Genomic DNA, 115343 nt, shown 5'->3' with positions numbered 1-115343 from the left:
ACAACCCAGTCTGGACGCGCACCAGGGCGGTCAACTTTATTGATAACAACAATTGGTTTTAAGTTGTTAGCAAACGCTTTTTGTGTCACAAAACGAGTTTGTGGCATTGGGCCATCCATCGCGTCAACCAGCAATAGAACGCTGTCTACCATAGACATAACGCGTTCTACCTCACCACCGAAGTCGGCGTGTCCTGGGGTATCTACGATATTGATACGATAGTCATTCCATTTAATCGCTGTATTTTTCGCAAGAATAGTAATTCCGCGCTCTCTTTCGAGATCATTTGAGTCCATCACGCGCTCAGCAACGGTTTCACGTTCGCCGAACGTACCAGATTGCTGTAGTAATTTATCGACGATAGTTGTTTTACCATGGTCAACGTGGGCGATGATGGCGATATTACGCAAGTTTTCGATCACAAAATTTGCCTCAGGCATTGTAGAAATAAGCGCAGTATTGTACACGCTTTAGACGAGAGACTAAACAAGATCACAATAATGATTGCTTAACAATATGCAATTAATTGAATTGTGATCCTTTTCACGCCTCAGAATTTAGTAGTATCCGTTCGCTCGCACCAAAACAGTGCAATTAATTAGGCTTAATTTGCACCAACTTTGTGCAATAATTAAAAAATCACAGGAGATATTCTACACTAAACTTCATCAATACAGTATATATCCCTTTTTAGATAAGTTGGCATGCTTTTCGCAATAGAATTTAGGTGAGCAAAAAATTCACCGAAAAAATGTGTAAGGCCACTGCACTCAATAAAACCATTCGCCAGGAGAGTTCCTATGTCCCTTGAACATGTATTATCCATGATTGAAGAACATAAAGTTAGATATATTGACTTACGTTTCACTGATACCCGCGGTAAAGAACAACATCTTACTATTCCGGCTCATCAGGTTAACGATGATTTCTTTGAAGAAGGAAAAATGTTCGATGGCTCTTCTATTGGTGGCTGGAAAGGCATTAACGAATCAGACATGGTGCTTATGCCAGATGCAACAACCGCAATGCTTGATCCATTTTTCCAAGATCCAACCCTGATTATTCGTTGTGACGTTTTAGAACCAGGCACAATGCAAGGTTATGATCGCGACCCACGCTCTATCTCAAAACGTGCTGAAGACTATTTAAAATCAAGTGGTATCGCAGACACAGTACTGTTTGGACCTGAGCCAGAGTTCTTCCTATTTGATGATATTCGTTTCAAAAACGATATTTCTGGCGCATCTTACGCTATCAACGATATTGAAGCGGCATGGAACACCAATACCAAATATGAAGACGGCAACAAAGGTCACCGCCCGATGGTTAAAGGTGGTTACTTCCCACTGCCACCCGTCGATTCATCACAAGATATTCGTTCTACTATGTGTAACATCATGGAAGAAATGGGCTTAGTCGTTGAAGCTCATCACCATGAAGTCGCAACTGCGGGTCAAAATGAAGTGGCTACTCGCTTTAATACCATGACCAAAAAAGCAGATGAAACCCAAATTTATAAATACGTGGTACAAAACGTAGCTCACGTATTTGGCAAAACAGCGACCTTTATGCCAAAACCATTAGTGGGTGATAACGGCTCAGGTATGCACTGCCATATGTCACTGTCTAAAAACGGTGTAAACCTATTTGCAGGTGACAAATACGGCGGATTATCTGAAATGGCGCTGTATTACATCGGCGGTATTATCAAACACGCTCGTGCATTAAATGCGTTTACTAACCCAACCACTAACTCTTACAAACGTTTAGTCCCAGGTTTTGAAGCCCCTGTTATGTTGGCTTACTCTGCACGTAACCGCTCTGCGTCAATTCGTATTCCTGTGGTTGCTAGCATGAAAGCACGCCGTATTGAAGTCCGTTTCCCAGATCCTTTAGCAAACCCTTATTTAGCGTTTGCGGCTCAGTTAATGGCTGGTCTTGATGGCATTATCAATAAAATTCACCCAGGTGATGCTATGGATAAAAACCTCTATGACTTACCGCCAGAAGAAGCAAAAGAGATCCCAACTGTCGCAGGTTCATTAGAAGAAGCATTAAATACATTAAATGCAGATCGTGAATTCTTAACCCGCGGTGGTGTATTTACTGATGATGCTATTGATGCTTATTTAGAATTATTACGTGCTGATGTTCAACGTGTACGTATGGCTCCGCATCCTCTTGAATTTGAAATGTATTACAGCGCTTAAGACCTTTTATTGATAAAAACTTAAGCCTAGATGTAAAACTGTTTTTTTGCCGTGAAGCTATTTTGCCCATCTTCGGATGGGCACTTTTCTCCCCTTTAAGGAGTCAGTCTTTTCACTTACGCATTGGTTCATTAATGTAATAAAGGTAAGATGCACTAAAATGGTGCAACGGGGTATTGAATATGGAAACGGCAGACTTACCTGACAACACATTAATTTTAGACTCATTGATACACTCTGTATTGGTTATCAACAAAGAGTTTATTATTTGCTACGCAAATCATTCTGCGTTACAGGTTTTAGCACAAAGCCGTCGAAAATTATTTGAAACGCCTTTCACTGCCCTTTTCAGCTATTACTCTTTTGATGCTGATTTAATGCGTGAAACATTAGCGAATGGACAAAGCTTTACCGACAATGAAGTGATATTGGTTGTAAATAACCAATCACACACAATGTCGCTCAGTGCCCAACCTATTTCCGAGCAACACATTTTGCTGGAGCTGGCGCCTATGGATAGTCAACGCCGGTTAAGCCAAGAGCAGATACAACAAGCACAGCAAATGGCAGCGAGGGAATTGGTTAGGGGGCTGGCACATGAAATTAAAAATCCGTTGGGAGGATTACGGGGCGCGGCTCAATTGCTAGCAAAATCCTTACCTGATCCAGCTTTAACGGAATATACACAAGTCATTATTGAACAAGCTGATCGCCTACGTGTGCTGGTAGACAGATTACTCGGTCCCCAACATCCAGGGACAAAAATACATCAGAGTATTCACCATGTTGTTGAGCGTGTTGCTCAGCTTATTTCGCTCGAATGCCCTGAAAATGTCACCTTACTAAAAGACTACGATCCCAGCTTACCTGAGTTATCACATTACCCAGATCAAATAGAACAAGTACTCCTAAATATTACACGCAACGCCTTACAAGCCGTCGAAAAAACAGGGGGAACGATTATTTTGCGTACCCGTACGGCTTTTCAAATCACACTTCATGGCGAACGTCACCGCCTTGCTGCGCGTATAGATGTGATTGATACTGGTGATGGTATTCCTCCTCATCTACAAGATACGCTTTTTTACCCCATGGTGAGTGGTAGAGAAGGTGGTAATGGATTAGGGCTCTCTATTGCGCGTAATTTAGTGGATCAACATGCAGGTAAAATTGAATTTACCAGTTGGCCCGGAAATACTGAATTTTCTATTTATTTACCAATTAAGTAGGAGATAACCAATGCAAAAAGGAAATGTATGGGTTGTTGATGATGACAGCTCCATTCGCTGGGTACTTGAACGTGCCATTTCTCGTGAAGGTATGTCTTGTAAAGCCTTTGAACATGCGAATGATGTGCTTAATGCACTCAATACAGAACAACCTGATGTATTGTTATCAGACATTCGTATGCCTGATATCGACGGTTTATCTCTTTTAAAAATAATTAAAGAACAATATCCAACTCTGCCCGTTATTATTATGACGGCACATTCTGATCTCGACGCTGCCGTTAATGCCTATCAACAAGGGGCATTTGATTACTTACCAAAACCGTTCGATATCGACGAAACATTGGCATTAATTGACCGCGCCATTACTCATTATCGCGAACAAAAACAACCGAATACCGATGAAACCTTGCTACAATCAGTTACAGATATGATTGGTGAAGCACCTGCAATGCAAGAGGTTTACCGTATTATTGGTCGGCTTTCTCGCTCCTCAATTAGTGTACTTATTAATGGGGAATCGGGTACAGGCAAAGAGTTAGTGGCACATGCATTACATCGCCACAGTCCAAGAGCGTCCTCTCCTTTTATCGCGCTAAATATGGCGGCAATTCCTAAAGACTTGATTGAATCAGAGCTTTTTGGTCACGAAAAAGGGGCATTTACAGGCGCCTCTCAAGTACGCCAAGGTCGATTTGAACAAGCAAATGGCGGTTCACTGTTTCTTGATGAAATTGGTGATATGCCTCTTGATATTCAAACACGTTTACTGCGAGTCCTTGCTGAAGGGCAATTTTATCGAGTAGGCGGTTATGCCCCAGTAAAAGTCGATGTACGTATTATTGCCGCAACTCATCAAGACTTAGAAAGGCGAGTTCAAGCCGGTGATTTTCGTGAAGATCTCTATCATCGCCTCAATGTCATACGCATTCAGTTACCACCATTACGCGATAGAACCGAAGATATTCCTAGCTTAGCACGCTATTTTCTGCAAAAAACAGCAAAAGAATTGGGTGTCGAAGCCAAAGTTCTTCATCAGCAAAGTTTACAAATAATGATGGAATACAACTGGTCAGGTAACGTCAGACAATTAGAAAATGTGTGTCGCTGGTTAACGGTAATGACGGCAAGCCAAGAGATTATGCCTCAAGATTTACCACAAGAAATTCGCCAGCCTGATGAGAAAGCAAAAAATATCAGTCGAATTGCTGCTTCTCAACATTGGTCACAGCATCTTTCATTATGGGCAGATGAAGCATTAGGAGAAGGGAAAGAAAACATCTTAACAGATGCATTACCTCAATTTGAACGTACTCTTTTACTAAGCGCCTTAGCATATACGCAAGGGCATAAACAAGATGCAGCACGATTATTAGGTTGGGGCAGAAATACATTAACCCGTAAATTAAAAGAGTTGGGGATAGAGGAATATTGATCCCCTAACCCTTCATCAATTAAATTACACGCGAGAATTGACGTTGGCGCATTTGATTTCGTAAATACGTATCGAAACACATACAAATATTACGAATAAGCAGGCGCCCTCTTGGTGTTACTTGAATACCATCTTTTGTTATTTCAACTAAACCGTCATTCTTCATTGGCACAAGTAATTCTAAATCTTCTTTAAAATAGTCATGGAAGACAATATTGTGCATTTTTTCAATATCAGAAAAACGCAGACTAAAATTACAAATTAAGGTTTTAATCACATCACGGCGAATACAATCATCATTAGTCAGAGATAAACCTCGCCATAGTGCATTTCCTTCACTATTAACGCGCGCATAATACTCTTTCAATACTTTTTCATTTTGCGCATAGTTATCACCTAACATACTTATTGCAGAAACTCCCATGCCTAATAAATCACACTCTTCATGAGTGGTATAGCCTTGGAAATTACGGTGTAAAATACCTTTACGCTGAGCAACCGCTAATTCATCATCCGGTTTAGCAAAGTGATCCATACCAATAAACTGATAGCCGTTTGTTGTCAGCGTAGAAATTGTCTCTTGTAATATTTCTAACTTCTCTTCTGCTAAAGGGAGATCTTCATCTTTAATTTTACGCTGAGCCGCGAATAAATTAGGTAAGTGCGCATAATTGAAAACACTCAATCTATCTGGTGATAGTTCAATAACGCGTTTTAATGTAAAGGCAAAACTCTCTTTGGTTTGCTTAGGTAAGCCGTAAATTAAGTCAATGCTGGTGGAGTGAAAACCCACTTCACGCGCACGCTCTACCAATGCAAAAATAAATGCTTCATCTTGCTCACGATTTACTTTTTGTTGCACTTCTTTATTGAAATCTTGCACCCCCATACTTAGGCGATTAAATCCTTCATGACGTAGATGGTCGATAACATCTAGCTCAATTTCACGAGGATCAATCTCAATAGAGAGTTCTGCATTATCAACAAAATGAAAATGGTGACGTAATAGCGAAACCAATCGACTAATTTGTTGCTTATCCAGAAAAGTAGGTGTACCCCCGCCCCAATGCATTTGAGTCACTTTTCTGTCTTTAAAATAGCGTGCTCTGTTAATAATTTCTTTTTCTAAAACATCAAGATATTCATCTGCTTTATGTTTATAGCGCGTAATAATTTTATTACAGCCGCAGAAATAGCACAGCTTATGGCAGAAAGGAATATGAACATAAAGCGATAAAGGGCGCTCATGATAGCGTTGAGTCGCTTTGATAAAATCATCATCGCCATATTGCTGATTAAACTCTAATGCTGTTGGGTATGATGTATAGCGAGGACCTGAATAGTTATACTTATGGATCAGGTCAAGATCCCAAATAATTGTTTGTTCTGACATGCCTCTACCTTCCAAAAGTGAACCGCTGATATCTCATACCAGCAAACAGACATTATGAATATCTGAAAGAATAGTGTAACCAATAAATCGGGAACTGAATATGATCGAAAGAGGTATCGAATAAATCCCTATCTTCTTATTGATAGGCAATAACACTCAAATATATGACGTGATGCAAATCACATTATGTAAAAATAGTCTTATCCATTAAAGATATTCATAAATAAATTAAGTTTATTCAATATGTTAGTGGTTTTAATTCATCGTGAAATATCAGAGGAGAACTTTTACGCCGAGTTTAAAACGATATATTACTCAAAATACGATTTAAATTAATTAAATATCTCGTTATATTAGTTTTATTATTCTTTTATTCCCTCTTAATTCGATGATTATAATAATAGTAACAATTATATCTTTACCTAAATTATAATATTACATATCCTAGAGACAAACATTGATTAATATCCAACTAGGTCGTGTTTTGATTTAAATTTGAGGACTATTTAAAGAATAAAGGTCGCTATATTACAAGGAAAGATAGCATCCCCCATACCTTATCTTATTCTCTTTGACGTTTCTCTTATTTAATCAGTCTCTTTTATATACCCGAATTATGGATTATTAACCACGGAAGGAAACGGACTGGCAACCAAGGATGGTTTATCCTTTCAATGACAACTCCTCTTTTTTATTTACTCTCTATTTCATACTTATTCTGTGATAAATATAGGTAGTATTACCCAACATCAAATAAGAATAATTATTATTTCGCAAATAAAATAAGGCTCTGCTTATTTTAAATTAATTAAACAGAGCCTTTTCATTCTTATGCTTATTTTATTGCATTTGCTTATTCTGCTTCTTTACCATAACTAGGAGAGCGAGGACCATATAGAATACCGTTCGCATTTCCTGCTGAAAGTAAACGTACACTTGTTATACCTGCAATTTGGTAGCTTTTGTCTGATACTGTATTCACAATTTGATTCACAACAGCTGAGACCAACATCCCTACTAAACTACCTGATGAACCGTCTGTTTCCGTACTTGATGCCGTTGCAGAACTACTCCACAACACACCACCATTACGAAGGTCAACAAGCTTAGCAGTAACGGTAACTCGCGTATCACTAGAAATAATTTGATATGTCGTTCCGAACTCTGTGATATCTAAGTATAAAACAGCATCAGCACCAAAGATTTCACGTAGTTTATTAGGACTTACTGCATGAATATCCCCAGCCATGGATAAACCATTTTGCTTAAATGTCTCTTCAACGACAGCAACAGGGAAAACATAATATCCCGCTTCTGCCAAAGGATATGTTACTTGAGATAAGAAACTGTGCCCCGCTCCAACTTCCGTTGTATGGTTTTGAGGTACTAATACAAGAATACTTTTTGGCTTACTCTGTTTAAAGGCAGTGTAATCTGTTTTGATAGGTTGGGCGCAACCCGTTAATACCAACGCAAAAGCCAAGCATATTAAAGCGAATAAGCGACTCATTTTTGCATTCCTTTGTTTTTCATCAGACGATCCATAAATTCCGCTGATTCAGGGTAAAGTACTTTTTCTTCATTAAATTCGGCCATTGCTAAATCTAATGCACCCGTCGCACCATATAACATCCCTAAATGTGCATGTAATCCTGGCGGAATACCCAATGATTTAGCACGAGAAAGCTCAATACTTTTCTTCAATGCATCAATTTGCGCTTGAGGATCACTTTCACTTTGTTGGTAGTGCTGATATACCACTTGTTGATAACTGTCCCAGTTATAAAGTGGTTTAGGGCCACTTGCACAGCCCGTCAGTAATAAAGCCCCAAAAATAAGGCCTATTAATGATTTAGACATCGTTATATCCTTATAAAAGCGTATTATTTTGAAGGCTGCCAAGCATTGCTCTCAATACCTGCAACTAAGTTATTAACTGCTTCACGAATAGCTAAATCAAGCACTTTACCGTTCAGTGTTGAGTCATAGCTTGCTGTTCCACCAAACCCAATGATTTCACGGTTAGAAAGCTCGTATTCACCCGCACCTTGAGATGAGAACACGACTTCTGATGTATTCACATTCACAACGTTTAAATTCACTTTTGCGTAAGCAACCTGTGTTTTACCGCGACCTAAAATACCGAATAATTGACGATCACCGACTTCTTTACGACCAAATTCTGTCACATCGCCAGTGATCACATAAGTAGCGCCTTTCAATTGTTGGCTTTGCCCTTTAATGCCGGCTTCTTCTTTTAATTCAGATAAATTGGCTCTGTCTAATACATTAAAACGCCCTGTTTGTTGTAAGTGCGTCATTAAAATAGTTTTGGATTGATTTCCTAATCTATCAACTCCATCAGAGAAGATCCCATTCATATAACTAGAACGGTTATCAAACTTACCGATAGAAATCGCGCTTTTTGCACCTGTGTAAGTCGTGTTATAGGTTGCTACTTTAGCCACTTCTAAAGAGCGTGAAGATTCTGATGCACACCCTGCTAGTAATGAAGCAGAAATCATGATCAAACCAAACGATAATTTATTTAAATTCATATTAATAACCCAATAAAGGTGAAATAAACCCATAGATATTCATTCTATTAATTGAAGTAGAGTTGATATAAACAGAAATAATACTTTTCAGTTTTAGCTCAAGGAGTCACCCTTAAAAACCTCAGTAATAATAAGGTTAAAAGGCTATCAACCCTTATTTGATAATATAAAGGCAATCGGCGATGGGGAGAATAGATGATGGATGATAAAAATAATAACAAATAAATATAGAGATAAAACAGAGAATGCTTTATCTATTATTTTTTCAATATCCCTTAAGTCAGTTTAAAATTAAACCTATAAAAAAAATGGAAGATAATTTATATTACTTTGCTATTTAATTAGTTCTTATAAATATTTTCATCTAAAGAAAACATCTAAATCATATGTAATAAAAAACGCGATATAACCAATATTGATTATATCACGCTCATTATTTTCGTTCTTTTTACTCACTAATGCGATAGCAATAAATGCACTATTAGCGATTAGCGTTTTTTCCCAAAAGCTGCTGCTAAAGCATCACCCATTGCGCTATTTCCTGCATTATTACCATTATTCATTGGCTGACGGTTATTACGAGCTGGTTTTTGCCCTTTGTTATTTCTAACAGAATTCGTGGTATTTGATGATGATGGTTTTTTATCACTATCACCCGCGACTTCATCTAAACGCATAGTCAGTGCGATGCGCTTACGAGCTAAATCAACCTCTAGAACTTTAACTTTAACAATATCTCCAGTTTTCACCACAGTATGTGGATCTTCAATAAATCGATCTGCTAAAGAAGAGATATGAACCAAGCCATCTTGGTGTACACCGATATCAACGAATGCACCGAAATTAGTCACGTTGGTCACAGTTCCTTCAAGGATCATGCCACTAACTAAGTCATTCATCGTTTCGACACCTTCAGCGAAAGTCGCCGTTTTAAACTCTGGACGTGGGTCGCGCCCTGGTTTTGCTAACTCTTTTAAAATGTCATTAATCGTTGGCAGACCAAACTGCTCTGTAATAAATGCTCTTGCATCTATTTGTGAAATTAAAGCGCTATTACCCATTAAATCATCAATTTTCTGATGGGTAGATTGCAGAATATTTTCAACAATAGGATACGCTTCAGGGTGAACCGTTGAAGCATCAAGCGGGTTTTTACCATCTCGAATACGTAGGAAACCGGCACATTGTTCAAAGGCTTTCGGCCCTAAACGTGCCACTTTGAGTAACTGTTTTCTATCAACAAAACGACCGTTTTCATCGCGCCAGCTAATAATATTTTGAGCAATAGATTGGCTAAGCCCTGCAACACGCGTTAGTAACGGTACTGATGCTGTATTTAAGTCAACACCAACACCATTCACACAGTCTTCAACGACAGTATCAAGTTTTCTCGCTAATAATGTTTGGCTAACATCATGCTGATATTGACCCACACCAATTGATTTAGGATCAATTTTTACAAGTTCAGCCAGAGGATCTTGTAAGCGACGCGCGATAGAAACCGCACCACGGATAGAAACATCTAAATCAGGGAATTCATTAGCAGCAAGCTCTGACGCTGAATATACCGATGCGCCCGCTTCACTAACAATCACTTTTTGCGCTTTCACTTCTGGATAGCGTTTTACTGTTTCAGCAAAAAATCGCTCTGTTTCACGAGACGCCGTACCATTACCAATCGCTACTAATTCAACATTATGCTTAATACATAACGCAGCTACACTTGCCGCCGCTTTATCCGCTTGTCCTGTATGTGGATAAATTGTATCTGTAGCAATTAATTTGCCGGTGCTATCAACAACTGCAACTTTAACACCTGTACGTAAACCTGGATCAAGCCCCATTGTGGCACGCATGCCAGCAGGCGCTGCCATCAACAAATCATTAAGATTACGTGCAAAAACATTAATTGCTTCTTCTTCCGCTTTTTCGCGTAGTTGGCTCATTAATTCGGTTTCAATATGCATTAAAACTTTTATACGCCAAGTCCAGCTTACGACAGCTTTACGCCAACTATCCGCAGGTTGATTATTTAAACGTAACCCTAAATGCTCTGTAACCAGTTGTTCGCCGTAGCTCTCTTTGGGTGCTTCTTCAAATTGCGGATCTGGATTAAGTGATAATTGAAGAATACCTTCGTTACGACCACGAAACATAGCTAATGCGCGGTGAGAGGGAACATTAGCGATAGGCTCATGGTGATCAAAATAATCACTAAACTTCGCCCCTTCAGCTTCTTTACCCTCAATCACTTTGGCAACAAGATGCGCATTTTTCCATAAATATTGGCGAACTTTTGCTAATAATCCCGCATCTTCTGAAAAACGTTCCATCAAAATATAACGTGCGCCATCTAAAGCGGCTTTGGTGTCATCAACACCTTTTTCTGCGTTGATATAAGCGGTTGCCGCTTCTTCTGGATTATTTTGTGGTTCATTCCACAGTAAATCCGCTAAGGGTTCTAATCCATTTTCAATCGCTATCTGACCACGAGTACGGCGCTTAGGCTTATAAGGAAGATAGAGATCTTCCAGTTCTGTTTTACTTTGAGTTTCATTAATTGAAGAGCGCAGTTCTGGTGTCAGTTTTCCTTGTTCTTCAATTGATTTTAAAATTGTTTGGCGGCGATCGTTGAGTTCCCGTAAGTAACTGAGGCGAGTTTCTAATTGACGTAATTGCGTATCATCTAATCCGCCTGTGACCTCTTTACGATAACGGGCAACAAATGGCACCGTATTCCCTTCATCCAGTAACGTTATAGCCGAAAGGACTTGCTGGGGCTTAACAGAGAGCTCATCTGCAATAATTCGGCTTAATGATTCATTCATAAAATATTTACCTACCGAGAGGAATAGTTAAAAAAGATGGCTATTATACACGCAGAGCATTAAAAAAATTTGGCAAATTTCCTATCTAGCTCGACAATTATGAGGAAATTAACAGATTATTTTAACATTCACGCTATAGTACCTTTATGAAATTCAATGTTGATGATAGTTTTTATTCGTAATGGCAAAAAGTAACTATATTACTCGTGATGGCTGGTATGCCTTAGACAAAGAGCTAAAATATCTTTGGAAAGAAGAGCGCCCGCGTGTCACACAATCGGTTTCAGAAGCAGCGGCACAAGGTGACCGTTCAGAAAATGCTGAATATATTTATGGAAAGAAGCGATTACGTGAAATTGATAGGCGTGTTCGTTTTTTATCAAAGCGTCTTGATGAACTAAAAATTGTTGACCCAGATCCTCGCCAAGAAGGAAAAGTCTATTTCGGTGCTTGGGTCACGCTTGAAGATAATGACGAAAATGTCAAAACCTTTAGGCTTGTGGGCCCCGATGAATTTGATCCAGCAAAACAGTGGATTTCTATTGATTCCCCTGTTGCCAGAGCGCTTATTGGTAAGCAAGTTGATGATGAAATTAGCGTGCAGACACCAGGCGGTGAAGTTAATTACTGCGTATTATCTATCAAATATCATTCAGAATAAGATAAATAAATAGTTTTATCCCCTTTACTAGAGCTAATGAACAAGTTTTATCTATAAATTATTAACATTTATTCTTTGGTTTTGGTTTAATATTCTTATCAATGATAGAATTCGCTAATAAAAGCATTTGCACTTCGGGAGCTTAAAAAATGCAAGAAAGTTATAAAGTGCTAATCGTGGATGATGATTTACGTCTGCGTTCACTCTTAGAGCGCTATTTGACAGAGCAGGGTTTTCAAATCCGTACTGCTGCAAACGCCGATCAGATGGATCGTCTGCTCACTCGCGAATCTATCCATCTTATTGTGCTCGATTTAATGCTTCCTGGTGAAGATGGCCTATCTATTTGCCGCCGCTTAAGAAGCCAAAACAACCCTATTCCTATTATTATGGTTACTGCGAAAGGGGAAGAGGTTGATAGAATTGTTGGACTTGAAATCGGTGCTGATGATTACATCTCAAAACCCTTTAATCCAAGAGAACTACTAGCACGTATTCGCGCAGTTCTTCGTCGTCAAGCAAATGAATTGCCTGGCGCACCTTCACAAGATAACACCATTATCTCTTTTGGTAAGTTCAAGCTAAACCTTGGTACGCGTGAAATGTTCCACGAAGAAGAGCATATGCCTCTGACAAGTGGTGAATTCGCCGTATTGAAAGTACTGGTATCTCACCCTCGTGAACCACTTTCTCGTGATAAATTAATGAGCCTTGCTCGTGGTCGTGAATACAGTGCGATGGAGCGTTCAATCGATGTCCAAATTTCACGTTTACGTCGCATGATTGAAGAGGACCCAACACATCCTCGCTATATTCAAACAGTTTGGGGACTCGGCTACGTCTTCGTTCCTGATGGAACCAGCGTTCAATGAGAAGGCTGAGGCTTTCACCCCACAATAAACTGACACGCTCGTTATTTCTGGTTATCTCGCTACTTTTTTTTAGCTTGATAGCCAGTTATATCGTTGTGCAACACCTTATTGTTGGGCCAAGCCTTCAGCAATTTAATAAAGTTTTAGCGTATGAAATACGCACTTTAATGCCTGAAGAACTGATCCTAGTAGACGGCACCCCGCTAAAAATCTCCCCTGCTTTACGCAATAAAATCTATACCGAACTCGGTATCTCTTTTTTTGATAAAGAAGCCGCGCTTGAGGAAGGGCTCTATTGGGCCAAAATCAATGATGAATTAAGTGAACAGATGTCTGAATATCTGGGAGGAAAAACAGAGATCTGGGTTGAAAACACGCTAGAATACCCTGTGCTATGGGTTAATACGCATATGTCCCCCTCACTTTGGATCCGTGTTCCACTCACTGAATTAGGGCAAAACTTCTTACTGCCTGTTTACCGACAAACGATTATTTTCATTATTATCGTTGTCGCTTTTTTCTGGCTTTATAATCGTTTTCAAAATCGCCCACTTAATGAAGTGGAGTACGCTGCGCGCCGTATCGGAAAAGGCGTTATTCCTCCTCCTATTCCTGAATCTGGCTCTTCTGAAATGCGCTCAATTATTCGTGCTTTTAACCAGATGTCATCAGGTATTCGCTCACTGGATAATGATAGAACGCTTGTTATGGCAGGTGTTAGCCATGACTTACGTACACCACTGACTCGAATTCGTCTAGCAACTGAAATGATGAGTCCCGAAGATAGTTACCTCGCAGACTCTATCAATAAAGATATCGAAGATTGTGATGCCATTATTGGGCAATTCTTAGACTATATGCGCACAGGTAAAGAGATGTCTTTAGAACTGTGTGATATGAATAATCTATTACAAGAAGTCATTTCAGCTGAATCTAATTTAGGAAAAATCAGTGAAGAACATCTTCATCCTGAACCCATTAATATCACCGCCAACCCTATTGCAGTAAAACGCGCCCTTGCCAATATGATTGTCAATGCCAATCGCTATGGTAATGGTTGGGTCAGTGTTTCGAGTGGGAAAAATGAAGAATATGCATGGTTTCAAGTAGAAGATGATGGCCCTGGTATTCCACAAGAAGATAGACAACGTCTTTTCCAACCTTTTGTTCAGGGCGAACAAGCTCGAAGCTCAACGGGTGCGGGTTTAGGATTATCCATTATTCGCCGTATCATGGATGCCCACGGCGGCTATGTTGAACTTGATGATAGCGTTAAAGGCGGATTATTAATTCGAGCTAACTTCCCATTAAAAGAACGTGAAGACGAGAATGATTAGCCCACTCTATTTCAAATATTGAAGTGCATTTTATTACACCATTTCTATTCTCATTTCTCTCCTCCTATAAATATTTCATCATTTTTTCGCTTTGTCATAAAACTGTCACAATTAAGACATTTAATTGTCATCAAACTGACCTATTGTCTGTGCGTACCGTAACCGAAGTTGATAGATGTCGAAAATTATTCTACCTATCCCACAGGAGGGATTATGAAACTGATGCGTACCACCCTGACTAGTGTCATTGCCGCTGCGTTTTCAATGACCGCTCTTTCTGCACAGGCAACGACCTCACTGACTGGTGCTGGCGCAACGTTCCCTGCCCCAGTTTATGCTAAATGGGCAGATTCCTATCAGAAAGAAACGGGTAACAAAATTAACTACCAAGGCATTGGCTCCTCTGGTGGTGTTAAACAAATCATTGCAAATACCGTTGATTTTGGTGCTTCTGATGCGCCATTAGCAGACGACAAATTACAAGCTGACGGTTTATTCCAATTCCCTACCGTGATTGGTGGCGTTGTTATGGCAGTCAATATTCCTGGTATCAAATCAGGTGAACTGACCTTAGATGGCGACACTATCGGTAATATCTATCTAGGCAAGATCCAGAAATGGAATGACCCTGCCATTACAAAACTCAATCCAGGCGTAAAATTACCAGACCAAAATATCGCGGTTATTCGCCGTGCTGATGGTTCAGGTACATCATTCGTTTTCACTAGCTACTTATCAAAAGTAAATAGTGCATGGAAAGATGAAGTAGGCGCAGGCTCTACCGTAAAATGGCCGACAGGCTTAGGTGGAAAAGGGAATGATGGTATCGCGGCATTCGTTCAACGTGTACCAGGTTCAATTGGTTATGTTGAATATGCTTACGCGAAACAAAACAATCTTGCTTATACTAAATTAGTCACAGCTGATGGCGAGGCAATCGCACCAACAGCTGACAGTTTTAGTGCCGCAGCAAGAAAAATTGATTGGAGCAAAAGCTTTGCACAAGACCTGACTAACCAGAAAGGTGAAAACGCATGGCCGATTACTTCAACCACCTTTATCTTAGTGCATCAAACACAAAAAGATGCCGTAAAAGGTAAAGAAGTACTGAATTTCTTCAACTGGGCTTACGACAAAGGTAATCAGGAAGCGAAAAACCTAGATTACGCAGTATTGCCAACCGAAGTTGTAGAGCAAATTCGTGCAGCATGGAAAACAAGTATCAAAGACAGTAATGGTAAACCGATTTACTAATAAAACGGCAACCATTAAGAGATAAGTTAACGTTCACCCCCTGACAAACAGGGGGTAATAAATTAAAAGAGGCTTTATGGCCGAGCACACAACGGTAATAAAGGCCCCTAGTAAACGAGGGGACGTTATTTTCAGCGCACTAGTTCGCCTAGCTGCGTTGATTACGCTTTTGCTTTTAACAGGTATCATTGTTTCACTGATTTTCGCCTCATGGCCAAGTATTCAACAATTCGGCCTTTCATTCTTATGGTCGAAAGAGTGGGATCCTCCTGCACAGGAATTTGGTGCATTAGTGCCTATTTACGGCACCATTGTGACCTCGATAATCGCATTGGTTATTGCGGTGCCTGTCAGTTTTGGTATCGCCCTTTTCTTAACCGAATTAGCGCCTAACTGGTTAAAACGCCCATTAGGTATTGCTATCGAGTTACTCGCCGCTATTCCTAGTATTGTTTATGGTATGTGGGGGCTGTTTGTCTTCGCACCACTCTTTGCAACCTATTTCCAAGAGCCTGTAGGTAATGTGATGTCCTCCATTCCTATCGTTGGCGAGCTTTTCTCTGGCCCTGCTTTTGGTATTGGTATCTTAGCTGCGGGTGTTATCCTCGCTATCATGATCATTCCTTATATTGCTTCTGTGATGCGTGATGTGTTTGAACAGACTCCCGTTATGATGAAAGAATCTGCCTACGGCATTGGCTGTACAACATGGGAAGTGATTTGGAATATCGTTCTGCCTTATACCCGTAATGGGGTGATTGGTGGTGTTATGTTGGGATTAGGTCGCGCCTTAGGTGAAACCATGGCGGTAACCTTTATCATCGGTAATACCTACCAATTAGATTCAGCCTCACTGTTTATGCCAGGTAACAGTATTACCTCTGCATTAGCCAACGAATTTGCGGAAGCCGAAACGGGGTTACATACTGCGGCATTGATGGAATTAGGGCTTATCTTGTTTGTCATTACCTTTATCGTCCTTGCGATTTCTAAGTTTATGACATTACGTTTATCTAAGAATGAAGGAGCGCGTTAATATGTCCAAAACATCCTCTTCTTCATTACAAGTTCAAACAGAAAGTGAATTGCGTGTACGCCATAAACGCCAACTTTGGCGCCGTCAAAAAAACCGTATCGCGCTGTTTTTATCAGTCTCTACCATGGCATTTGGTCTTTTTTGGTTAACGTGGATTTTATTCTCTACGTTCACAAAAGGCTTTGATGGCATGTCGTTAGCCCTTTTTACTGAAATGACGCCTCCGCCAAATACTGATGGTGGTGGATTGGCGAACGCCATTGTCGGTAGTGGATTACTAATTTTATGGGCGACAGTTATTGGAACACCGTTAGGTATTCTTGCAGGGATTTATCTTGCTGAATATGGTCGTCGTTCATGGCTTGCTGAAACTACCCGTTTTATTAACGATATTTTGCTGTCAGCACCATCAATCGTTGTCGGACTCTTTGTCTACACCATTGTTGTTGCACAGATGCAGCACTTTTCAGGATGGGCTGGAATTATCGCATTAGCGTTACTGCAAATTCCTATTGTTATTCGTACCACTGAAAATATGTTGAAGTTAGTGCCAGATAGCTTGCGTGAAGCCGCTTACGCATTAGGCACACCAAAGTGGAAGATGATCTCTAAAATCACCTTAAAAGCCTCGGTATCAGGCATTATCACAGGTGTATTATTAGCGATTGCACGTATTGCAGGTGAAACTGCCCCACTGTTATTTACTTCACTATCAAATCAATTCTGGAGCACAGACTTAAACGAACCGATAGCTAACTTACCTGTGACTATCTTTAAGTTCGCCATGAGTCCTTTTGCACAATGGCAAGAGCTTGCTTGGGCTGGCGTATTACTTATCACCCTCTGTGTTCTATTTATCAATATTATTGCGCGCGTGCTGTTTGCTAAACGCAAGCACGGTTAACGCAGAAAGTTAAGCAAGAGAGACGTTGAATGATTATGGCTAATGATAACGCAGGAAATAAAATTCAAGTTCGTGATTTGAACTTCTACTACGGTAAATTCCATGCGCTGAAAAATATCTCTTTAGATATTGCCAAAAATAAGGTGACGGCATTTATCGGCCCTTCTGGCTGTGGTAAATCGACCTTACTGCGTACTTTTAATAAAATGTATGAGCTTTATGGTGAACAACGTGCTGAAGGTGAAATTCTGTTAGATGGCAACAATATCCTGACAGATAAGCAAGATATCGCACTATTACGCGCCAAAGTTGGGATGGTATTCCAAAAGCCAACACCATTCCCAATGTCGATTTATGACAATATTGCCTTTGGTGTCCGCTTATTTGAAAAGCTCTCTCGTGCTGATATGGATGAGCGCGTTCAATGGGCGTTGACCAAAGCCGCATTATGGAACGAAACCAAAGATAAATTACATCAGAGTGGATATAGTCTCTCTGGTGGTCAGCAACAGCGTTTATGCATCGCTCGTGGTATCGCAATCCGTCCTGAAGTTTTATTACTGGATGAACCTTGTTCTGCTCTCGACCCTATCTCTACTGGTCGTATAGAGGAGCTGATTAGTGAACTCAAATCAGAATATACCGTGGTTATCGTGACACATAACATGCAACAAGCCGCACGTTGTTCTGATTACACTGCATTTATGTATTTAGGCGAATTAATCGAGTTTAGCGATACGGATACGTTATTTACGCGTCCTGCGAAAAAACAAACTGAAGATTACATCACTGGGCGTTATGGCTGATAACGAGGCAATTAATGGATAATTTAAATCACAATAAGCATATTTCTGGTCAATTTAATGCTGAGTTAGAGCATATCCGCACTGAGCTTATGGTTATGGGGGGGCTTGTTGAAGAGCAACTGAAAAAAGCCATTATGGCAATGCATAACCAAGACCAAGCCTTGGCAAATGAAGTGATCCAAGGTGACCATAACGTTAATATGATGGAAGTCGCCATTGATGATGCGTGTATGCGAATTATTGCTAAGCGTCAACCAACAGCGAGTGACTTACGTTTAATTATGGCAATATCAAAAACGATCGCTGAATTAGAACGTATTGGTGATGTTGCTGAAAAAATCTGTAAAACTGCGCTTGAAAAGTTTTCACACCAGCATCAACCTCTGCTTGTGAGCTTAGAATCGTTAGGTCAACACGCCATACAAATGCTGCACGATGTTCTTGATGCTTTTGCCCGTATGGATGTCGATGAAGCAGTGCGTATCTATCGTGAAGATGAAAAAATTGATAATGAGTATGAAGGTATCGTCCGCCAGTTAATGACTTATATGATGGAAGATCCTCGCACCATTCCAAGTGTGCTAACCGCTTTATTTTGTGCTCGTTCTATTGAACGTATTGGCGATCGTTGCCAGAACATTTGTGAATTTATTTTCTATTACGTGAAAGGTCATGATTTCCGCCATCTTGGTGGTGATCAAGTAGAAAGAATGCTGACAAAAAACGACGACAACAACACCTCTAAATAAATTTCTCCCTCTTTTTCTTCTCTTCAAAACAGCGACGTTTATGTCGCTGTTTTTTTATTCTCTCATAAATTAATACCGTTCTAGCTCAACGCTTTTTCTCACCTTATTCCTTAAAAGCATATCGATATCAATTTTTATTATTTTATGAACTTAGATCAACTTGATAGCGTGATATCCAACATAACGATGATAATTCTTTTTCTTTGGGGTGAATATGAAATTACGTGTTTTGGTAACCGCATTAATTGCAGGCTCTGTGCTTTTCTCTGGTATTGCAAAAGCAGATAAACTCGATGATATAAAAAAAGCAGGTGTAGTACGTATCGCGATTTTTGATAGCAATCCTCCTTTTGGCTTTATTGATCCTCAAACCAAAAAACTCGCAGGTTATGATGCGGATATCGCCAACGAGATCGCCAAAGATTTAGGTGTAAAACTGGAACTACGTCCAACTAATCCAGCAAACCGTATTCCACTGTTAAGCTCAAAAAAAGTCGATTTGATCGCGGCTAACTTCACCATCACGGATGAACGCGCTAAACAAGTCGATTTCTCTGTACCTTACTTTGCAACAGGGCAAAAATTCATTGCACGCAAAGGTGTTTTAACCAAACCTGAACAAATCCACTCACTGCGTATTGGTGCTGATAAAGGTACCGTACAAGAAATCACTTTACGTGAACGCTATCCTGACACCAAAGTTATCTCTTATGACGATACACCACTCGCTTTCGCTGCATTACGCAATGGTAACGTACAAGCTATCACGCAAGATGATGCAAAACTCGTGGGTTTATTAGCAAATTTACCTGATGCTGTAAAAACTGACTTTGAAATCTCACCGTTTAGCATTACGCGTGAATACCAAGCGGTAGCCGCCGCTAAAGGCGAAGATCGCTTAATCAACGAAATCAACAACACGCTATTAAGATTAGAAAAAGAAGGCAAAGCAGGCGAAATCTACAATCGTTGGTTTGGCCCTGAAACAAAATCAGCGCAACCTCGTGGCGATTTCAAATTTGCTCCATTATCAGAGCAAACACCACAATCTTGATCCTTAAAGCGTAATAACTTTCTTCTCTCATTAAAAACAAAGTTATTCCTTTATTAAAACACCTACCCCGCTTCTGCGGGGTTTGGTGTCTGCAATAGGTTTATTATATGTTTGAGCAATTTCTTTCACATTACCTTCTTGAGCCACACTATTTAAGCTGGCTTTGGAACGGTTTTCTAATCACCTTGCTTATCTCTTTTTGGACTATTGTCATTGCAACATTAATGAGCTTTGCCCTCAGTGCTGCAAGAGATAGCGCTTTTGTACCATTACGCTGGTTGGCCACTGCTTATACTTCACTGTTCCGTAATACACCACTGTTAGTGCAGTTGTTCTTCTGGTATTTCGCATCAGGAGAAATTCTGCCGCAAAGTGCCATGATGTGGCTAAATACGCCTCATGAAATTTCCTTTCTAGGATTAACGCTTGCTTGGCCTTCTTTTGAGTTTTTAGCTGGCATTGTAGGTCTGACATTTTACTCAACCCCATTTATTGCCGAAGAGCTAAGAGCCGGTATTCAAGGTGTTAAACAAGGGCAAAAATATGCCTCTTTAGCACTAGGGTTAACACAGTGGCAATCTATGCGTTATGTGATTTTACCTCAAGCCTTTCGTATTGCTCTGCCTCCTTTGCTGGGTCAATACATGAATGTGATAAAAAACTCATCACTGACTATGGCTATTGGTGTTGCGGAGCTTTCTTACGCATCAAGACAAGTTGAAACCGAATCATTACGTACCTTTGAAGCCTTTGGTGTCGCAACCATTCTTTATATTGCAGCAATAGCCTTGATGGAAGCGTGGGGACAATGGCATCAGCAACGTAAATTAGCACAAGGGTATTAAATATGGACTTTACTGTTATTGCTGATAACTGGCAGTACCTACTCTTCGGCGCTTATCCTGACGGGCCTTTAGAAGGCGCAGCGCTGACCGTCTTTATCAGTATCATTGCGGGTATTGCATCTATTATTTTGGGTACATTGGGTGGTATTGCACTGGCTATGCTCAGAGGTGTATGGGTTAACCTTTTTGCGGCTTTTTTAGGCTTTTTCCGTGCTATTCCTGTGATTATGTTGATATTTTGGGTCTATTTTCTATTGCCCGTTGTATTGGGAATGGAAATTCCTGAAATCACGACCGTGATTTGTGCTCTCGCGTTGATTACATCGTCTTATATTGCGCACGGTGTCAAAGCGGGTATTTTGGCAATAGGGAAAGGGCAATGGCAGGCAGGATTATCTTTAGGATTTAATCGTTGGCAAGTCCTATGGCATATCGTATTACCGCAAGCATTGCGAATGATGGTGCCTTCATTTATAAATCAGTGGATAGCCTTAATTAAAGATACTTCATTAGCCTATGTGGTGGGTGTAGGTGAACTTTCTTTCTTAGCAACACAAGTTAATAATCGCAGCATGGTTTATCCAATGGAAGTCTTTCTATTTGTGGCCTTCATCTATTTTGTTCTCTGTTTCTCATTAGAAATTATTGCCAACAAAATAGCCAAATTATTTTCAACACAAAAAGAGAAACGTCCTTTTTGGCAAATAATCTTTCCTGTTAAAAAACAGAAATTCATTGAGAAACGTTTAGGTTAATCACTCAAAAGCACTCATTTTCTAGATTTCATCCCTTACAGACGCAATCGATTACTTTTTTAGGTGCGGTTCTGGTTTTATTTGTGTAGGATAAAGCGAAAAACATTTTTTTTGGGATCTTTTGTCTATGAGCATGTCATCACCAAATTCTGGTTCACAGGGTTTGCTCCAACGTGTGTTTAAGCTACAAGAACACGGTACAAACGCTCGCACTGAACTAATTGCGGGTATCACGACTTTCTTAACGATGGTTTATATTATCTTCGTTAACCCTCAAATCCTCGCTGCTGCGAATATGGATATCAAAGCCGTCTTCGTGACGACCTGCTTAATTGCAGCTTTCGGCAGTATTTTAATGGGACTCGTTGCAAATTTACCTATTGCGGTTGCCCCTGCAATGGGTCTAAACGCCTTCTTTGCCTTTGTCGTCGTTGGCGCAATGGGCTATTCATGGGAAGTCGCGATGGGTGCGATTTTCTGGGGTGCAGTAGGACTATTTTTACTGACCCTCTTTCGTATTCGTTATTGGATAATTGCCCATATCCCATTGAGTTTACGTGTTGGTATTACGAGCGGTATCGGGCTGTTTATCGCCATGATGGGGCTAAAAAACTCGGGTATTATTATTCCGAATAATGACACCATCGTCACTATTGGTAACTTTGCCTCTCATAACGTGTTATTAGGTGCCTTAGGCTTTTTTATTATCGCCATTCTTGCCGCACGTAATATTCACGCCGCAATTCTTATCTCAATTGTTATCACCACTGTTATTGGTCTTCTCTTAGGGGATGTTCAATATCAAGGCATCTTTGCTATGCCGCCTTCTATCACCACTGTTGTTGGCAAAGTGGATATTGTCGGTGCTTTAGATATTGGTCTTTCTGGTGTTATTTTTGCCTTTATGTTGGTTAACTTATTTGACTCATCAGGCACATTAATTGGTGTAACAGATAAAGCGGGTCTAACCGATGACAAAGGCAAGTTTCCACGCATGAAACAAGCGTTATACGTCGATAGCTTAAGTTCTGTTGCAGGCTCTGCAATGGGTACATCTTCTGTCACTGCCTTTATCGAAAGCACTTCAGGGGTTTCTGTTGGTGGCCGTACAGGCTTAACCGCGGTTGTTGTTGGTATTCTTTTCCTACTCGCTATCTTCCTATCACCACTTGCAGGCATGGTGCCAAGCTACGCAACGGCTGGTGCATTGATTTATGTGGGTGTGTTAATGACATCAAGTTTAACGCGCGTGAAATGGGATGACTTAACAGAATCAGTTCCTGCCTTTATCACTGCGGTAATGATGCCATTTAGCTTCTCAATCACCGAAGGTATTGCGCTTGGTTTTATTGCCTATTGTGTGATGAAAATAGGGACTTTCCGCTGGAAAGAAATTAACCTGTGTGTTGTGATTGTTTCACTACTGTTTATTTTAAAAATATTACTGATTGATACTCATGTTATTGATTTGAATAATTTATTCTAATACTCAATAAATTAAGATCATTATGATACAGACAAAACGGCACCAATAACGTGCCGTTTTTTATAAGAAAAGAGGTGATTATGCACGTGCTTCTACAAGTAGATTTCCCGTATCATGGCCCTTTCGGTGATGAAATGACACAAGCCATGGATACATTATCTGCATCAATCAACCAAGAGCCTGGCTTTATTTGGAAAATTTGGACTGAAAATAAAGAAACACAAAAAGCGGGAGGTATTTATCTTTTTGATTCAAAAGAAAACGCTCAAGCTTATTTAGATAAACACAGTGCTCGATTAAAATCTTTTGGTATTCCAGAAGTACGTGGTGATATTTTTTCAGTAAATCAGGCGTTAAGCTTAAAAAATCAAGCCTCTTTTTTGGCTAAGTAGCGACAAGCACAAGTGTTATATCTCACTTGTGCCTTTCTATTTTCTGCAATTACTCTACTTTGATGGGCAATAACAACCCAAAAATAGCAGAATCAGACACTTCATCACCCACAATCCAACGCTGTTTAAGATACCCTTCTTGTTCAAAACCTAATTTCGCTAACAACGCAGCTGATGCTTTATTATCTGGGTGGATATCCGCTTCTAAACGGCGAACAGATAGATGTGTATGGAGATACTCAATAAACGCCACCATAGCTTCTTTCATCATGCCTTTTCCTTGATAAATTGTATCAAGGCAATACCCTATTTCACCACGTCGTGAATTAGGATAATGGTTAAAGAAAACACACATTCCCATTAATGTATGTGTTGCCTTATCAATTACCGCTAAGCGCAGATACTCTTTTCTTTCCATATGAGTGATATCTTGAATAATATCTTCCTGCGCTTCTTGCAGTGATTGCCAAGGGAGATGGCTCCTGTAGCGCGTCACTTCAGGTGAACTCATGATCTTAAACCAATCTTCAGCATCCCCCATTTCAAAGGGACGCAATATCAATCTTTCTGTTTCGACCCGAATATCAGCGTAACGCATCTCTACTTTTCCTTATGTGTTTTGGGAGCCACAAAAGCAATACAAACTGGCTCAGTAATGGCATCTGGTTCAGCACGGAACATTATCTCTTGAGTATCGGTTATTTTTAAACTCGGCCAGTACTTTAATCCTTCATCAAAATGTGCTTTTTCACAGTAATAACCAACTTCACTCACCAATACGACACCTTTTTCTTCTAATTGTTGAAGTGTAATATGTCGATTATAAATATTAGGAGGTTGCACATTCTCTTCTAACACCCAAGGCTGTGAAGATAATGGTCTATCTTTACCATAAAAAGTCACCCATTCATGCATATACTCACCGCCCACATACGCAAGTGGCGTGTGATAATGTTGATGCCAAGCTTGTTCAACATCTTGCACAAAGTTTTTTACGCCAATAAATTTTTGTCCTGCATTACGCACATTAGCGGCTTGAACGACTGTATAACCAGAAACAACCAACATACCAAAAACACCTAAACCATACAGTGCGCCACGTAATGAACGTTTAGGCATTACACTAATTGAGCCCACAAAAAGTGCAGTCGCAATCGACATAAAGGGTTGTAACCACTCGCTGATACGCCCCCCTTCATGAAAACTAAACCAGATAAAAATAATCGTTAATGGAAACAGAAAAATAAAATTGAGTAATTGGCTATCTTTAGAAGCAGACCAACTTACACGTCCACCATAAAAACGTAAAATTCCCCACATTAAAACCACAGGGTAAAAAACGGTCAGCGCAGCACGCGTTGTACGTAAATTAAAACGATTTTCAATTTGTGAGTCGACCCACTTAAACGCTGCAAAGTCGGTTTGCCATAACCAAATAAAATTGGGAATAACAAAAGCAAACCAAATAGCTAATGCTAAATAGAAATAAGGAGAACAATAGCTTGTTCGAACTTTAGGCACAAAAAGGCTTGATAAAAACACAGAACCGATAAAAGCTAATGATGAATACTTCCCCATTGTGGCAATGCCCATAGCGATAGCGAAGCCAATCCAATACTTTTGATTATCATTAATCGCACAAAGGAAAAAATAGAACGCCCATGCCCAACAACCAACTAGAATATAGTTATCGTTATAAGGGATAATATCAAAGTTGATAACACCAGATAAATTAAGCGCCAACATAGCAAACCAAGCTAAGTTCGTATTTTGTGTCAACTTGTAGGCTAAGTTCCAAACGCCTAGTAGCCCAACAGCAATGACAATAAAGTGGATAAAATACCAATAAAAGCTAAAATCGATACCGCCGTAAATAGCGGGTGTCATTATAAAACCCACAAACCAAGGATTTTTGGGGGAGCCCCACCCTCCGTTAGTGCCCCAATTGACAGCCTCAACGGCATCATAAGGCACGGTAGGGTCAAAGAGATAACTCACTAAGATCCAAAGAGTCGCATAACCAATAACCCACCAATATACTGGTTTACGTAATTGTGCAGATGATAATGTCATAATAAATAGAAATTTAAGTTAATTAATTTAATTTAGTCGTTAATTGACGTCACAACACAGTAAAGTATAGTGAAATGAACCGCACATTGTACGTGAGCAAAAATTAAATTGTCTTAAATTTGCGCTTTTATTGAAATTTTGTTTCTGATAGATTGCGCAACCAAGAAGATCACTATCGAGTTACCATTATGAATATGATTAAAAGAAAGCCCGCAGCTAAAGCACGTAAGAAATCGCGTGAAGAGCTGAACGCGGAAGGACGTGAACGTAAACGTCAAAAGAAACACCGTGGCAATCCTGCCGGTAACCGTCAGCAGGAAGCGGAAAATAAACAGCAAGCGAACAATACAGCGCCGAAAGATCCACGTATTGGTAGCAAAAAACCGATCCCTCTGATTGTGGGCGATGCACCAAAAGTTGCGAAGAAAAAACCTGCGCCAGTTAAAGCAGAGCCCGTTCGTTTAACGCCTGAGCAAGAGTTAGACCTATTAGAAAACGATGCACGCTTAGATGAATTACTGTCTCGTCTTGAAAACGGTGAAAAACTCAACGCAGAAGAGCAGGCTTATACTGAGAAAACCCTTGATCGCATTGATGAATTAATGGTTGAGCTAGGTATTGAGTTTGAAGATGATGACGATGAAGAAAAAACTGAAGACATCATGCAATTATTGAAAGGTAAATAATCAAAAGGCTAATCATTTGCCTTGATTAGCTTACATCTAACGGATATCAATAACTTATTGATATCCGTTATTTTTTATAGCTCGCTCTCTCTTTTACTTTTCATTAATACTCATTATTAACAATAGATTAAATAACCCTCTCAAGCTCAGATAACTCCATCTATTCCTCTCTTGTTATCCCTGATATCCTATTTTTCTATCTTTAATATACGAGTGATAAAAAATATGGATAACAGACAGCAGTACTTAGATATCGCAGCTGGGCAAGGAGAAAAAGTGCCCTCTCGTATAGTGGCCTTTCCTGCACAGCCACTAAACTATGCGCTTATTGAACAACGCTTAGAAGAACAGACCGATTACACTGATGGTGAGATAAATTATCTAAGTGAAAATATTGACGATGGTTTTTTCTATCGCTGCCAACATGGTGATGACGAGTTACATTTTTTTGTCTGTCTTTACCCTCGTGATAAAGATTACGAAATACGTCCAATGTATTCGACTGATGAACTTACACCACAACTACTCGCGCATGCGAATTCAACAACTCAAGATTTATTATTAGAAACACTTTTTACTGAAACTTTGCATCCTTTAGCAAGCTATCGCCATCAACTGAATTTTCTTAATATCATCGCACCTGAAATGGTCTTAGCATTAGATGAATCAGCGGCAGGTAAGGCATTAACACCTGAGTGGATACGCTTCCAATTAGAAACGCCCGATCTCTATCCTGAAGTAGAAAGCTTATATGTTATTCATGCTGTCTATGACACAGAAAATGATCCACCAACGATGTTCTGGTTTCATACGCATGGATTAGCGCGCTGCGGTTTAACCGAAGTCGATTTAGTTATTCCAAGTATGCTTGAATCTTACTATGGTATTCCTGAGCTCTTCCGCTGCTTTGTTAACAACAGTATTAATCATCGTCAAATTGAATTTGGTGAACCAATGCTTTGTGGTCAAACATCATCAGGTTTGGAGTATCTTGTTGCATTACCTTTTGAAGAAGGTATTCGCCATATTAATCAATCAACACCTCTCGAAAATCTTAGACCTTTAGAAGAGATGCGTTATGACACAGAAGGCGCACCAAATGGTGTTTTCTTGGGTGATTTAGCCGATCGTGATGAATATCATCAACATCCTTCCTCTATGCTATTTAGAACCAATGAAGAAAATCCGGTTTTAGAAACCTTCTTTAAAGGTTATGAAGAGCAGCAAGCGATGATGCTACTGCGTAGCAATGAAGAAACCTATGAGATGTCTGAAAAAGCCAAGCGACGCTGGGAATACTTCGTTTCTATGTTTGATAACTACAATCAACCACCTGTTGAGAAAAAAAGTGGTTTTCTCTCCAAATTATTAGGAAAAGACAAACCCGAAGAGACTGAAAACCCGTGGCAGTTTATGATCAAATTCGGTATTCCTTATGGTGAAGAGGAAGAGCTAGAGCATATGTGGTTTGTGCCACAGTCTCGTGATGGAGACACCGTTTATGCAAAATTACTCAACGTGCCATTTTATGTTGAGGATATGCAAGAAGGTGAAATCTATCCTATCAACACCGCATTAATAACTGATTGGGTCGTTTCATACGAAGACAATAGTTATACCCCGAACAATATTTACCAACTTTTTAGCCACCAGCAAACTCACTAATTAGCGGGTATTCACAATAACAACGCGAGCTTTTCATTTAAAAAACGATGAAGAGCTCGCCATGCTAATCGCCTTAAAATCTGCTGTCATATTGTGACCCGTTAATATTATCAATTGATTGTTATATTGTTGCTACATTGACATTTCAAATCTTCACATTCTGTTTTTGTCTAGTAACAGATAAGGTAAACAGTCTATTTTCATCTCAATATCTTTTCTCTGGTTGATTTAAATCAAGTGCAGATATGCATAGACTAGGCTAAATTATACCCAATAAGGATAATTATAATTCTCATTAGCATTAAAAATATTTATTATAATTAACCTTAATATTATTATGTGAATTCTCATACACGTTAATAATTATCAGTATCATTATTCTTTGTATCAATATTCGTGGAAGGACAATCATGTCTCTGATCCCAAATCACAGTTATAAAATCTTGAGCTACTCACCTCAGATTAGCCCAGCATACAGACAGAAATTATTATCTTTAGGTATGTTACCTGGCGCTGTGTTTAACGTTATTCGTATCGCACCACTGGGTGATCCTATTCAAATAGAAACGCACCGAGTATCCCTAATTTTGAGAAAAAAAGATCTCGCACTCATTAATCTTAGCGAAGTGGTTCATAACGAAAAATAATCGTTATTTCTCATTCAACCAGGCAAGACAACTATTGGCATCACTATTATGACTCCTCTCACTATAGGCCTTATCGGTAATCCCAATGCTGGTAAAACAACACTCTTTAATCAGTTAACAGGCTCTCGCCAGCGTGTAGGTAACTGGGCGGGTGTAACGGTCGAACGCAAAGTTGGTCGTTTCACAACTGCAAATCATAAAATTGAGCTCGTCGATTTACCCGGAACTTACTCTTTAACGACAATCTCAGAACAGACATCGCTTGATGAGCAAATTGCCTGCCATTTCATTTTAAGTAATGAAGCAGACATGCTGATTAACGTGGTTGATGCATCAAATCTTGAGCGTAACCTCTATTTGACATTGCAACTACTTGAGCTTGGTATTCCGTGTATCGTGGCATTAAATATGCTCGACATTGCAGAACACCAAGATATGCAAATTGATATCAAGGCACTTTCAGAGCAACTGGGTTGCCCTGTTATTCCAATGGTTTCAACCAAAGCATCAGGTATTGATAAACTCAAAGAAGCCATTGATACCTTCCCTGCTGAAAAGAAAAAACCACAAGAATTACTGACGTCTTATCCGATATGGTTACTTAATGAAGTCGAGGCACTTGCTGAAAAAATTAATCACGATGAGTTTAATTTACAGCAACGTCGTTGGATGGCATTACAGTGTTTAGAGGGTGATATCTATACTCACCAACGTGCTCAAGTCACTAGTGAAGATATCAAAACCATTCGCCAACGAATTCAAGACGAACATAACAATGAACCCGAATTAGTCATTGCAGATGCCCGTTATCAAAATATTGAGCGTATCTGCCATACCGTGATTAATATGGAAGCCATTAAGCCGAATATTCTGACGCAAAATATCGATAAAGTGATATTAAACCGTTGGTTAGGTGTTCCTATCTTCCTGTTTGTTATGTACTTAATGTTTGTGCTCGCAATTAACATTGGTGGTGCTTTACAGCCTGCTTTTGAAGGTGGCTCTGAAGCTATCTTTATCCATGGTATTCAATGGATTGGTGCAACCTTTAACTTCCCTGAATGGCTAACGATTTTCCTTGCTCAAGGTGTCGGTGGTGGTATCAATACCGTTCTGCCATTAGTGCCACAAATCGGGATGATGTACCTGTTCTTATCTATTCTTGAAGATTCAGGTTATATGGCGCGAGCTGCCTTTGTGATGGATAGATTGATGCAGGCTCTGGGTTTACCAGGTAAATCATTTGTACCACTTATTGTCGGTTTTGGCTGTAACGTACCTTCCATTATGGGTGCGCGTACACTGGATGCACCAAGAGAACGTCTGATCACTGTATTAATGGCACCGTTTATGTCCTGTGGTGCTCGCTTAGCAATCTTTGCAGTTTTTGCCGCTGCATTCTTTGGCAAAAATGGCGCGAGTGTTGTTTTCTCGCTCTACCTTCTCGGTATTGTCGTCGCCATTCTCACTGGTTTACTGTTAAAACACACCATTATGCGTGGTGAAGCCTCACCTTTCGTAATGGAACTGCCGGTTTATCACGTTCCTCACCTAAAAACGTTACTGATGCAAACATGGCAACGTCTAAAAGGCTTCGTGGTACGTGCAGGTAAAGTCATTATTATCGCCAGTATGTTTATTGGTGCGTTAAACAGCTTTACCTTCTCAGGTAAACCTGCGGATAACATCAATGATTCTGCATTAGCGTCTGTCAGTAAAGTGATCACACCATTACTTCAACCTATTGGTGTTCACAGTGATAACTGGCAAGCAACGGTTGGTTTAGTCACTGGTGCAATGGCGAAAGAAGTGGTAGTAGGAACATTAAATACCCTCTATACCGCAGAAAGTATTGTTAATGAGCCTTTTGATCCTGAAGAATTCGACCTATGGGGCGAAATTGGTGACGCCTTTGGTGAAACATGGGATAGCTTAAAAGAAACCTTCACGCTAGCTGCGCTTTCTAACCCAATTGAAGCCAGTAAAGGTGATGGCGAAATGGATACCGGTACAATGGGCACCATGGGCGCTAAATTTGGTTCAGGCATTGCGGCATACAGCTACTTAATCTTTGTTTTACTGTATGTACCTTGCGTTTCAGTCATGGGTGCTATTGCCCGTGAAACAAGCCGTGGATGGATGACTTTCTCTATTCTTTGGGGATTAAATATTGCTTACTCATTGGCAGCCCTGTTCTATCAAGTGGCAACCTTCAGTGAACATCCACAAAGCAGTGGCATAACGATTGCTGCTGTGGTTATCTTCAACTTAATTTTATTTATCTTGTTGCGTAATGCGCGTAGTCGCCTAACAATTAACTTAAGCAATAAACCTTCATTATCTAAACAATGTTGTTCAAAAGGTAGTTGTCACTAAGTGACAAAGGAAAAGTAAGATGGCAAGTCTGATAGAAGTACGTGATTGTATCGCCCTTAATGGTCGAGCCGATGCCCGTCTTATCAGCCATCAACTCAATATGCCTGAACCTTTGGTGCAAGCAATGTTAGAGCGGCTCACATTGATGGGTAAGCTTGAAGAGGTGGATGTAGAAGATTGTCTCACAGGCAGTTGTAAAAGTTGCCCTGAAGCCACCGCATGCCAAACAAAGCTTTATCAATTACGCTGATACGTTATAAAAAAACTAAACCCCTATTTATTGTAGGGGTTTAGTTTTTCTCCAAGAAAAACAATATTCGGGTTCTATCTTGACGGATCTGAAATCATTTTTTACATGCGTTAATAAGTACATCACTAAATTCATCAGGGTGCGAAATAAACGGAGCATGTGCAGCATTACGGAAAATAACAGAAGGCGATTGAGGATAAATAGCATCTAATAATCCAGCCACTTTTCGAGGCACTAACCCATCTAAATAACCATAGAAACGAATAAAAGGGCAACGCAAAGCTTTCAACTCTTCTCGTAAATCTTCAGTACGCAAAATTTCTAGCCCCCCATTAAGAACCTCAACAGAAGGCAGTGGTTGATCTAATACCACGGATTTTAACGCTTTCATATCCTCACGCGCACTCTGGGTGCCTAACGTTTGTAGCGCTAAAAAGCGCTCAACGGTGCGATGAAAATTCTCATTTAATTGCTGCTCAAAGCCTTTTAAAACCTCAGGTTTGATACCTGGCCAATCATCATGGGCGCCAAAGCAAGGCGAAGATGCCACCGTAACCAAGGCTTGTACATGATTGGGATTATCTAAAACCACACGGCTCGCCACTAATCCACCTAAAGACCAACCTAACCAAATTGCATTTTCAGGGGCGTTGGCAAAAACAATCTCTGCCATCTCTTTTAATGTAAGAGCAGGAAAACCTTGGCTACGACCATATCCAGGGAGATCAACGAGATGCAGTGTAAAATGCGAGCTTAATCGCGGTATTAATGATTGCCAAACCTGTGCATTCAATCCCCATCCGTGTAATAGCACAAGATGCGTTTTTCCTTCACCTATTGTCTGCCAATACAATTTATTCATTGTTATGCTCTCTTTTCTTTTACAAGGATGTTCATTATGTGGATAACAATAGCAGGATATTGTTGGTTATGTCGTCAACCCTTACATTATGATACTAAAGGTATTTGCTCGAGTTGTATTCGTTATTTACCTAAACAGCATAATCGTTGCCCATGCTGTTTATATCCCTCATCCCACTCTATGATGCTATGTGGACGCTGCTTACAATCGCCTCCACCATGGAAACAGATGTTGACAGTCACTGACTATCAACCGCCATTAAATAAATTATTACACCTTTATAAATACCAACCTCGCCCTCAAATAGCGTTATGTCTTGCACGACTTTTTCTATTGCGATGGCTTTCACATCGGCGAGAAAATTTGGTGCAGAAACCCGATAGAATTATTAGCGTTCCTTCACATCGTCATCGCCGTTGGTCTAGGGGCTTTGAGCAAGTAGAAGCTATCGCTAAGCCTTTGGCAAGGTGGCTAAATTGTGCTTATCAACCGGATACCCTGATAAGAACTCGTGCTACACTGGTGCAAACGCATCTTAATGCCAAGCAAAGGCAACAAAATTTAAAGAATGCATTTGTATTAAATAACACAGTGTCGGTATCAGGGAAAAATCTGGCACTAATTGATGATGTTATCACTACAGGTGCGACATTAAAGAGCATTATACCTTTGTTATTTCGTGCGGGAGCACGCTCTGTTGAGGTATGGGCGATTTGTCGAACCTTGTAGTTAACCGCCAATTGGGCGTATGATAACCAACCAGAACAGTCAACTATTGAGCAAGACGATATGATTATTATTACTGATGCCGCACAGGCGCATTTTGCCAAACTACTGGCTAACCAAGAACCCAACACCCAAATTCGTGTATTCGTTATCAATCCAGGCACACCTAATGCTGAATGTGGCGTTTCATATTGCCCACCTGATGCCGTAGAGCCAAACGACACTGAAATTAAATTCGAAAAACTTTCTGCGTATGTTGATAACATCAGCGCACCTTTCTTAGAAGATGCGGAAATTGACTTTGTCACTGACCAACTGGGCTCACAATTAACCCTAAAAGCACCTAACGCAAAAATGCGTAAAGTCGATGCTGATGCACCGTTAATTGAACGCGTAGAATACGTACTACAATCACAAATTAACCCGCAATTAGCGGGTCATGGTGGTCGTGTTAGTCTGATGGAAATCACTGAAGACGGTTATGCTATCTTACAATTCGGTGGTGGTTGTAACGGTTGTTCCATGATTGATGTCACCTTAAAAGATGGTATCGAAAAAGAACTGTTAAACCTGTTCCCAGAAGAGTTAAAAGGTGTGAAAGATTTAACTGAACACCAACGCGGTGAACACTCCTACTACTGATATCCCTCAGTATCACATCCCCTATGGTACTCACCTGCACTGATATCATGGGGGATTTGTTTATTAAAATAATCATTTACAAAGTGTAACGTCATCTTTACCGATTTGACGTTATGATAAATGTATCGTTCTCTCGCTCAGAACAAATAAATCAATTAACAATATAATAAATAAGACAATTATGGATAAGTTTCAATTTCTCAGCATTGAACAAGCCTATCAATTCTGGACATCTCAATCGGCGATATTAGTTGATGTAAGAGATCCCCAGAGTTATCGCATAGGTCATGCTACCGGCGCATTTCATCTCACTAATGATACGCTAAACCAATTTTTACAAGATGCTGATTTTGATGTGCCTGTTATGGTGATGTGTTATCACGGTCATAGCAGCCAAGGTGCAGCTCAATATCTGGTCAATATGGGCTTTGAAACCGTTTATAGTATTAATGGTGGTTTTGAAGCATGGCTAAGAGAGTTTCCACAAGCGATAACTTCTCTGCAATAACTACAGATGAGTTTTATTAATGATCCACATTATTACGCTTTCTAACCCTCAAGCGGCTGATTTATTTGTCAATTATATGGCAACGAAAGGTGTGCGAATTCACGCAAAAAATGAAAATCAGCAAATCTCACTTTGGTTAGAAGACCAACATCAGTTGGATATGGTTGAAAAAGAACTAAACACTTTTCTACGTGAGCCTTTTCACCCACGCTATCAAGCTGCAAGTTGGCAAACTGGTGATCCGCAAAAAACAGGCATAAAATATCGTCCTGCATTTTCGATAAAAAATATGGTGCAACGATCAGGCCCTTTAACGGTACTGGTGATTATTTTATGTATCCTCGTTTTTATCTGGCAACAAGTGGTGGGTGACTATAATGTTATGCTCCACCTCGCATGGCCTTATGAAGAGAGTCTAGACTTTGAAGTCTGGCGCTATATCACGCCAGCTTTTGTTCATTTTTCATTGATGCATATCGCCTTTAATCTCGCCATGTGGTGGTATCTCGCCAGCCAAACAGAACAGCAACTCGGCACCAGTAAATTATTTGTGATTATGCTCGTTTCTGCGCTATTTAGTAATTGGGCACAATCACTGTTTACAGACTCCAACTTCGGTGGACTTTCTGGTGTTGTGTACGCATTAATCGGCTATGTAGGCTTAACGGGCATACGTAATCCAGAAAAAGGTATTGGTGCGCCAACAGGCTTAATCGTCTTTTCGATTTTGTGGATTGTAGCGGGTTATATGGGCGTTTTAGGTGACTCTATCGGAAATGCCGCACATTTTGCAGGCTTCCTTATCGGCTTATTGATGGCTTTGTGGGATAATCGACATCAATTATCTCGTGGATCATAATAAAATTAACATGATATTTTTAACATTAGGGGACACCTGTGAAGCAAACGCAACGACATGATGCCATCATTGAACTGGTACGCCTACAGGGCTATGTCAGCACTGAAGAATTGGTGGAGCATTTTGAAGTCAGCCCACAGACAATCCGACGTGATTTAAATGAATTAGCGGAAAAGAACAAAATCCAACGTCATCACGGTGGTGCAGCATTACCATCAAGCTCCGTGAATACGGCTTATCATGATCGTAAAATTATGTGGTCTGATGAAAAATCACGTATCGCACAACGAGTAGCAAGCTTAATTCCAGATGGTGCAACACTGTTTATTGATATCGGCACAACACCTGAAGCTGTCGCACATGCATTAATTAACCACAAAAACCTACGTATCGTGACCAACAACCTCAATGTGGCAACGTTACTGATGGGCAAAGAAGACTTTCGCTTAATTCTTGCGGGTGGTGAAGTGCGTACACGAGATGGTGGTATTGTCGGTGAAGCTACGCTTGATTTTATCTCTCAATTCCGTCTTGATTACGGTATTTTGGGGATAAGCGGTATTGATATGGATGGTTCTCTACTTGAGTTTGATTACCATGAAGTTCGCACTAAACGCGCAATTATCGAAAACTCACGCTGTGTAATGTTGGTGACTGACCATTCTAAGTTTGGTCGTAATGCAATGGTTAATTTAGGTAATATGAATCTGATCGATTACTTATTTACCGATCAAGAACCACCAGCGGGGATCCAAAAAATTGTTGAGCAGCACAACGTTCAACTCGAATTATGTTAATTTAGCAATTCTCCTAAAAAGTACCTCTCGAGGTACTTTTTTTTCGTCTATTCTCAATAAAAACCTGATTAACTTATTCTATTTTCTCTCTTTTTTGTTAACACATTAACAATGTTGTTTATTTCTAATAAACACACAGTTTATGTGGATATGATAATAAATTGTTATCCATATCACGCGGTTATGTTTTTTATCAGTTATATAGTTGGCATTTTCATCAAACTTCATTACAATTATGAGCGAAAACGAACATTAAAGAATTGTTTCGCGCATTCGTAGGAGGATGTTATGAAAACTCAAGACTTGATTGTCATCGGCGGCGGAATAAACGGCGCTGGAATTGCGGCGGATGCAGCTGGCCGAGGCCTTTCAGTACTTATGCTGGAAGCTCAAGACTTAGCAAGTGCGACATCTTCCGCAAGCTCTAAACTTATTCATGGTGGTTTACGTTATCTCGAACACTACGAGTTTCGCTTAGTGAGCGAAGCACTGGCAGAGCGTGAAGTATTATTACGCTTAGCGCCACATATCGCATTTCCAATGCGCTTTCGTCTGCCACACCAACCCCATTTACGTCCAGCTTGGATGATCCGCATTGGTTTATTCCTTTATGATCATTTAGGAAAACGCGTGAGCTTACCAAGCAGTAAAGGCATTAAATTCGGCGCAAACTCTGTTTTAAAACCTGAATTAACACGCGGTTTTGAATATTCAGACTGTTGGGTTGATGATGCACGTTTAGTGGTACTCAATGCACAAGAAATCGTTCGTCGTGGCGGTGAAGTACGCACACGAACTAAAGTCACTCGTGCTTGGCGTGAAAATAATTTATGGATGGTAGAAGCACAGGATTTACGTACTGGCGAAACCTCGCTCTATCAAGCAAAAGCACTTGTCAACGCAGCTGGCCCTTGGGTTAAAACACTGTTTGATGAAGGCTTAAAACTGAAATCACCTTATGGTATCCGTTTAATTAAAGGTAGCCATATTGTTATTCCTCGTGCTCATAACGAACCACAAGCGTACATCTTACAAAATGAAGATAATCGTATTGTCTTTGTTATTCCTTGGATGGATGAGTTCTCTATCATCGGTACTACGGATGTTGAATATAAAGGCGATCCTAAAGACGTAGCGATTGATGACAATGAAGTTCAGTACTTACTGAAAGTCTACAATGATCACTTCAAGAAACAACTGACCAAAGAAGATGTGGTTTGGGATTACTCTGGTGTGCGTCCATTATGTGATGATGAATCTGATTCACCACAAGCGATCACGCGTGACTATACCTTAGATGTTCACGATGATAATGGCCAAACTCCTCTGCTATCGGTATTTGGCGGTAAATTAACCACTTATCGTAAATTGGGTGAACACGCCGTTGATAAACTCATTGCTTATTTCCCTAACATGGGTAAAGCATGGACTAAAAATGGTCAATTACCGGGTGGTAATTTAGAAGGCTGTGATCGTGATGGTTATTCACGTTTAATTCGCCAACGTCACCCTTGGTTACCAGAAGCACTGGCACTGCGTTTTGCACGTACTTATGGTAGCAATACCGAATTACTGCTCGAAGGCATTACTGATTTAGCGGGTATGGGCGAAAACTTCGGTCATAACCTGTATGAAGCAGAATTACGTTATTTAGTGAAACATGAGTGGGTTATCGAAGTTGATGATGCAATTTGGCGTCGTACTAAACTCGGCATGTGGCTAAATGACGAACAAAAACAACGCATTACCCAATGGTTAGCAGCAAATACTCAAAATTCATAAGAGTAGTCATACTATTCTCTGACTCTGTTCGATGTTTTTATTAGCAATTTTTGTGGCGCCTAATACCGCGCCACTTTTTTTTGCTTTTTTCATATCAAAATCATCGAAATACCCTAAATTAACCACTATTTAAGCTGTTTTTCTAGAAAGGCTTTTAACACGGTAGCATTGTTTTGTTGCTCATCTTTTCCTGAATAAAGTAATACCAAAGGCTTCTCTTTTGCTATCGCAACAAGCGATTGCCAATGTTCTGGTGCCGCCATTAATTCTTGGAGATAACGTTGTGTGAATTCAGCAAAATCACCGCCGCCTCCATGAAACCATTTTCGTAATTCGGTCGAAGGCGCAACGCCTTTATTCCACTCGTCATAATGAAAATCGGTCTTTTTCACACCTCTCGGCCACAGCCTATCGACTAATACGCGATAACCTTCATGCATCCCGTCTTTATCACCATAAACACGTTTACAAGTGATCATTTCACCTCCCATCAATCAGTTAGTTCGCTTTATTGTAGAAGAAAAATCACCCAACTTATCAGGTGATACACTCACTTTTCTCACAAATACGTCTTACAACATGAATTTTTCTCTTATTGTGACTGAATTATCCTCATCAAAAATAGGGTGAATAGTTGTTGACTAAATAACCTAATTAAGAGAATCTACATCTAGACGTCTAAATGGTTAGATGGGCAAATAAGTAGTGATACTTAATAAAAATAACAACACAGTGACACGATTGATGAGGTACAGGTATGAGCTTTTATCACGCAAGCCAACATGAAGCGCTAAACCAAAATCTTGCTGAACTTGATGGCCAGATCCAAGTTTCCTTTGAATTTTTTCCACCTCAAACTGAGGAGATGGAAAACACCCTTTGGCAATCTCTTGCGCGCTTAAATACCTTAAAACCGAGCTTTGTCTCTGTCACTTATGGCGCAAATTCAGGTGAACGTGATAGAACACACTCCATTATTAAAGGCATTAAAGAACGTACAGGACTAGAAGCGGCTCCTCATTTGACCTGTATTGATGCCAGCCGTGAAGAGTTACAGCATATCGCACAAGATTATTGGCAAAGTGGTATTCGCCACATTGTGGCATTACGGGGCGATTTACCTGATAACACTCAAAAACCTGATATGTACGCCACCGATTTAGTGCATTTACTTAAAGGGGTGGGCGATTTTGATATTTCTGTGGCGGCTTATCCTGAAGTGCATCCTGAAGCCAAAAGTGCGCAAGCAGATTTAATCAATTTAAAAAGAAAAGTCGATGCCGGAGCCAACCGTGCGATCACCCAATTTTTCTTTGATGTCGAAAGCTATTTACGTTTTCGTGACCGCTGCGTTTCAACAGGTATTGATGTTGAAATTGTGCCAGGAATTTTACCTGTCACTAATTTTAAACAGCTAAAACGCTTTGCTGGTTTAACCAATGTAAAAATTCCGGGTTGGATGCATAAAATGTTTGATGGGTTAGATAACGATCCTGAAACCCGTAGTCTAGTAGGCGCTTCTATTGCCATTGATATGGTGAAGATTTTAAGCCGTGAAGGAGTCAAAGATTTTCACTTTTATACACTTAATCGTTCAGAATTAACGTATGCTATTTGCCATACGCTGGGTGTTCGCCCTGAACTTATCAAAGCATGATCCTATAACACAATTACCCCGCCAATTAAGCGGGGTGACATTTTGATGAATTATTCACCAAAGTGATAAGGCTTTTCTACGGGTAATAGGCTGTATGCGGTGTCTAAATCACCATTAGCAATACAAGTATCTATTTTACGTACCTTATCGGTAATATCTGTAATATTCACAATCCACTCTTTGCAGTATTTTTCAACGGCTTGATTACGCAAGCCAATTTGAATGGTGCGATAGCTGAGTCGATTAAGATAAATATCACGTTCAGGATCCCACTGAATGCGAATATTACTGGTTTCTGATGCCTCTTTCCACGCGTCTGCACTGGCGTAACGGTCTGGATCAAAATGACTCACAACACCTTGTGTCAGCATCTCTTGAAAACCTTCATGTGTAATATCAACCGCAAGAATAGACGCTTGATTAGCATCTTTGCGTCCCCAGCCAGAACGGTACATCATCCAAAGAAAGGAAGGTTTTACCCACGTCATGCGGGTCATACTAAAAGGGGGCGAAACAAAAGTTCCGTTTGCGACTGCGCTCTGAGCAATAGTATTAGAATAGGCTTGGTAAACACGAACAAAATCATCCGTATAATATGCCCTTACTTCGCACTCAGGACATCGGTCAACATCATCGTTCATCTTTCTTTAATATCCTTTTATATTAATAAAATGGAACTATACGCTTAAATTATGAGCCTCTGATCACAGATAATCAAGAGCCCCTATTTTTGTTAAGACTCTATAAATAGAGTAACGCGCGTTCACAAAAATAAAAAAAAGAATAACAGTAAAACAAACAGACTCATGTCGCGATTGTGGTTTAATAATAACAAACCTAGTCTTGCAAAATATATCTCACACTCCGTCCACCAGCACCGCTATCCGCTAAAAAGCCGTGTTCAACCAGAAATGCTAAATGCCTTGTCGCACTGGCTCGGCTGACTTTTGCTACACTTTTATATTGGCTATTATTAATTCCATCAACAAAATCCCCACCAAGCATTCTATTAATCACTTTTGATTGCTCTGATGATAACAACGCTTGATCGTGAGTTTGCCAATATTTTGTTGCCCTTACTGTATTATCAATTTCATGGGTCGCATCCAAAATCGATAATTGAAGCATTTGTAAAAACCATTGAAGCCATAATGTAATATCGCCATCACCTTTTTGCATATTTTCGATGACGTCATAATATTCTTGGCGATGCTCATTAATCGTTTTTGACATTGCATATAGCCTTACTGTTTTATTCTCAGCTTGAGCCAATGCTAAATCCATAATTAATCTGCCTATCCGACCATTTCCATCTTCAAATGGATGAATAGTTAAAAACCAAAGATGTGCAATAGCCGCTCGAATAATTAAATCAGGTTCATAATGAGTTCTCGTTTCATTAAACCAGTCTAAAAATAAAGCCATTTCTGTTTCTATTGATTTTGGTGGTGGTGCTTCAAAATGAACAATGGGCTTATCAATTCTTTTACCCGAAACAACCTGCACAATACCTGTTCGATATTGCCCTGAAGTAATCGGATTTAAAATAGAGTGTCCCTGAGGAAATAAGAGGTTATGCCACTGAAATAACCGCTCATGCGTTAATGGCTCATCTAAATTATTAATCGCATCTAATGCCGCTTGAACAAAACCTTCTGATTTTTCATCAGTAGGATATGTTTTTTCCTCTACAATGCCTAATCGAGTTGCTAATGAAGAGCGAACAGAAAAAGCATTTAACTTTTCACCTTCAATATCACTCGAATAAATAATATTCGCCAAAATAGAATCTAATGCTGAAGTGCTATTTTCAGGCAACATTTGGCTTTGCCCATAAAGCATCCCTTGAATAAAACGGGTATCAATAAGCAAAGGTATGATTGTATTGCTTTTAAATCTGAAATGAGTCCAGTTTGAATGTTGCCAAATCCACATAAATCACCCCATGAGTCAAATACAAACTCTATTCTACTCACAAAGTGAGGCGAATAGAAAGCTTAATCTACTCACAAAGTGAGGCGAATAAGTTTGCTAATTGACTCATTAGGCTGGAATGAGACGTTCAATAAGCTGTGTTTTGATAAGTGCAGGCGCTTTCACAACAGTGCCTGAAATTTTTGCCGTCATGATTTCAAAGGCTTTTTCTACCAATAACGCTTCGTCCTGCTTCATGGACCACACATTATTCGGTAAAAAGCTGAGCATCACATGATCATCGAATGTACCAATATGAAGACGAGCAGGGATACTCCCTTCACGTTGACGGATAACACTCAATAAACCTTCAAGAATAGGCAACGATGAAGCAATAAAATGAGAAGGTATTTGCTGATGTTGTTCCAAATACTGTTTCATCATCCGCTCACCATCTTTGGTCGTATTATGTTCAGCATAAGAGACAGTGACGCGGTTATCATCACCATAATGCCCTTTTATGGCTTGCACATAACCGCGCAAACGAGCGGCAATAGTTGGTAATAATGCATCACCCGCAAAAAAGTGGATTGGCGCATCTTGCTTTATCATCGCTCTTGTCAGCTGAGCACCACTGTCACAGTTATCTGAAGCGACACAAATAGCTTCACTAACAGAGAAATCTCTATCTAAAAAAACCAATGGTTTTTGACGATGCTTAACATGATGTAGCTGATTTTTGCGGCTAGACGAAACAATAAAAATGCCATCAACATTGCGCTCGTCCATTGATTTAACGAGCTTATTTTCATTTTTGATATCACCATAAGTACAGCTAATCGTTAGCTGACAACCAATTTGGTGACAATGCATCTCTAATTTTTCAGCTAAAGCGGCAAAGAATGGGTTAGAAAGGCGAGGAATAACCAATCCGTAGGTATCTGTTTTATTAAGCTTTAAGCTTCTAGCCGCATGATTGACGGTATAACCAAACACCTCAACATAGTCTGCTATCTTCTTTTGCGTTTTTGCACTGATCCGGTATTGATCACCTTTGCCATTTAATACCAATCTGACTGTGGTAATAGACAAATTCAGGTCATTTGCAATCTGTTCAACTGTTTTTGCCATTAATATTCCATCATTGATATAGCCCTCATCTTAATGATGAGGGCTGATTAACCTTTATTGAGCAGGCTTAGCTCGGTATTTCTTCCACATCGCTTTTAACGAAGGTCCAATAATGGGTAGGATCAACGTCAGTATCGCAATACCTAAGAATGTCGCTGTAATTGGGCGTGTATACAGGATAGATAAATCACCCTGAGACATCATTAAAGCACGGCGTAAGTTTGATTCTGCCATCGGCCCTAAGATAATCCCGATAACCACAGGAGACATGGAGAAATCAAGCTTAATCATAATGTAAGCGAGTAACCCTGCCCCCATCATCACAAACACATCGATGATGCTATGGTTCACAGAATAAGCACCTACACTACATAATACAAAGATAATTGGTACTAATACGCGACGCGGAACATCCATCACTCGAACGAAGAGTTTCATACATAAGAAACCTAAGATACCGAGGAAAATATTCGCCATCATCAAACCAATAAAGATACTGTTAACTTCAACTGGATTGTCAGTAAAGAGCTGAGGCCCTAATGCCAATCCTTGAACCATAAATGCACCCATGATAATAGCAGTTGCACCATCACCTGGAATACCTAAGGTCATTAAAGGCACCATGGTTCCGCCTGTCACTGAGTTTGCACCGGCTTCTGGTGCAGACACACCTTCTGGTGAACCATGACCAAACTCTTCAGGGTGTTTAGACCAACGTTTTGCTTCGTTATAAGAGATAAATGATGAGATATCTCCACCTGTACCCGGAATAGCTCCAATCGTTGTACCAATAGCAGAAGAGCGTAAATATGTTGGTAATACGCGTTTAAAATCTGCCCACGTTGGTAATACACGGTGAATACGTGCATTAATTTTTTCGTTTTTCTTCTGCTTACGCTCACGGTACTCTTCTTCGAAGCTAATAAGTCCTTGAGAGAAAGCAAACAGGCCAACTAGGATAGGAATAAATGAAACACCACCCATTAAATACACAGTATCAAAGGTAAAACGAGGTCCTGATGTCATCGGATCAAGTCCAATGGTTGCGATTGCTAAACCAATTGCCCCGCCCATTAATCCTTTCACAATCGATTGCGATGATACACTGGTAATAATACTTATGCCAAATACAGCGAGTGCAAAATACTCAGCAGCAGAGAAACCCGTCACTACTTTTGCCAATTGAGGCGCAATAACAATCAGGGCAATCGTACTAAAGATCCCCCCAAACATAGAGCCCATCGTAGATAAACCCAGTGCTCTTCCTGCTTCACCTTTTTTCGCCATTGGATAACCATCCAATACCGTAGCAGCAGAAGCGGGTGTTCCTGGTGTACTTATTAGTATTGCGGTAATTGAGCCACCATATACGGCACCACAATACATCCCCAATAATAATAAGATCCCTGTCATTCCTTGGAAGGAGTAAGTTAATGGGAGAAGCAATGCAATCCCCATATTCACTGTTAGGCCTGGTAATGCGCCGATAATAATACCCGCGAATACCCCCAACAGGATCATCGTTATCGTTTCCAGACTGAAAACGACCATTAAAGCGTCTAGTATTTCCATCTCAAAGCTCCTTTACCGCTTACTCAAAAAAGACGGAGGTTGGCAGAGGTGAATTAAAGATAATGTCAAAGAAGACATAAACGGCGGCAACCATTACGACTGGAATAATAACCAGCGCAATAGGCTTTCTTTCATTCATCAACCACATAATGATTGGGATAAGAAGCAATGACGGAATAATAAAACCAAAAAAATACAAGCCAGTTGCATATAGCAGCATAAAAATGCCTAAGCCATAAGCACGCTTAACCGCAGTCGAACTTAAGTCAACAGATTGGTGAACGTGTTTTACTTTTTGCACAATCACACCTATCCATTGAAAAATCCCCAGTAAAACAAATAAGATGGCTAAACCATAAGGCCAGAAGCGCTCTCCTGGTACACCATATTCATCAAACATACTCATATCACGGGAGAGATAGATAATAAGTAGCCCAAAAGCTACTGAAATCGCACCGATGATTGTATTGATTTTAGTCATGTCGGGATCTCCCCGACCCTATCCAGCTTGCGGATAGGGTGGTTTATCATAGAAAGGTTATTTTTTCAGAGTTGCTGAAATTAACTCAGCATACATTTCGTGGTCTTCTTTCATCATTTGGTAAGCATCGTCACCTGTGATGTAAACAGGCATAATACCTTGTTTTTTCAGTGCTTCTTGATATTCAGGTTTTTGAACCACTTCAGAGAATGCACCGACTAACTCTTTCTTCACGTTATCAGGGACATTAGCTGTTGTTGCTAATACAGCCCAAGCACGCATTTTCACGTTAGTGTCTAATTTCAATGCTTCTTTGAAAGTAGGTACGGCTGGGAATAATGGGAAGCGACGCTCATCCATTACACCAAGAACACGTAGAATACCAGCATCAACTTGAGATTTAACTGCACCCGGCGTTGTTAATACGCCATCAAGGTGGTTACCCACTAAAGCAGCGATTGAAGGGCCTGTACCTTCGTTATAAGGGATATGGTTAAATTTAGCCCCCGTGGTACGTTCGATATTAACACCCGCTAAGTGATAAATAGCACCCATCCCTGAGTTACCCACTTTCAGTTTACCTGGGTTCGCTTTCGCGCCATCGATAAACTCTTGTAACGTGGTGTAAGGTGATTCTGCATTAACAACTAGCACCACTGGATCAGCGATAGTTGTTGCGATTGGGGTGAAGTCTTTATAAGTAACTGGTGATTTTCCTTGGTGTGGGAACATCGCAAGTTCAACGGTTGTCATTACTAATTTCGTGCCATCTGGACGCGCATTAGCAACTTCAATCAGACCCGTTAAACCATTACCCGCAGGCTTATTCACAGGAACGAAAATACGTCCAGCCGGCATCACATCTTTTGCAAATTCAATGATAGTACGTGCAGAAGTATCAGTACCACCGCCTGGATTTTTCGGGATGACAACATCAATATTTTTTGTAGGATACGTTAACTGTTGGGCAACTGCGTTCCCCATGCCCAGTGTCATCGTAATCGCCAACGCTGCGAGTAGACTCTTTTTCATAAAACCCTTTCTCCACATTTTTATTGAGTAGCCATTAACTGCTGATAAACAATGTTTTTTCGGTTCCAAGTAAAGGTCACGTGTAGGGTATTGTTTTCAGCAATAATAGCCGGATATGAAAATTCGCCTTCCCCATCGAGTAAATCGAATGGTTCAGACCAAGTACTGCCATTATCGGATGAAAGACTGACAGAGATGGGATAACGACGACTCCAGTTACCTGAATTCGGGTTATACACCAATGCCAGTTGACCATCTGCGAAGGAGACGACATCAATGCCGCTATTATTATTTGGTAATATTGTTGCATAAGCTGGACACCAACTGCGCCCATAATCCGTTGAATCGCTACGATAAATCGTACCGCGCGTACTCCGCATCATGGCATGCACATGCCCAAGCTGGGATTCCCATAGTGTTGGCTGTATCACGCCATCCCATTGAAAAACGCGTTGTAGATCAGTCTCCCATAAGGCATCGTCCTTTAAACCTTGCCAGATTTCATGTTCCGTCTGTTCACCTTTATGATGTTCAATTGGAATATCTACTCGCAACCAGTGTTGACCGTTGTCACTCGAAATATCGACAAACGCATCCCAGAATTGGTCATCCTCAACCGATCCTGGTGCCAACCACTCGCCATTCGACATCACTAACACTTTATTTTTCACAGGACCTCTAGGTGCTACATCACCAGAAACCAATTCACTCGGTAAACTCCAGCTATTTCCGCCATCCTTCGAGATAACGTATTGGGTCGTCCAACTATGTACATCGGGACCCGTTTTATAAAACAGCCAGATATTACCTGTTGATGGGTCAACATGTAAAACTGGATTCCAGTGCGCAACACCCGGATTTTTAACAACAGGCTGAGCATGTTGCCAATGATCACCCTCTTTCATCACTAGCCAGATAGCGGTATTACCGCTACCTTCTTTATCACCAGCGAAAAAAGCGGTTAACAAACGCTCAGAGTTAGGCACACGCACAATCGTTGAAGCATGGCAGTGATTAAAAAGTGAATGTGCATTATCAAGCACAAACTGGGTTTCCTTCATCACGAAAGGCATATTCCTACTCCTGTGTCCTAAATTAATCTAACGAAAGCCACTTCTTCATATTTTCACCCAATGCAGTCATGCTATTGACGGCAGAAGGGAAAAATGAGTTTTCAAACTGACTACTGTTACGGGAACGGCAGACCAGTGTGCTGAAGTTACCAATCAGGCGCTGATGATATTTAGCGCATGCTGGATAATCCAGTGTTTCGGTCATCGCTGCTGTTGATAAATAATCAGCTAACACCGCAGCCTGCTCTGGTTTATCTTTCCAATTCTCATAAAGCCAAACATAAAGCTCTGGATGGAAGTTTGCCATAACACCGCTATATGCCTGACATCCAGCTTGGAATGAAGCTAATAGCGTTTGACTGTTAGCGTTTGCAAGATGCAAACGAGTTCCTTTTGATAATGCCAAACGACGTTCTATCATCGGAAGAGAACAGCACGTATCTTTGATAAAGGTAAAGCGATTACTTTGTGCACACCACTCTACAATCTCTTCAGATAACAAGCGCTTGTAAGGATAAGGGCATTCATAGATACCCAAATCAATCTCTTTTGGCACCACATTGGTTAAGACTTGCAGTGTTTCCATCGCTTTATCATCTGACTCCCCGACAAGAGCCAAGCGATTACTGATCATAATGACGCCATCGACGCCAGTACTCGCCATTGCCTGCAATTGTTCTTTTTGCTGACTTAATGCGGTTGCAGTATGACCAGAAGCAACTACAGGTACTCTTCCATCTGCTTTTTCAACGATAAAACGGGTAATTGCTTGAGTTTCCTCATCACTTAAATAAAACATTTCGCTTGATTGGCAGGCGGCAAATAGTCCATGTACACCAGAATCGATATACCAGTCTACAAGGCGCTCTAATGACGCCCAATCAATCTCCCCTTTGGCATCAAAAGGGGTTAGCATAACAGGCCAAACACCGACGTATTTTTGCTGACTCATCATCAATTCCTTACAGTAAGTTAATGGCATCGCCTGCCACTTTCACTTGGATACCTTGAGTCAGTGCTTGAGCAACGAATGCTTTTAGCACAAACGCCAATTTATCTTCATCAACATAAGCCACAGTAATGTGGTTACTTTGATGTCCCGCCATAAGGTCATCACGAGTTACGCCATCTAACGTACAGTTCAGTAATGGCCATTCGTAGTTAGTTGCTCTACGGCGACGTTCAAATTCTGCTTCAGGTAATTCTACCGCCACACCTGTACCGATATGCATAATCACATCAGTACCTTCATAGTGTGCACGACTCCATAACAAGCGTCCTGCCTTGCCTTGACCCGCGATAGTTGAACCCCCTTTAGGGAAGAACATCGGAGGCTGGCGATAACCTGTTGCACCTTTTAGGCCACCTTTGAGGTGTTCAAAAGGAACAGAGCCTGAAATTTCCATATCCCAGTAGAATGTTCCTTCATACTCACTACCCCAACGAATATCATGTAGTGTAGTTTCAGCCGGTAATCCTAATGATGTTAATAAACGCCATAACATCGTTTGAGGAATAGCCGTACCCATATCCACTTCGTTGATACAAGGAATTGGCGTGTTAGGGCAGATAATCTCGCCGTTTTCATCTGGTAATGGGAAACGCGCGGTCGAACCAATCGCACCTTCAGCAAAGTCAGATGCAGGGCAACAATCTTTTAAGCCCTGCTGATATTGCACACCCACCGCAGTTAAACCAAAACGTTTTACGAAACGCGCCATTGCAATCATCATGGCGCACTGCTCCATCACTTGTTCACGAGTGAGTTCAGTTTTGTCATCTTGACCAAACATAAACGTCATCCCGTTATCTTCGTACCACTGTAAACATGCCTCTCTTAATTCTGTCGGTACTTTCGCCATTTCGACCAGTAACGCAGACTGAGAAAGGGATTCAATTGGCATACCAATATTGATCATTGCCTGTTGTGGGAAGACCCCGTTAATCATTCCCATACAGAATGTATCGAACAAACCGATTATTTCTTTATTTTTAATTATATATTCGCCGACTTTGCGACCTACTTCGCCGGCTTCTGTCGCCATTACCCTGTGTGTTGGCGCAATATCTGTAAGATAGTTAAGCTTATGATTTACATAGCCATATTTTAACCAAGTAGCTAAACCATCTACAAAGAATTCATCATCAAACTCTTCTGACCATAAACGTGAATAATTTTTACCTAAACTGGTCATCGTACCCGCTAAACACAACATGCCCACCAGACCCGGCCATGTACCATCAAAGTTAGCCAGCAGTAAAATAGGGCCACGATGGTGTGCTAAAGAAGAGGCAATATGGTGTGAATATTGCCATGCGGTTAATAACACAATCACTGGTGCATCAGGATCGATTGCAGCAAACATATCGCAACCTTCACGCTGACTGCTGATAAAACCATGACCGCGAGCTTCATTAATCTCATGAGCACGCTTCATTTTGTAACCTTGAGCTTCTAATGCTGTAGCCAGTTTATCTTCAAATTTTTTCTGTACAGGCCAGCAAGTTACGTTTGCAGGCTCACGTAAGTCTGCGTTGGTGACCATCAGGATCTCTTTAGAACCTGCTGTAATGGTCGTTGGTAATTTTGGTAGATTTAAGTTCAACATAAGGTATCCCTGGTAAGGTAAACTCGGTTCATAATCGGAAAAATTAGTGGTCAACAATCTGACATCATTTCGTTATAACGCTGCTGATCTTGATACATCTGCAAATAAACTTGATATTTGGCCTGATGGAAGGCAAACGTGTCGCTATCTGGTGCGATAATGCCACCTTCTCGTACCATTGCGCTGGCAGCTTTAGAGAAATCATCAAAGGCTTTACACGCTACGGCACCTAATAATGCAGCCCCTAAATTCACTGCATCTTCTTCTTGCGCTAAATGAATTTCACGGCCTGTCGCATTAGCATATTCGCGTAGCCACAATGGATTTTTCGTTGCACCACCACACATCACGATGCGATTAATTTGATGTCCAGCATCTTCAAGTGTGTCGATAATATGACGTGTGCCATAAGCAATAGATTGCAGTGTTGCAAGATAATAACGAGCCAATGCAACACGACCACTTTCCAACGTTAATCCGCTTACCATACCTTTTGCGGCAGGATTAGCACGTGGAGAGCGATTACCATGGTGATCAGCTAAAACATGAAACTGTGCGGTTGGATATTGTTCTGTTTCTTCCAATTCAGCGACAGCTTCATTTAATAAGGCGTAGTAATTCACCCCTTTTTCATTCGCTTCTTGTTCTAATTCAGCCCATGACTCATGACGACGAATAGACCACTCGACTAACGCACCAGCAGCACTTTGACCGCCTTCATTTAGCCATAAGTCTGGTAACATCGCGCCAAAGTAAGGTCCCCAAACACCAGGTACCATAATGGGATATTGACTTACGATCATATGGCAGTTAGACGTACCACTGATAATTGCCAAACTACCTTCAGGTTGTGATGCCGTTAATGCCAACCCACCCGCATGTGCGTCAATAATGCCTGAAGCAACAATGACACCCGTGTGCAAGCCAAACGCATTGGCAACTGACTCATCTAAACAACCCGCTTGTTCACCTAACGCAAGGATGGTTTGTGGTACTTTTTCTAATAATTCATCCAAACCTACATCGGCTAACAAGCTCTCACTAAATTGTCCCTGATGTGCTAAATAGTTCCATTTACAGGTTAATGTACAGGTACTTGCTACATCCCCTGATGTTGCTTTCCAAACTAAAAAGTCAGCTAAATCAAAGAATCGCCATACGTTTTGATAACGCTCTGGATAATGATTTTTTAACCAGAGAATTTTTGGCAACTCCATTTCAATACTCACTTCACCACCGACATATCGCAGTGAAGGATCATTGGTCAGATTGATGGTAACTGTTTCTTGTACAGCACGGTGATCCATCCACATGATGATATCTTGTTCCGCTTTGCCGCTCGGTGAAACAGAAAGCCCTTTGCCATCCTTATCCACAGCAACTAAAGAACAAGTGGCATCAAAGCCAATAGATTTCACATGGATAGGATCAATAGCTGATAACGCCACCGACTCTTTTACAGTCGTGCAAACCTGCTGCCAAATATCGGTAGACGATTGCTCAACGAAATCCGTTTTTGGGCGGAATTGAGCAATAGGGCGGACAGAAAAGCCCAAACGCTTTCCATTGCTATCAAATACCGCTGCACGGACACTGGCTGAGCCAACATCAACGCCAATAAAATATTGTTGTTCCATGCGAACCCTCATCATTTGCTAACGCTATGCTAATTTTTGCTACTTCGAGTTAGCAAGTTAATTCGAGCATGCTGAAAAAACAATCACAATAAGATTAGTTTGTGATGCAGATCTACATGGATAATTTAATATCATGATTTTATTGATAATTTATTTATTTGGCTTTATGCGTTATTTAGATGACATACTGAATCGATTATGTTCGTTATGAAGCTAACGAACATTTAATTAATAAGATAAGTAAAAACACTTATAAAAATAGCAATATTTCGACAATAAATACCCTTTTATAAAAAGATATCTCTCTAATAATAAGAGATATTATTCAAAAAATAATAAAATAAATAAAAACAATAATATTCCTATTGCTATAACGCTCTATTACTTTACTTTTAATAAGTTAATTTAAATTTATATATTCTTTTTTGGAGCATTTAATTATGTTGAAAAATATTGCTATTAGTCTTTCTCTACTGCTTATTTCCTCTTCTACCTTTGCAGCGACATTAGCTGAAAAAGAATTACAACAAAAATTCGAGGAGAATATTCAATCTCGTATTGTTGATTTAAATAAAAGCTGTGATGCCAATATAAAAGTCATGTTTGATTGGTCTGCATTTACTGCTGATGATTTAAAAACAACAGGTATTGATAGTTATTGTAGCGAAGGATTAAAAGGCGTAATTAATACTTGTGAGAGCTCAAAAATAGCACAAGAAACGGTAAAAGAAAAAATACAGAATATTACCTGCTCTAAAGCAACACCACGTAGTATTGAGCTCAAAGAAGGCACGCTGAATTTTGGTATTGATTTCAATGCTGCAAACGATGCAAAAGCGGTTCAAGAACATTTAATGAATAATCTTTAATTTTTGCCAATAAAAGACAGCAGTATTTTACTGCTGTCTTTTATTACTATTTATTGATTAAATAACGGATTGAATTAATTTTTTTGAATAATCCTGCGTGACTTTACCTAGGTTATTTATCTCACACAATTCAATATTTTTACCTTGTAAAAAGAACATCACTTTATCGCAGAAATAAGCCACTGTTTGAATATCATGACTAATAAAAAGATAAGAGAGTGTAAATTCTTCTTTTAACTGTTTTAATAAATCTAATATTTGAACTTGAGTGGGAATATCTAAAGAGCTAAGCGCTTCATCTAATACAATAAGTTTTGGATAAGATGCTAATGCACGACATAAACATACCCGTTGAGCCTGCCCTCCAGAAAGTTCAAATATATAACGTGTATAGCAGCTTTTAGATAATTCTACTTTATCTAAAAAAGCAAAAATAAGTGTTTTCAGTGCTTGAGTGCTAATACTTGGATTAATGATTTTAATCGGCTCAGCAATAATTTCGCCTACCGTTAATGTTGGATTAACAGACGTCATATAATCTTGAAAAACGATACTAATTATACCTTGGCGATGAAGTCGTTTTGTAACGGGCTTATTATTTAAAAAGATGGCACCACTATCAGGTAACTCTAATCCACAAATTAAACGCGCTAACGTACTTTTACCACTGCCACTTTCACCCACTAAACCAAAAGCTTCACTCGAATTAATATTAAAAGAGAGTGAGTCGATAACCTTCACTTTTTCACCAAATAGTGTGTTATTTTTTTGAGTATAGTACTTACTAATATTCTCAACGCTTAATAACATAAAACCTCTTTTATTTGGATAATATTAATCTATTTTTTATTAATCAATTGTTCGAAACGTAATGAAAGCTGTCGGCGTGCATTAATTAAATAACGCGTATATTCTTGTGTTGGATGCGATAAAACGGTTATTTTCTCACCACATTCAACCATTTTTCCTTTTTGCATCACTAATATATCGTCAGCAATTTCATTGACTATCCCTAAGTCATGAGAAATAAAAATCAGTGTTGAATGATAAGTTGTGACGACATGCTGGAGTAGTTTTAAAATATCTTGGCGAAGAGGTGCATCAAGCGCCGTTGTCGGTTCATCTGCAATTAATAATTTTGGTGATAAGGCAAGTGCAATCGCAATCATCACACGTTGTAATTGTCCACCACTTAATTGATGAGGAAATGCTTGCATAATAGATTGAAATTGATGAGGAAATACATGAGATAATGCCAACTCAGTTTCTTCTACGGCTTGCTTTTTAGAATAGGAAAAATGGTAGATTAAAGTTTGGCAAAATTGCTTTCCTATTCTCATTAGAGGATCAAAGGCACTCATGCCATTTTGCACAATCACACCTAAAGATGTCCCCAATAAAGCTCGACGTTGAGAAAGCGCCTCATGACTGATTTTCTTTCCATTCAAGAAAATCTCCCCTGACATGACTAATTGTTCAGGTAGTAATCCCATAATGGCTTTACTAATCAAACTCTTGCCACTACCACTTTCGCCTACAATCGCTAATGTACGCCCTTGCTTTATCGAGAAAGAGATATCATCAATCAGTTTTTTTCCGCTTTCTTGATGAGTAATAGAAACGTGCTCAAGCGTCAGTAAGTTGTTCATGCTGTTCTCCTACTGACTGACGATTATCCGGATCAAACACATCACGTAAGAAATCACCCCAAAAATTAAATGCAGTAACAACAAGGGTAATTGCAATGCCTGCGGGTAACATTTGCTCTGGGTGTAATACCATGACATTTTTTGCTTCACTCAACATATTTCCCCATTCTGGCGTTGGTGGTTGTACACCTAACCCTAAAAAGGAGAGCGCCGAGATCATTAAAACAACACTACCAATATCCGTTGATGCTAAGACAATAGTTTCAGCAAACGTTACTGGCAATAAATGACGTCGTAAAATATGACTAGAAGGTGCACCAATCACCTGTGCATATGCAATGTAATTACGATGGGAATATTGGCGAACAACCCCTCTGATCATTCTGGCATACCATGCCCATTTCACTAAAATAACGGCAATTAAGATATTACCAATACCCGGCCCCATTATTCCCACTAACGCTAAGATCATAATTTCTGCTGGGAATGACAAAACCACATCACATAATCGCATAATTAATGTGTCTGTCTTACCATGAAAAAATCCGGCTAACATTCCCATTAACCAACCAATCATTAATGTCACACTCATGGCTAATAAGGCATAAAATACCGTCGTTCTTACACCAAACAATAACCTTGAAAAGATACAGCGCCCTAAATTATCCGTACCCAGCGGGTAATCAAAGCTTATAGGCTTAAATTTCAAACGTATTGAGGTTAATGTGGGATCATGCGGAGCTAACCAAGGGGCGAATATTCCTGCAATAACCACAATCATAATCACCAATAAACACAGTTGCGCACTTTTATCTTTTCCGAGTCGTTGCCAAAAAATCCGCCACATCATTATCTCCTTAGCCGTGGATCTGCCATCATTTGAATGACGTCCATCAGAAAATTAAAAAAGAGAAATAACAGTGACATCAATAAAATATAAGCTTGTATCATCGGATAATCACGACCAAATATAGCGCTGATACATAGTCGCCCTATTCCCGGCCAAGCAAAAATATTCTCAATCACCACCGTACCAGCAATAAGCTTTGGAATACTCATCCCTAAAGCCGTTAAACTGGAATACAGCGAATTACGTAAAATATGGCGACGCAAAATAAGATTATCAGGTAATCCACGCGCTTTGGCATAAAAGACATAAGGCTGATGCCATTGATTTAACATCGCACCGCGTAATAACCGTAAATAAGTGCCGATATACCCTAAAGAGAGCGCCAGAGCAGGCAAAATAACAGACTGAGGCGATAGCATCCCGCTGACAGGCAACCAATCCAAATAAACAGCGACTCCCCAAATTAATAGCAATCCTAACCAATAATTAGGAATAGCCGTTAAAATAAACACAATGAAACGGATACATTTATCCGTAAAACTTTGAGGTTTAGCCACACACCATAATGCTAAAGGGAGTGTCAGAATAATCGTAAAGAATAGCGCGGTTGAAGCTAGCCAAAGTGTTGGAGGTAACGCCCTTAACATCTCTTGAATAACAGGGGTTCTTGTAAGAAAAGAGGTACCAAAATCGAGTTGCAAACCCGCCATTAACCACAAAAAGTAACGCGTAAAAAAAGGCTTATCTAACCCTAATTCATGGCGCATGCCTTCAATGGCTTCGGGTGTGGGGACTATTTCATTGACGCGTAGCGCGACTTCCGCAGGATCAGACGGAGCTAATTCCAACAGAATAAAGGCAATAAATGAAATGATCAGTGCCAGTGGGAAGATAGCCAGCACTCTCCAGAATATATAACGTAGCATAAGATTTGATCAGTGAAGCACGTTGATATTACGTGCCTCACTTATTTTGGTTAATCTCATTGATGCATTAATTAAGGCTTAAAGCGCATCTTTTCAAACGGTATTTCATATTGAGATGGATTAAAGCCCACATTTTCTAATTCACTACGATGGATAGCCTTAGTACGTGAATAGGTTAACGGAATATAGACCGCTTGCTCGGCTAATGACGTAAACAAGTTTTTATAGAGTTCCTGACGGCGCGCTTCATTAGGTGTAATTAATAACTCGCCAATCATTGCATCCAATTGGACTTTATTTGCCAACCCTTTTTGCCCTTGATAATCTGCGTGAGCTGGTATTCTAAATGATGAAACAAAAGAAGCGGGATCGTAAGGCGTTCCCCATGACAGTGAATATTGTAAATCAAAATCACCATTTTTTTGTCTATCTAAATAGGCTTGTTTCTCTTCACCTAAAATCGTTAAACCGACACCAATCTTTTTAAAATCATCTTGAATAAGTTCAGCTATCTCTTTCTCAACGGCATTATTCACATTATAAGAGAGCAATAGCTGTAATTTCTCACCTTGTTTCTCACGAATAGCTTTACCTTTTGGTAATACCCAGCCTTCGGCTTCTAATAGTTCAATCGCTTTTGTTGGTTGATAAGCATAAGTTGGAGAATCAAAATCACAGTAAGGCACACTGCGCGCCATTAAAGTATCAGCGATTTTTTCGCTACCCGCTAAAATACCTTGTGCAATCCCTTCTTTATCAACCGCATATTGTAATGCTTGGCGGACTTTTTGGCTGGATGTCATTGCACGACTACTATTGAGCACAATTGCGCGAGAAGCGATCGGTGCGCTCATTTCAGTTTTGAATTTATCTGACGCCATAAGAGCTTCAAATGAATCCATATCTAACATGTCGCCATCTGCACCAAAAATAAGCTGAATATCCCCTTTTTGTAGAGAAAGTAACATAGTTTGTCTATCGGGGATCACTCGCCACATTACGCCATTTAATACCGGCTTCTCTCCCCAATAATTTGGGTTAACTTTAAACTCAGCATATTGATCTTTTTTATGCTCAGTTAATACCCAAGGCCCTGTACCAATATAGTTCGCAACACCCATTTTTGTTTTGCCATTAATAAAAGAATTTGGCGAAATAAAGCGGAATGGGCGAGTTAAACCTAATTCGGTTAATGTTGGGTAGTAAGGGTTTTTTAGATTTAATTTAACCGTGAATTCATCAACAATTTCAACACTATCAATCTGACGAACTAACTCTAACCACGCATGTCGTTCATAGTTGTCTAGCACAGCTTCAATATTTAATTTTACTGCTTTAGCATTAAAAGGTTCACCATCGCTAAAAGTCACATCATGACGTAAAAAGAAGGTGTAGCTCTTTCCATCAGGAGAAATATCCCAACGCTCCGCTAAATAAGGTGCAACACCTTTTTCGGTATTTAATACAAGGGATTCAAATACCATGTTTTGAGCCGCCATCTCACCAGAGTAGAGATGCGGGTTAATATCACGAATGTCTTTTGTGCTGGCATAATCCAACATATTATTACTTTTATCTGCTAACGCAGGAAAAGCACATGCAAGTGTTAATAATAGTGTTGGGAACACTGAAAATAAGGGCTTCACGTTGTTCTCCTTTAATTATCTATTCTTTGTTTTTGTGCGTGGATCATAAACATCGGTGTGGAGCCATAATTAATCTTTTCTTCTTCGTTCCACACAAAATCACCAATGCGAGTATCTATCATATATCGACTAAAACCGACTTCTAACAGGGTATTAATATCCCATTGAGGGCGTTTAATTTGACTTAACGGTAATTGGCGAGCAATTCGTTCCATCTCTTTGGTATCTGTATTGACGTAGTGATCTTCAACTTGCTTTTCAATTGAACGCTCTCTATCTGCCACAAAACCTTGCCAGTAATTTTCATCAAAAAGATGTAAATACCAATTAGCATCAAAATTAATCAAACTACCACCTGGTTTTAATACACGAAACCACTCTGAATACGCTTTTTGAGGCGCTTTTAAATTCCATGTCACGTTGCGACTCACCACTAAATCGAATTGTTCACTGGCAAAAGGCAGTTGGTGTACATCACCGCGAATAAATTGAATATTTGCCTGATGCGTTTGCGCATTTTGTTTGGCTTCCAGCAACATGCCCTCAGTTGCATCAATTGCCGTGACATCATGGCCTGATAACGCTAATAAAATGGCAAAAAAACCAGGCCCCGTACCAATATCAAGCACTTTTAAGGTTTCACCTTCTTTGATATGCCCCAATAACAGATGACGCCATTTCTGTTGTTTCTCGCTCAGCAATTCCTGTTGATTAGACTCACTATAACTTTCAGCTCTGATATTCCAGTAGCGAGTTACATCATTAAGTAATTGGTTATTATTTATTTTATTTGTCATCAGAAACCTGCTGTTATATCAACGTAAAAAGAGGAATGAATTCCCCTAAAAGCGAATGATTTGGCTATTTTTTAGTGTGGGTAACATACCTTGTAACGCCTTGATGCTCTATGTGCTATATCAATATTCACCAGTACTCAATAAGAGAGATCGGCCAATTTGCGATCTTTATCTTTAACATAAATGCGCATCCTAATGGGAGTGAAGATAAATAAGCAAATGAATTATTTCCCCTGTTAAAATAGAGAAATAAATTGAGCGGATTTAGAAATAAAATTTAATTTTGTCTTATATTAAAAAAGTGAACGCTTTAATTTCACCTTTTTTATAAAACCGTTATAGTCAATAATATTGCTATCTTAATTTGCTTTCTTTAACCGAATATAGCCGTCACATAAGGCTCTCTAAAATATGAATCGAATCTCACGATTAACGGCTGATATTACCCGCGCCGATTTTGCCTTAACGCACCAACAGCAATTACTTCAATTGCTAACTCAACACTTTCCGACTAAGTATCGTTCTCTATTTGCGACGCCAGAGAAAAAGTCGGATGACGTGATTGAGTGGTATTCTCCTGTTTCTGGTAATCCTATCGCCTTAACGTCGTTACAAGGACAAGAGCAGCAAGAAATAAGACGTATTTTAGATGAACGCCTTAACGATATTAAAACGCAAACGGCGCTATTAGCATCGCAAAATAGAATTACGGATGAAGAGCGCCATCTTTTAGATACAGCATCGACGCTACCTGATAGCGAAAGTGTCTATATTATTAATGGGCAACCCGTTATTACATGGTGGCCACGCACAACACCATTACCGCCACCTATTGCACAAGTCACCGCAGGCGCAAGTGCCGCAGCTGCGGGTGCCGCGCTTGCCGATGTACCCGCCAAAACACGTAATCGCTGGTTACGTTGGCTATTACTCTTCTTATTCTTGCTGTTTTTAATTTTATTGGCGTCTTGGTTAAAAGGCTGTTTTGATCCGAAAGCGGTTCCTCCTGTGGTTGAAGAGAAACCTGCCGTTGTCATACCGCCAAAACCAGAGCCTGTTCCTGAGCCAGAGCCAATCCCTGAACCCGTTCCAGAACCTATTCCTGAGCCTATTCCTGAGCCTGTACCAGAACCTGTACCAGAACCTGCACCAGTGCCCAAGCCTGTGCCAGTGAAAAAACTCACTCCATTAGAAGCTTGTGTACAAGATGAATTGAAAAAAGCGGGTGTGACAGAGAAAGCCGCAAATACAACCTGTGAAAATCGCTTAGCCAGTAAAATTAAACAAATGTGCCCCGCAGATCGCCCAGCGGAACTTGCACCTCAAGTGATCCTTATCTTTGATGCCTCTGGTTCTATGGCGCTGAGCATGAATTTAACGGAGAGTGATTTAGACTATATCGCTTCAACTGGACAACTTTTCCCAGGTTATGATGCCGAACCTCGACGGATCACAACCGCAAGAAACGCAGCAATAAAAATCATTAATAACATTCCGTCAGATATGAAAATTACCACCGTTGTGGCATCTGACTGTGGTGTTGTTAAATCAAGCCCTGCTTATGGTGGTAATGAGAGATCAAAATTACTCAGTTACATTAAACGTATTGAGCCCGATAGTGGCACACCATTAGCCGAGTCTATCAAGCGTGCAGGTAATTTAATTAAAGGCAATAATCGTGACACCATTATTGTATTGTTATCAGACGGTTTAGAGTCTTGCGATCAAGACCCTTGTGCCGCAGCCAGAACCTTAAAGCGCGCTCACCCTCGCGCCGTCATTAATGTGGTGGATATTTTAGGTACTGGTGCAGGTAACTGTGTGGCAAATGCCACTGGCGGTAAAGTCTTCACGGCGCGTAATGCGAATGAAGTCAGTTTAATGACTCGAAAAGCGATTGAAGATTATATTCCAAAGAACTGTAAATAATGATTGATTACTGTTTCTAATATTTAACTCACCCTCTTTGGTTTCACATTGAGGGTGAATTTTTTTCACGTATTACGTGTATTTTATTATTATATTGAAGTTCACAAGCTCTATATCTTATCTATTTAAGAGCATTCCTTAATTAGGTATTTTTTTCCTTTTTTATTTCCTCATTATTCAGAATAAACCTATTTTGTGATTATTATCACAACAGTTAGATGATCATTAATAGTTTATTCTTTTATATTTTGTCTTTTTTTTCTTCTATTTCATTATTTTTTAATGTAAAACTCAATATCTCGGTGATTTAATCCATATATTTAAGAAAATATAGCGCAACCTGTAACATCATTATTTAATTATCATAATCGTTACCTTAATATTCCCTCTTTCACTCAAGAAAAATAAAAAAACCTTTAATAATAATCAGTTAATCAACCCTAAATAATCCGCTAGATAGACACCCAATTTCTGATAATATAAAATGTATATCAATTTTATATCTTTATTTTTAGCCTTAAAGCCTATTTACGGATAAGCCAACTTACCCATAGATAATCTTGCCTAGCGGAATGATCGTCGTGAATAAAGCATTCTTACGAAGTGGTAAATTAGAAAATTACCTCCCTATGGGAGAAAATGGACAGGCTGTTTATATCTCGGCACTGCAACTACGTGAAACTCTACGTTTAAGAGGAAAGGCACATATTTCTCAATGCCTTGCTATTCCTCAGCCCAATGAAACAGGCGAGCGTATTGACTGGTATTCACCGATTGACGGCTCTGTTATTCCTTGGTCTGCGGCTTCAGAAGAAGAGCGCACTGCCGCTTATGCTCTACTGAAAAAGAATCAAGATGATTTAATCGCCTTTAGTGAACAAGAACAGCAAAGAGCTGGAAATAAAGAAAGCCAGCTTTTTGGCGCCCTGCTCAGTAAAACTATCCAATTTCCTGACGAAAACCATATTTTTATTGTTGATGGACAACCGATTATTACCTTTTGGGGGTTTGTCAGCGCCAATCAGCAACTTAGAGTTGATCCTGTTGCTTGCTTAAAGCCAGCGGTTGCGCCAATCGCACCAACATCACCAGCGGTTCCACCAGCCCAAGAAAATATCATCATTACTGACACTAAGCGTCCTTGGTGGCGTTTTTTATGGTGGCTGTTACCTTTATTATTACTTCTACTCGCTATTTTCTTCTTAAGAGGCTGTTTTTCAACGCCAGCGTTACCTACGGTCGATATTAAAACGCCAGATATTGAAGCGCCTAAATTGCCAGAACCTACGCTTGAAAAACCGAAAATCCCCACAGTGGTAACTAACGGTCACACCGTCGGTGTGCCAACAGGCACTGTTCACACTGGAACATTAGGCACTGTAGATACGAATGGAAATGTGATTAATGGCACTGACGGTAACGGTGCAGTGATTGATCCTAATACGGGTTTACCTGTGGTTGATCCTCAAACAGACAATAACCAAGGTGCCTTACCTGAAGGAACATTGCCCGAAGATGCACAACAACCGAATGTACCACCCGTTGATCCTGCGGCACAAAATGAGCAACCGAAAACAGATAACAACCCAAATACAGGAAATGAGAGCAACACGCCTAACCCTCCTGTTGATCCCAATGCTCCACCCGATGTTACACCGCCTACGACAGTTGATAACACAACACCACTGACCATTCCTGCGAATGCATTAGCGAATGGCTCAACCCAATTCCTAAATGGCCAATGGAAAGCAGGGGCGGGGATCCAAGATCAAAAAACAGGTAAGCCACTGAGCCTAAATTACCAACTCGATAATGGCAAAGGACAAGTCGTAATGACTCGCAGTGATGGCGTGACCTGCAAAGCACCTGTCAACGCAGCCGTTAATCAAGGCGGATTAAATATTAATAACCAAGGTCAGGCTCTGTGTAGTGATGGCTCAAACTATTTGATGCCAAACATTATTTGCCAGCCAGGAAGCCAAAATATTGCTGATTGCCAAGGAAAATATGAGAACAGTCAGCCATTCCCATTATCAATGAAGCGGGAGAATAACTAATTCATGTTAGCGCCACTGACCGATTATAAAGATAAAATTACCCTTATCCGAGACAGTAATATTCAGTTTCTGGATTTCGGTTTTAAGCTACCACAGCGCAAAGAGTACGGTGAGTTTGTTAAAAAAGGCGAAAACGGCCCGTTAATGCGACTCATCTATAATGAACGAGATGATAACTATCTTTATCCTGCACCTAAAAATCAGCCTCAAACACCGAGAGAAGCTGAATTTAGTTTCTCCCTTGAAGAGTCATTAACACTATTAAATGACACATGGCTACCAGTGCCATTTTTCCGTTTTAATCCACCACGCGCATTCTCTCAAGGCCCTGATAACTGGGTAAGAATGATGTTCCATCAACTGCCAGAGCCCGATGAAGATGGACATACACACCGTGTTGTTGTGGCATTTGATACCCGTATTGAGCCTAATCGCGCCAATACTGCTTATCTTGCACCAAACGAAGAAGATGTTCGCTCTGGTGTTGCTTTTGCGCTGGCCTATTTAGGTTATGAAGTTGAGAACTTCCTTGAAACACCGTGGATTGATGGTTGGTTAAAGGAAGTCTTTAGCGAAAGAGCGCTGGCTGTCACCAAAATGTACCATGATGAACTTGAAGAGGCGCTCAAAGAGTTTCAACATCAAGCACATTACCTCAATTTACTCAATATATTAGGTGAGAAACTACACTTACCTGAAATCAAAATTAACGAAACTAAACCACAAGAGCCTGCGATTGAAGTTGATCTTATTCTTGATGTGGGTAACTCACGCACTTGTGGGATCTTAATTGAAGATCATATCAATGATAACAAAGGGTTAACGCAACTCTATGAAATGACACTGCGTGATCTAAGCCATCCTTATCAAATCTATAATGAGCCATTTGAAAGCCGTGTTGAATTTGCGCAAGCTGAATTTGGTAAACAAGATTTTTCAGTTAATAGCGGTCGCAACAATGCCTTTATGTGGCCCACCATTGGTCGCGTTGGCCCAGAAGCCAATCGCATGGCAGCGCAACGCTTAGGAACTGAAGGTTCAACAGGTATTTCAAGCCCTAAACGCTATTTATGGGACGACTCGCCTTATTCGCCGGGTTGGCGCTTTAGTCGTTCTTTTGGTCAAACAGACAGAGAGCCACTGGCGACTGCTGTGCCGATGACTTATCTTCTAAACGATCACGGTGAACCGTTATTCCGTTTAGAGCCTGATGATCGCATGCCTGTATTTACGCCAAACTATACTCGCAGTTCATTAATGACCATGATGTTAACCGAAGTGTTAGCGCAGGCATTAACACAAATGAACAGCCCAGCTCAACGCCTTAAAATGAGTCACGCAAGTGCGCCTCGTCAATTGCGCAATATCATTTTGACTATTCCACCTGCAATGCCAAAACCAGAGCGCGCTATTTTTGAGACGTGCATGGAAAACGCATTAGGGCTAATTTGGAAAGCCATGAATTGGGACCCGACTGACGAAAAATTGCGTTTTGACGGTAAAGATGAACAATGTCGTATACCGATGCCAAACATCCATGTGAAATGGGATGAAGCCACTTGTGGTCAGTTAGTTTATCTCTACAACGAAACTCAAATTAAATTTGGTGAGCGTACTGAAGCCTTTTTTGCCAGCCAAGTGCGTGAAGATAACCGCACATTAACGGGTGATAGTACATTAAAGATTGCCTCAATTGATATTGGCGGCGGAACAACCGATCTCGTTATCACACGCTATAAATTGGATACAGGTACAGGTAGCAACGTCAAAATTATTCCAACACAGTTATTCCGTGAAGGATTCAAAATTGCAGGTGATGATATTTTATTAGATATCATCCAAATTTGTGTGTTGCCTGCATTACGCACAGCATTAACGGATGCGGGTATTTCTGATGCTGATGCTCTGATGTCTTCTCTTTTTGGCAGTGAAGGTTTAGATGCAGGGCAACAAGTGTTGCGCCAACAGCTTACCCTACAAATCTTTAATCCGATTGGGTTAAAGATTTTAAGCCAATACGAAAACTACGATCCCTTAGTTCCTCATGAAGGCATTAACAGTACTTTTGGTGAATTACTTAACGTTCTACCGACAGAACATGTACGTCGTTATATTGATGACGCAACCAATAAAGAGCTTGGTGGTGGCGACAGTTTCTCCATTTTAAATGTGCCTGTACAAATTAACTTTGCGCAATTGCACGCTGAATTTATTTCAGGTGAACGTATTAATATCACACGTAGTTTAAAAGCACTGTGTGAAGTACTTTATTACTACTCCTGTGATGTTTTACTGCTAACAGGCCGCCCTTCTCGTTTACCGGGAATTCAAGCGCTATTAAAAGTATTACAGCCTGTACCGCCTTCTCGTATTCTGCCATTACACGGCTACAAAACAGGGGGTTGGTATCCATTCAACAAAAAAGGCCGTATTGACGATCCAAAATCAACAGCGGCAGTCGGTGCAATGTTGTGTTTAATGGCTGAAAATGCACGTTTACTCAACTTCTACTTCTCGACAGGTAACTTTAAAACTTACTCAACAGTACGTTATTTAGGGATGTTGGATAACAACAACACTATTTCCGATAATGACGTTTACTACCGTGATATTCAGGATAAATTTGAGCCTGATCCTGATACCTATTTTGAAGTCAGAGGCGGAATACGCTTAGGTTTCCGTCAATTGGATAATGCCCGTTGGCCTGCGTCTCCACTTTATACCTTACGCATTAAAAATCCGAAATTGGCACAGCAACTTAGCCAAGAAGACAGCGTATTGCATATCAAGTTGGGAGAAGAAAGAGGTGCCTCCGGCCATAATGATGACAATAAATCTGAAAAATTACGTATTGAAGAAATGGAGCTTATTAATGGCAAAGGTGGCGTTAATAAGAACGGTTTAAGCTTCAAACTCAATACGTTAGCAGATAGTGGTATTGGTGAAACATCCTATTGGCTGGATAGCGGGAGTGTATTAGGTAAATGAATATGATGGATGAAAAACAGTTAACAGCCAAATGGGATGCCATTTATCAAGGCGCAGGTAAAGCCATTGATTGGGTAACGGCCGTAAGAGGTAATGCACCTCGTTTAAATACCGAAGCCGATAGCCTTATCTATCGTCTGCGCCGTAGCCGTAATATGGCGAAAAATCTCAGTTTAGCGACACAACGACCAATGTCTGTGGGCTTTTTTGGTCTGTCTCAGGCAGGAAAATCGTACCTGATTTCAGCACTTGCCGCAGGACAAGAAGGCCGATTAAGAACGAGCATGTCAGGTAAAACCCTTGATTTTATCGACCACATCAACCCACCAGGTGGCGGTAAAGAAGCCACAGGTTTAGTGACTCGCTTTAGTCGCAATGCCACAAAAGGTACGCAAGAGTTTCCTGTCGAGCTACATCTTTTCAGCGAAATTGAGATTGTTAAAATTCTCGCCAATGCTTATCTGTATGACTTTAATCAGGAAAAAATTGAATTTGAATTAGATGATGAGAAAATTTCTCGTTTAATCAATTCATTAAGCACACAACGCAGTGCGACACCTGTTGCGGGTATTACTCATGATGATGTTGTTTCATTATGGGATTATCTGCAACGCCATGCGGAAAAAAGCCAGAAAAAACTGGCGACAACCTATTGGCCTAAAGCGATTGAATTAGCGCCTTATCTCAGCATTGCGCAACGCGCTAAACTCTTTTCTGTGTTATGGGGCGATATTGCAGAGCTGACATCCGCTTATCAACGTTTTAGCACCACACTGGCTTCTTTAGGTAATGCATCTCTTGTTTTGGCTCCGCTCTCTTCTTTAGTCAAAGAACAAGACGGCGTGTTAGTACAAGCAGACAGTATTATGAATGTGGATATGTTAGAGCGTCTCAATACTGCCAATGATAGCCAGATCAGCATTTGTCCTGTTCATGGCGATCGTATTGATGCCCCTGTCACATTGTCATTAGCCGAATTAACTGCACTGACGGTTGAATTAGTCGTCCCATTATTAGATGCACCGAGTAAGGCTCTATTTGAACACGTTGAACTGCTTGATTTTCCGGGCTATCGCGGTCGTTTAGGCGTTGAAACTATGGCGGATGTACGTCGTCAGGTCAACGATGACAGCGCTAATCCTCTGGCACAGCTTATTCTTCGGGGTAAAGTTGCCTATCTGTTTGAACGTTATACCGATAACCAAGAGATGAATGTACTTGTGGTATGTACCGCATCAAACAAGCAATCAGACGTAAAAGAAGTCGGTGCAGTTCTCACAGAGTGGATCAATAACACGCAAGGTAAAGATGCATTAACACGCGCTAAACGCCCTTCTGGTTTAATTTGGGCAATGACCATGTTTGATATGCGTATTACCAACTCATTAACCCTGAATGAAGCGTTATTGCGTCAATCATGGGGTAAAGGTGGCATGATCAAAATGGCCATGTTAGAGCGCTTTGGTCAATATGAATGGATGTCATCAGATTGGATCAATGGTGAAGCCTTCAATAACACCTTCTTAGTGCGTAAACCAGGTGTACCTACCCCATTTATTCAAATCAGTAATGGCAAAGAGACTGTCTTAAACGAGGACAGTGTTTCACAATTACATCTGATGAAAAAAACCTTTGCTGAAGACGAAACTGTCCAACGCTATATTCGTGAGCCAGACCAAGCATGGGATGCTATGTTGTCGCTTAACGATGGCGGTATGCAACGCCTTGCCGACTACCTTGAAACCGTTGCGTTAAAATCACTGAAACTTGAACGTATTAGTGAGCAATTGCAAGAAATTCAACGTGATTTAATCGGTCATCATCTTGAAAAATGGTATCAATCAGGCGGTGAAGAAGAGCTCCAAGTCAAACGCCGTAACGCAGCCACTATTTTACGCTTTATGCAAAGTCGCCCTTATTTGCAAGGTGCTTTACTGGATTACCTGTTGCCTTCTCGCAAATCACTCTACGATCTATATATGCAAGAAAAAGAGGTTATCGATACGCTTTCAGATAACAAAAAAGCGACTCAAGCGCCAGTTTCTGCCTTTGCAGCTATAGAGCAACCGACTTTTGATCTCTTTAGCGATGCCCCGATTTCTCTAGAGCCTGAAGAAGATGAAGCCCCTAAAGGTCACGGCAATGAGGTTACCTATCCTAAAAAAGTGATGGCATTATGGATAAATCATCTGCGTAGCCTGCCTGATAACAGTACCTTGTTAACCTATTTAGGCATTGACCAAGAAATTATGGTGCTGTTAGTTGATGAGCTTATCACGGCTATTAATCGCCTAGGTGTTGAACAACGCATGTTGAAAACCCTTGCAGGGACAGAAGCCATTGCCCGTCGTGATGACTTAGCCGAACAGCAGTCATCTCGTGTTTATAATGTACTGGGTGATTTTATTACTTGGTTTAATTTCAAAGATAACGGTGTTGAGAAGCCAGATAGCAAAATCAATGTCGGTCATAAAATCTTTGAAAAACCCGATAACACTAGCGTGCAATGGGGTGAGGATGAGCGCTTAGTTCGCTTACCTACCAACCCTGTTAACTACACCCTTTTATTTGTAATTGATTGGCTTATCGCTTTATCAGCGATTATTACTGAGAATGCGGGGCATTCTGCGGGAAGAGAGATCAGTGCTGAACAAAACGCACTATTAGGCCAAATAATTCAAACCATGAAATCATCCGTCGTGGAGTCATAATTCGTGTTTAATCCAGAATTAAAACCCGTACAACCTGCTCGTCCTGGCTTTGCGGTATTAAGTATTCGTAATTGGGAAGGTGACGCTTCCCCTGTTTATTTAAGCATTCAGCGTAACCAAGATCGCTATTTCTTAAATGATAAAGGGGAATGGGTAGGTAATGCCTTTTTCCACCAGCTTTCACTTGAAGATGCTGATGACGGTTATCAAATCGTTCTTGATAAAACGTTGGTTGATCCCCTCGTTAGCAACTTACAAATGGCGTATCAATTTACGTTGAAAGACGATAATGAAACACAAGATATCGGGCGATTACGTATTCGTGATGGCGTATTAGCCTCACAAGCGCAAGGTCAAAGTGAAGCATTAAAATCAACGGCAACATTAGATAATCAGCCTGTTCCACCGGCTCCTATTGTTGAAGAAGCGCCACAGGAGCCAGAGCCAGAACCTATCAAAATTGGATCTGAAGAACCAGAGCCAATTATCCCTGAAATCAAAGTAGATGAACCGCCACAGCGCCCAATACCACCCGCGCCGAAAAAATCAAAAATTGGCTTAATTTTAGCCATTATCTTGATTTTAATTTTAGCAGGTGTCTTAACATGGTTCTTCTTACTAAGAGGTAATCCTGCTGGCGAGCCTGCGCCACAGCCGACACCAGAACCCACAACCCCAAGTGTGTGTAGTGTTGAAAATATGAAATCTGGTACTGCATTAGCCTTTGTACAAAGCTGCATACAGAGCCAACCAGATAGCAAAACTATCCTTGCAACGATTGAACAAGCAAAACAGAACAATCAATGTGATGTTGCTCAACGTTTATATGCTTATAAAGCACAATCAGGTGATGTTGATATCGCACTGAATTACGCTCGTGAATACGATCCAGAAACCGCATCAGCACAAGGTTGCTTTAGTGCAGACAAAGAAACGGCCATTTATTGGTACGAAGCGGTTCTAAATCATGACTCACAAAACAGCGACGCAAAAGCGCGTCTTGAAGCTTTGAAAAAATAGGAAAGTCGCATGAAAAAGGCGCATTGGCTTACTCTTATTCTCAGCGGTTTAATTCTAACAGCACCAACAAGTGCTGAAGAGAAAAAGCCGCTATTACAAGAGGGTAAAAAAACCCTCTATCAACGTGTATTAACTTATCCAGGTTGCCAAGTTGCTGACAAGATTGGCGCAACAGGGAAAGAGCAACCTGCATTTAGCCGTTTTTATGTTTATCAGCGTCAAAAACAAGGCGCCAATGAGTGGCTACAAGTTGGCCCTGATAGCTTAGGTCATATTAGCGGTTGGATGAATGCAAGTTGTACATCAGAGTGGAAAATGCAGTTAACTCTCGCATTTACTAACCCTGCGGGTCGTAACCCAATGCTGTTTTTCAAAGATAAGCAAACGGTTGAAAGCTTACTTGAAAGTCCAACCCCTGAAAAACAGTACAAGCCCTTTTTAGCAGATATCAAAAACCAAAAAGTGAATCAGGCTGTTTTAGCAAAAGAGCCTGATTATATGATTGATCAGAAAAGTAATTTCTATCTACTGCCTGTATTAGGCTCAGATGAAGTCTTTACTGATGCTGGCTATAAAGTGCGAGTGCTCAATGTGGCTTCTGTCTCTTCACAAACCAAAGACAGCAAAGACGCACAGAATGCGAATGCTACTGCAAACAGTGCAAAACCAACAACACCTAACAGCAAAGATGCTGACAATATGATGCAAGGTTTTTCTGCCGCAGTAGTGTTTGTTATCGACTCAACAATATCAATGGATCCTTACATTGATAGAACCAAAGAAGCGATTCAAAAGGTTTACGCACAAGTCGAAAAAGACAACATGTTGGATAAGGTCAAATTTGGTTTAGTGGCATTTCGCTCTAATATCAAAGCCGTTCCTGCATTGGAATACGACAGCAAAATGTTTGTTAATCCCAATGATGTCAAAGATGGCCCTGACTTCCTCAATAAAGTCAAAGAATTACGCCAAGCGAAAGTCTCAAGTAGCCGTTTTGATGAAGATGCTTATGCGGGTGTAATGCAAGCCCTTGATGATGTTGATTGGACACGCTTTGGTGCGCGTTACGTTATTTTAATCACCGATGCAGGCGCATTAACGGGAGATGATCCTCTTTCATCAACTAAGCTCGATGCTGAACAAATTCGCCAAGAAGCCGCTTATCGCGGTGTTGCACTTTATACACTGCATTTAAAAACGCCATCAGGTGCAAAAAATCACGCTTCTGCACAAGCACAATATGAGGCGCTAACGCTCAATCCTTTCTTACACAAATCGCTTTACTACCCGATTAATTCAGGGGATATCAATAGCTTTGGTCGGATGGTCGATAGCCTAGCAACCGCTGTAACCACTCAAATTCAAACGGCTTATCGTGGTGAAGCGGCTGTGGGTAGCGCACTAAATGCTGATCCTGCTTATAGCAAAGACAAAGAAACAAACACCTTACTTAACGATGCGCACGATTTAGGGTATGCCATGCGTTTAGCCTATTTAGGTGAAAAACAAGGCACTAAAGCACCACCTGTGTTTAAAGCATGGATAAGCGACCGTGATTTATTGCAGCAAAATATCCCAACTACAGAAGTACAGGTCTTATTGACTAAAAGTGAGTTGAGTGATTTAAGCGATGTCATGAAAAAAATCGTTAATGCTGCTAATGAAGGTTTGATCTCTCCAGACAATATGTTTGCGGATTTGCGTTCGATTGCCGCCACAATGGGTAACGATCCAAATCAAATCAAACAAGGTTCAGCAACCAAATTAGGCGAAATGGGCTTACTCGGTGAATACATCGAAAACCTCCCTTACTTAAGTGAGGTGCTTGGTTTAGATGAAGAAACGTGGAAAAGCTGGGATGGCCTTGAGCAAGAGAAATTTATCCGCCGACTCAATACGAAGTTGCAATATTATCAACGCTATAACGAAGATGTTGATCGTTGGATATCCCTTGCACCACAAAGCGATCCTCGCGATCACGTTTATCCTGTTCCACTGGAAAACCTGCCTTAATGATCCAGATTGAAGGCATGGCAATTACGCGTGGTGATGCGCAACACGGCTTTCGTGTTGCGCTTCCTTCATTGACCCTTGAGAAAGGGGAAATCGGCGCACTAACTGGCTTAAGCGGTTGCGGTAAAAGCACCTTATTGGAAATGTTCGGGCTGATTTTACGTCCCGATGAATTAACCCATTTTCAACTCAGTGATGATTTAATTATCACGCAAGCGGTGTTGAATAATGAACAAGCGCAACTCTCATCATTACGTGCTGAGAAATTGGGTTTTATGCTCCAAAGTGGCGGGTTACTTCCCTTTTTAACCGTCATGCAAAATATCCAATTACCTCGTAAAATGTTGGGATTAACACTGCACTCTTCTTGGCTTGATCACGCTATTGATCATCTGCAATTACGCCCCTTGCTTAATCGCCTTCCTCGCCAGCTCTCCATTGGTGAACGTCAACGCGCTGCGTTTATTCGCGCAATCGCCCATGAGCCAGCTTTATTACTTGCCGATGAGCCAACGGCCGCTCTCGATCCCCATAATGCACAAGCGTTGTATGCATTGATTGTGGAGATGGTAAAACAACTCGATATCTCTGCGCTGGTTGTTAGTCACGATTGGTCTTTAGTCGAGCGTTTTGGCTTCAGCCACTATCACGCACAACTAGAAGGAGGCGGTAGTGTCTTTATCAAACAATAGCGCCAATCCTAATCGCCTTGGCTTACTCAGTTCACTCGCTTGGCGAGACTTAATTTATGATCGCAAAGTCGCTCTCTGTATTGTGTTCTCTTTAGTCTCAGTTATTGCACCACTGTTACTGCTATTTGGACTAAAAAACGGCATTGTGACGCAGCTTCACAACCAACTGCTAAATGATCCTCGTAACCTTGAAATACGTATGTTAGGCAATGGTAATTATCCACAAAGTTGGTTTAATGAGATTGCACACAAAGAAGAGGTTCGTTTTGTTATCCCATTAACTCGTAGCTTAAACACACAAGCCGATATTGTGATTGATGGGCAACATTTTATTGATAATGCGGAAATTATTCCGACAGCAGAAAACGATCCGTTATTAGAAGGTGTGGCTATTCCCAAAAATGCAGACACCTTAGTACTTTCGTCCAATGCCGCTCAAAAACTACAAGCAAATGTCGGCGATAGTGTGCGCTTATTTATCAGCCGTAAACTTAATGGCGTTAATGAGCGCGCCAAACGCACCTTTACTGTTGGCGCCATTATCAGCGATAGCAAATTTCCAAGAGCGGCCGCTTTTGTTTCTCTTGATGTTTTAGTGGCAATGGAAGATTACCGAGATGGTTATCAAACGCCGCTTTTTGGCATAACACAAGGCACTGAAGCGAAACCAAGAACTCAATTTGCTAAAGCTCGCCTTTATGCAAAAAATTTAGATGCCATTGCACCACTAGATGATTGGTTTAGACAACAACACATTGATGTGATGACACAAAAAAGCCAAATAGAGTCTGTAAAAGCCATCAGCTACGTTCTTAACGTTATTTTTTCCGTGATTGCTTGGGTATCACTATTAGGCTGTATTGCCTCATTAATTGGCGCCTTCCTTGCCAATATTGATCGCAAACGTAAAGACATGGCAGTACTACGCCTATTGGGTTTTCGTCAATTTGCAGTTTCTTTATATATTGTGTTGCAAGCGCTGTTATTAACGAGTGTTGCCTTTATTTTAGCCCTTGGGCTTTATGGTATCGGTAGCACCTTATTTACCACATTATTAGGCACACATTTACCTGAACAATCCTTTGTCTGTCAGTTAACATTCTGGGATTTATTGATTGCCATGTGCAGTGCCTTACTTGTGGCTTTAGTGGTGGCAAGTATTGGTGCATTACGTGCCGTTTCGATTGAACCTGCGGAGAGCTTACGTGAAATTTAATTTATCACTTCTAACTTTATCATTCGCGCTGTTATCTAGCAGTTTTACCGCATCTGCCAAATGGGATGATAAATTCGTTAACCCAAAAGCTTTGCCTGATGATGTGATCTTGCCTTTTCCTTGTGAAGGTTCAATGGTCTTTCGCCAAGTCACTATTCCATTAAGCCAACCGCTACAAGACTACAGTGTGACATTAGGGCAAGAAGGCGATGAATGGGGTTATTTGGAACAATCACGAGCAGAACATATTGCGGGTAGCTTTCCATTAAAAGGTAAAGAGAAAGGCCGTTACTACCTTATGGCAAAATACCCCGTTACCGATCTGCAATATAACGCCATGCAGAGCGTGATTAACGGTAAAGAGTGCCCTGTTGCGTCAAATAAATTACGTTTACCAAAAGTGAATATCAGTTGGTATGAAGCAATGCAATTTGCAGACCAATATAACCAATGGTTAAGAAGCAAACATCCCGAAGCACTACCTGTTGAAGATGGCGCAAAAGGTTTTGCAAGATTACCGACAGAAACGGAGTGGGAATTTGCGGCGCGTGGTGGCTTAAAAGTGTCTGCCTCAGAATTTCGTGATATGCGCTTCCCGATGCCAGAAGGCACCAAAAACTATATTTGGTCTGCGGGCAGTCAATCTGCGAATGGCTCTTTACAGTTAACCGGTTTGTTATCGCCTAATCCACTAGGCTTACATGACATGCTCGGTAATGTCGCTGAAATGATGTTTGAACCCTTTAGATTAAACAAACTCGACCGCTTACATGGGCAAGCTGGTGGCTTTATTGTGCGTGGTGGTAGTTATCTCACCCCAGAAAGCGATATGCGCAGTTCATGGCGTCAAGAAGAGCCTTATTACACCAATACCGGTGCAAATAAAAACAAATACACAGGCTTTCGTTTAGCGATTGTCGCGCCAGCATTGACATCGAGAGACAAAATCAAAGAGATCGAAAAAGAGTGGCAACAACTGGGCAATGAGAAGCCCGCTAACGATAAATCAAAAACCAATAGCGATAACTCGATTAATAGCCTAAATACGCTCTCAACCCAGGTGCAAGATGAAGCACTGAAAAAACAGTTAGCTGAATTGAAAAATACATTACGCGCAAATACCCAACTGCGTGATGAGCAACGAGATCAAGCTATCCGCACATCACTGCAATTGGGTGCATTTTTATGTACCAAATTAAAAGATGATGGCGAGTTCTACGACAGATTAATTGCATTACATGAAAAAAATTGTCCTGCGGGCACAAAAGATGCCACTTGCGAACGACGCCAAGAGCAAGTTAACGAACATAAGAAAACCCTCGACTTTGTCGTGAGTTATTACGCAGACACATTAGTGGATATGGCAACAACTTATGATGCCTCTTTGGTGAAACCACAAATTGACGTTGTACGCCAATTGATGGAAGCCAGAGGAAAATCAAATTTAAATACGTACCTTTCAACGTATATGCAGGGACTCCAAGGATATTGGGCTAACGGTAAAGTTTCACGGAACGAATGGCTTGAAGCGTGCAAAAAACAATAACAGAGACTTGGGATAATAGGTGTGGTATGAACAAACAACTTATGGCAGTACTTGGCATTAGTGCTGTGCTTGCCCTATCAGGATGTCAAAGTAATAGCGGTACTGACCCTCGTTTGAAAAATAACAGTGATATGGAGTTTTTCAGCAAATCAGGCATTACGGCTTGTGCGGGTGGTGCGGCGATTGGTGCATTAGGCTGTTTAGTCTCAAACTCCAGCAATAAAGGCGCATGTATGCTTATTGCTGCAGTTGCGGGTTGTGGTGTCGGTATTGGTGCAAATGCCTATTTAGACAATAAACGCCAAAACTATGCGACGAAAGAAGAGATGCTCAATTCAATGATTGCTGATATTCGAAATGAAAATCAGCGTTTACAGAGTGCCTCTAACACAGCGAAAGCGGTTATTGCTGATGATAAAAAAGCCATTGCAAAAATTCAGCAAGAAATGAAACAACAACGTTTAAATAAAGAAGCTGCAGAGAAACAACTGAAAGGTATTGATGCCAATATTGCAGCACTGCGTTCTCGTTTAGCAGATATGAAAAAACGTGAAGGTGAGTGGCGAGATATTGCAGCGCAGAGTCGTCAAGATGGCTTAAAAACAGCGCAACTTGATAAACAAATCGATGGGATGAAGAAGCAAGTGACCTCTTTACAAGAAGAACTTGATAGTCTTTATACTCAACGGACAGCAATAAAGCTTAGTTAACGTTAAAAAGGATGATAATGAAATTTTTACCTCTTTCCCTTGTTGGCATAACCTTACTATTAAGCGGTTGTGTCACCAATCCCGCTGATTGTGATCCAACAACGGGTGATGTCAGTATAATTACTAAGTTTAACTGTAATTATTCAGGGACTTACGACAATCGTGTCGAGCAAAAAAAAGCTATTCTCGCTAATGAGAAAGCATTAAATACAGAGTTTAAAGCCGTTCTTGCTGCCATTGAGAAAGAAAAGCAACAAACCAATGCCTCTCTCAAAAGTCAGCAAGCTAGCCAACAAGCATTAAACCAATCAATGAATAATCTGTTAAATCAAATTCGCCAAAAAACGAAAGGGCAAAATGATATTCAAAAACAGATCAATGAAATTGACAAACAAATGAAAGCGGCACAAAACAACCCATCAAAATCAGTGATGGAAAAACAACTTGAATTAGAGAACTTACAAAATCAAGTCATTAACCTACAAAGTGATTTAGGTCTTAAATAAGCCTAAAAAGGCTCTCTATTATTATTTAGAGAGCCTTTTTATTTAATTCCATTCTTATTTTTTATTTATTTTCATAGTGATTTATATTATCAAAATATTATTTATATAATCTTAATAACAACTAATAGACCTCTTTAATAAAACAACCGCATTTAAGCTAACGTGTTATTTTTTATTCCATTTGAAATGAACTCATCATTATAATTCCATCGCTTAATAATACATTCTTATTATTTAAATTATGGGATATAACTAATGAAAACAAAATTACTATCAACTTTATTTATTACTGGTTTATTGGCTACATCTTCGGCTTATGCTCAAAATGAGATTAAATTAGATAAAACAACACTTTCAGCGGGTTACGCACAACTTAAAATGGAAGGCCAAAACCCTATGCATGGTGGTTCTCTCTCTTTACGCCAAGAGCTGAATCAGCAGGTTGGTATTTTAGCCACCGCAACTTATGCACAAAATGAATATGACTTAGATAAGCCAGTTAAAAAAGTACTGCGTGATATTAATGCCCGCTATTATTCTGTTATGGCTGGCCCTACATTACGTTTAAATGATTTTTTCAGTGTCTATGGTGTTGCAGGTATTAGCCAAATACAATTTAAGAATATCGCTGACAAAGATATCGCACAAAACAAAATCAAGAAGAATGCCTTTAGTTGGGGTGCGGGTATCATTATTAATCCTACTGAAATGCTATCTATGTCTGTGGGTTATGAGAATAGCCGCTATAAAATGAATGAATTAAGCAGTAACCGTTTAGTCATGGATGGTTTTATTGCCAATATTGGTTATCGCTTTTAATTAAATTATTATGACTTAATAAAAACACTTAAAAACAAAAAGCCTCTGCTTTATAAAAACAGAGGCAAATTAACGCAAAAAAGACCCACACTAGGGAATAACACAGACACCGATTGTCTAAACAACTTTCTAAATCATTTTATTAAATCTTGATAAGTGCCTAGCTGATAACCTCGTTCCTCAATCGCTTGTTTTAACGTGATATCTGTTAATACTTCAAGCTCCGTTAAGCGCTGAAAGCAATAACCACTTGCACGTAACGAATTATCAATAAAAGCAGGATGTGTCATCACTTCAAGAGAGTGCTCACGACGTGCTTTTGATTCATCAAGCACCTTTAAAAATAAAGCCTGTGTGATTTCATCACCATAAAACTGGCTATCGAAACCCTCACTACTGATCACACCTTGAGTATCAATGCCCTCTTTTTGCGCTAAAGGTCTATCAACGCGCATTGGTAACGATTTTTCTTTGGCAAATTCCGCCACAATAGGAAAAATTTGCTTGAACATATGCACATGATGATGGCTATCAATATGGTCTGGTTCACAACCAAAGATCTCAATAAAACGCTGATATTGAGCGCTAAGCTCAACACGTATTTCATCAAGTGGCAAATTGCCCTCTTCTGCCATTTGCCAGACCCATTTCCCTAGCACCCCTTCACGCGTTAAAGAAGATAAAGGAGACAGCGGTTTACCCATCGTCAACGTAAAATGAAGCCCAACACCTAATCCAGGCAACTCATGACGCAATTGTGCTGCATGTTTAATTCCTTCAGCATTGACAAGTGCCGTTGTTGAGCTAACCACGCCATGACGAAAACACTCTGCAATACCGTAGTTTTGACCTTTACTTAGCCCGAAATCATCCGCATTCACAATTAATAAACCAGCCATTCTGTCTCCTTATTACTTATTTTTATCTACTGACAATTAATGAGAGGCTTTTTCTAACTCAGCAATTGCTTTGGCAAAATTAGGTAGATGTGCTTTATGTGCTAATAACATTTCACGCGTAAGTACTTCTGCATCTTTATCTGAAAGTACTAACGGTGTTAAGTTCATCGCTAATAAAGCATCATTTAATTCGCCACTAATAGCCGCTTTGCTGGCCGCGATTTCAAAGGCTTTGATGGTATGAATTAATCCCATCACTTTTTCATCAAAATGTGTTAAACGAGGATGAGGTTTAGCGCCATCACGCCCTAAAATAGCAGTCACTTCAATTGACCAATCTGCTGGAATATTATCGATATGACCATGATGTGGAATATTCACATAATGCTCAGCTTGTTTATCATTATAAATAGCATTAATCACTTCACAGGCTGCATCAGAATAATAAGCACCACCACGTAATTCCAACTCTTTCGGTTTGATATTTAAATCAGGATCTTTATACAATTCAAACAATTGTTTTTCGACTTTTTGTACTACTTTAGCGCGAGCACCGCCTTTATAGTATTCACCCATTTCAATAGCTAACATCTCTTTTTGCTTGAAGTAATACAGCAAATAAGAGCACGGCAGCATATTAAGAGAGCGGATCAAGCCTTCACTAAATGGTAGATCAAAAATATTTTTCACAGAGCCCGCGGTTAATGTTCCTGAAGCCACGCCATCTAATAATTCAGGGAAGCGAGACTGACCATTTACAATAACGTCTTTAATAAACACCATATGATTTAAGCCAAATAAATCAATGGAGAGTTCATCTTTATCCGTCAGGTTAAGAACATCTGTAATAAACATCTTCATACCGATTGGAATATTACAAACCCCAATAAACTTCTTAAAATTGGTATGGCGATAAACGGCTTCTGTCACCATGCCAGCTGGATTCGTAAAGTTGATGATCCACGCATTAGGGCAAATCTCTTCAACATCCTTAATAATATCGAAAATAACAGGGATAGTGCGTAAACCTTTAAATAGCCCACCAGCACCATTGGTTTCTTGCCCTAAATAACCATGACTTAAAGGAATTGATTCATCAAGCTCTCTTGCTTTCAATTGACCAACACGCAATTGTGTCGTGACAAAATCAGCGTCTTTTAATGCTTCACGGCGATTAAGTGTTTTATAAATGGTTAAAGGAATATCCGCCTTTTTTACCATGCGTTGGCAAAGCTCAAAAATAATATCAAGCTTCTCTTGCCCTTCTTCAACATCCACTAACCATAATTCAGTGATGGGTAGTTCATGATAACGCTTAATAAAACCTTCTAGTAATTCAGGCGTATAGCTGCTTCCACCACCAATGGTAACTACTTTTAATTTATGACTCATAAAATACTCCCATACAGCGTAATAGTGCTGTTATTTGTGTATTAATGGCGAAATTAAGGCGTAAAGAGCCATGAAGAAAATAAGCTTATTTTCTTCTTTCTCTCTATTTTCGATAAAATTAATCTTTATTGTTGATTAATTTCTTACGCTTAATAATGAATTAGTTTGTTTCTTTAATGCTGTATAAATTTTTTCGATAACTATTTGGAGTCAGCGAAGTTATTTTCTTAAATGTCTTAATAAATAAACTTGGGCTGCTGTAACCTGCATCAAAAGCAATATCTGTTATCGAATAGTTTGTAATTTCCAATTGTTTTTTCGCAAAATTAATTCGAATATCATGAATAATTTGCATGGGTGTTTTATCGTAATAACGCCGAGTTGCTCGGGTTAAATATTCTTGTGATTTCCCTGATAACATCACCATATTCGCCAATGCATTTTCACCAAATTTTTGTTTGTCATGCATCTCGCTTACAGTGTCTTTCAGCCATAAGGGAATATCGTCTTGTGTTCTATTTTCTCGATGGTGTCGTAATCTATTCACCACATTAAAGGTGATAATTTCAATAAACTCATTAAATTCGGTATGGCGGAAATTCAGTGATCCAACAACCGATTCAATATAGGAAAGAAACTCATTTTTTAATTCATAAACTTGTGAGGCAACAAAATAAGAAGGCAGTAACGAGAGATAATGTTTATCAAAAAAGGCTTTGCTAATACCCACATTGAGAATACGAGTTGCACCAAATTCATAAAAACTTTGATGATGAGAACCAATGGGAATAAAAACAAAATCACCACGTTCGAGTAAAATCTTTTTACCATTTATCTCTTGATAATAGCGCCCTGTTAATACAATGGTGAATTCATAATAGTCATGCTGATGCAATCCACTAACACTTTCTGTTTTATTATAAATAAAGACATGAAAGTTTTTGCCATTAAATAGCTGATCTTCATAGACCATGCGTATTTCGCTTTGCGCTCTCAATGACTCCACCACGGTATTCATCTTATTTTATCTTCTCATGTAACTCGATTAATTCTGTCACCAACTCTCTGGCTAACATTGATGTCATTAAATGATCTTGCGCGTGAACTAATACCAAACTGACTTTCGTTTTTCCTACACCTTGGTCATCACCAATTAAACGAGTCTGTATTTTATGTGCTTCATTTAATGCTTCGCGAGATTGTTCCATTAATTTTCTCGCGCCATCAAAATCACCTTCTTTGGCTTTTTTTAACGCGCCATAAGCCACACTACGAGCTTGGCCTGAGTTAATGATAAGCCCCATAATGATCTCTTCAAATTCATCATCGGTTGCACTGCTATCAACAGCATTTTCAATATCTAACATCATATTTCCTCTTTGACACTGCAAGTGCAGAGAAGCCTCTGCACTTGTGTTTTCTATCACTTAAAATTTCAACGCATTGGCAATATCTTCTTCACTTTCTTCTTTTTCAATTTCAGTTTGCGCTTTATTTGAAATAATCACGAAAGGCAGATAAATCAGTGTGGCAACACCCAAGTTAAACAGTGCTAATAACAGTGCCGCAATACTACCGTTGGTATTAAAGAAAGCACCTAGTCCGGTTGGCATTGTCCACGGCGCAATATTTGTCACTGGTGGGATTATCCCTAAGTAATAAGCCGTCACCGTAATCGCAGCAAGAATAGGCTGAATAAGAATAAATGGAATAAACATCACTGGGTTCATAATCACAGGCAGACCAAAAATAATCGGTTCGTTAATTTGGAATAAACCTGCTGGTAATGCCAGTTTTGCCACTTGGCGATGATCGGCACGACGAGATGCGATAAAGATAGCCAGAATAAGTCCCAGTGTTGCCCCTGTACCGCCTAAGAAGATAAAGGAGTCTAACATTGGTTTTGCCCAGAGGTGGAACGTCTTACCCGCTGCCAGTGCCGCTTCCACTGAACCGTATTCGGTGTAAATTGACACGTTCTCTAACGCCCAAGGCGTCATAATGCCACTATCAAGTGCAGCAAGAGCGAGTGATCCATGAATACCAAAGAACCACAGTAGAGAAGTGAAGATAACATAAGCCCAACCAACCACAGATCCCATTGATGCTAATGGTGTTGAGATAGAATCTAAAATAATTTGATGGAAGTTCGTTTCATACGTTGCTAATCCCCACGAAACAATCCCCATGACTGATAAAATAATAAAGCCTGGAATTAATGCAGAGAATGAACGTGAAACAGATGCGGGTACGCTATCTGGTAAACGGATTACCCAGTTACGACGCACAATAAAGGTAAACATTTCAGCCACAACAAGACCAATAATGATACCTGAAATGATATTTGCCCCGCCTAACCAATTAGCGCCGACTGCATAAGCACCACCTGCGTTATAAGGTGTTACTGTCATAAAGGCTGCAATGGAAAGTAAACCTGCTGCAATCGGGTCAACTTTACGCTCTTCTGCTAATGCCATTCCGATAAAGAACGGTGCCATCAACGACATTATACCCAATGTACCATTATAGACATTTCCCCCGATGGCTTTAAAACCATTGAGCGTTTCTATTGTTGATGCATCAAGGCGGATACCTAAAGAATAAAAGAAGGAGCCATCACCAAAACTAAGAAAAACGTTATTGATAAGTACAAACATTGCCCCTGCAAGGGTTAATGGCATTAAACGAATAAAGCCATTTTTAATCGCATTAACGTGAGGTTGCTTTCCAATTTTAACCGCAAAAGGAAGGAGTACCTTTTCAAGTGAACCAATAAACTTACTCATAGAAAAATACCCTTAAAATGCCGCTAATTGCTCGGCTTGCTGAAAAATTCGCTCTTTGACTGGAATAGAAATAATAAAAAAATAAAAAATAGAATTAATTTGTTGTTGCAGATGCTTTTTTAATAGAGGCGACAGCGGCTTTTAACACACCTAAGCCATCTACTTTTCCGTATAACAAAGAATCGATCACTTCGACCGGTTTATTAGGGAGTAATTTTTGGATATCAGGCAACATCCAGCTAATTTGTGGACCCAGTAAAATCAGATCCGCATCCTGTCCTTTTTGTGCTGCTAAGGTTTCAGGAAATGCTTCAATGACCACAGGCACCTCATATTTTTCTGCTTGTGCTCGCATTTTGGTCACGAGAAGAGATGTTGACATGCCAGCAGAACAAAATAAGTAAATATATTTCTTTTGCATAAAACCCTCTTGAGTTGGCAACGATTTACCCTAGAGATAACAAGGCTTTCTCTTGTGCATTCATTACTGTGTCAGTACAGAAACCGAAGTAAGATTAAAATAAGGATTGTTTCTGCTTGAATGAAGTATACGCAATGATACTGGTTAACGATATTTCTTATAGGTTCAGAATTGTCTCTCCTTGACCTACTCTTTTGACACTCTTCACAAATTGAGCAAATAATCTTAAGAGTTCTTTCACGTCACGAAATTTGTCTTTCTGATTAACACCTATGACTACTCGCAAAATTTCGCCATTTTAGTCAAGTTAATTCTTTATTATTATGAGAATGTGAATTAGTATCATTACTCTTTATATTTTTGATGGTATTATCGTCTTTTTTGTGGATCGATATTTAGGCCACTGCTGTAAAGATCCGTGTTATTTCGTGTTGCAACAATATGGGAAAGAGAATGTTTAAAAAGTCATTAAGCCCACTGTTCTTACTGCTTTCTTCACTTGTTATCGCAGGTTGTGATAACGCTCAAGACACATCAACAACACAATCAGCAGAGAAACAAACTCTCACGATTGAACATTTCCAAGGGACAACTGAAATCCCTGCACACCCACAAAAAGTGGTTGTGATGAATATGGAAACCCTCGATATTATTGATGCATTAGGTGTTTCTATTGTTGGTCTTCCACAAACGAATGTTCATTTACCAAAATTCTTAGAGAAGTACACCAATCCGAACGATTACATCAATGAAGGTGCCTTATTTGAGCCAAACTATGAAAAGCTCAGCACAACAGCGCCTGATTTAATTTTAAGTGGTAGCCGTGCGCGTGATGCTTATCCTAAATTAAGTGAAATTGCACCTGCGATTTCAATGGATATCGATCCTAAGCGTTTTATTGAAAGCCTTGCTGAACGCACAACCACATTAGGTCAAATTTTTGGTAAAGAAGAGCAAGCTAAAAAATTATTGGCTGATTTCAATAGCAAAATTGCTACCGTAAAATCAAAAACCCCAGATGCGGGTAAAGCAATGGTGGTTTTAGTCAGTGGCGGTAAAATTTCAGCTTATGGGCCAGGCTCTCGCTTTGGCTTTATCTATGATGTATTAGGTTTTGAACCCGCTTATGTTTTTGATAGCCCAGGTTCACACGGCAACATCGTTAACTCTGAATTACTGTTAAAACTTAACCCAGATTGGCTGTTTGTCATTGACCGTGATGCAGCAATTGGTCGTGAAGATTCACAACCTGCTCAACAAGTTCTCGATAACGCACTGGTAAGAAAAGTAAACGCTTGGAACAAAGACCAAGTTATCTATCTTGATTCAAGCTCTATTTACATTTCAGGCGGGATCCAAACTTACTCTCGCTTAATGGATACCATTAATCAGGCTTTGGATCAGAAAAAATAAAATAATCGAATGAAAACGTTCCATTTATCATTGGGGATAGGGATTGTTGCTATCCTCTCAATGATCAGTCTATTTGTCGGCGCAGGAGATATTACTCCTGCTTCGCTTTTTTCTGATCCCGATATGCGCGATATCTTCTTTATCAGCCGTGTGCCAAGAACCCTATCATTATTACTCGCTGGTGGTGCCATTAGTGTTGCAGGTTTAATCATGCAACTACTCACTCAAAACCGCTTCGTTGAACCTTCTCTTGCAGGAACAACACAATCTGCAAGTCTTGGCTTATTAGTTGTCATGTTGGTCTTTCCAGCCGCTGGCATCTTTACCAAAATGATGGTTGCAACTGTTTTTGCCCTTCTTGGTACTTTGTTATTTATGTTGCTTTTGCAAAGGATCACCTTAAAAACAACACTAATAGTACCTTTAGTGGGCATTATGCTCAGTGCAGTTATTGGCGCACTCACCATCTTCTTAGCGGTATATTTCGATTTACTGCAATCATTAGATGCATGGACAAGTGGCGATTTCTCAAGTGTGTTACAAGGCCGTTATGAGCTGTTATGGCTTGTCGGTGCGCTAGCAATCATGGCGTGTTGGGTAGCTGATAGCTTTACTGTTGCCGGAATGGGGCGTGAATTTTCCATTAACGTGGGACTCAATTACCGCAAAGTGATGATCATTGGGTTATCCATTATTGCACTGATTAGTGGTGTTGTGGTTTCCGTTGTCGGCGCATTACCTTTCCTCGGCTTAATTGTGCCCAATCTGGTGAGCTTAGTAATGGGCGATAACATCCGCAAAACCATTCCTTGGGTTTGCTTGAGTGGTGGTGCAATTGTTTTACTGTGTGATGTGATTGGTCGCCTTATTCGCTACCCATTTGAAATTCCTGCCAGCGTTATTTTAGGCGCAGTGGGTGCCGTTATTTTCCTTTTCTTAATATTAAAGCAGCAACGTTATGCAAAAAGTTAATTCATCCATAATTAGCAAATGTACTGGCGCTGTCGAACATAAGAAAACGCGCCTCTCACCTATGTCTCGTATTTGGTTATTATTAGGGGCATCGTTATTATCCATTGTGTTATTTATGACGATAAACCTAAACGGCAATATCTCTTATATTCTGACTCACCGTGCTTATATTGTACTTACAATGATTGTGGTAGCGTTTGCCGCAGGTGTTTCCACGATATTGTTTCAAACCATCGCGAATAACCGTATTTTGACACCCTCACTTATGGGGTTAGAAGCCCTGTTTGTATTACTACAAACTGTGTTTATTTTCTTTGAAGGGGATATGCCTGCCTCGTGGATGTTGAACCTATCAAAGTTCTTCTTAGAATCGACATTGCTGGTGCTATTTTCTGTTGTGCTCTATCGTTGGTTGTTTAGTTCGGTACGCTTTAACATTAACTTAGTCCTGATGATCGGGATTATTTTAGGCACTTTATTTCGTAGTTCAGCTACGCTATTACAACGTTTGATGGATCCCAATGAGTTTTCCGTCTTACAAAGTCGTATGTTTGCCACTTTCACCCGTGCAACGCCTGATCTTATCTTTTGTGCCTTAGCCATGATTGTGGTTGTCGGTGTTTTACTTTGGCGTATGCGTTATAGCTTTGATGTCATGGCATTAGGACAAGCCAATGCCATTAACCTCGGTATTAATTACCGCAAACAAACCACTTATATTCTGTTACTGATTTCTGTTCTAGTGGCCGTATCAACGGCGTTAGTGGGTCCGTTAACCTTCTTAGGGTTAATTGTCGCTAACCTCGCTTATCATATCAGTGGCAGTAGCCAGCACCGTTTCTTGATGCCCGTAGCCTTCCTACTGGGCACTATTGCCTTAATCGGTGGGCAACTGGTTTTAGAATATGGCTTAAAAATGACAGGAACACTTTCTGTTGTGATTGAGTTTGTTGGTGGGATGTTCTTTATCTATTTGGTGTTAAGAAGACTTTAATATGATTGAAATCAGCAAAATATCAAAACGTTATCAAGACACGACCGTTCTCGATAATATTACAACAACAATTCAACGTGGCGGTATTACTTCGATCATAGGCCCTAATGGCGCGGGTAAATCCACACTACTTTCTGTTATTGGACGTCTATTACTTCCTGAAAGTGGCATGGTGAGCGTTAATGGTATGGATGTTGCTGCAACTGATAGCGATGTTCTTGCTAGAAATCTTTCAATACTGCGCCAAGAAAACCAGTTTGTTAGCCGTTTAACCGTAGAAGAATTAGTTGGCTTTGGTCGCTATCCTTACAGCAAAGGTCGTTTAACGCTCGATGATAAAAAAGTCATTGATGAGTCATTAGACTTTTTAAATTTGACTGAATTTCGTCACCGTTATCTAGATGAATTATCGGGTGGGCAACGTCAACGTACCTATGTTGCGATGGTGCTATGCCAAGACACAGAATATGTCATGCTTGATGAACCACTGAATAATCTTGATATGAAGCATGCGGTAATCATGATGAAACTTCTGCGAAAAGCAGCAGATGAATTAGGAAAAACCATTATTATCGTTATTCATGATATCAATTTTGCTTCTGTTTATTCTGACTATATTTTAGCCATGCGTAACGGACAACTGTATTATCACGGTTCACCAAAAGAGATCATGAAAGCAGAGATTATCGAAGATATTTTCGATACACCCGTTGACGTTAAAGAGCTAGATAATAAGCTAATTGCTATGTATTACTAATTACAATGTATTACTAATTCCATTTAGCCCTATTATCTTCAATAAAAAGCATGTTGTTCTTCTCATTAACAACATGCTTTTTTATTGCCTTTTCCCTTGCTGAAGTAACTCTGAATCAATATCTTCAAAGATAGATTGCCATTCGTTATCATCAATATCCATTAATCCAAAATAGCGCAGTAAAAAAGTGCCTTCTGTCGCTAAAAATGCCAATCTTGCCCGTTTTCCAGCTTCTGTTGTCATATCTACACCTGCTAATCGTTGCTGATACCACTCTTTTGTACTTTGTAGATATTCAGGCGTTTGCAGCAATGCTGCCATCAAACTCGCTCCTTTAGCAAAAGAGACTTTGTCATGATTATGAGTGGCATGAATATGTGCAGTGACTCGATTTTCAGGTGAGTTATCGTTTTCAACGATTTTTTTAAATTGCGTTTCATAACTGCCTTCCCAGTGCTCAAACATCGCATCAATCATTGCTTCTTTGCTACTAAAACAGTATTGAACGCCCCCTTTTGAGATCCCCATTTTTTTTGCAACAGTATCAATCGTTAATGCTGCCGCTCCTTGCTCCATGACAATGTCGAAGATAGCTTCTAACAGTTTTTCTCTATCAATGGTTCTTTGACGTCCCATAAAAAAAACCTCTTTTCAATACGTTCGTATGGATTTATATTATAGCCGCTAGTAAAAATAATACACATAAAAATAACTGAGATTTCTATGATAAAAGATTATAAACGTTGGATAGTATTACTTTTGGTATCTAGCATGCTGTTTCTCATTGTTGTTGATGTAACCGTGCTTTATACCGCATTGCCACGTTTAACTTATGATTTAAACGCAAGTGCTTCAGAAAAACTTTGGATAATGAATGCTTATCCATTAATTGTTGCTGGATTATTACCCGCAGCAGGTATGCTAACCGATAGAATTGGTCATAAAACGCTGTTTATCTGTGGTCTTCCTCTTTTTGCGATTGCCTCTCTATGTGCTGCTTTCTCACCGACAGCAACCACTTTAATTGCTTCTCGAGGTTTTTTAGCCGTGGGTGCCGCAATGAGTATGCCTGCAACACTATCAATCGTGCGCCAAGTTTTTAGCGATCCACAAGAACGAGCTATTGCGATTGGCATCTGGTCTGCGGTTGCTTCTGGCGGAGCTGCTTTAGGGCCTTTAATTGGTGGCATGTTACTTGAACATTTTTGGTGGGGTTCTGTCTTTTTAATTAACGTCCCTATTGTGCTTATTGTCTTGCCGTTCTCTATTTGGCTTATTCCTAAGTTTTCGGGATATGGTGATCATAAAATTGATTACTTAAGCTCAGTACTCATTTTAGTGGGTTTGGTCAGTGCTATTTATGCCTTAAAAGAGATAGGAAAACCTTATACACAGTGGAATGAAGCGACGATTGCCGCCATTATTGCCGTAGTTTTCCTCACTCTATTTACTCTACGCCAACGTAAACAGACTCACCCGATGATTGACTTTAGGTTATTTAAAAACCGCTTTTTTAGTATCGGTATTTTAATGGCCGTACTTTCTATGGTGATCATTGTAGGCATTGAATTATTGCTTAGCCAGCGTTTACAGCTTATTGCGGGTTTTACTCCACTGAATGCAGCGCTGGTCATTTTACCTATTCCTATTGGCTCTGTACTTGCTTCTCCCTTGGCAGGTTATTTCTTGGTGCGTTTAGGTGAAGTTCGCTTAATTATTGCTGGATTTATGCTTACTTTGGTGGGAAATCTGTGGTTAATTGCTGTTTATCAAACAACATCTCCAATGGTGTTAATCGGTAGCTTATTCTTAATCGGCTTTGGTTTAGGTATTATCTTTACCACGGCATCTACGTCAATTATGTTGAGTGTCGCAGATAGGCAAGCGGGAATGGCGGCATCAATTGAAGATGTAGCTTATGAGCTCGGTAGTGTGATTGGTGTGACATTTATGGGCAGTTTGATGAGTACCGTGTACACCTTAAAACTGATATTACCTGACTCATTAACAATTGATGATGCGGTATATGACAGTTTAGATGAGGCTCTTATTGTGGCAGAAAAATTGCCAAATGACATGGCTTCTCTTGTGATATCTCAAGCAAATATCGCCTTTGAAAATGCCTTTTTTGTCGTGCTAACCGCGACCGCAATTATTACGGCACTTAGCTTAGTGGTTCTACCTTATTGTTTACGGAATGAGGTGCGAAAGTAAAATTGTTTTGATAATAGCTATTTGCACATTTTTGTAGAAATTAAAGGACAGTTATCTCCTAGGTGACGTTGTTTTCTGTCACGACTTTGTTTACCTGAAAGAAACTGTCGTTTAAAAATTGCATAAATTTTTAAACCATTCGAATATTCAATAGTTGGATTTTCTTCAGACTGAGTTGTTAACCAATCAGAGCAATCATGTTCCACAATAACACATTGTTCTTTAAGAATTAATCCCACAAACATATCTCTATACTAAAAGAGAGCAAAGTATAAAAGAGATAAAATAATAGAACTATCTTCTAAAGAAGATGTTTATTAAGAATACTATTTCTACTTATTTAAATAAAATTAACATCTAACTTAAAATAAGAGTATATCTATTTTTAAACTCAAAAATTATCTATATTTAATTTAATTAGAGAATTATTTTATTATTCATATTAAAACCGATCAATATCCAATGCATCCATACTAAAATGAGAAGGCGATTGTCCCATCTGTTTTTTAAACATTGTTGAGAATGAGCCAGCGCTGTTATAACCCAAATCAAAGGCAATCTCGGTAATACCGCGTCCTGATAAGATTTGTGTTAATGAATTTAATAAACAGACTTGCTGTCGCCATTGTGAAAATGACATTCCTGTTTGCTGACGAAAAAATCGGCTAAAAGAGCGCTCACTTTTATGTAATTTATCTGCCCACTGTTGCGGTAAAGAATCTATTTTAGGATTACGGATAAAATCACGGCATAATTTAGCTAATTTACTGTCTTGTGGAATAGGCGCAAAAAACGGTAATGGTTTTGCTTTCGATAATTCACATAGGATTAACTGCATTAAAAGACCATCTCGCCCTTTTTTGTCATATTCCGCAGGTACATCAACAGCTTCAAGTAACAACTGACGAAAGAGAGGAGAAACACTTAACACTTCACACTGTTTACTATGACGAGGAGCAGCAGAAGGCTCGATATACAAGCTTCGCGTACTCACATCTAACATACGAGTTTCATGCCCTGTTTCTGGCGGTATCCATACGCCACAAGACGGTGGAATAACCCACTCACCATCATTGGTACTCACTTCAATTAAGCCTGTGGCAGGATATAAAAATTGAGCTCGACGATGTTGATGCGTTTCTAACAACGTATTAGGCAGATAGTCTGTACCTAGCGCAATAACATCTCGGTCAAGTGAATCAACGCTTTTTAAAGGTACATTTCTCACAATTTAAACCACTCTCTTTTTATTTTCTTCCTTTTAATATAGCAGTTATCCCACGCTCTACACACTGGCAAATAATAACCTATATAATTAAAATCGTTATATATTTAAATATATAGCTAAAATACCTTATGCGAAATTTCAACCTTCTTGATATCTATTTAACAAACCCTATTAACAATCAAAAAACGAGCTTTTAACACCTCTCGTAAATAGGCTGAAATTCAAATGTCATTGTCTGGTTTTAGAATGTTGGCAAAAGATTAATCAACTACTATCCCTCTCGCAGAGGTTATTTCGAGCATTCTGCAATTATCTATGCATTCAATAATAATGCAGCGGATACCAGACATTCCCTTTATTCATAGCCTAGAAAAAACACGCACATTCTTTATATCAAGTATCGGGTATATCGGGATCCGCCTATTATGTTTAAGGTAGAGTTCATTATGAGCAATCAGTCCGATCACGATAGTGATACAAAGAGCATTCTCAACGATGTTAGCCGCCGTCACTTTATTCAAGCGAGCTCAGCATTAGTCACCCTTCCTTTTCTCGCATCAAACTCTTTTGCTGCGACAACAGATAACGCTATCCCAGTAAAATCAATAACAACCGAAGATGGAGAGCGCGTTGTTTCAACCTGTAGTAGCTTTGACTGTGGAGGCAAATGTGACATTCGTGCCCATGTAAAAGATGGCAAAGTCACCCGTATTAGCACACGCCCAGATGCTGATTTAGATGAAGAGATGCCCATTATGCGTGCCTGTGTACGAGGCCGTGGTTATCGTAAATTTGTCTATCACCCAGACCGTTTAAAATACCCAATGAAACGCGTTGGGAAACGTGGCGAAGGCAAATTTGAGCGCATCAGTTGGGAAGAAGCCACCACGCTTATCGCACAAAATATGCAACGCATTAACCAGCAATATGGTCCAGCGTCTCGCTTTGTGAGTTTAAGTACGGGCGTTACTGGCGGTATTTTCTCAGGTGCGAATATGTTACGTCGCCTGTTTAATATCACTGGCGGTTTTCTGGAAAACTATCACTCTGTCAGTAACGGCAATACCCTTGCGGTCACGCCTTATACATACGGCACCGCAGCCAGTGGCAGTACATTAGATACGTTAGAAAATACCCCTCTCGTTATTTTATGGGGTCATAATCCTAACGAAACTATTTTTGGTCATTCAAACCATTTTTTCCAAAAAATGAAGAAAAACGGCACTAAATTTATTGTCGTTGACCCTCGTTATTCTGATACCGCCTCTTCTTTAGCTGATCAGTGGATCCCTTTATTACCCACGACAGATAACGCGATGATGGATGCGATGATGTATGTCATCGTCAGCGAAAACCTGCATGACCAAGCCTTTATTGATAAATACACAATCGGCTTTGATGAGCACCAAATGCCAGAAGGTGTGGGTGAAAATGAGTCTTTAGTTGCCTATTTAATGGGTAAAAAAGATGGCATTAAGAAAACCCCTGAATGGGCTGAAACCATCACTAAAGTACCTGCCGATACTATTAAACAATTAGCGCGTGAATACGCATCGACAAAACCTGCTGCATTAATGCAAGGCTGGGGGCCTCAACGTCATATTTGTGGTGAACGGACGGCGCGTGGCGCTACTTTACTCGCCACTATCACGGGGAATGTGGGAGTGCGTGGTGGTTGGGCTGCGGGTTATGGAATGGCATTAAATTCTGAACTGCGTAAAACCATCGCAGGGCCAAGCCTATTAATCAACCCAGTAAAAGCGAAAATCAATATCACCAACTGGGTACAAGCGTGTGAAGATAAAAGTTTAGTCACACCACAAAATGGGTTACTGAATGCAGAGAAACTTGATACTGAAATCAAGATGATTTTCTCAATGGCCGGTAACTACATGACAAATCAAAATACCGATATTCTTCATGCTGCGAAAATACTTGAAGATGAATCGAAAGTCGAGTTTATCGTCTGTAGTGATCTCTATCTTACGCCAAGTGCAAAATACGCCGATATTTTACTACCAGAAACCAGCTTCCTAGAACGTTGGAACATCGGTGGTACATGGAGTTATGGCGACTACATTATTCTTTCTGAAAAAGTAATTGAGCCTGAGTTTGAGCGTCGCACTGACTACGATTGGTTACGTGAAGTTGCCGATAAATTAGGGGTAGGCGAACAATTTAGCGAAGGCAAAGAGACTGACCGTGATTGGATTGAATATTTAGTTAATGACGCGAGTGTTAAACGTCCTGAAGACGGTATTCCAACCTTTCAAGAGCTATTGGTTAAACGCCGTCATCTCTTAAAACATCGTCCTCATACGCAAAATGTGGCATTTGAGAAAAATATCCAAGATATCGAGAATAACCCATTCCCAACACCATCAGGAAAAATTGAGATCTTCTCTAAGCGTTTATATGACATGAATAATGTCGATATTCCTGCGCTTTCTCATTATGTACCCGCAATTGAGGGCCCCGAAGATACGTTAACGGATAAATTCCCTCTGCAACTTATCACATGGAAAGGGCGTAACCGCGCAAACTCAACACAATTTGCTAACCCTTGGTTGCAAGAAGTCCAACGCCAAGAACTGTGGATTAATCCGTTAGATGCCCAAGATAGAAACATCAAAGAGGGCGAGAAAGTCAAAGTGTATAACGATCGCGGGGTAACCATGGTTCCCGTCAAATTAACACAACGAATTATGCCTGGTGTTGTCGCCTTGCAAGCAGGTGCTTGGTGGCAACCTGATGCAAAAGGCATAGATCAAGGTGGATGTGCCAACGTATTAACATCATCTCGTAGCACCGCAATGGCACACGGCAATGCTCACCAAACATTATTGGTCGAGGTAGCAAAAGCATGAGTAAATTTATCGTTTATCCCGCAGTGAGTAGTAAACAGTTAGGATTTTATATCGATAGCGCTCGCTGTTCAGGTTGTAAAGCGTGTCAGGTTGCGTGCAAAGATAAAAATAACCTCGATGTCGGGCGCAAATTTCGTCGTGTCTATGAAATTACGGGTGGCGGGTATACCCGAAATCCTAAAGGCGCACTGATTAATAATGTCTTTGCTTACACCTTATCTATCTCTTGTAACCATTGTGACGATCCTATTTGCGTTAAAAATTGCCCAACAACCGCAATGCATAAGCGTGAAGGTGATGGCATTGTGATGGTAGATACAGACAAATGTGTCGGTTGTGGTGCTTGTGCGTGGTCTTGCCCTTATGGCGCACCACAAATGAACCCAGAAACCAAACAGATGTCAAAATGCGATTTTTGCATCGATTTACAGCAAAAAGGTGAACAACCCGTTTGTGTCGCTACTTGTCCGTTAGGTGCAATCCAATTTGGCCCTATTGATGAACTACGTGAACGCTATGGCGATTTAGATTATGTCACGGGTTTACCTTCCCCTGAAATAACGCATCCAAACCTTGTTATTAACCCACATCAGGGTGCCAATAATGACGGAATTAATAATAAGGAAGAAAGAAAATGAATGAATGGTCATTATTAATCTTCACATTTATGATGAATGCGGCCATTGGTCTTGCGCTAACAACAGGGCTTTTTGCTCGCCGCCTTTCTCATTATCTCAATGCAGAAAGCTACTATCGCTTTATGCTATTGGCCTTATTTGTTATTTGCGGACTAGCAGGTTTAGGCTCTATTGCCTCAATCACTCACTTAGGTGTGCCATTAAATGCCCCAAATGCGATTAGAAATGTTTTTTCCGCTTGGCTAAGTCGTGAAGTTGCTATCACAGCTATTTTTGTCGGTTGTCTAGGCTTAACCTTTTTATGGCTCTGGCGCACTCGCAAACTCTCAATGCTGTTATTAAGTACCAGTATTCTGATTGGGTTATTTGATATTTATTGCATGGCATCAATTTATCGCCACACCTCCATTTTGACATGGATGGATAACAACACGTATGTGATGTTCTTCGGGGCAATGTTAACGCTAGGTGCTGCAATTTTCTTTTTATTGTTCAAAATAGTGCAACGTGTCGGAAATAAGTTAGGTATTGAAATACCACAAACCTCTTTCCCAATGCGTTGGAAATGGCAACTATGGGGAATAATAGCAGTTAGCTTAATGGGTCGATTATTGTATCAACCTTTTTATGAGCAATATTTAACTAGCACTCTATATAGCCAAAAATCGGTGACATTCCCGTTATCACCTATTCAAGTCTATTACTCCATTGGTTCGTTACGGACTACATGCTGGATCTTAGCAACCTTTGCAGTATTGGCTTGTGGTTATAGTTTAGTGAAATTCCTAGCCCTTAAAAATCAAGAGAAATCCACTGAGTCTATTTTTGCACTTGGCTGTGTTATCGCAATTATCGCTGACTTTATGTTGCGCTATGTTTTCTACTCAATTCACTAATTGCCATTGAGTATGTCGTTTAAATAATAAAAAAAACAAACCTCATTAATCGGGGTTTGTTTAAGGAAATATCAAAATTATGAGCAGACTCTCTTATTATGCGGCTGCATTTAATTTATTGGGAATTTGTTATTTGTTCCCACCTGATGATGACACCAATAAAACTGCACTCAACTTTTTTAAAACTGGGGATTTTGTAGCACAGTGGCCTTGTAAAATTGAAAACCGTTTGTGTGAACGTTTAATTGATTCTGTGTCTATCGATACAGAGCAATTAAAAACCCAATGGCAAAATCTTTTTGTTGGCCCTAATGCGTTGCCTGCCCCACCTTGGGGTTCGGTCTATTTAGATCCTGAAGGTTTATTACAAGGGGATTCTACCCTTGCGCTGAGTGAATTTTTAAAACGGGAACGTTTAAAAGTAAACACGCCTTTTCCAGAGCCTGTTGATCATATCGGTTTGATGCTATTTCAAGCGGCGGTATTGGCATCGGAAAAAAAAGAAGAAGCAGTTAATGAATTATTTTCCCTTCATTTAACCACATGGCTACCTCACTATTTAAATAAATTAAAAATGAGTGGGTATAGCCAATTTTATAGCACATTAACAGAACTGGTAACCATCACGGTGAACGCATTCAGAAAATAGAAATTTATTAACAACTTATCATCCTAACATAATTATTTAAGGTAATTTGGACCACGCACCCAAATTACCTTTTTTCATTTAGAACATCCCTTTTAAAATTATGATAATTTTAATCCCAAGCGTTTTGTTAAACGACGTAAATTAGCCGGATCAAGTGATAATTCTCGCGCGGTTGCTGCCCAATTTTGGTTATTACGCAGTAATGCTTGTTTGATTAAGTCTCGCTGAAATTCGTCCGTTGCTTCTTTTAGATTTTTTTCTTCTGAAGGTAACATTTGAGAACCAGAGTGAACTGGATTTTCAGCCCCTAAAGCAAAATGGCTCACTTGTAAAATAAGGCTATCAGTTTTATTTCCCGCTCTGGCTAAAACAATCGCTCGATGAATGGTGTGTTCTAATTCTCGCACATTACCTGGCCAAGAATAGTGTAATAAATAAAGGCGTAATTCTGGGCTAATAATCACTTGAGTAAGATTAAAACGTTGACGATATTGCTCACAAAAATAACCTACTAATAGCAGAATATCTTCGTCTCTTTCTCGTAATGGAGGCACATGCAGAGGGAAAATACTTAAACGATGAAATAAATCAGCACGGAAATTCCCCGCTAATACTTCTTCCCATAAATCACGATTTGTTGCTGCTAATACACGCACATTGACGCGTAAATTACGATCATCACCAATACGTTGAATATCACCATATTGTAAGACACGCAGTAATTTGGCTTGCAGTGATAATGATAACTCCCCTATTTCATCAAGAAATAACGTTCCGTTATCTGCCATTTCAAATTTACCACTACGATGACTAATTGCTCCTGTAAAAGCCCCTTTCACATGACCAAATAATTCACTTTCCGCCACGCTCTCAGGCAGTGCGGCGCAATTTAAATAGACTAACGGATTATCTGCACGATTAGACATTTCATGAATGGCTTTTACCACCAGCTCTTTACCCGTTCCCGTTTCGCCACTCACTAAAATATTCATATCTGCGGGTGCAACAATTTCTATCTCTTTTTTCAGTTGCATCATTGAAGGCGATAAACCAATAATTTCTGTTTTTACTGTGGGCTTAAACGTATTGGTTGGCGTAAATAACATATTTTGATTTTCAAGTTGCTCAATCAATAATGCATTATTTAATGCTCCTGCGGTTAATGCAGCAATTAAACGTAATTCTTCATCACTAAAGGTATCAAACTGATTAGGGTCCATTCCATCAAGCGTTAACGTACCAATTAAGTCTTGTCCCGCAAATAACGGCAATCCCACACAAGCATGCACTTTTAAATGCTCTCTATCCGGAATAAGCCCATCATAAGGATCGGGTAAATCACTATCCGCAGGAAAACGAACAACATCCCCAGCACGCGCAATAGTTTCAAGGCGTGGATGCCCTTCAAGTAAAAAGCGCCGCCCTAATACATCAGGCACAAGACCATCTATCGCCAATGGAATAAACTGATGAGGCTCATAACGAAGCAGAGCGGCCGCATCGCAATTTAGCACTTGCCGAAGCGTGGTCACAAGGCGTTGAAACCTATCTTGATGACCCACATCTTTTTGTAATTCAATGGCAATTTTAGCCAGCACATCAACAGAAAAGCCCATAAAAACACCTCATAGTCATTATGACTGTTATTATGGTCATTTTGACATGATAAAGATAGTCATATTGACAATATATAAATAGCCAACAAAATAAAAAACGTTATAAAACAACAAATTAAAAAATGGCACGCTTCTTGATTATATCAATACATATCCCTATGAAAAGATTAATGAGAAGGAACAATACAAAATGGCTATTCATGTTAAAAATAATGTTAATTGGGTTGGACAACGTGACTGGGAAGTTCGTGATTTTCATGGCACTGAATACAAAACATTATTAGGCAGTAGCTACAACAGTTACCTAATACGTGAAGAAAAGAATGTGCTTATTGATACGGTTGATCATAAATTCAGCCGTGAATTTGTGCAAAATTTACGCACGCAAATTGATCTGGAAGAGATTGATTACATTATTATTAATCATGCAGAAGAAGATCACGCTGGCGCACTCACTGAGCTGATGTCTTTTATACCTAATACCCCGATTTATTGCACAGCAAATGCGATTGATTCAATCAATGGTCATCACCATCATCCTGAATGGAATTTTAATATCGTTAAAACAGGCGATAGCCTAGATATTGGTAATGGCAAGCAACTCATTTTTGTTGAAACGCCAATGTTACATTGGCCTGACAGCATGATGACCTATTTAACGGGAGATGCGATTTTATTTAGTAATGATGCCTTTGGTCAGCACTATTGTGATGAACGGTTATTTAACGATGAAGTTGACCAAACTGAATTATTTGAACAATGCCAACGCTATTATGCCAATATTTTGACGCCATTTAGTCGCCTTGTAACACCCAAAATTAATGAAATTTTAGGCTTTAACTTACCTGTTGATATGATTGCTACTTCTCACGGTGTGGTATGGCGTGATAATCCAACGCAAATCGTTGAATTATATCTAAAATGGGCAGCAGATTATCAAGAAGATCGCATCACTATTTTCTATGACACCATGTCAAACAATACACGAATGATGGCAGATGCGATTGCACAAGGTATTAACGAAATTGACCCTAACGTGTTTGTAAAAAGCTATAACGTCGCCAAAAGTGATAAAAATGACATCATCACTAGTGCTTTTCGTTCTAAGGGTGTTCTAGTCGGTTCATCGACAATGAATAATGTCATGATGCCAAAAATTGCCGCCATGCTGGAAGAGATGACTGGCTTACGTTTTCGTAATAAAAAAGCCGCTGCTTTTGGCAGTTATGGTTGGAATGGCGGTGCCGTAGATCGCATTCAAACTCGCTTAATGGATGCCGGATTTGAAACCGCATTAGCGCTAAAAACCAAATGGCGCCCAGATATGCAAGCACAAGAAATTTGTCGTGAATATGGTCGTGAAATTGCACGCCAATGGGCTTTAGCACCACTTCCTGCAACCCAATCTTGTTGTACAGTCTCATCACAACCTGAAGTTGCCACAAATGTTGAAGCTGTCGATTTAGGTCCTTGTATGCAATGCAGTGTGTGTCAATGGATTTACGATCCTGCAATTGGTGAACCGATACAAAATGTTCAACCTAATACGCCGTGGAGTGAAGTACCTGATAACTTCTTATGCCCTGAATGTTCATTAGGAAAAGATGTCTTTGATGCACTTGCCAAGGAGGCAAAATGAGTAAAGACCTTCTCAGTAATGGGATTGTCATTATTGGCGCGGGCTTTGCTTCGCGCCAATTAGTGAAAAATATTCGCAAATTTAATGCAGATATTCCTATTACCCTAATTGCATCAGACAGTATTGATGAATATAACAAACCCGATTTAAGCCATGTAATCAGTCAGGCACAAAGTGCCGATGATTTAACGAAACAAACGGCTCAAGACTTTGCACAACAATATCAATTAGCAATTCATCCTTATACGCAAATTACGGATATTAATACGGCTGAAAAACGTATTCAGAGCATGCAAGGCGAACAATGGTATTACGATAAATTAATATTAGCCACTGGTGCCAAAACCTATTGTCCGCCAATTTCAGGGCATGAGTTAATGTTAACGCTCAATAGCCAACAAGAGTACCGAGCTTATGAAACGCAAATTCATCACGCTAAACGTATATTAATTTTAGGTGCTGGGTTAATTGGTACTGAATTAGCGATGGATTTTAGTCGAGCAGGTAAAGAAGTGATCCTTGCTGATATTTCTGGGCAATTATTATCGTCGCTGATCCCATCTGATCTCAGTGGTCGTTTACAATCAAGCCTAACAGAAATTGGTGTGCGTTTAATGCTCAAATCACCGTTACAGTCATTAACACAAACCGATAACGGAATTTTAGCGACATTTAATCAACATCATCAATTAACCGTTGATTGTGTTATTGCCGCGACTGGGCTTACACCAAATATAGAGCTTGCTTATCTTGCAGGTTTACATACTGACCGTGGGATTATTGTGAATGAATATCTGCAAAGCAGTGATAAAGATATTTATGCCTTAGGTGACTGTGCACAAATCAACGGTAGCTTATTGCCATTTTTACAGCCAATACAATTGAGTGCGATGCATTTAGCAAAATCACTTGTAGGTGAAAATAATGCGCCACTTAATCTACCGCCAATGATTATTCGGGTAAAAACGCCTTTAATGCCACTGCACCTTGCCGGTGAAACCGCACGTAAAGATTTAACGTGGAATATTAGTACAACACAATCGGGCATTATCGCTAAAGGCTTTGATAAAAATGATGTATTACGTGCCTTTGTGGTAACAGAAGAGCAGGTAAAAGAAGCGTTTGCTTTATTAAGAGCACTGTCCGCTTAATTTAAATCTCTTCTCTAATTTTGACCTCTTAAACGACAAAAAGCACCTCAAGAGGTGCTTTTTGCTGAAACAATACAAATTCGAATTTGCAATATTTTACAACCTTGCTTGTTGCCTTATCCGCTCTCTAAGGAATATACATTTTGATCCTTACGATCTGACCGTATATCAGGGTGCAGCGCGGGCGACGTTCGATAATTTATAGAGCAGGACCACTCATACCAGCTCTAGCGCAAGTAATATACGGATAATAAATACAATGCAAGTCGCCTAATAAAAACTGATTTACCGCTCACCTTGAGTATCTATCAACAAACGCTGATTTATATAATCAATAGTCTCATCTATCGTCATAATATTATTAACGACATTCGTAATACCTTGTCCGATAATAATCTCGGCTTGGCGTAAATTAAATAACTTACCATTAGGTACCGAAGATTCTCGTATTCCCTTATTAATTTCTTGATAAGCCAATGTCATCCATGGGTAACGATGGCTAATTTCTTGGTTATGGCTGAAATTTTGATGATTACTGTTTCCACCTAATAAAATAAGGTGATCCATCACCATTGGGGAATAAAGCCAACGATAAAATTGCTCTGCATATTGTGATTTTTGGCTATAACGTGAAACGCCTAATACGCCACCGCCTAATTGTGGAATACTTCCGGGCACAGGTGCAAAACCTGTTTTAGGTAAAATATTGCTATGAGCGACATCGTTAAATAAATTCATATAAGCGATAAGCATAGCAAGATGACCTTGCTCAAATTGTCTAACTGATTCACTCCACCATTTATTATCAATATTTTCGGTGATCGACAATTGCTGTAGATATTCTTCTAATATTTCACCCGCTAACGGCATTGCTAATCTAGGAATATTATTACTTCCTATTAAACGCCCACCTTTTGCGTAGTAACGTAATAAATATTCTGTTGCAATGAGCCCTGCACTCCCTAATGTTGTTGAAGCGCCCATTGGACGATTTAATTGCCCTTCTTCATGCTGTTCAGTAAAAAACTGCGTTACATTATCGTATTCTTCGAACGTCGCAGGCACCGTTAATTCATTACCGGTTTTTTCGTAATACATTCTTTTTAGAATAGGATCTTCAAACAAGTCTTTTCGATAAAACAGAAGTTGCGCACTGGCATCAAAAGGCATGGCATAAGCAACATTATTGACTAAACTAAATTTCTGTTGAGTGGGCAATGAGAAATTATTTAATAAATCCGTTAGTCCATTACCGATCTTATCTAATGGCTGCAATATTCTTTCCGCAAACCAAGGAAAACACGCCATATCAATACGCAGCAAATCATAATATGGATGTAAATGTAGCTGACTCAATATTTGATAAACTTCATCATAAGGGTGTATCGCCAAATTAACTTTAATTCCTGTCTGGCGATAAAAATGGGGCAATAGTTTTTTTAATGCACTGGTTGAAGGACTAGGCAGAATAAGCAAATTAAGATTTATATCTGCTTTATCCTCACATATAACCGCAGCGGTTTGCGTATAAAGATGATCACTTTGATTACGCACATAAATGGCATTATTTGCTGTTATCTCTCCCTCATCGGCATCTTGCATTAGCGCATCAATTACTTCTAACCCAAGTTGGGCATAGTTCATTGGAAAGTAATACAACCCTTTTAATACAGGTGGAATATTATCGCTCAATGCAAAAATAGGCGGGCAATCATTATGGCTACCGAAATAACTGGCTTGTGTTAAATAACGTGCTTTTTCTATATCTTGAGCAATAAATATGTCTGGAATTTGCTCCATAGAAAAGAAATCAAACGCAATTTTATAGCTCTCTTCATCTGACGCGCAAAGCACCACATTTTTTTTATTTGGTGCGTACTTCAAAAGTCGATGTTGTAATTCATTAACAAAAATCTGATTATTTAAATAATCACTATTGCCAATAAAAATGCCGACCAATTTACCGACAGTTTTTGCTACCTGTTGGCAAATAGCCTCTGCCGCTTGAGCAAAATCGAGTGTAAAAAAACGTTGTGTATTGAGTGGTTGGCGATAAATAAATGCAATTTGAGAAGGGGACAATTTTAACGTGTCAAAATAGATATTCGCATCATTAAGGCAACTCACGGTGATCACTTGCTTATAACCACCTGCTGCAATTTTCTGTAATAGCTCTAACTCTGTGGTTTCAAGGTCATCCGTTAAAAAAAGATCGTAAGTAACCTCAGGAAAATGAGCGATAGATTGTCTTAAAGAATTAAAGAAAACAGCATATTTTTCAGAAACTAATTGAGGTAAAAGTATCGCAATTTTATGGCTTTTATTGGTTCTTAACAGTTGAGCCTGTGTATTTAATTGATAACCCATTTGTTTGGCGGCTTGATACACAGCTTCAATTTTCTCAACGCTTACATTTCCACGCTTGTTCAATACGTTAGAAACAGTACCATGAGAAACACCTGCTAATTTTGCAATATCTTTTATCGTTGCCATAGACCTTTTTCCATCTCAATTTCCGCTTTCACTAGCATACCTGAATTATTTATCTCGACTACCGATAATTAATTTGAACGTTCCATTTAATAATTGTTTATAAAACAATCTTTTATTACTTGTCTCAAATAAATAATTATCAATATCAATTAAAAACTCATATTCATATTAATCAATAAGATAATAAAATTAATTTGAATAAGATCACTGATCTGATCTTCATTTATTGGCAAAGACTCTTCATCATTTTATTATTGGAACGTTCAAATTTATCTATGTCTTATAGATAGCCAACACCAGATAATTAATAAAATCATAATAAAACAATAGGATAAGGGGATTTCTTATGAAACTTCATTTTTTAGGGACGGCTGCCTCAGAAGGCATACCCAATCCCTTCTGCCGTTGTGAACACTGTCTAAAAGCAAGAGAACTTGGTGGGAAAGATATCCGAACTCACTCGTCTGCCATTGTCGATGACATTATGTTAATCGACGTATCACCCACATTTAGCTACCAGTTAATGCGTGATGGAATGGATGCTACCCATTTTGAAAGTCTTCTATTCACTCACACACATCCTGATCATTTCAATGTTGGCGATCTGTTTAGCCGAATGGAAGGTTATGGTTTTGAAATTAACCATCCCCTTCATATTTTTGGCAATGATCGCGCCATTAATGGTTGTATCGAAGTTTTACCTGGTTACAGCAAAGAGCGTTTCGCTTTTCACTGCTTAATTCCTTTTGTTACTGTCGAAAGAAACGGTTATAAAATTACGCCATTACTTGCTAATCATGCGAAATGGGAACTTTGCTATGTTTATCATATTGAGAAGGATGGCAAGGTGATTTTCTATGGTCATGATTCTGGTTGGTTCCCTGAATTAACGTGGAAATGGTTAGAAAACAAACCACTTGATATCGTTGTTTTTGAATGTACTTATGGACTCAATGGTAAAGATCGTACTGATAATCATATGAGCTTAGAAACCGTATTTGCAGCAAAAGAAAAACTGCAACAACAAGGTTGTTTACATCAAGATACACAAATTGCCGTTTCGCATATTTCACATAGCGGTAAATTGCTTCACCACGAATTAGAAGCTGTTTGTGCTCCTCATAATATCCGCGTTGCCTACGACGGATTAACGTTAGAAACAAATTAAGAGGAGAACGATGATGGATATGAAAATAACCTCTCGCTTACTAATTATGATGTTTGTGCAATATTTCATGCAAGGTGCGTGGAATATGACTATGGGGCTAGTATTAAGTACCTATGGTATGGCAAGCATTATTGGTAATGCCTATGCTTTATTAGGTGTAGCAACAATTATCTCCCCATTATTTATTGGTATGGTGGCTGACCGTTTCTTTGCTTCACAAAAAGTGATGGGCATCCTTCATTTAATTAATGCCGCAGTCATTATTTGTGTTCCTCAATTTATTGAAGCACAAAACAGTGGTATGACTTTATTCTTAATTTTCATTATTGGATTATTGTTTTATCCAACCACTGCGCTTTCAAATAGTATTAGTTTCTCCCACATTAATGGTGTGAAATATTTCCCTATTATTCGTGTATTCGGTACGTTCGGTTTTATGGCTATCGGATTTATATTAGGAGAAATGGGCTTCTCTGGTAGTACGATGACTTGGTATATCGCTTCTGCTGTGGGCGTATTACTGGGTTTCTATTGCTTTACTTTACCTAATACACCACCGAAAGCGAAAGGCAAACCGTTCTCTGCTCGTGATATTTTATGTTTGGATGCACTGTCATTATTTAAAGATCGCTATTTTGCTATCTTAATGTTTAGTATCTTTATTTTAATGATCCCTAAAACAGCTTATTCTGCTTATATTCCTGTCTTTATTAAAGCATTAGGTTTTAATAATGCAGCGTCTATTATGCAAATAGGGATCGCCTGTGAAGTGCTGTTTATGTTTGTCTTGTCATTCTTCTTAATGAAATTTGGCTTCAAAATTACACTTCTTTTAGGTGCTGTTAGCTGGATCATTCGCTCAATATTCTTCTCTTATGCTGCGGTAAATACAGAATTCTATTTTATCGTTATCGGATTAATGCTACAGGGATTATGTTGGGACTTCTTCTTTACCGCTGGTGATATCTATGTTGACCGCAAAGCAAAACCTGAAATCCGCGCTCAAGCACAAGGTTTACGTTTTATTGTCTCTAATGGTTTCGGCTTATTATTTGCTTCCACTATTTGTGGTCAAATCTTTAATTCAACCGTAACAGAAACAGGTGATGCAGCCTTACCACAATGGTCAACATTCTGGATATACCCAGCGATTGTTGCCGCCGTTGTGACGATATTCTTTATCTTCTTCTTTAAAGATGATGTGAGTAAAAAGAAAAGTAACGAAGATAAAAAAGCACAAGAAAGTATTGCAACACCGTAGTTTTAAAATAAAGGAATAAGCCAACGTTAGGAGCAAACCATGGACGCATTAATACAGTTTGTTGACAGCATTGGCCCTTTATCACTTTCAAGTATCGCTAAATTACTGGCCGCCTTTATTTTAGGCGGCCTTATTGGCTTAGAGCGTGAATCAAAGGGAAAGCCTGTCGGTTTTAAAACCTGTGTCATTATTGCTGTTGCCAGTTGTTTATTAACCATTGTCTCTATTCAATCCGCAGAATATTACGCCAATATCTCCGACAATATTCGTAGCGATCCCATGAGATTAGCAGCACAAATTATCAGTGGTGTCGGCTTTCTTGGCGCAGGTGTTATATTGCATCGACGTGATGACGCAATTTCAGGTCTAACAACAGCAGCGATAGTATGGGCTTCAGCGGGTGTGGGGATTGCTTGTGGTTCAGGGTTTTATTGGCATGCCATGATTGTGACTTTTCTCTTTTTTATGGCTATTCAACTCAGCCCACAAGTGGTGCTATTCCAAATGAAAAACCAACGTTTAGGTAAGATAAAAGTACGTATGTTATTTACTCATGAAAGCGGTGTTCCTCTTTTAATTGAGTATTTAAAAAGTCATAAAGACGTAATTGAAAATCTGACTATTCGTGATATTAAAAAAGAGCGCGTTGAAGTAAATTTGAAGCTGTTAGTTAGGCAAAAAATTACCTTACCTGAATTTTATTGCTCATTAAAACAGCTTGAACATGTTCATTCTGTTTCTTTGGATCATTAATATATTCAAAAATAAAAAGGGCGGTTATCTAAGATAAAGCGCCCTTTTTATTATTTTGATGACCGATTGATGGTCATATTAAGGATTTTTGATGACTAGCGGATTACCAAAACGTTCTAGATACATCATGCCGAAGATTGTTGAAGCATAATCTGTAATATGCCCTACATCACGATAAACCGGCACACCTTCTATATCGGTTAAGCAGATATTTTTATCACACTGCACATCTTTAGGATCGATGATAATTAAAGTTGGATAATCCTGTTTTAATTTAACGAATAATTGATCCATCCATGTATTTCCCTCACCTTTATAGTTTTTGGGATTACAGTTATTATCTGCAAAGTCTTTTCTTAATTTTGTATTTTCATAAAAACAGGTCATAAAACCACTTGGCATAGAATTAACTGTTTTAATAAAAACGGGTTTAGCGCCTGTGGTAATAATAAGATCAAGCGCTTCACGCATCGCTTTCTCAACGCGTTTACGAGGCTCTTCGACGGTTCTAACATCACCTATTTTATTAATGACATGGTTTGACGCGTAGTTATTCCAAACCTGCCCAAATATCACATAATCAAAGTGATTGTTCTTGATGAGTTGATAATATTTCGCCGTTTGATCGAACAACGCTGATAAACCGCATTTTTATGATTAGACCAATCATAAAGGTAAATATTAGGAAGAGTAATGCATGATGACGTGGCTTGTGCATATACATCTATTTTGGCGTCTTTACCTAAAATATCCATAAAGCCCCAATAATGATTTGCATGAGAATCACCAAATAAAAACGCTTTTCTCTGGCTTCCCACTTCACCAATATGGCACATTTTATCTGGATCAGAGGCTTCAAAATTCATACATTTAATTCGATTAGGATAATCAAACTGACTCAACTTAGCTTCTAAATTAACGTAATTTTGCCCAAGCCTTGCGCCAATACCGTGATATTTTTCATTCATAATTCAAGTACATTATCCAGATGAAAAGAATTGCCGGATTATATACCAATTAGCCATATCGCTTTAGTCACAAAAAGAAAAAGGCTATTTAATATTTATTATTAATAACACCTAAATGGCCATAACTGATTAAACTCCATCGTTAAACCTAATTGCACTTCAGATGAAAGAGAACCTTTACTCACCACAAATTTTGGATGTCGAATAACGATAGAGGTATTAATATCATAAAACATTAATGATGATCGGCTCTGTTCTAACTCATCATAAAGCGTCCTCATTTCTGCTGATGACCTATTTTCACATAATCGCCCAAGCGTGATATGAATAATATTTTTATGAAGGGTGTTATCAATGGGGATCTGCTGATAAACCTTTTGTCTAAATTGTTCTAATTCCTTTGAAACGCCCGTTAATATCACACTACCATTAGACGTTAACACAACGTTATTAAATGAAATTTCAATTCGTTTTGTTTGATTAAAGATTTGGGCAATCTCATGGCACCACGCCAATAATCCGGGTCGTTGCAGTTTAAACTGTTCATTTTGTTGATTAAAAATCGTTAATAATGTGGAATGAAATTCTTGTGGCTGAGCAAATTCAATAAATGGAAACTTAAGTGCAAGCGGTTCACAATAAGCCATTAGCTTCTGGCTAAAGGGAATAAAGCTTTCCTCAATTTCAGGCTGACAAATCATTAATTGCCCCGCATTTAAGCTGACATCAAAAATACTTTCATCATTGATTTGTCGTTGCCAAATTTCACCTGTTGACAATTTTTTGAGTGTTGCTTGTGTCAGGAATTCGCATGCCATAAATGCACCTAAGTAAAGAATATAATTATTGCTATTACTTTGGTTGGAGTGAAATTTAAAATCAAGTTGCAGAGTGAATAATAAAAAGTGGCTTTCATCTAAAAGCCACTGTCACATCAATGGGGGAGATGTTAAAAATGGGCTATCTATAAATACTCAATCAAAATCAAATCAATTACAGAAAATTAGCAGCTTTAAACTTCGCGAGAGCATCTGCTGTTTGCTCTGCGGTCATTGGGCGTAATGGGCGACGAGGAGAGCCCACATCAATACCATGCAGTTGCATTGCCACTTTTCCTGCCGCAACGCCGCCGTATTCGACTAACACACGAATAATCGCAATCACTTTATCCATGCAAGCGGTCACACCTTCATGATCACCCGCTTTAAATTTTTCAATAATTTCAAGGTATAATGGCGCAGCATAGTTATAAGTACTGCCGACTGCACTTAATGCACCACAGGCTAATCCAGCAGGAATAAATTCATCAACCCCAAATGGGATGTCATATTTTCCACCATCTACACGTAAGCAACGCTGGAATTCATACATATCAGGAGAGTTAAATTTCATACCTGATAGATTTGGGATAGCTTTACCCGCAGCTTGTAAGAATTTTTCCATATCAATGCTTAAGCCTGACATCGTGGAATGATAATAATAAAAACCTTTTGATGGCGCACTGGTGGCGGCTAAACGGCAATATTCAACCAAGTCATCAACATTGCCTGGCTTAAAGAAACAAGGACCAATCACTGATGTTGCTTTGATATCTAATGTCTCAGCATGGCGAGCAAGTTCTAGTGTATCCGCAATGCTCAATGCACCCGTGTGAATAATAAGGTCTAGTTTACCCTGACTGGCATCAACCCAGCGTTCGGCTACCTTCTTACGTTCTTCAACAGAGCAATGAATACCTTCACCCGTTGTTCCTAATACATAAGCACCCGTCACACCGCTTGCTATAAGGTGTTTTGCTATCTCATCAATGACAGGATAATTAACGCTACCGTCAGTCGCAAATGGGGTATGAGGTGCGGCAATCAGTCCAGAGAGTTTGTTCATGATCACTTCCTTTGGAGGTTAATTTCTTTATTGTTTAATTTATGGAGTTTGACTCTATATTAGAGAGCTATACTTCAGAACGCAATAACGAAATGAGCGTTAAAGGAAGAGAAAAATGAAAGTGTGATCTTTCGCCAATTTTCGCAAAAAATCACACAATGCAGAAATGAGCTTACGCGGAATGAGTCTGTTTTAACGCATTCAGTGTTCGTAGTTTTTGCTCCTTGACCATTTCTGGTTGAGCTTGAACTAACAAGGTATAGAGGAGATCCAACACAAAGAGTTGTGCTGTTTTTGTGCCAATAGAGTCGCCTTGCAATTTCCCTTGTCGATTACCATTAATCAAATGATAGTCCGCATGTTCCATAATTTGTGAACCCAAATTATGAGTCAGTGCAATGGTATGGGCTCCCGCTTCTTTTGCCAATTTAAGGGAATGAACCGTTTCTGGTGAATTACCTGAGTGGCTAATACCAATAGCAACATCACCCGGTTTTAATAACGAGGCTTGCATATACATAAAATGGTTATTTGTCACCGCATCAACACGATAACCAATTCGCATTAATTTATTTTTTAGATCTTCCGCCGTTATACCTGAAGAACCAACACCACAGATAAAAATATAATTTGCTGACAATAAAGCATCTACAGCGCCTTGAACTTGCTTCATATCGAGCAGATTCAATGTCTCTGATAGTACGTTATTAATCGTTGCTTGAAGTTTTAAACCAATGGTATGGATATCGTCTTGATGAGTGACTTCTGCATCAAGAATAGGTGACTCTTCATTATCAGAGGTCGCCATTTCAATCGCCAAATCCATTTTAAAATCTTGAAACCCTTTATAACCCAATGTGCGACAAAAACGCACAACCGTCGCTTCACCCGCTTTTGTCGCTTGTGAAAGTTGAGCAATAGAGAGCTGAGTAACTTCTGTAGGATGGAACAGGATATAGTCTGCAATACGCTGTGATACTCGCGTTAGACTATTTTTCATTGCGCCTAGCGTATCAAGTATTTTACCCGGCTTTAATCGGGTCGTTGCCTGTTCTGTCATGGAGATTATCCTTGGTTGCAGCGGATACACGGAAAAAATTCTGCTAACAAGAGTACCAATTCCAACAGGTTAAAAAAAGCCTTGCTCATACAATAATGTGATAATAAAAAACGCTTTATTCCTTATATCATCAGAATACAACTTACTGATACATCAGAAATAAAGCGCTTAATAAAAACAGTAATTGTTAGTCAGTCAATGCGGCGACATCCAACTTAACGACTACTTTCTTCAGTGTATTTGCACCCTTTTCAGCCGAAATTCCCGGTTTATGAGGTTCATAAGGCATAAAAACAGCAAACATGCTTGGTGTAAGCGTTAAGGTCTGTTGACCTATTATTGTATCGGTTAGTTGATAATCATCAGCCTCATTATAAGGCGTCACATCTTGAGCTGAGCCCTGTATACCAAAATCAATAATTTCCTCACCAGATAGCAATATCTGAATATCAATATAACGCTGATGTAACTCTGCACGTTTTTGCTCACGAGGCTGCGTGTCAAACGTCATCACATTCATAAACAACGTTTCACCGTCAATTTTATAACTACCCGGTGCGAGAGATGCGGGATCAAGTGCGAGTGCTTTTTCCATCGCGTTACGCAGTGTTGAATTCATTTCTGGCATCAAAGCCAAATCTGATATGTGTCCAAATAACATAGGTTATCCCCTATTAATTCCCTGATGTTTCATTGTCATCTAATGAAATTTGTTTTGCTGAGGCGAAAAGAGGCGCTGTGATTGTTCCTGCTATTACCACAGACATTGCACCGATCACACCGTAGAAGAAGAAGTTAAGATCACTGCCATAACGAGCCGCTAATACCGCAATAATACTGACGATAATACCCACCACGGCACTGCCTGCATTGGCACGTTTAACAAAAATACCCAACATAAACAGACCTGTCATTGGGCCACCCATTAAGCCAATCAGGCTGTTAAAGGCATCCCAAATTTCAGACTCATCAGATAAAACTAACCAAATTGCGGCAAGGCTACTGAACACACCCGCTACGATAATCACTAATCTTGCGACTTTCATTTTTTGTTCAGCACGGCGTTCTACTTTACTTAAACGAGTATAAATATCTGAGTTAAAGCAACTTGAAATACTGTTTAAGCTACTCGAAATACTCGATTGAGCCGCAGCAAAAATAGCAGCGATAATTAATCCAGCAATACCGACAGGCATTTCGGTCACAATAAATAGAGGTAGAATACCACCTGTATTAAAGCCTTCAGGTAAGAAACTAGGATTCTGTTTGTAATACACAAACAAGGCCGAGCCAATAGCGAAGAAGAAAATAGGAATAATGGCAACTAATTTAGCGTTTGTTATCAGTGTACGCTTAGTTTCTTCAATGGAATCCGTCACAATATAACGCTGTACGACATCCTGACTTGCGGTAAATTGCTGAATATTCGCGAATAAAAATCCGATCATCAAAACAGGAATGGTGCTATCAGTCCAACTCCAACGTAATTGTGTCGCAGGGAAGAATTTATCTGCCTGTGATGTTGCAGTGAAAATTTCACTAATTCCGCCATCAACTTTAAAGCAGATCATAATAAAGATAAGCACTGCGCCACCTGATAGTAATAACCCTTGAATAACGTCAGTCCAAATAACGCCTTCAATGCCGCCCATCCAAGTATAAACAATACATAGCAAGCTAATCAGCACAATTAATACAACGGGATCGATACCCATAAAAGGACGCAAAGCAAGTACAGTTAAATAAGTAATAATTGCCACTCGACCAATATGGAATAACATAAATGAAAGGCTGGCAAATAAACGGCTGCGTATATCAAAACGCGCTTCTAAATATTCATAAGCCGAGGTGATTTTTAATTTTCTAAAAAACGGAATATAGAAATAAAAGACTAATGGCAAAATAGCGATCGCTAAATATTGCCCAATAATGAAAGTCCAGTCTGAGGTATAAGCCTTTGCAGGAATAGACATAAACGTAATCGAGCTTAATGTGGTTGCAAAGACGGAAACACCCGCAGCCCAACCAGGAACGCGACCTCCGCCACGGAAATAATCATCCGCGGTTTTTTGACGTTTAGAGAAATAAACACCAACGAGTAGCATTGCTGCTAAATAACCAAACAGCACTGCATAATTAATGAAACCAAAATCATGTAATTGCATTTTTTAGTCCTGCCATATGTAGGGTAAAAGGTAAGTTTTACGACAGTTTTTTATTGCTCTCTAGCCCACAGGACAGCGCCCCAGAGCCCGGCATCATGATGGTAGTGAGCCGATAAAATCGGCACTTGTAATGCTAATGGCTGTTGTGTCATGGCTGCTTGAACGAGTTCTATATACCCTTTCGCTAGCCCAACACTACCGCCAAGAACGACACAATCGGCATCGGTTGTGGCTTTAATATCTGTTACCAAATTTGCAATTGTGTTTGCTGAGTGCTCAATAATTGATTTTGCTTGTGAATTTCCCTGATGAAAGGCAGCAAAAATCGCTTTAGCATCTTTTCCTGCAAGCTCTCCAGTTGCCTGTGCGGCAATCGCACGACCTGAAGCGATGGCTTCAACGCAACCATAGCGACCACAGCCACAACGTGGGCCATGAGGATCTGCTAAGGTGTGACCTAAATGGCCTGCAATACCTCGTTTTCCTGTAAAAAGTTGTCCTTGTTGAATAACGCCACCGCCAACACCTGTCGATACAGTGATAAACGCCATATCAGAAATAGTTTCACGACGATAATCATATTCAGCCCATGTTGCGGCTTGAGCATCATTCAGTAACCAACATGGCAACCCCGTGATCGCAGATAACGTTTCTTTTAAAGGAAAATCCTTTAATCCGCCTAAGTTATCCGGATTCAGAGCCGTTAAAATGCCATTACAAATAATGCCTGTTGATGCCACGGCAACACTATCAGCATGGTTTTTTAGTGGTGTCGTAATAGCAACGAGTGCTTCATAAAGTTGTGTTGGTGATGCACTTGCGGGTGTGGTGATCTGCGTATGTTGTGTCAATTGGTTATCTCGGCTAATTAATGCTGCCGAAATTTTTGTTCCTCCAATATCAATGGCTAATGTATTCATTTATCTAACTCCTGCTGCCACTTTAATGCTTGAGTGAACCAATCACAGACATGCTCAAGACGTGTTAATGCAGAGCCTACAGTGACAGCCCAAGCACCCGCATGCATACCTCTTGCTGCCATCATCGGTGTGTTATAACGCCCTTCAGCAATCACTCGGCATCCTTTTTCAGCCAATGCAGTGACCAGCTGTAAATCAGGCAGCTTTGGTATTTCGCCACCGGTATAGCCCGACATCGTTGAACCAATAAATTCGGTGCCCAACTCTTGGCAATACATGCCTTCGTCAAAGGTGGCGCAATCCGCCATCGCCAATTTTCCTAAACGATGAATATGAGCTAATAACGTTTTCACGGGTACAGGACGCACACGATCAGTACCATCAAAAGCAATAATATCTGCACCTGCGGTGGCTAATTCTTCAATATCACTGAGCCACGGTGTGATCCTTACAGGGCTATCAGGCAAATCACGCTTCACAATGCCAATAATCGGCACATCAATAAGAGGACGCGTTGCTTTTAAATTATCAATTCCCTCAATACGTACTGCGATTGCACCTGCATTTACTGCGGCTTGAGCCATAGCAGCGACAATTTCGGGCTTATCCATTGGACTATTATCAACTGGCTGGCAAGACACGATTAATCCGCCTTTTTGCTGAATATCCTTAGTCATTTTTTCAATTAGCGCCATTTTGAACTCACTGTTCTCTTTTTTGAAACACAACTCCAAATTATAATATTTTACGGAGTTTAATTTCTCAATCAAAAAAATAACAATTTGTGAAGAAGATCAAACAATAACCACAGCCATATAACCAACTGATAAATAAACAAAATAAAAAGGAAGAATGATGTCTCCACCACTCTTCCTGTTTTTTTACTTTGTTTTCATTAAGTAAAATCAGAAATGGAACTGTAACCCAACACGATAACGCGTCTGACGAGCATCACTAAGTGGGCTTACTGCCATATTGCCAATTTCAATATAAGGCGTGAATGTGCTGTTGATTTGATAAGAGAAAGCGACGTTATGCTCATAATTACGTTTTTTATTATCGTATTTTATGGCATCGCTATACATTTGCGTGTAGTCATATTCCACTTTAAATTTGTTATATTTATAACCAATAAAACCATCAAAACGATTTGTCTTTTCGTCATCAACACCCTGTTTTGTTTTACGGGCATAATCAAAACGATAACGCCCTGCAATATATAAACCACTATCAAAATTATATTGTGCTTTTAAATAAGGTTTATATATAGAAGTATCGGTAACTGTTTCGAAAATAAGACCAGGTTGTAATGTGACATTATTATTTAATTTATGATTGTAGCTTAACCCCATTTCAATGGCATTATTAACAACATCACTAAATAATTTATCTTTTTCACCATCAACACCACCTGATTTGACACTCGCATCAATATAAAAACCAATACCATTTGAAAAAGAATGAATAAATGCAATTCTATCTTTATTAATTCGTGTCGAATCTGCATATTCATGACGGAAGTCTAATGTAGTCGCATATAATTGAGATGACATTAATAAAGTACAGCATGCCAATAAAAGTTTTTTCTTTTTATTTGCCATAATATTTACCTAAATAGGTAAGACTCCCTGAATAAATCAGGGGTCTTAATGGGTTATTTTAATTTATATGTAGGGAGAGATTATTCAATAATTAATTGTTTATCTTTCATCGTTAAAGTAATAACTGAATTAACAGCTTCACCTTTATTTGTTTCACCTCCGATTAAATAAAGTGAATTATCATGTGAGATAGTGACACCATAGCCAAGAGGAAGCGGTAATTCGCCAATGACTTTCCATTGATTATTAATAAAGCCATAAATTTCTTTATGCCATGTTTTTTCTAGTCCTTGGTGTGCAAAATAATGTTGCTGTGCATAGTTTGCCTGAGAACCCGGAAAATTAGCCCCTCCAGCAACCAGCAAGGTGTGCATGCTGTAACCCGCAAATGCACCTGCTAAGCCGTCTTGTTGCTGATCAGGTGTAGGATTTGGTAGCTTTTGTGCTACCGTGTTCCATTGTAATTGGTTGTTTTTAAATGTCGCTGTTTGTACTTCACTGGTTCGTAATCCCGGTTTTATTTCACCATTTATTAAGGTGATTTTATTACCATCATAAGCTAATGCCGAACCCGCCGTTCCATTAAATGGCATAACACCTAATAATCGCCATTGATTACTTTCAGCGTTATATTCCATTATATTTCGATTAAAGAAGTAACCTTCCGCAGGTTTATTAAAATAATCACTGATGACTTTTTTATTTTCAGATCCATTCTCTTTGGTGCGGTTTAAATCAACAAAGTAACCATCAAAAATTTGTTGATTAACACCACCAAGAATAATAGCTTCATGGTTGTTAATATTGATACCAGCATGCCCAACTAATCCGTAAGGCGCTCGCGTATTCACTTTTTCCCATTTATTTTCTTTAGGTAAATAACGATAAACTTCTGTGAGTGCACTAATAGTTTCACTCTCTTTATTTTCTTTTCCCGCACCACCAAATACATAAATATCGTTATTTAATGCTAGTGCAATGGCCTGATCTCTTTGTGTACCAGGAAAGTCTGCTATTTTTTCCCATTGTTTTGTTTGATTATTAAGATCAAGCTTATACCAAGATTTTCCTGCTGTGCCTAAACCAATATAAATAACATTTTTGTTGATTGTTCCTGCCCCACTTTTAAATGTGACAGGTAAGTTAGGAAGTTTTTCTGCAAAGCTAGTAGAGGTGAATATTGCTGACACTAGCATTACAGAGAGACAGGCGTAAGATATTTTCTTTATTCTGTTCATACTTATTAGCTCTTATTATTGTCATCAAGTAGGGTGTTTTTTGTATATTGAAGATCACTCCAATATATAATTATTTTCGGAGTTAAACTTCAAATCGATCTTTTCTGAATTGTGAAGACGATCAAAATGTCTATTTTTTAGCCTTATATTTTTATAACTTTCCTTAAATCAAATTTAGGAATAAAAATCTGACATTGGAATAAAAAGTAGTCACAATAATTTATTGTTGAGATTTTATGCAGAATATAATGTTACTTCTTTTACAGTAAAATTTTTTTATAAAAGAGATAAGAATGGAGTTTTATTTCAAGAGCCTTTTTAATCGATTTAATCCCCATTTTCACCTTGTGTGCTAACTAGGGAGTAAAAGAGTCATAAAGAACTTTCAATTAATCAGGAATTATTCCAATTAAATTTTTTAAATATAATCAATAAGATATAAAAATAAAATAATGTTTAATAACCGTTTCGACATTTTTGCTGATGCTCACCTTACACAAATAAGGTTAATTCCATGACTTATTACGACATTTATCTATTGGCATCAGAAAAACATTTAGAAATAAAAATTAACACTGAATTCCAATAAAATTTATTTCTTTAGTTTGAATTTATGATATAAATAACAAATACGCATTTTGAAAACAATATTTCATATTGCATTGCGATGATATCCATTTCAATAAAGAGCAAAAAGATGAATATGAACACTAACAACCGACTTTTAGGCCTAAACCTACTACTACTTCGTTAGGTGGCCACGCTTATTCATCTTTTGCAAAAGCCACCAGTAAGGTGGTTTTTTTGTTTGTAACCTACTGGTGGAACTGATTTTTTAGGGGAGTTCTATGATGTTTAGTTTCACCACAAAGGTTATGAATTACAATGTGTTATCTGCAATTCGTTGTTTGCCAGCTACCTCCATCACTAAAATAATTAAATCGGAGGCAAAATGAGCCAGCAATGGACATCACGAGTCGGCCATATCTTAGCAGCCGCAGGCTCTGCAATCGGTATTGGCGCAATCTGGAAGTTTTCTTATGTCGCTGCCAATAATGGTGGTGGTGCATTCTTAATCGTCTTCTTATTATTTAGTTTTATTATCGGGCTTGCGGTATTACTGGCTGAAAATATATTAGGCAGTAGCACACACGCCGAAGCAGTTAATGCATTTAAGAAAATGATGGGGCGCAATTGGGTCATCATTGGCGTTATTGGTGTATTCAGTTCATGGTGTATTTATAGCTTCTATAGTGTTGTCGGTGGTTGGACAATTGGCTATACCGTTATGGCGGCAACAGGTCAGTTGAATATTACAGATAGCGCTGAATTAACGGGTATTTTTACCCGCTTTATTAGTGATCCTTTATGGCCTATTTTGGCTCACCTTGCTTTTGCTGGATTAACCTGTTTTGTGGTTTTAGCAGGTGTACAACGCGGATTAGAAAAAGCCGTTAAAATCATGATGCCAATGTTATTTATCATTATGATTTTATTGATTATTGTTGGTATTAGCTTACCTGGTTCTTCTGAAGGCTTAAAATTATTTTTATACCCTGATTTCAGCAAATTA

General features: G+C 39.6%; 103 protein-coding genes and 1 pseudogene (2 of these 104 cut by a window edge). 56 read left to right on the top strand and 48 right to left on the bottom strand.

Annotation, left to right across the window (positions count from 1 at the left end):
- Window positions 1–440: the 5' portion of a ribosome-dependent GTPase TypA gene (gene typA / locus JEP36_RS06010; protein ID WP_198620077.1), read on the bottom strand. 1396 nt of this gene lie to the left of the window's left edge; the window shows 440 of its 1836 coding nt (coding positions 1–440); its start codon is at window positions 438–440; the stop codon falls past the left edge of the window.
- A gap of 360 nt (window positions 441–800) precedes the next feature.
- Here typA and glnA point away from each other — a divergent pair, with 360 nt between their 5' ends.
- The 3 genes from glnA to glnG all read left to right on the top strand — a co-directional run bounded on the left by glnA (window position 801) and on the right by glnG (window position 4874).
- Window positions 801–2210: a glutamate--ammonia ligase gene (glnA, locus tag JEP36_RS06005; protein WP_088494326.1), complete on the top strand. Its 1410-nt coding sequence runs from the start codon at window positions 801–803 to the stop codon at window positions 2208–2210.
- A gap of 182 nt (window positions 2211–2392) precedes the next feature.
- Window positions 2393–3439 (top strand): nitrogen regulation protein NR(II), encoded by a 1047-nt coding sequence (glnL, locus tag JEP36_RS06000; protein WP_109373678.1) that lies wholly within the window; start codon window positions 2393–2395, stop codon window positions 3437–3439.
- A 10-nt stretch (window positions 3440–3449) separates the two neighbouring features.
- Window positions 3450–4874 (top strand): nitrogen regulation protein NR(I), encoded by a 1425-nt coding sequence (gene glnG, locus JEP36_RS05995; RefSeq protein WP_196534075.1) that lies wholly within the window; start codon window positions 3450–3452, stop codon window positions 4872–4874.
- A 19-nt stretch (window positions 4875–4893) separates the two neighbouring features.
- Here glnG and hemN read toward each other — a convergent pair whose 3' ends face one another.
- The 5 genes from hemN to JEP36_RS05970 form a co-directional block, all read right to left on the bottom strand.
- Window positions 4894–6267 carry an oxygen-independent coproporphyrinogen III oxidase gene (gene hemN, locus JEP36_RS05990; protein ID WP_198629980.1) on the bottom strand — a complete coding sequence of 458 codons (1374 nt, stop codon included), beginning with the start codon at window positions 6265–6267 and terminating at the stop codon, window positions 4894–4896.
- 853 nt (window positions 6268–7120) lie between these two features.
- A complete protein-coding gene (locus tag JEP36_RS05985) occupies window positions 7121–7777 on the bottom strand; it encodes a DUF799 domain-containing protein (protein WP_198620081.1) in 657 nt (218 codons plus the stop codon).
- The gene (locus JEP36_RS05980) at window positions 7774–8127 is read right to left on the bottom strand and encodes a DUF4810 domain-containing protein (RefSeq protein WP_198620082.1); all 354 of its coding nucleotides are present in this window, start codon (window positions 8125–8127) and stop codon (window positions 7774–7776) included. Before JEP36_RS05980 ends, JEP36_RS05985 begins: the two co-directional genes overlap by 4 nt.
- 23 nt (window positions 8128–8150) lie before the next feature.
- The gene (locus tag JEP36_RS05975) at window positions 8151–8825 is read right to left on the bottom strand and encodes a CsgG/HfaB family protein (protein WP_100159734.1); all 675 of its coding nucleotides are present in this window, start codon (window positions 8823–8825) and stop codon (window positions 8151–8153) included.
- Window positions 8826–9313: 488 nt separating this feature from the next.
- A complete protein-coding gene (locus JEP36_RS05970; RefSeq protein WP_198629979.1) occupies window positions 9314–11653 on the bottom strand; it encodes a Tex family protein in 2340 nt (779 codons plus the stop codon).
- A gap of 181 nt (window positions 11654–11834) precedes the next feature.
- Between JEP36_RS05970 and greB the strand changes: the two genes are divergently transcribed.
- From greB to JEP36_RS05905, 13 genes are all read left to right on the top strand, one after another.
- A complete protein-coding gene (gene greB, locus JEP36_RS05965; RefSeq protein ID WP_109373684.1) occupies window positions 11835–12314 on the top strand; it encodes a transcription elongation factor GreB in 480 nt (159 codons plus the stop codon).
- 149 nt (window positions 12315–12463) lie between these two features.
- A complete protein-coding gene (gene ompR, locus JEP36_RS05960; protein ID WP_198620084.1) occupies window positions 12464–13186 on the top strand; it encodes an osmolarity response regulator transcription factor OmpR in 723 nt (240 codons plus the stop codon).
- Window positions 13183–14523 carry a two-component system sensor histidine kinase EnvZ gene (envZ, locus tag JEP36_RS05955; protein WP_198629978.1) on the top strand — a complete coding sequence of 447 codons (1341 nt, stop codon included), beginning with the start codon at window positions 13183–13185 and terminating at the stop codon, window positions 14521–14523. The genes ompR and envZ overlap by 4 nt, the downstream gene beginning before the upstream one ends.
- 213 nt (window positions 14524–14736) lie before the next feature.
- Window positions 14737–15777 (top strand): phosphate ABC transporter substrate-binding protein PstS, encoded by a 1041-nt coding sequence (gene pstS, locus JEP36_RS05950; protein ID WP_109373686.1) that lies wholly within the window; start codon window positions 14737–14739, stop codon window positions 15775–15777.
- Window positions 15778–15853: 76 nt separating this feature from the next.
- Window positions 15854–16813 carry a phosphate ABC transporter permease PstC gene (gene pstC, locus JEP36_RS05945; RefSeq protein ID WP_109373687.1) on the top strand — a complete coding sequence of 320 codons (960 nt, stop codon included), beginning with the start codon at window positions 15854–15856 and terminating at the stop codon, window positions 16811–16813.
- Between the two features lies 1 nt (window position 16814).
- Complete coding sequence (gene pstA / locus JEP36_RS05940) at window positions 16815–17717, top strand: phosphate ABC transporter permease PstA (protein WP_109373688.1); 903 nt, start codon at window positions 16815–16817, stop codon at window positions 17715–17717.
- A 29-nt stretch (window positions 17718–17746) separates the two neighbouring features.
- A complete protein-coding gene (pstB, locus tag JEP36_RS05935) occupies window positions 17747–18523 on the top strand; it encodes a phosphate ABC transporter ATP-binding protein PstB (protein WP_006534565.1) in 777 nt (258 codons plus the stop codon).
- Window positions 18524–18537: 14 nt separating this feature from the next.
- Window positions 18538–19272, top strand: coding sequence for a phosphate signaling complex protein PhoU (phoU, locus tag JEP36_RS05930; protein WP_198620087.1), 735 nt, complete (start codon window positions 18538–18540; stop codon window positions 19270–19272).
- 214 nt (window positions 19273–19486) lie between these two features.
- Window positions 19487–20326 carry an ABC transporter substrate-binding protein gene (locus JEP36_RS05925; protein WP_198626294.1) on the top strand — a complete coding sequence of 280 codons (840 nt, stop codon included), beginning with the start codon at window positions 19487–19489 and terminating at the stop codon, window positions 20324–20326.
- 107 nt (window positions 20327–20433) lie between these two features.
- Window positions 20434–21171 carry an amino acid ABC transporter permease gene (locus JEP36_RS05920; protein WP_198620089.1) on the top strand — a complete coding sequence of 246 codons (738 nt, stop codon included), beginning with the start codon at window positions 20434–20436 and terminating at the stop codon, window positions 21169–21171.
- Between the two features lie 2 nt (window positions 21172–21173).
- Window positions 21174–21926, top strand: coding sequence for an amino acid ABC transporter permease (locus tag JEP36_RS05915; protein WP_198626293.1), 753 nt, complete (start codon window positions 21174–21176; stop codon window positions 21924–21926).
- Window positions 21927–22053: 127 nt separating this feature from the next.
- On the top strand, window positions 22054–23412 hold the full coding sequence (locus tag JEP36_RS05910) for an NCS2 family permease (protein WP_196534089.1): 1359 nt from the start codon (window positions 22054–22056) through the stop codon (window positions 23410–23412).
- An 80-nt stretch (window positions 23413–23492) separates the two neighbouring features.
- Entirely contained in the window at window positions 23493–23804 is a 312-nt protein-coding gene (locus tag JEP36_RS05905; RefSeq protein ID WP_198620091.1) for a monooxygenase, read from the top strand.
- Window positions 23805–23853: 49 nt separating this feature from the next.
- On the opposite strand, the gene JEP36_RS05900 is transcribed toward JEP36_RS05905, so the two are convergent.
- On the bottom strand, window positions 23854–24402 hold the full coding sequence (locus JEP36_RS05900; protein ID WP_198629977.1) for a GNAT family N-acetyltransferase: 549 nt from the start codon (window positions 24400–24402) through the stop codon (window positions 23854–23856).
- A gap of 2 nt (window positions 24403–24404) precedes the next feature.
- On the bottom strand, window positions 24405–25877 hold the full coding sequence (locus JEP36_RS05895) for a glycosyltransferase family 39 protein (RefSeq protein WP_198629976.1): 1473 nt from the start codon (window positions 25875–25877) through the stop codon (window positions 24405–24407).
- 188 nt (window positions 25878–26065) lie between these two features.
- On the opposite strand from JEP36_RS05895, the gene yihI reads away from it, so the two are divergent.
- The 5 genes from yihI (at window position 26066) to JEP36_RS05870 (ending at window position 31501) form a co-directional block, all read left to right on the top strand.
- Complete coding sequence (yihI, locus tag JEP36_RS05890; RefSeq protein WP_196534093.1) at window positions 26066–26563, top strand: Der GTPase-activating protein YihI; 498 nt, start codon at window positions 26066–26068, stop codon at window positions 26561–26563.
- Between the two features lie 225 nt (window positions 26564–26788).
- Window positions 26789–28228: a DUF4026 domain-containing protein gene (locus JEP36_RS05885; protein WP_198626292.1), complete on the top strand. Its 1440-nt coding sequence runs from the start codon at window positions 26789–26791 to the stop codon at window positions 28226–28228.
- 410 nt (window positions 28229–28638) lie between these two features.
- Window positions 28639–28875, top strand: coding sequence for a ferrous iron transporter A (gene feoA / locus JEP36_RS05880; protein WP_036914344.1), 237 nt, complete (start codon window positions 28639–28641; stop codon window positions 28873–28875).
- Window positions 28876–28923: 48 nt separating this feature from the next.
- Window positions 28924–31251, top strand: a complete 2328-nt coding sequence (feoB, locus tag JEP36_RS05875) for a Fe(2+) transporter permease subunit FeoB (RefSeq protein WP_198620095.1) — start codon at window positions 28924–28926, stop codon at window positions 31249–31251.
- 19 nt (window positions 31252–31270) lie between these two features.
- Window positions 31271–31501 carry a FeoC-like transcriptional regulator gene (locus JEP36_RS05870; protein ID WP_100159654.1) on the top strand — a complete coding sequence of 77 codons (231 nt, stop codon included), beginning with the start codon at window positions 31271–31273 and terminating at the stop codon, window positions 31499–31501.
- Between the two features lie 94 nt (window positions 31502–31595).
- Here JEP36_RS05870 and bioH read toward each other — a convergent pair whose 3' ends face one another.
- Window positions 31596–32363: a pimeloyl-ACP methyl ester esterase BioH gene (gene bioH, locus JEP36_RS05865; protein ID WP_198629975.1), complete on the bottom strand. Its 768-nt coding sequence runs from the start codon at window positions 32361–32363 to the stop codon at window positions 31596–31598.
- 36 nt (window positions 32364–32399) lie between these two features.
- Here bioH and gntX point away from each other — a divergent pair, with 36 nt between their 5' ends.
- The 6 genes from gntX to glpD all read left to right on the top strand — a co-directional run bounded on the left by gntX (window position 32400) and on the right by glpD (window position 37677).
- Window positions 32400–33092 (top strand): DNA utilization protein GntX, encoded by a 693-nt coding sequence (gene gntX / locus JEP36_RS05860; RefSeq protein ID WP_198626290.1) that lies wholly within the window; start codon window positions 32400–32402, stop codon window positions 33090–33092.
- 60 nt (window positions 33093–33152) lie between these two features.
- Window positions 33153–33731, top strand: coding sequence for a Fe-S biogenesis protein NfuA (gene nfuA / locus JEP36_RS05855; RefSeq protein ID WP_109373704.1), 579 nt, complete (start codon window positions 33153–33155; stop codon window positions 33729–33731).
- 181 nt (window positions 33732–33912) lie between these two features.
- Complete coding sequence (gene glpE / locus JEP36_RS05850; RefSeq protein WP_069369522.1) at window positions 33913–34239, top strand: thiosulfate sulfurtransferase GlpE; 327 nt, start codon at window positions 33913–33915, stop codon at window positions 34237–34239.
- Window positions 34240–34258: 19 nt separating this feature from the next.
- A complete protein-coding gene (gene glpG / locus JEP36_RS05845) occupies window positions 34259–35098 on the top strand; it encodes a rhomboid family intramembrane serine protease GlpG (RefSeq protein WP_196533936.1) in 840 nt (279 codons plus the stop codon).
- A 38-nt stretch (window positions 35099–35136) separates the two neighbouring features.
- Window positions 35137–35895, top strand: a complete 759-nt coding sequence (locus tag JEP36_RS05840; RefSeq protein WP_006534541.1) for a DeoR/GlpR family transcriptional regulator — start codon at window positions 35137–35139, stop codon at window positions 35893–35895.
- A gap of 288 nt (window positions 35896–36183) precedes the next feature.
- Window positions 36184–37677 carry a glycerol-3-phosphate dehydrogenase gene (gene glpD, locus JEP36_RS05835; RefSeq protein WP_198620098.1) on the top strand — a complete coding sequence of 498 codons (1494 nt, stop codon included), beginning with the start codon at window positions 36184–36186 and terminating at the stop codon, window positions 37675–37677.
- Window positions 37678–37802: 125 nt separating this feature from the next.
- On the opposite strand, the gene JEP36_RS05830 is transcribed toward glpD, so the two are convergent.
- On the bottom strand, window positions 37803–38156 hold the full coding sequence (locus JEP36_RS05830) for a DUF488 domain-containing protein (protein ID WP_109373708.1): 354 nt from the start codon (window positions 38154–38156) through the stop codon (window positions 37803–37805).
- Between the two features lie 278 nt (window positions 38157–38434).
- Here JEP36_RS05830 and metF point away from each other — a divergent pair, with 278 nt between their 5' ends.
- Window positions 38435–39334 (top strand): methylenetetrahydrofolate reductase, encoded by a 900-nt coding sequence (gene metF, locus JEP36_RS05825; RefSeq protein WP_109373709.1) that lies wholly within the window; start codon window positions 38435–38437, stop codon window positions 39332–39334.
- A gap of 50 nt (window positions 39335–39384) precedes the next feature.
- Here the strand turns inward: metF and JEP36_RS05820 are convergent, their stop codons facing one another.
- The 10 genes from JEP36_RS05820 to JEP36_RS05775 all read right to left on the bottom strand — a co-directional run bounded on the left by JEP36_RS05820 (window position 39385) and on the right by JEP36_RS05775 (window position 50783).
- Entirely contained in the window at window positions 39385–39975 is a 591-nt protein-coding gene (locus JEP36_RS05820) for a DUF4291 domain-containing protein (RefSeq protein WP_198620099.1), read from the bottom strand.
- Window positions 39976–40171: 196 nt separating this feature from the next.
- Window positions 40172–41269 (bottom strand): Fic family protein, encoded by a 1098-nt coding sequence (locus tag JEP36_RS05815; RefSeq protein ID WP_160230792.1) that lies wholly within the window; start codon window positions 41267–41269, stop codon window positions 40172–40174.
- Between the two features lie 108 nt (window positions 41270–41377).
- The gene (locus tag JEP36_RS05810; RefSeq protein WP_198629974.1) at window positions 41378–42379 is read right to left on the bottom strand and encodes a LacI family DNA-binding transcriptional regulator; all 1002 of its coding nucleotides are present in this window, start codon (window positions 42377–42379) and stop codon (window positions 41378–41380) included.
- A gap of 54 nt (window positions 42380–42433) precedes the next feature.
- Entirely contained in the window at window positions 42434–43951 is a 1518-nt protein-coding gene (locus JEP36_RS05805) for a tripartite tricarboxylate transporter permease (protein WP_198629973.1), read from the bottom strand.
- A gap of 19 nt (window positions 43952–43970) precedes the next feature.
- Window positions 43971–44432 (bottom strand): tripartite tricarboxylate transporter TctB family protein, encoded by a 462-nt coding sequence (locus JEP36_RS05800; RefSeq protein WP_109373714.1) that lies wholly within the window; start codon window positions 44430–44432, stop codon window positions 43971–43973.
- Window positions 44433–44489: 57 nt separating this feature from the next.
- Window positions 44490–45464, bottom strand: a complete 975-nt coding sequence (locus JEP36_RS05795) for a tripartite tricarboxylate transporter substrate binding protein (RefSeq protein ID WP_232797607.1) — start codon at window positions 45462–45464, stop codon at window positions 44490–44492.
- Window positions 45465–45484: 20 nt separating this feature from the next.
- Window positions 45485–46537 carry a sialidase family protein gene (locus JEP36_RS05790; protein WP_198620100.1) on the bottom strand — a complete coding sequence of 351 codons (1053 nt, stop codon included), beginning with the start codon at window positions 46535–46537 and terminating at the stop codon, window positions 45485–45487.
- Between the two features lie 22 nt (window positions 46538–46559).
- The gene (locus tag JEP36_RS05785) at window positions 46560–47489 is read right to left on the bottom strand and encodes a dihydrodipicolinate synthase family protein (RefSeq protein WP_198626286.1); all 930 of its coding nucleotides are present in this window, start codon (window positions 47487–47489) and stop codon (window positions 46560–46562) included.
- 10 nt (window positions 47490–47499) lie between these two features.
- Window positions 47500–49146 carry a signal transduction protein gene (locus JEP36_RS05780; RefSeq protein WP_198629972.1) on the bottom strand — a complete coding sequence of 549 codons (1647 nt, stop codon included), beginning with the start codon at window positions 49144–49146 and terminating at the stop codon, window positions 47500–47502.
- Between the two features lie 50 nt (window positions 49147–49196).
- Window positions 49197–50783, bottom strand: coding sequence for an FGGY-family carbohydrate kinase (locus JEP36_RS05775; RefSeq protein WP_109373719.1), 1587 nt, complete (start codon window positions 50781–50783; stop codon window positions 49197–49199).
- Between the two features lie 440 nt (window positions 50784–51223).
- Between JEP36_RS05775 and JEP36_RS05770 the strand changes: the two genes are divergently transcribed.
- Window positions 51224–51652 carry a hypothetical protein gene (locus JEP36_RS05770; RefSeq protein ID WP_198620102.1) on the top strand — a complete coding sequence of 143 codons (429 nt, stop codon included), beginning with the start codon at window positions 51224–51226 and terminating at the stop codon, window positions 51650–51652.
- 57 nt (window positions 51653–51709) lie between these two features.
- On the opposite strand, the gene JEP36_RS05765 is transcribed toward JEP36_RS05770, so the two are convergent.
- The 6 genes from JEP36_RS05765 to JEP36_RS05740 all read right to left on the bottom strand — a co-directional run bounded on the left by JEP36_RS05765 (window position 51710) and on the right by JEP36_RS05740 (window position 57520).
- Entirely contained in the window at window positions 51710–52462 is a 753-nt protein-coding gene (locus tag JEP36_RS05765; RefSeq protein ID WP_198620103.1) for an ABC transporter ATP-binding protein, read from the bottom strand.
- A gap of 29 nt (window positions 52463–52491) precedes the next feature.
- Complete coding sequence (locus JEP36_RS05760) at window positions 52492–53301, bottom strand: ABC transporter ATP-binding protein (RefSeq protein WP_198620104.1); 810 nt, start codon at window positions 53299–53301, stop codon at window positions 52492–52494.
- Window positions 53279–54148 (bottom strand): nickel/cobalt ABC transporter permease, encoded by an 870-nt coding sequence (gene opp1C / locus JEP36_RS05755; RefSeq protein WP_198620105.1) that lies wholly within the window; start codon window positions 54146–54148, stop codon window positions 53279–53281. The genes JEP36_RS05760 and opp1C overlap by 23 nt, the downstream gene beginning before the upstream one ends.
- 2 nt (window positions 54149–54150) lie before the next feature.
- On the bottom strand, window positions 54151–55077 hold the full coding sequence (gene opp1B, locus JEP36_RS05750) for a nickel/cobalt ABC transporter permease (RefSeq protein ID WP_109373724.1): 927 nt from the start codon (window positions 55075–55077) through the stop codon (window positions 54151–54153).
- Between the two features lie 71 nt (window positions 55078–55148).
- Window positions 55149–56723 (bottom strand): nickel ABC transporter substrate-binding protein, encoded by a 1575-nt coding sequence (nikA, locus tag JEP36_RS05745; RefSeq protein ID WP_198629971.1) that lies wholly within the window; start codon window positions 56721–56723, stop codon window positions 55149–55151.
- Between the two features lie 11 nt (window positions 56724–56734).
- The gene (locus JEP36_RS05740) at window positions 56735–57520 is read right to left on the bottom strand and encodes a class I SAM-dependent methyltransferase (protein ID WP_109373726.1); all 786 of its coding nucleotides are present in this window, start codon (window positions 57518–57520) and stop codon (window positions 56735–56737) included.
- Between the two features lie 411 nt (window positions 57521–57931).
- Between JEP36_RS05740 and JEP36_RS05735 the strand changes: the two genes are divergently transcribed.
- From JEP36_RS05735 to JEP36_RS05680, 12 genes are all read left to right on the top strand, one after another.
- Entirely contained in the window at window positions 57932–59449 is a 1518-nt protein-coding gene (locus tag JEP36_RS05735; RefSeq protein ID WP_198620107.1) for a vWA domain-containing protein, read from the top strand.
- A gap of 581 nt (window positions 59450–60030) precedes the next feature.
- Window positions 60031–61506, top strand: a complete 1476-nt coding sequence (locus tag JEP36_RS05730) for an SrfA family protein (protein WP_198629970.1) — start codon at window positions 60031–60033, stop codon at window positions 61504–61506.
- Window positions 61507–61509: 3 nt separating this feature from the next.
- Window positions 61510–64494, top strand: coding sequence for a virulence factor SrfB (locus tag JEP36_RS05725; RefSeq protein ID WP_198626280.1), 2985 nt, complete (start codon window positions 61510–61512; stop codon window positions 64492–64494).
- A 2-nt stretch (window positions 64495–64496) separates the two neighbouring features.
- Entirely contained in the window at window positions 64497–67205 is a 2709-nt protein-coding gene (locus tag JEP36_RS05720; protein WP_232799437.1) for a putative virulence factor, read from the top strand.
- Between the two features lie 3 nt (window positions 67206–67208).
- Complete coding sequence (locus JEP36_RS05715; RefSeq protein WP_196533924.1) at window positions 67209–68225, top strand: hypothetical protein; 1017 nt, start codon at window positions 67209–67211, stop codon at window positions 68223–68225.
- Between the two features lie 9 nt (window positions 68226–68234).
- Entirely contained in the window at window positions 68235–70238 is a 2004-nt protein-coding gene (locus tag JEP36_RS05710) for a vWA domain-containing protein (RefSeq protein ID WP_198629969.1), read from the top strand.
- Window positions 70238–70930: an ABC transporter ATP-binding protein gene (locus JEP36_RS05705; protein ID WP_198620112.1), complete on the top strand. Its 693-nt coding sequence runs from the start codon at window positions 70238–70240 to the stop codon at window positions 70928–70930. The genes JEP36_RS05710 and JEP36_RS05705 overlap by 1 nt, the downstream gene beginning before the upstream one ends.
- Window positions 70911–72146: an ABC transporter permease gene (locus tag JEP36_RS05700; protein ID WP_198626277.1), complete on the top strand. Its 1236-nt coding sequence runs from the start codon at window positions 70911–70913 to the stop codon at window positions 72144–72146. The genes JEP36_RS05705 and JEP36_RS05700 overlap by 20 nt, the downstream gene beginning before the upstream one ends.
- Window positions 72136–73692: a formylglycine-generating enzyme family protein gene (locus JEP36_RS05695; RefSeq protein WP_198629968.1), complete on the top strand. Its 1557-nt coding sequence runs from the start codon at window positions 72136–72138 to the stop codon at window positions 73690–73692. The genes JEP36_RS05700 and JEP36_RS05695 overlap by 11 nt, the downstream gene beginning before the upstream one ends.
- Before the next feature lie 26 nt (window positions 73693–73718).
- A complete protein-coding gene (locus tag JEP36_RS05690) occupies window positions 73719–74402 on the top strand; it encodes a hypothetical protein (protein WP_109373735.1) in 684 nt (227 codons plus the stop codon).
- Window positions 74403–74419: 17 nt separating this feature from the next.
- Window positions 74420–74908, top strand: coding sequence for a hypothetical protein (locus JEP36_RS05685; RefSeq protein WP_198629967.1), 489 nt, complete (start codon window positions 74420–74422; stop codon window positions 74906–74908).
- A 255-nt stretch (window positions 74909–75163) separates the two neighbouring features.
- Window positions 75164–75727, top strand: coding sequence for an Ail/Lom family outer membrane beta-barrel protein (locus JEP36_RS05680; protein ID WP_198620115.1), 564 nt, complete (start codon window positions 75164–75166; stop codon window positions 75725–75727).
- A gap of 134 nt (window positions 75728–75861) precedes the next feature.
- Here JEP36_RS05680 and chbG read toward each other — a convergent pair whose 3' ends face one another.
- The 6 genes from chbG to JEP36_RS05650 form a co-directional block, all read right to left on the bottom strand.
- Complete coding sequence (gene chbG / locus JEP36_RS05675; RefSeq protein ID WP_198620116.1) at window positions 75862–76626, bottom strand: chitin disaccharide deacetylase; 765 nt, start codon at window positions 76624–76626, stop codon at window positions 75862–75864.
- 36 nt (window positions 76627–76662) lie between these two features.
- Complete coding sequence (locus JEP36_RS05670) at window positions 76663–78018, bottom strand: 6-phospho-beta-glucosidase (protein ID WP_198620117.1); 1356 nt, start codon at window positions 78016–78018, stop codon at window positions 76663–76665.
- 160 nt (window positions 78019–78178) lie between these two features.
- The gene (gene chbR / locus JEP36_RS05665) at window positions 78179–79036 is read right to left on the bottom strand and encodes a transcriptional regulator ChbR (RefSeq protein ID WP_198620118.1); all 858 of its coding nucleotides are present in this window, start codon (window positions 79034–79036) and stop codon (window positions 78179–78181) included.
- 1 nt (window position 79037) lies between these two features.
- Window positions 79038–79385 (bottom strand): PTS N,N'-diacetylchitobiose transporter subunit IIA, encoded by a 348-nt coding sequence (gene chbA / locus JEP36_RS05660; RefSeq protein WP_088494268.1) that lies wholly within the window; start codon window positions 79383–79385, stop codon window positions 79038–79040.
- Window positions 79386–79445: 60 nt separating this feature from the next.
- On the bottom strand, window positions 79446–80804 hold the full coding sequence (chbC, locus tag JEP36_RS05655) for a PTS N,N'-diacetylchitobiose transporter subunit IIC (RefSeq protein WP_023583173.1): 1359 nt from the start codon (window positions 80802–80804) through the stop codon (window positions 79446–79448).
- Between the two features lie 94 nt (window positions 80805–80898).
- The gene (locus tag JEP36_RS05650) at window positions 80899–81225 is read right to left on the bottom strand and encodes a PTS sugar transporter subunit IIB (protein ID WP_069369489.1); all 327 of its coding nucleotides are present in this window, start codon (window positions 81223–81225) and stop codon (window positions 80899–80901) included.
- Window positions 81226–81678: 453 nt separating this feature from the next.
- Between JEP36_RS05650 and JEP36_RS05645 the strand changes: the two genes are divergently transcribed.
- From JEP36_RS05645 to JEP36_RS05630, 4 genes are read left to right on the top strand one after another with little or no spacing between them, the layout of a single operon-like run.
- Entirely contained in the window at window positions 81679–82638 is a 960-nt protein-coding gene (locus JEP36_RS05645; RefSeq protein ID WP_198620120.1) for a siderophore ABC transporter substrate-binding protein, read from the top strand.
- A 9-nt stretch (window positions 82639–82647) separates the two neighbouring features.
- The gene (locus tag JEP36_RS05640) at window positions 82648–83610 is read left to right on the top strand and encodes an ABC transporter permease (protein ID WP_198626276.1); all 963 of its coding nucleotides are present in this window, start codon (window positions 82648–82650) and stop codon (window positions 83608–83610) included.
- Window positions 83597–84604 carry an iron chelate uptake ABC transporter family permease subunit gene (locus tag JEP36_RS05635; RefSeq protein ID WP_109373745.1) on the top strand — a complete coding sequence of 336 codons (1008 nt, stop codon included), beginning with the start codon at window positions 83597–83599 and terminating at the stop codon, window positions 84602–84604. Before JEP36_RS05640 ends, JEP36_RS05635 begins: the two co-directional genes overlap by 14 nt.
- Before the next feature lies 1 nt (window position 84605).
- Window positions 84606–85361 carry an iron ABC transporter ATP-binding protein gene (locus tag JEP36_RS05630; RefSeq protein WP_196533912.1) on the top strand — a complete coding sequence of 252 codons (756 nt, stop codon included), beginning with the start codon at window positions 84606–84608 and terminating at the stop codon, window positions 85359–85361.
- A gap of 81 nt (window positions 85362–85442) precedes the next feature.
- On the opposite strand, the gene JEP36_RS05625 is transcribed toward JEP36_RS05630, so the two are convergent.
- Window positions 85443–85997, bottom strand: coding sequence for a TetR/AcrR family transcriptional regulator (locus JEP36_RS05625; RefSeq protein ID WP_198620121.1), 555 nt, complete (start codon window positions 85995–85997; stop codon window positions 85443–85445).
- Window positions 85998–86084: 87 nt separating this feature from the next.
- Between JEP36_RS05625 and JEP36_RS05620 the strand changes: the two genes are divergently transcribed.
- Window positions 86085–87575, top strand: coding sequence for an MFS transporter (locus tag JEP36_RS05620; RefSeq protein WP_198629966.1), 1491 nt, complete (start codon window positions 86085–86087; stop codon window positions 87573–87575).
- 38 nt (window positions 87576–87613) lie between these two features.
- Here the strand turns inward: JEP36_RS05620 and JEP36_RS17875 are convergent.
- Together JEP36_RS17875 and JEP36_RS05615 are read right to left on the bottom strand one after the other, a co-directional pair.
- A pseudogene (locus JEP36_RS17875) lies at window positions 87614–87814 on the bottom strand (hypothetical protein); the annotation flags it as partial.
- 203 nt (window positions 87815–88017) lie between these two features.
- Window positions 88018–88803, bottom strand: coding sequence for an AraC family transcriptional regulator (locus JEP36_RS05615; RefSeq protein ID WP_198620123.1), 786 nt, complete (start codon window positions 88801–88803; stop codon window positions 88018–88020).
- 446 nt (window positions 88804–89249) lie between these two features.
- On the opposite strand from JEP36_RS05615, the gene JEP36_RS05610 reads away from it, so the two are divergent.
- From JEP36_RS05610 to JEP36_RS05595, 4 genes are all read left to right on the top strand, one after another.
- Entirely contained in the window at window positions 89250–91670 is a 2421-nt protein-coding gene (locus JEP36_RS05610) for a DMSO/selenate family reductase complex A subunit (RefSeq protein WP_198629965.1), read from the top strand.
- Entirely contained in the window at window positions 91667–92308 is a 642-nt protein-coding gene (locus tag JEP36_RS05605; RefSeq protein ID WP_198620125.1) for a DMSO/selenate family reductase complex B subunit, read from the top strand. The genes JEP36_RS05610 and JEP36_RS05605 overlap by 4 nt, the downstream gene beginning before the upstream one ends.
- Entirely contained in the window at window positions 92305–93204 is a 900-nt protein-coding gene (locus JEP36_RS05600; protein ID WP_198629964.1) for a dimethyl sulfoxide reductase anchor subunit family protein, read from the top strand. The genes JEP36_RS05605 and JEP36_RS05600 overlap by 4 nt, the downstream gene beginning before the upstream one ends.
- Before the next feature lie 79 nt (window positions 93205–93283).
- Window positions 93284–93853 (top strand): molecular chaperone TorD family protein, encoded by a 570-nt coding sequence (locus JEP36_RS05595; protein ID WP_198629963.1) that lies wholly within the window; start codon window positions 93284–93286, stop codon window positions 93851–93853.
- Between the two features lie 98 nt (window positions 93854–93951).
- Here the strand turns inward: JEP36_RS05595 and norR are convergent, their stop codons facing one another.
- Window positions 93952–95469 (bottom strand): nitric oxide reductase transcriptional regulator NorR, encoded by a 1518-nt coding sequence (gene norR, locus JEP36_RS05590; protein ID WP_198620128.1) that lies wholly within the window; start codon window positions 95467–95469, stop codon window positions 93952–93954.
- Window positions 95470–95659: 190 nt separating this feature from the next.
- Here norR and norV point away from each other — a divergent pair, with 190 nt between their 5' ends.
- Together norV and norW are read left to right on the top strand one after the other, a co-directional pair.
- Window positions 95660–97108, top strand: a complete 1449-nt coding sequence (gene norV, locus JEP36_RS05585; RefSeq protein ID WP_198629962.1) for an anaerobic nitric oxide reductase flavorubredoxin — start codon at window positions 95660–95662, stop codon at window positions 97106–97108.
- Window positions 97105–98259, top strand: a complete 1155-nt coding sequence (gene norW / locus JEP36_RS05580; RefSeq protein ID WP_198629961.1) for an NADH:flavorubredoxin reductase NorW — start codon at window positions 97105–97107, stop codon at window positions 98257–98259. Before norV ends, norW begins: the two co-directional genes overlap by 4 nt.
- A 285-nt stretch (window positions 98260–98544) precedes the next feature.
- Here the strand turns inward: norW and JEP36_RS05575 are convergent, their stop codons facing one another.
- Window positions 98545–100752, bottom strand: a complete 2208-nt coding sequence (locus JEP36_RS05575) for an extracellular solute-binding protein (RefSeq protein WP_198620131.1) — start codon at window positions 100750–100752, stop codon at window positions 98545–98547.
- A gap of 346 nt (window positions 100753–101098) precedes the next feature.
- On the opposite strand from JEP36_RS05575, the gene JEP36_RS05570 reads away from it, so the two are divergent.
- Genes JEP36_RS05570 through JEP36_RS05560 form a run of 3 tightly spaced genes read left to right on the top strand, consistent with a single transcriptional unit; the run spans window position 101099 to window position 103934 of the window.
- Entirely contained in the window at window positions 101099–101920 is an 822-nt protein-coding gene (locus JEP36_RS05570; RefSeq protein WP_099076083.1) for an MBL fold metallo-hydrolase, read from the top strand.
- A 13-nt stretch (window positions 101921–101933) separates the two neighbouring features.
- A complete protein-coding gene (locus JEP36_RS05565) occupies window positions 101934–103181 on the top strand; it encodes an MFS transporter (protein ID WP_198620132.1) in 1248 nt (415 codons plus the stop codon).
- 39 nt (window positions 103182–103220) lie between these two features.
- Window positions 103221–103934 carry an MgtC/SapB family protein gene (locus JEP36_RS05560; RefSeq protein ID WP_151436438.1) on the top strand — a complete coding sequence of 238 codons (714 nt, stop codon included), beginning with the start codon at window positions 103221–103223 and terminating at the stop codon, window positions 103932–103934.
- A gap of 78 nt (window positions 103935–104012) precedes the next feature.
- On the opposite strand, the gene JEP36_RS17730 is transcribed toward JEP36_RS05560, so the two are convergent.
- The 11 genes from JEP36_RS17730 to JEP36_RS05510 form a co-directional block, all read right to left on the bottom strand.
- On the bottom strand, window positions 104013–104567 hold the full coding sequence (locus JEP36_RS17730; protein WP_232805418.1) for an SGNH hydrolase domain-containing protein: 555 nt from the start codon (window positions 104565–104567) through the stop codon (window positions 104013–104015).
- Window positions 104507–104902, bottom strand: coding sequence for an SGNH hydrolase domain-containing protein (locus tag JEP36_RS17725; RefSeq protein WP_232805417.1), 396 nt, complete (start codon window positions 104900–104902; stop codon window positions 104507–104509). Before JEP36_RS17725 ends, JEP36_RS17730 begins: the two co-directional genes overlap by 61 nt.
- 101 nt (window positions 104903–105003) lie before the next feature.
- Window positions 105004–105720, bottom strand: a complete 717-nt coding sequence (locus tag JEP36_RS05550; RefSeq protein ID WP_198620134.1) for a hypothetical protein — start codon at window positions 105718–105720, stop codon at window positions 105004–105006.
- Window positions 105721–105895: 175 nt separating this feature from the next.
- Window positions 105896–106786 (bottom strand): dihydrodipicolinate synthase family protein, encoded by an 891-nt coding sequence (locus JEP36_RS05545; protein ID WP_198620135.1) that lies wholly within the window; start codon window positions 106784–106786, stop codon window positions 105896–105898.
- A gap of 172 nt (window positions 106787–106958) precedes the next feature.
- Window positions 106959–107846, bottom strand: a complete 888-nt coding sequence (locus JEP36_RS05540) for a MurR/RpiR family transcriptional regulator (RefSeq protein ID WP_109373760.1) — start codon at window positions 107844–107846, stop codon at window positions 106959–106961.
- Between the two features lie 187 nt (window positions 107847–108033).
- Window positions 108034–108507, bottom strand: a complete 474-nt coding sequence (nanQ, locus tag JEP36_RS05535; protein ID WP_198620136.1) for an N-acetylneuraminate anomerase — start codon at window positions 108505–108507, stop codon at window positions 108034–108036.
- A gap of 13 nt (window positions 108508–108520) precedes the next feature.
- Window positions 108521–110011 carry a sodium:solute symporter gene (locus JEP36_RS05530; protein ID WP_198620137.1) on the bottom strand — a complete coding sequence of 497 codons (1491 nt, stop codon included), beginning with the start codon at window positions 110009–110011 and terminating at the stop codon, window positions 108521–108523.
- A 50-nt stretch (window positions 110012–110061) separates the two neighbouring features.
- Window positions 110062–110931: an N-acetylmannosamine kinase gene (nanK, locus tag JEP36_RS05525; RefSeq protein WP_109373763.1), complete on the bottom strand. Its 870-nt coding sequence runs from the start codon at window positions 110929–110931 to the stop codon at window positions 110062–110064.
- On the bottom strand, window positions 110928–111626 hold the full coding sequence (locus JEP36_RS05520) for an N-acetylmannosamine-6-phosphate 2-epimerase (RefSeq protein ID WP_109373764.1): 699 nt from the start codon (window positions 111624–111626) through the stop codon (window positions 110928–110930). The genes nanK and JEP36_RS05520 overlap by 4 nt, the downstream gene beginning before the upstream one ends.
- A gap of 210 nt (window positions 111627–111836) precedes the next feature.
- The gene (locus JEP36_RS05515) at window positions 111837–112532 is read right to left on the bottom strand and encodes an oligogalacturonate-specific porin KdgM family protein (RefSeq protein WP_109373765.1); all 696 of its coding nucleotides are present in this window, start codon (window positions 112530–112532) and stop codon (window positions 111837–111839) included.
- A gap of 80 nt (window positions 112533–112612) precedes the next feature.
- Window positions 112613–113770: an N-acetylneuraminate epimerase gene (locus tag JEP36_RS05510; RefSeq protein ID WP_198620139.1), complete on the bottom strand. Its 1158-nt coding sequence runs from the start codon at window positions 113768–113770 to the stop codon at window positions 112613–112615.
- 952 nt (window positions 113771–114722) lie between these two features.
- Here JEP36_RS05510 and JEP36_RS05505 point away from each other — a divergent pair.
- Window positions 114723–115343: the start of a sodium-dependent transporter gene (locus JEP36_RS05505; RefSeq protein WP_198620140.1), read on the top strand. The gene runs 696 nt beyond the window's last position; only the first 621 of its 1317 coding nucleotides appear in the window; the start codon lies at window positions 114723–114725; the stop codon falls past the right edge of the window.

The sequence above is a fragment of the Proteus sp. PR00208 genome, assembly GCF_016238545.1.
Classification (GTDB): Bacteria; Pseudomonadota; Gammaproteobacteria; order Enterobacterales; family Enterobacteriaceae; genus Proteus.
Note: the sequence above shows the minus strand (reverse complement) of the source record. Positions and strands in the feature narration are given on the sequence as shown.

What these genes read in the sequence shown, in the direction of transcription:
- JEP36_RS05530 (WP_198620137.1), bottom strand. Translation starts at nt 110,011, where the DNA reads ATGCAATTACATGATTTTGGTTTCATTAATTATGCAGTGCTGTTTGGT.
- metF (WP_109373709.1), top strand. Translation starts at nt 38,435, where the DNA reads ATGAGCTTTTATCACGCAAGCCAACATGAAGCGCTAAACCAAAATCTT.
- hemN (WP_198629980.1), bottom strand. Translation starts at nt 6,267, where the DNA reads ATGTCAGAACAAACAATTATTTGGGATCTTGACCTGATCCATAAGTAT.
- chbG (WP_198620116.1), bottom strand. Translation starts at nt 76,626, where the DNA reads ATGGCTGGTTTATTAATTGTGAATGCGGATGATTTCGGGCTAAGTAAA.
- JEP36_RS05885 (WP_198626292.1), top strand. Translation starts at nt 26,789, where the DNA reads ATGGATAACAGACAGCAGTACTTAGATATCGCAGCTGGGCAAGGAGAA.
- JEP36_RS05625 (WP_198620121.1), bottom strand. Translation starts at nt 85,997, where the DNA reads ATGGGACGTCAAAGAACCATTGATAGAGAAAAACTGTTAGAAGCTATC.
- JEP36_RS05720 (WP_232799437.1), top strand. Translation starts at nt 64,497, where the DNA reads ATGATGGATGAAAAACAGTTAACAGCCAAATGGGATGCCATTTATCAA.
- glnA (WP_088494326.1), top strand. Translation starts at nt 801, where the DNA reads ATGTCCCTTGAACATGTATTATCCATGATTGAAGAACATAAAGTTAGA.
- JEP36_RS05905 (WP_198620091.1), top strand. Translation starts at nt 23,493, where the DNA reads ATGCACGTGCTTCTACAAGTAGATTTCCCGTATCATGGCCCTTTCGGT.
- JEP36_RS05790 (WP_198620100.1), bottom strand. Translation starts at nt 46,537, where the DNA reads ATGCCTTTCGTGATGAAGGAAACCCAGTTTGTGCTTGATAATGCACAT.
- JEP36_RS05690 (WP_109373735.1), top strand. Translation starts at nt 73,719, where the DNA reads ATGAACAAACAACTTATGGCAGTACTTGGCATTAGTGCTGTGCTTGCC.
- JEP36_RS05670 (WP_198620117.1), bottom strand. Translation starts at nt 78,018, where the DNA reads ATGAGTCATAAATTAAAAGTAGTTACCATTGGTGGTGGAAGCAGCTAT.
- gntX (WP_198626290.1), top strand. Translation starts at nt 32,400, where the DNA reads ATGTGGATAACAATAGCAGGATATTGTTGGTTATGTCGTCAACCCTTA.
- chbR (WP_198620118.1), bottom strand. Translation starts at nt 79,036, where the DNA reads ATGAATACCGTGGTGGAGTCATTGAGAGCGCAAAGCGAAATACGCATG.
- pstB (WP_006534565.1), top strand. Translation starts at nt 17,747, where the DNA reads ATGATTATGGCTAATGATAACGCAGGAAATAAAATTCAAGTTCGTGAT.
- JEP36_RS05710 (WP_198629969.1), top strand. Translation starts at nt 68,235, where the DNA reads ATGAAAAAGGCGCATTGGCTTACTCTTATTCTCAGCGGTTTAATTCTA.
- JEP36_RS05725 (WP_198626280.1), top strand. Translation starts at nt 61,510, where the DNA reads ATGTTAGCGCCACTGACCGATTATAAAGATAAAATTACCCTTATCCGA.
- JEP36_RS05545 (WP_198620135.1), bottom strand. Translation starts at nt 106,786, where the DNA reads ATGAACAAACTCTCTGGACTGATTGCCGCACCTCATACCCCATTTGCG.
- JEP36_RS05685 (WP_198629967.1), top strand. Translation starts at nt 74,420, where the DNA reads ATGAAATTTTTACCTCTTTCCCTTGTTGGCATAACCTTACTATTAAGC.
- JEP36_RS05610 (WP_198629965.1), top strand. Translation starts at nt 89,250, where the DNA reads ATGAGCAATCAGTCCGATCACGATAGTGATACAAAGAGCATTCTCAAC.
- JEP36_RS05560 (WP_151436438.1), top strand. Translation starts at nt 103,221, where the DNA reads ATGGACGCATTAATACAGTTTGTTGACAGCATTGGCCCTTTATCACTT.
- JEP36_RS05920 (WP_198620089.1), top strand. Translation starts at nt 20,434, where the DNA reads ATGTTTGAGCAATTTCTTTCACATTACCTTCTTGAGCCACACTATTTA.
- chbA (WP_088494268.1), bottom strand. Translation starts at nt 79,385, where the DNA reads ATGTTAGATATTGAAAATGCTGTTGATAGCAGTGCAACCGATGATGAA.
- pstS (WP_109373686.1), top strand. Translation starts at nt 14,737, where the DNA reads ATGAAACTGATGCGTACCACCCTGACTAGTGTCATTGCCGCTGCGTTT.
- glpE (WP_069369522.1), top strand. Translation starts at nt 33,913, where the DNA reads ATGGATAAGTTTCAATTTCTCAGCATTGAACAAGCCTATCAATTCTGG.
- JEP36_RS05565 (WP_198620132.1), top strand. Translation starts at nt 101,934, where the DNA reads ATGGATATGAAAATAACCTCTCGCTTACTAATTATGATGTTTGTGCAA.
- JEP36_RS05870 (WP_100159654.1), top strand. Translation starts at nt 31,271, where the DNA reads ATGGCAAGTCTGATAGAAGTACGTGATTGTATCGCCCTTAATGGTCGA.
- JEP36_RS05600 (WP_198629964.1), top strand. Translation starts at nt 92,305, where the DNA reads ATGAATGAATGGTCATTATTAATCTTCACATTTATGATGAATGCGGCC.
- JEP36_RS05915 (WP_198626293.1), top strand. Translation starts at nt 21,174, where the DNA reads ATGGACTTTACTGTTATTGCTGATAACTGGCAGTACCTACTCTTCGGC.
- JEP36_RS05740 (WP_109373726.1), bottom strand. Translation starts at nt 57,520, where the DNA reads ATGACAAATAAAATAAATAATAACCAATTACTTAATGATGTAACTCGC.
- JEP36_RS05515 (WP_109373765.1), bottom strand. Translation starts at nt 112,532, where the DNA reads ATGGCAAATAAAAAGAAAAAACTTTTATTGGCATGCTGTACTTTATTA.
- JEP36_RS05520 (WP_109373764.1), bottom strand. Translation starts at nt 111,626, where the DNA reads ATGGCGCTAATTGAAAAAATGACTAAGGATATTCAGCAAAAAGGCGGA.
- JEP36_RS05980 (WP_198620082.1), bottom strand. Translation starts at nt 8,127, where the DNA reads ATGTCTAAATCATTAATAGGCCTTATTTTTGGGGCTTTATTACTGACG.
- JEP36_RS05550 (WP_198620134.1), bottom strand. Translation starts at nt 105,720, where the DNA reads ATGGCATGCGAATTCCTGACACAAGCAACACTCAAAAAATTGTCAACA.
- JEP36_RS05970 (WP_198629979.1), bottom strand. Translation starts at nt 11,653, where the DNA reads ATGAATGAATCATTAAGCCGAATTATTGCAGATGAGCTCTCTGTTAAG.
- JEP36_RS05775 (WP_109373719.1), bottom strand. Translation starts at nt 50,783, where the DNA reads ATGGAACAACAATATTTTATTGGCGTTGATGTTGGCTCAGCCAGTGTC.
- feoA (WP_036914344.1), top strand. Translation starts at nt 28,639, where the DNA reads ATGTCTCTGATCCCAAATCACAGTTATAAAATCTTGAGCTACTCACCT.
- JEP36_RS05735 (WP_198620107.1), top strand. Translation starts at nt 57,932, where the DNA reads ATGAATCGAATCTCACGATTAACGGCTGATATTACCCGCGCCGATTTT.
- JEP36_RS05635 (WP_109373745.1), top strand. Translation starts at nt 83,597, where the DNA reads ATGCAAAAAGTTAATTCATCCATAATTAGCAAATGTACTGGCGCTGTC.
- JEP36_RS05895 (WP_198629976.1), bottom strand. Translation starts at nt 25,877, where the DNA reads ATGACATTATCATCTGCACAATTACGTAAACCAGTATATTGGTGGGTT.
- opp1C (WP_198620105.1), bottom strand. Translation starts at nt 54,148, where the DNA reads ATGTGGCGGATTTTTTGGCAACGACTCGGAAAAGATAAAAGTGCGCAA.
- JEP36_RS05570 (WP_099076083.1), top strand. Translation starts at nt 101,099, where the DNA reads ATGAAACTTCATTTTTTAGGGACGGCTGCCTCAGAAGGCATACCCAAT.
- glpD (WP_198620098.1), top strand. Translation starts at nt 36,184, where the DNA reads ATGAAAACTCAAGACTTGATTGTCATCGGCGGCGGAATAAACGGCGCT.
- JEP36_RS05900 (WP_198629977.1), bottom strand. Translation starts at nt 24,402, where the DNA reads ATGCGTTACGCTGATATTCGGGTCGAAACAGAAAGATTGATATTGCGT.
- JEP36_RS05575 (WP_198620131.1), bottom strand. Translation starts at nt 100,752, where the DNA reads ATGGCAACGATAAAAGATATTGCAAAATTAGCAGGTGTTTCTCATGGT.
- JEP36_RS05805 (WP_198629973.1), bottom strand. Translation starts at nt 43,951, where the DNA reads ATGGAAATACTAGACGCTTTAATGGTCGTTTTCAGTCTGGAAACGATA.
- JEP36_RS05785 (WP_198626286.1), bottom strand. Translation starts at nt 47,489, where the DNA reads ATGAGTCAGCAAAAATACGTCGGTGTTTGGCCTGTTATGCTAACCCCT.
- JEP36_RS05640 (WP_198626276.1), top strand. Translation starts at nt 82,648, where the DNA reads ATGAAAACGTTCCATTTATCATTGGGGATAGGGATTGTTGCTATCCTC.
- JEP36_RS05540 (WP_109373760.1), bottom strand. Translation starts at nt 107,846, where the DNA reads ATGACAGAACAGGCAACGACCCGATTAAAGCCGGGTAAAATACTTGAT.
- JEP36_RS05620 (WP_198629966.1), top strand. Translation starts at nt 86,085, where the DNA reads ATGATAAAAGATTATAAACGTTGGATAGTATTACTTTTGGTATCTAGC.
- pstA (WP_109373688.1), top strand. Translation starts at nt 16,815, where the DNA reads ATGTCCAAAACATCCTCTTCTTCATTACAAGTTCAAACAGAAAGTGAA.
- glnG (WP_196534075.1), top strand. Translation starts at nt 3,450, where the DNA reads ATGCAAAAAGGAAATGTATGGGTTGTTGATGATGACAGCTCCATTCGC.
- greB (WP_109373684.1), top strand. Translation starts at nt 11,835, where the DNA reads ATGGCAAAAAGTAACTATATTACTCGTGATGGCTGGTATGCCTTAGAC.
- bioH (WP_198629975.1), bottom strand. Translation starts at nt 32,363, where the DNA reads ATGAATAAATTGTATTGGCAGACAATAGGTGAAGGAAAAACGCATCTT.
- JEP36_RS05800 (WP_109373714.1), bottom strand. Translation starts at nt 44,432, where the DNA reads ATGACTAAAATCAATACAATCATCGGTGCGATTTCAGTAGCTTTTGGG.
- JEP36_RS05985 (WP_198620081.1), bottom strand. Translation starts at nt 7,777, where the DNA reads ATGAGTCGCTTATTCGCTTTAATATGCTTGGCTTTTGCGTTGGTATTA.
- chbC (WP_023583173.1), bottom strand. Translation starts at nt 80,804, where the DNA reads ATGAGTAAGTTTATTGGTTCACTTGAAAAGGTACTCCTTCCTTTTGCG.
- phoU (WP_198620087.1), top strand. Translation starts at nt 18,538, where the DNA reads ATGGATAATTTAAATCACAATAAGCATATTTCTGGTCAATTTAATGCT.
- JEP36_RS05830 (WP_109373708.1), bottom strand. Translation starts at nt 38,156, where the DNA reads ATGATCACTTGTAAACGTGTTTATGGTGATAAAGACGGGATGCATGAA.
- JEP36_RS05910 (WP_196534089.1), top strand. Translation starts at nt 22,054, where the DNA reads ATGAGCATGTCATCACCAAATTCTGGTTCACAGGGTTTGCTCCAACGT.
- JEP36_RS05645 (WP_198620120.1), top strand. Translation starts at nt 81,679, where the DNA reads ATGTTTAAAAAGTCATTAAGCCCACTGTTCTTACTGCTTTCTTCACTT.
- nanQ (WP_198620136.1), bottom strand. Translation starts at nt 108,507, where the DNA reads ATGTTATTTGGACACATATCAGATTTGGCTTTGATGCCAGAAATGAAT.
- JEP36_RS05630 (WP_196533912.1), top strand. Translation starts at nt 84,606, where the DNA reads ATGATTGAAATCAGCAAAATATCAAAACGTTATCAAGACACGACCGTT.
- JEP36_RS05770 (WP_198620102.1), top strand. Translation starts at nt 51,224, where the DNA reads ATGTTGAAAAATATTGCTATTAGTCTTTCTCTACTGCTTATTTCCTCT.
- norR (WP_198620128.1), bottom strand. Translation starts at nt 95,469, where the DNA reads ATGGGCTTTTCTGTTGATGTGCTGGCTAAAATTGCCATTGAATTACAA.
- feoB (WP_198620095.1), top strand. Translation starts at nt 28,924, where the DNA reads ATGACTCCTCTCACTATAGGCCTTATCGGTAATCCCAATGCTGGTAAA.
- JEP36_RS05760 (WP_198620104.1), bottom strand. Translation starts at nt 53,301, where the DNA reads ATGAACAACTTACTGACGCTTGAGCACGTTTCTATTACTCATCAAGAA.
- JEP36_RS05650 (WP_069369489.1), bottom strand. Translation starts at nt 81,225, where the DNA reads ATGCAAAAGAAATATATTTACTTATTTTGTTCTGCTGGCATGTCAACA.
- norV (WP_198629962.1), top strand. Translation starts at nt 95,660, where the DNA reads ATGGCTATTCATGTTAAAAATAATGTTAATTGGGTTGGACAACGTGAC.
- nfuA (WP_109373704.1), top strand. Translation starts at nt 33,153, where the DNA reads ATGATTATTATTACTGATGCCGCACAGGCGCATTTTGCCAAACTACTG.
- envZ (WP_198629978.1), top strand. Translation starts at nt 13,183, where the DNA reads ATGAGAAGGCTGAGGCTTTCACCCCACAATAAACTGACACGCTCGTTA.
- yihI (WP_196534093.1), top strand. Translation starts at nt 26,066, where the DNA reads ATGAATATGATTAAAAGAAAGCCCGCAGCTAAAGCACGTAAGAAATCG.
- JEP36_RS05605 (WP_198620125.1), top strand. Translation starts at nt 91,667, where the DNA reads ATGAGTAAATTTATCGTTTATCCCGCAGTGAGTAGTAAACAGTTAGGA.
- glpG (WP_196533936.1), top strand. Translation starts at nt 34,259, where the DNA reads ATGATCCACATTATTACGCTTTCTAACCCTCAAGCGGCTGATTTATTT.
- JEP36_RS05595 (WP_198629963.1), top strand. Translation starts at nt 93,284, where the DNA reads ATGAGCAGACTCTCTTATTATGCGGCTGCATTTAATTTATTGGGAATT.
- ompR (WP_198620084.1), top strand. Translation starts at nt 12,464, where the DNA reads ATGCAAGAAAGTTATAAAGTGCTAATCGTGGATGATGATTTACGTCTG.
- nanK (WP_109373763.1), bottom strand. Translation starts at nt 110,931, where the DNA reads ATGAATACATTAGCCATTGATATTGGAGGAACAAAAATTTCGGCAGCA.
- JEP36_RS05765 (WP_198620103.1), bottom strand. Translation starts at nt 52,462, where the DNA reads ATGTTATTAAGCGTTGAGAATATTAGTAAGTACTATACTCAAAAAAAT.
- JEP36_RS05680 (WP_198620115.1), top strand. Translation starts at nt 75,164, where the DNA reads ATGAAAACAAAATTACTATCAACTTTATTTATTACTGGTTTATTGGCT.
- JEP36_RS05510 (WP_198620139.1), bottom strand. Translation starts at nt 113,770, where the DNA reads ATGAACAGAATAAAGAAAATATCTTACGCCTGTCTCTCTGTAATGCTA.
- JEP36_RS05810 (WP_198629974.1), bottom strand. Translation starts at nt 42,379, where the DNA reads ATGGCAAAAACAGTTGAACAGATTGCAAATGACCTGAATTTGTCTATT.
- JEP36_RS05925 (WP_198626294.1), top strand. Translation starts at nt 19,487, where the DNA reads ATGAAATTACGTGTTTTGGTAACCGCATTAATTGCAGGCTCTGTGCTT.
- JEP36_RS05975 (WP_100159734.1), bottom strand. Translation starts at nt 8,825, where the DNA reads ATGAATTTAAATAAATTATCGTTTGGTTTGATCATGATTTCTGCTTCA.
- opp1B (WP_109373724.1), bottom strand. Translation starts at nt 55,077, where the DNA reads ATGCTACGTTATATATTCTGGAGAGTGCTGGCTATCTTCCCACTGGCA.
- JEP36_RS05820 (WP_198620099.1), bottom strand. Translation starts at nt 39,975, where the DNA reads ATGAACGATGATGTTGACCGATGTCCTGAGTGCGAAGTAAGGGCATAT.
- glnL (WP_109373678.1), top strand. Translation starts at nt 2,393, where the DNA reads ATGGAAACGGCAGACTTACCTGACAACACATTAATTTTAGACTCATTG.
- norW (WP_198629961.1), top strand. Translation starts at nt 97,105, where the DNA reads ATGAGTAAAGACCTTCTCAGTAATGGGATTGTCATTATTGGCGCGGGC.
- JEP36_RS05815 (WP_160230792.1), bottom strand. Translation starts at nt 41,269, where the DNA reads ATGTGGATTTGGCAACATTCAAACTGGACTCATTTCAGATTTAAAAGC.
- JEP36_RS05780 (WP_198629972.1), bottom strand. Translation starts at nt 49,146, where the DNA reads ATGTTGAACTTAAATCTACCAAAATTACCAACGACCATTACAGCAGGT.
- JEP36_RS05705 (WP_198620112.1), top strand. Translation starts at nt 70,238, where the DNA reads ATGATCCAGATTGAAGGCATGGCAATTACGCGTGGTGATGCGCAACAC.
- JEP36_RS05795 (WP_232797607.1), bottom strand. Translation starts at nt 45,464, where the DNA reads ATGAAAAAGAGTCTACTCGCAGCGTTGGCGATTACGATGACACTGGGC.
- pstC (WP_109373687.1), top strand. Translation starts at nt 15,854, where the DNA reads ATGGCCGAGCACACAACGGTAATAAAGGCCCCTAGTAAACGAGGGGAC.
- JEP36_RS17725 (WP_232805417.1), bottom strand. Translation starts at nt 104,902, where the DNA reads ATGAATGAAAAATATCACGGTATTGGCGCAAGGCTTGGGCAAAATTAC.